Origin of the sequence: Aeromonas sp. Marseille-Q5825 (assembly GCF_946892685.1) — a bacterium.
In the GTDB taxonomy this organism is placed as follows: Bacteria; Pseudomonadota; Gammaproteobacteria; order Enterobacterales; family Aeromonadaceae; genus Aeromonas; species Aeromonas rivipollensis.
Genome location: NZ_CAMPOU010000006.1, coordinates 490,001 through 599,824, shown reverse-complemented (window position 1 = coordinate 599,824; position 109,824 = coordinate 490,001). Strand labels below are relative to the sequence as shown.

Below are 109,824 nucleotides of genomic sequence, written 5' to 3'. Positions count from 1 at the left end.
ACATGCCCGCCATGGCCGCCAGAATAAGCGGCGGCGCTGTACGAATGGTGGCGTCCAGCATCAGGATCAGCATTTCAAACATGGCTTGGACTCCCTTCGGCTCGCAAAACATTCCTGTCATCCATGGCCGCCAGAATGAGCGGCGGTGCGGTACGAATGGTGGCGTCCAGCATCAGGATCAGCATTTCGAACATGATCAGACTCCCTTCACTTGTGCGGTTGAGCGGTTGGCAAACGCCAGGTAGGCCTGCTCGATGCGCGGACGCAGCATGTGCTCAAGGGCGCCGCAGAACAGGATCACCAGACCCTGCAGCACCACCACTATGTTGCGATCCACCCCGAACTCGAAGCTGAGCTCGGCGCCACCCTGATAGAGGAAGCCGAACAGCAGGCTGGCGATGATGACGCCGACCGGATGGTTGCGACCCATCAGGGCCACCGCTATGCCGGTGAAGCCGAAGCCTTCCACGAAGTTGAGCTTGATCTGGTGCAGCTCACCCTGCAGCACGTTGAGGGCGAAGAAGCCCGCCAGCATGCCGGAGATCACCATGGCCAAGATCACCACCTTGGGGTAGGAGATGCCCGCATAGGCGGAGGCGCTCTGACTGGCCCCCACCGAGCGGATCTCGTAGCCCCAGCGGGTATGCCAGATGAAGACCCACACCAGGGCCGCACAGATCAGCGCCCAGACGAAGCTGATGTTGAGGGGGCTGTTGGGCATCTCCATGCCGAAACCGGCCGCCAGCTCGCTCATCTTCGGCAGCCAGCTCGCCACGGCGAACACCTTGCTCTCTGTGGCCATGGATCCTGGCGGCTTGAACACATCGACCAGCAGGTAGGCCATCAGGGAGGCGGCGATGAAGTTGAACATTATGGTGGTGATGACGATGTGGCTGCCCCGCTTGGCTTGCAGCCAGGCCGGGATAAAGGCCCAGGCCGCACCGAACAGGCCACCGGCTATGATGGCGAGCGGCAGCAGCAGAGCAAACGGCAACACGTCCCCGAGCAGCAGACAGACCAGCCCGACGCCCAGGCCGCCGATATAGGCCTGGCCCTCACCGCCGATGTTGAATAGCCCGGCGTGGAAGGCCACCGCCACCGCCAGACCGGTGAAGATGAAGCCGGTAGCGTAGTAGAGGGTGAAGCCTATCCCCTCGCCGGTGCCGAAGGCGCCGTACCACATGATCTCGGCGGCATCGACCGGGTTGATGTCGAGGTAATAGAACAAGATGGCCGACACCAGGAAGGCCAGCAGTATATTGACCGCGGGCAGCACGCCCACGGAGATCCAGGCAGGAATACGTACTTGGCTCATCAGTGGGCCTCCTTGGCAATCTCGTCAGGCACTATGTTAGCCATCATAAGACCTATGGTGCGCTCATCCGCCTTGGCACCGTCCAGCTCGCCGACGATGCGGCCGTCGGCGATGACCAGGATGCGGTCAGACAGGCTCATGATCTCGTCGAGCTCCACCGACACCAGCAGCACCGCCTTGCCCTTGTCGCGCATGGCGATGATCTGCTGGTGGATGTACTCGATGGCGCCGATGTCGACGCCCCGGGTCGGCTGACCGACCAGCAGCACATCCGGGTCCTGTTCCACTTCCCGGGCGATCACCAGCTTCTGCTGGTTGCCGCCGGAGAAGTTCGCCGTCTTGTGTTCCGGGCTCGGCGGGCGCACGTCCCACTTCTCCATCTTGGCCTGGCAATCCTGGCGGATCGCCTCCTTGTCCTGCAGCCAGCCCTTGTTGTATTGCGGGCGGCGGTGATAACCGAGGATGAAGGCCTCTTTCGCCTCGAAGCGATTGATCAGCCCCATCTTGTGCCTGTCTTCGGGGATGTGGCCGAGGCCGAAGTTGCGCACCCGCTCCGGATCGGCCGGATGGGTCAGGCTCACCTCGTGGCTCTGGGCGTCACCCGAGATGGTGAAGCTGCCCTTGCTGGGCTGAAGGATGCCGCCGAGCAGGCTGAGCAGCTCGGACTGACCGTTGCCGGAGACCCCGGCGATGCCGACCACTTCCCCGGCCCGCACCGCGAAGCTGACGGACTTGACCCGTTCCACCCCGGCGTCATCGACGTAAGAGAGGCCATCGACCTTGAGCTTGGCCTCGCCCGGCTGGGCTGTGCCCTTGTCGACCTTGAGGCGCACCTTGCGGCCCACCATCAGCTCGGCGAGCTGCTCCTTGTCGGTATCCTTGGTGGCGACGTGGGCCACCATCTCGCCCCGGCGCATGATGGAGACCTGATCCGTGATGGCCAGGATCTCCCGCAGCTTGTGGGTGATGAGGATGATGGTCGCGCCCTGATCCCGCAGCTTTTTCAGCACCTCGAACAGGTGATCCGCCTCTTGCGGGGTCAGCACCCCGGTCGGTTCGTCGAGGATCAGGATGCGGGCGCCGCGATAGAGCGCCTTGAGGATCTCGACCCGCTGTTGCAGGCCCACCGGCAGATCCTCGATCTTCTCGTGCAGCGGCACCTCGAGACCATAGTCCCGGGCCAGCTCGCCGAGCAGTTTCTCGGCCGCCGCCAGGCTCTTGCCCAGGTGCCAGCCGTTTTCCGCGCCGAGGATGACGTTCTCCAGCACGGTGAAGTTGTTCACCAGCATAAAGTGCTGGTGCACCATGCCCACGCCTGCGGCAATCGCATCTTGTGAGCCATGGGGTTTGAAGGGGTTACCGTCGATGAGCATCTCGCCTTTGTCGGCGTGATAGAAGCCGTAGATGATGCTCATCAGGGTCGACTTGCCGGCGCCATTTTCGCCGACTATGCCGTGAATGCTGCCTTTTTGAACCTGAAGGTCGATCTGCTTGTTGGCGTACACTTCGCCGAACCGCTTATCGATACCTCTTAATTCGATGGCATAGCGATCTGTCTGGTCCATGATGCAGTCCTTGCGGGTCATGAAGTAGAGACTAAAAACCGGCCCGTGCGGGCCGGTCTGGGTTGAGAGTCGTAGCAGAGACTCAGTACTTGCAGTATCAGTACTTGCAGGAGTTGTCGCTCATGTAGTCGTGCACCTTGATCTTGCCGGCGATGATGTCGGCCTTGATGCTTTCGACCTTGGCTTTCATCTCCGGGGTGATCAGCTTGGCGTTGTTCTCGTCCAGCGCCCAGTCAACACCGCCTTCGGCCAGACCCAGGGACTGGATACCCGGCTTCCAGCTGCCCTTGGCGGCATCATCCCAGCTCTTGTACGCGGCCAGACCGACCGACTTGACCATGGAGGTCAGCATGGTGCCCGGCTGCAGGTGGTTCTGGTTGGAATCCACGCCGATGGCCAGCTTGCCTTCATCTTTGGCAGCCTGGTAGACACCGATACCGGTACCGCCGGCGGCGGCATAGACAACGTCGGCGCCCTTGGCGAACTGGGACTTGGCCAGCTCGGCACCCTTGGCCGGGTCGGCGAAGGCGGCCGGGGTGGAGCCGGTCATGTTCTGATAGACGTCGATCTTCGGATTGATGTACTTGGCGCCCTGCTCATAGCCGCACTGGAACTTGCGGATCAGCGGGATGTCCATGCCGCCCACGAAGCCGACCTTGCCGGTCTTGGAGGCGATGGCCGCCAGGGCACCCACCAGGAAGGAACCTTCATGCTCCTTGAAGATGAGGGACTGGACGTTCGGCTTGTCGACCACCATGTCGATGATGGTGAACTGGGTGTTCGGGAACTCGGTGGCAACCTTCTCTACCGCAGAACCCATGTTGAAGCCGACGGCGACTATGGGGCCGTTGCCACGGCTGGCCAGACGACGCAGGCCCTGCTCGCGCTGGGCTTCGTTCTGGGGCTCGAACTCCTTGACCTTGACGCCTTTGTCCTTGTTGTAGACTTCGACGCCGTTGCGGAACACGGCTTCGTTGAAGGACTTGTCGAATTTGCCTGCGGTGTCATAGATGACGGCGGGCTCGGAGGCTGCCTGGGCAGAAAGGGCAGCGAGGGTGAGGGCGGCCACGGTGGCCAGCTTGAGCACTTTAGTCACGATCGTATCCTTGATTGTTATGTGAGGGTCCACAACCTGTCTTGGCAGGTCATAAAGCACGCTGGCTAACTGTAAGTGAGCCAGCCTGTGGGTCAAGGGGATCATAGAGGAAAAACGTTTGCGTTAACGGTTTGAAATATAAGCAAATTGCTTTATAAGTGTTTGTTTTTAGGTTTGTTTGCAGAGTTAAATGCTGTGATTAATAGGCATCAAACGACATTTGTGTTTGTATTCATAAGGTTATGCGCAAGCGTTTTCCTTTGCTGATGAAAAAAGTGGTTTCTATCGGCACCAAATCATGGGGCCAGGCCGCTTCTGCTGGCAGGGGCGTGCGGGCGCCGCACCTCGACTTGGTCTCTGGCCGCTCAGGCCGTATAATCGCCGCCTGTATAAATAAACAGGAGTGGTGATGGACGTTTCAACCCTGCTCGACGGGCTCAACGACAAGCAAAGAGACGCGGTGGCGGCCCCTCGCAGCAATCTGCTGGTGCTGGCAGGCGCCGGCTCGGGCAAGACACGGGTACTGGTGCACCGTATCGCCTGGCTGATGCAGGTGGAGCGTTGCTCACCCTTCTCCATCATCGCCGTGACCTTTACCAACAAGGCGGCGGCCGAGATGCGCGGCCGGGTCGAGAAGGTGATTGGCGACGGGGTGCGCGGCATGTGGATAGGCACTTTCCACGGCATCGCCCACCGCTTGCTGCGGGCCCACCATCTGGATGCGGGCCTGCCCCAGGATTTCCAGATCCTCGACTCCGACGACCAGTACCGCCTCATTCGCCGGGTGCTCAAGGCGCTCAACCTCGACGAGAAGCACTGGGCCCCCCGCGCCGTCATGGGCTATATCAACGGCAAGAAGGACGAGGGGCTGCGCCCCGGCGACATCGACCTCTACGGCGACCCCGTCACCCGCACCTATCAGCAGATCTACAAGACCTACCAGGAGACCTGCGATCGCTCCGGGCTGGTGGACTTCGCAGAACTCCTGCTGCGTGCCCACGAGCTGTGGCTCAACAAGCCCCATATCCTCGAGCACTACCGGGATCGCTTCCAGAACATACTGGTGGACGAGTTCCAGGATACCAACGGCATCCAGTACGCCTGGTTGCGGATGCTGGCAGGGGAGTCCGGCAAGGTGATGATCGTCGGCGACGATGACCAGTCCATCTACGGCTGGCGCGGCGCCAAGATAGAGAACATCCAGCGCTTCCTGACCGACTATCAGGGCGCCGAGACCATTCGCCTGGAGCAGAACTACCGCTCCACCGCCAATATCCTGAAAGCCGCCAACTGCGTCATCGCCAACAACTCTGAGCGCCTCGGCAAGGAGCTGTGGACCGAGGGGGCCGAGGGGGATCCTATTTCCCTCTATGCCGCCTTCAACGAGGTGGACGAAGCCCGCTTCGTGGTCGGCCGCCTCAAGGATTGGAAAGAGAAAGGCGGCCTGCTGGCCGACTGCGCCATCCTCTATCGCTCCAACGCCCAGTCACGGGTGCTGGAAGAGGCGCTGATGCAAGACGCCATGCCCTATCGCATCTACGGCGGCCTGCGCTTCTTTGAGCGCCAGGAAATCAAGGACGCCATGGCCTACCTGCGCCTTATCAACAACAGAGGCGATGACGCCAGCTTCGAGCGGGTGGTCAACACCCCGACCCGTGGCATAGGCGATCGCACCCTGGAGATATTGCGCAACAACGCCCGGGATCAGGGGCAGAACCTCTGGCAGTCCGCCAAGACGCTGCTTAACGACAAGGTGCTGACCGGCCGCGCCGGCAACGCGGTGCGCGGCTTTGTGGATCTCATCGATGCCCTGGAAGAGCAGGTCGGCATGCTGCCCCTGCACCAGCAGGCCGATATCGCCATCCAGCACTCCGGCCTCAAGGCCATGTATCTGGCCGAGAAGGGCGAGAAGTCCCAGGCACGGGTAGAGAACCTGGACGAACTGGTCACCGCCTGCCGCCAGTACCAGCGCCCGGACGAGCTGGAAGACATGAGCGATCTCTCCGCCTTCCTCGCCCACGCGGCGCTGGAATCCGGCGAGAATCAGGCGGACGAATACGCCGATGCGGTGCAGCTGATGACGCTGCACAGCGCCAAGGGGCTGGAGTTCCCCCTGGTGCTGCTGGTCGGCGTCGAGGAGGGCATGTTCCCCAGCCAGCAATCCACCGAGGAGTCGGGCCGGCTGGAAGAGGAGCGGCGCCTCTGTTACGTCGGCATGACCCGTGCCATGGAGAAGCTCTACATCTGTTATGCCGAGAGCCGCCGCATCTACGGCCGCGAGATGTTCCACAAGCCGAGCCGCTTTATCCGCGAGATGCCCGCCGAGTGCCTGGAAGAGATCCGGCTGCGCACCCAGGTGAGCCGCCCCACCCAGTACGGCCGCTTCAGCCAGAACGAGGTGCAGCAGAGCTTCGACGCCAGCGGCATCAAGCTCGGCCAGCGGGTGCTCCATCCGAAATTCGGCGAAGGGGTGGTACTCAACTTCGAAGGAGTCGGCCAGCAGAGCCGGGTGCAGATCCAGTTCGACGACGTCGGCGCCAAGTGGCTGGTGACGGCGTATGCGAGATTGGAGGCACTGTAATCCCCTCACCCTAGCCCTCTCCCAACGGGAGAGGGGATCATCCCCGAGATAGTCTTTGCCTCCTTCTCCCCTTGCGGGAGAGGGGGCCTGTTCCCGAGATCGTCTTTGCTCCCTTCTTCCCTCGCGGGGGAGGGGCCTACTCCGGTGATCGTCTTAGCTCCCTTCTCCCCTTGTGGGAGAGGGGCCTACTCCGGTGATCGTCTTTGCTCCCTTCTCCCCTTGTGGGAGAAGGGTTGGGGATGAGGGGTTCGTAAATGGCTTTGGCTCTTGGCACGGCTGGCGCCGTGCAGGACGCGAGGGCTGGGCCCTCGACAGGGTTTCGCCCGCCCTTCGGGCTTGGGCGAGTGACTTTTCTTTGCGTGGCCAAAGAAAAGTCACCAAAAGAAAGGCCACCCCCGCCAATCCGCTGGCTTCGCCAGTGCCCTCGGGCCAGAGCCAACATCGGACGGGCCGCCGCAGACGGCACATCCCTGTGCCGACTGCGGCTACGCCATCATCCCTGATGGCGTCCCTGACGTTGCCTCTGACCCTCGGCGGATTGGAGGGGGAATCAATACCGTGCCCGACTTTGACTTGGGGGAATCTTGTATGACCGCTTTGGTCAGAATGAGGTGGCGCGATCTTGGACGCCAGCGGCATCAAGCTCGGCCAACGGGTGCTCCATCCGAAATTCGGCGAAGGCATAGTGCTCAACTTCGAAGGGATCGGTCAGCAGAGCCGGGTGCAGATCCAGTTCGACGACGTCGGCGCCAAGTGGTTGGTGACGGCGTATGCCAGATTGGAAGTGCTCTGATTTTACCCTACGTTTGATGCAACCAACCCGGCTGAGGCCGGGTTGATTTTTATATGATTAGATTCGAGATCGTCCGAATACGCTTCGCCAAAGCGCAGCTTTGGCGAGTCCTGCGACCGAAGGAAGTGAGGTTGAGCGCCTTGTTATGTTTTCAGACTATCAAATTCCGCCTTTCTTTTGGAATGTTATTAATAAGCATATCCAACAATTTATCGATGTTATAGTTGTATTCTGCAGAGTAATATACAGGCCTGTTAATTTTAATTCCGGTAGCTTCAAAGACTCTTTCTTGAATAGATGTTGATTTGTTTTCAAGAAAGTTAATCAGTGATTGCTCTGGCTTGCGCTCTCTGTGGTTCCATCCGTACCCCTTCATCGCAATGTCTGCTTGATTAATGGCAACTAATATCCGGTCCTTTTGGAAGTTGGGGACAACAATTTCATTCAGAAGTTTATATGTTGTCCCCATGTCTCTGCTTGAGCCGTCAAGTATTACCAAGACAAGATCAATGAATCCATTTTTTTCGCCGTAGTCTTTGTAGAGCAAGCTTATTATCGACCTACTATGATCTTTGTCGTTTTGCTTCCCATCTCCAAGGCCTGGCGTGTCCCACAGTCTAAAAGAGTCGTTAAGTCTGTAGCTATCAAGGTTCATTGTCTCAGGATCAACTCCACGACCTACTTTGGCAATTTCTTTTTGAAAAATAGAGTTTAGTGTCGTTGATTTTCCTGCACCAGTTACACCTGTCACCATTACGTCAAAAATTATTCCAAGCTCTGATGATTTTCTACTTAACTCTTCGTGCCGGTAATTTTGGTACATATTTACCACCCAAACAAGCCACCAATAAATCCGCATACAGCTCCAACCGCAGCGCCAATTGCTGTTCCTATTACGGGGACGGCAGACCCGATTGCTGCTCCAGCTGCTGCACCTGCCAAGGTGTTCTTCGAGATATGAGTGGCGACTTCTTGAAAACTCTTTTGAGTTTCCTTTTTGTAGTCCATAAGCTCGTCGTCATCTTTCCACATTTCTTTGTCTGTAGAAATGTTTCCAATGTATGAAAGCCTCTTTTCCTCTTTTGTGTTCTTTACGATAAGGAACAATAGCTTTGAGAGATTCCACGGCTTTTGCTCTGAACCTTCGTCTTTATAACCGGCCGAATAATAAATTGGCTCTACATCCACGCCGGTGGCTTCTCTGATTCGTCTTTTTACTGACAAAGCCTTTTCATCCAGAAATTTTACAAGCTCTGGCATTGGTTTGTTGTTTTCATGATCCCAGTGCCTTCCCTTCATTGCAACGTCAGCTTGGTTTATTGCAACAAGCATTCTGTCTTTTGGGTTTTCACCAAGATTTGGGATTACTACTTGATTTATTAATTCGTAAGAGGTTCCAAGATCTCGACTCCCGCCCTCAAGTATCACGAGAACCAGATCAATTAATGGGTTTCCTTCGCCATCAATTTCGTTTAGCTTTTTTATGATTCCTTTTGCGTGGATTATGTCTTTTTCTTTTCCGTCGCCAAGTCCAGGGCTGTCCCATAACACGAGGTTTTCGAGTTCATACTTTTGAATATCCATGGTTTCTGGATCTACGCCAGTCCCAACCTTTGCTACGCCAGAGTTAAACATCGCGTTAATTGTTGAACTCTTCCCGCAGCCAGTTGCTCCGGTAATCATCAGGTTTATTTTTTGCTTTTTGAGCCGGAGAACCCCTTCGAGAAGAGCTTTTTTTTCAGCGTCATTGATTTTTAGTGAATCAATTGAATCTTCGATTTTTTTGAATACATCTTGATTTTTCATGATGACCTCATGGTTGAAAAGAATCTGGGACACCCACCTTTCTGACAGAGGCGTAGCTGGTGAAGCTACGCCGTGTTTTTGATGAAGGTTTCTGATCACTTAACCAACTTGCTCTCCATCACCCCTTGTTTACCCTCCTCTTCGCTGACCTGACTCAGCTTGGATCGGGCCATCAGCAGGCCCATTTTGACCTCCTGCCAGACGTGGTCGTTTTTACCACCCGCCTCGGTGCTGAGGGTCAGGGTGGCATCGTTCTCCGACATGTAAGAGATGCGGCTGCCCGGCGCCCTCTGTTTTGGTTGGAAGAAAGGCAAATAAAGGTTCGCATGGGGCCTTGCGGGTACGCAACCGCTCAGACTGGTACCGATGTGACGAGATTCAATATTCCAACAATTAACCGGCATGGTGCGGCACTTTGACGATACGGCGAACCGCGGCATACTGCCCCGTCACCATATGGGAGTCATTAATGTCTAAATGGATGCCGACACTGCGCAGTTTGGGGCGCTGGTTGTTGCGAAAAGCGGCGCTGGCGCTGCTGACCAGCCTGCTGTTTCTGATTTCGTTTACCCTGTTCCAATACGTTTCCTGGTGGCCTGCACTGGCCGAGGATACTTTCCTTCAATGGGGCGGTTTCTCCCCCAGTCATACCTTGGCTGAGCTGATCCCGGCCATGCTGGAGTTCAGCGCCGTACTCGCTTGTGCTTTCTGGCCCCTGTTTTTGCTGACGCCCCGCCCGCTGTTGCTGCCGCTCTTTGCCGGGCTTTGGTTGTGGCAGACCTATGACATCGCCTTTATGACGGCAACCGCGTCGACCTGGCTACCTCACGAGATAATCCGGACCTTTATCCTGCCTCACACCCACTGGCTGGTGCTCACCCTGCTGGCGCCGCTGCTGCTGATCCGCCAACTTGGCAGGCGACTATTTGCTGGCATACAGGCAACACAGCCATGGGCCGCCATCCTGGACGACAGGCTGTTGTCAGGGGAATCGACCGATTAGGTGAACGTCCGATTACGCTTCGCTAATCGAACCTACACGCCGCATACAGTTGGGTTGTCTGTGTCGTGGCCGAGAGGCTCAGGCCTCAGGCTCCTGCCTGCCGGGCTCACCTCAGCTGAAACGCCTTGACGATAAATTCGATAAAGAGCCGCACGTTGCGGGACTGCTCCTTGTGGAAGGGGTAGACGGCGAACAGGGCGTGGGGGTCGGGTTGCCAGTCGGGGAGCAGTTTAACCAGGGTGCCGTCTGCCAGTTCGCTCGACACAAACTCTTTGGGCACCAGTATCACCCCGAGCCCCTGCACCGCCGCCTGTTTCAGGGCTATGCCGTTGTTGGCGCAGAAGCTGGCGGGCTTCAATTCCACCGCCACGCTCTCCGCGTCCCGGGCGAAGAACCACTTGTTGGGGGAGGATGAGAGGCTGTAGAGCAGGCAGTTGTGGCTCTTGAGATCCTCAGGGTGGGCGGGCTGGCCCGCCTCCTCGAGGTAGTCGGGGGCGGCGCAGAGCACCCGCTGCACCTCGCACAGGGGTTTGGCGCGCAGGGTGGAATCCTCCAGGGTGCCTGCCCCCCGGATCACCAGATCCAGCCCCTGATCCACCAGATCCATATAGGCGTCGCTCAGGATCACCTCGATGCTGATTTCCGGATAGCGGCGCTGGAACTCGCAGACAAGGGGGTTGAGGCGGATTAGCCCGTAGGACATGGGCATGCCGATCCTCAGCCTGCCCCTGGGGGTGAAGGAGGCGGCCATGATGGATTGGTCGGCGGCGTCCAGGCTGTCCAGCACGGCGCATATCTGGCCGTAGTAGGCCATGCCGGATTCGGTGACGCTCAGCCGCCGGGTGGTGCGGTTGATGAGGGCGATGCCGAGAAAGGCTTCCAGCTCGTTGATGTTCTTGCTGACCGCCGCCTGAGAGAGGCGCAGGTCATCCGCCGCCGCCCTGAAGGTGCCCATCTCCACCACCCGGCGAAAGACGTTCAGCGCCGTGATCTTGTTCATCCTGCCCCCGTTAATTCACTACTGGTAAATGATGGCGCCATCATTGCGCACTTTTATCACAATAGTGCGGATCCCAAGGGTGTCCATCCCCCATCCCCGGCCATCGGCCGCCAGATGCAGAGCTGCCCGTGGGAATACAGGCCCGGAGAAGGGCCTTCCGGGGCATGCGGGCCCGGCAGACACGCAGACGCAAGAGAGGTGATGAGCCCTGCGCACCCCGGCCCCGCGCCGACAGGCATAAAGCAGGCGGCAGGGCCCGGGCCCCGCCGCCAGATGGCTCGAACCGGCTTACTGCGCCTTGCCCGGCGCGGGGGGCAGGCTGATGCCGACCTCGGCCCAGGGGTTGGTGCCGAGCAACTGCGCGTGGGGCACCTCGGCCTGGTAGCGCATGGTGAATTCCCTGGGGCCATGGGCGAAGGCCACCAGCAGCCCCTGTTTTGCGTCCATCAGCCCGGCGTGCATGCCCAGCCCGTGATAGCTGATCCGCACGGCCTTGTCCTGAAGGCCCACCTTGTCGATCTGGAAGCGGGCTATGCTGCCGTCTTTCAGGGTAAAGCCCCAGCGGAAGGGGCCGCCGCTGACTACCGTCATCACCTCGTCGATGTCGGTGCCATCCTCTGCTGAGTTGACGTGCATGCGGCCGTATTTCCCCAGCACGGCGCTGCGGGTGCGATCGTCCAGCGCCATCAGGTCATAGACCTTGGGGTAGGGGCCGACGCCGGTCTCTTCGGTCGCCACGCCCCCTCCTTTCACCGCAGGTTCGCGCCCTGCGAGCCTGGCCTGCTCCAGCAGCTCCCCCTGACTCAGGTTGAAGGCCGCAATCAGGGCGCCGTGTTCCGCCCGGGTCAAAGCGCGGCGATGGGAGGCCTCGAGCAGCGGCCTGGCTGCGTCGGGAATCTCGACGGTGACCACGTTGACCCCTATGGGGTTGAGCACTCCGTTGACCGCCTCGACCCCGGTGACGGCGGGGCGACCATCGCTGAACTGCACCGAGACAAGGTCACCGGCTAAGGTGTTGAAAGACATGGCAGAGGCGATGGCGCCGGCTAGCAAAGGGATATGGGGGAATTTCATAACAGACTCCTCGTTCAGGTTCGAGAAGCAGTCTAGGGCGGTGAAGTGTTCACTGAAATGGCACTCAACTGATATCAAAATTCACTGCTGGTAATGAATCGAAGAGGAGAGGGGCCTGCCGGTCGATCCCGCCTGGTCTGGAAAAGATCAAAATCTCTCCCCCGTCTGTGTGTTTGCGTACAGACCGGGCCTGCGGACGGGTCGCACTATCAGATGGGTCGTTTATGTCGCCCAGATGCAACCTTTAGGAGAAAGCCATGACCATTGGAACCGTTCTGCTGATCGTGCTTGTCCTGCTACTGATCGGCGCCATTCCCCGCTGGCCGCACAGCCAGGGTTGGGGTTACGCGCCAAGCGGCGTTATCGGACTGGTACTGACAGTACTGCTCATCCTGGTCTTGCTCGGCAAGATCTAGCCAAGTTCACTTCGGAGAAATCAACAGATGCCACACAGCAACCTAACCCTCGTCGCCATCTCGCTGCTCTGCACCCTGGGGCTGAGCGGATGCGACAAACCTGGGTCGGCGGAACAGGCCGGCAAGAGCATAGATGATGCGGCCAGCGAGACTGGCAAGAAGGTCGATGCCACCCTCGACAAGTATGAAGACAAGGTGAGCCAGCAAGGTGCCGAGAGCGCCCAGGCCTGGGCAGACACCGAAGTCACCACCAAGGTGAAGACCAAGCTCTTCGGCGAGCCCGGCCTGAGATCACTGCAGATCAGCGTCGATACCGTCGGCGGTGTCGTCACCCTGACCGGGACGGCCGATTCGCAAGCCAACAGCGACAAGGCCAGCGCGATCGCGATGGCGGTCGATGGCGTCGAGAATGTCGTCAATCAGCTGACCCTCACCGCGACCCAATAGGGTCGCTTGCTCAAGGAGCACAAGATGGAAATGCACCAAGCCTACCGGGAAAGAATGAGCGCCCAGCTCAAGGAGTGGGGCTGCCAGATCAATTTGCTGGAAGCCAGGCTGGAGACCCTCTCGGCCGACATGAGGGTCAAGGGGAGCAAGGAGCTCCAGGCCCTGCGTGCCAGGCAGCATGCCGCCTCCGACAGCATGGAGGTGCTCGGCAGGGAGAGCGGCGAGTCCTGGGAGCAGGTCAAGCTGACCGCCGACCAGATGTGGCACGATCTGAAGAGCGGTCTGGCGGAGGCCCAGTCCAAATTCAAGTGAGCAGGGATCCCCCTGGGGGAGGCTGGGTGTCCCAAGATGAAAAAAGTCGGCGAACGCCCGGGCCGGGAGTTCGCCGCCCGGGCGGCCAGCATGATGATGTTCACCCGCCGGCGAGATCAGTCCCCCCTTGAATCGCTCGCCTGCATTCACGCTGCTTTTCCCACATGTCGCTGGCTGACCCTGGATGGCCAACGCCCATCCCTCCTTTCATCTCGTCAACCGCCATCACACAGAGCGCTGTGATCCAATCGTTCGGGACAGTCATATCACTCTGGCCACTTACCAAATGGAGATTGATCAAATGAAATGGTTTCAGCGTTGTGCAGCCATTGCCATGGGATTAACCCTGGCAGCCTGTGGGGGGAGTGATAATGACAGCAGCCCGCCCAATGCCACCATCAGGATCAGCCATCTGGCCCCTGATGCCCCCAAGGTTGATGTAAGGGTCGATGGTGCGGCTTTTCTGACGGCCGTTGACTATGGCAGCAGCAGCGGGCTCAAGCCGGTTGCGGCTGGCAGTCACGAAGTCGCGGTCGACGGCATCTTGCCAGGGGGGACGACGACGACAGTCATAGGCCCTGTGTCTCTCGAGCTGAAACCCGACACTCAGTACGACGTGCTGGCCGTCGGCAAACTGGCTGGCAGCGGTGATACCGCCTTTGGTCCCCTGGTGATTGAGCGGCCGAACCAGGCGCCAACGGGCGGTGATATTCGTGTGCAGGTGCTGCATGCCGCACCGAGTGCACCGGCGGTCGACATCCATGTCACCGCGCCGGGGGCCGCCCTGAGCAGCCCGACGCTGGCCAATATTCCGTTCAAGACCTACAGCGACCCCCTCACCCTGCCGGCAGGGGAATACCAGATCAGGCTGACCTTGCCGGGTACGGTAGATGTGGTTTATGACTCTGGCCCGCAGACGCTCAACGCCGGGGCTGACCTGCTGATCGCGGCGATCGATAACCTCGGGGCGGGGCCAAGTCCGGTGCAGTTGCTCGCCATCGGCGATGCTGGCGCCACCCCCATCCTGTCTGTCGATGAAGAGGCTCAGTTGAGGGTGGTCCATGCCGTTGCCGATGCCCCTGCCGTCGACATCTGGGTGAATGGTGTTGCCCCGACAGCGGCCCCGCTGCAAGGATTGGCCTTCAAGGGGAACACCGGGTATCTGGGGCTGGCCGCCGCCGATTATGACTTTGTGGTCACGCCAACCGGAGCCGCCACCCCTGAGGTGATCAGTGCCAGCGACGTGCCGCTCAAGGCGGGGGGTCGCTACTCCCTGTTTGCCGTGGGCCAGTTGCTGGACCCCTCGGGTGAAACCATAGAGCCCTTGCTGCTGACGGATACCGGACGTGTGGTTGCTACCGAGGCCCAACTGCGGGTGCTCCATGCCGCCCCCACGGCGCCGGCGGTCGACATCTATCTGACTGCGGGCACAGACATCAGCGGCGCGTCACCGGCGCTCAAGGCCATGCCCTTCAAGGCAGACAGCGGCTATCTTGCCATTGCCGCCGGTGATTACCATGTCACCGTCACGGCCTCGGGTGACAAGACCCCTGTCATAGGTCCCCTGCCGGTCACCCTGGCCAATGGCCAGGTGCTGACAGCCGCGGCCCTGTCTGACAGTGTTGGCGGCGTGGATCCTGAGCTGCTGATCCTGGACGACATCAGCAGCAAAAAATGACCCTCTGCTAGTCAACCGACTCGCAACCTGACCCAAACTGAGCCCTTCAGTTTGGGTCTTTTTATGGCAGAAAATCTGGGTGTCCCAGGATGATGACGTCGGCGAGATCAGGCCCCCTGCCAGCGCTTGAACAGCACGCTGGCATTCACGCCGCCAAAGCCGAAGCCGTTGGAGATGGCGTGCTCTATCCGCATGTCACGGGCTGCGCCCCGTACTATGTCCACGCCGTCGGCGAGGGGGTCGGGCTGTTGCAGGTTGCGGGTGGCAGGCACCCGCTGATCGCGAATGGCCAGGGCGGTGAAGATGGCCTCTATGCCCCCGGCGGCGCCCAGCAGATGGCCGGTGGCAGACTTGGTGGAGGTCACCGCAATCTGGTTGTCATCCCCAAATACGCGTTTGATGGCGGCCAGCTCCCCCCTGTCACCCACCGGAGTCGAGGTGGCATGGGCATTGAGGTGCTGGACATCCGCCGCCTGAATGCCGGCCTGAGCCAGGGCCGCCATCATGGCGCGGCGTGCGCCGTCGCCATCTTCGGGACCGGCGGTGAGGTGATAGGCGTCGGCACTGGTGCCATAGCCCACCAGCTCCACTATGGGGGTGGCGCCCCGGGCCAGGGCGTGTTCCAGGGATTCAATCACCAGGATCCCGGCCCCTTCGCCCATGACAAACCCATCGCGGTCGACATCGAAGGGGCGGGAGGCCGCTTCGGGGTCATCGGCATAGGCTGAGGACAGCGCGCGAGCAGCGGCAAACCCGCCCAGACTGACGCGGTCAATGGTGGCTTCGGCCCCGCCACAGATGGCGATGTCGGCCTCACCGCAGCGAATGAGCCGGGCGGCGTCGCCAATGGCCTGCACCCCTGCGGCGCAGGCCGTGACCGGTGCCCCGAGCGGCCCCTTGAAGCCGAAGTTGATGGAGACATGGCCCGCCGCCATGTTGACCAGGAAGGAGGGGATGGTGAAGGGGGACAAGCGGCGCGGTCCCCGCTCATCCGTGGTGCGCACCGCATCGACGATGGCGGGGAAGCCGCCGATGCCCGAGGCGATGATGGTGGCGGTGCGCTCCTGCTCCGCCGCCGTCCTGGGGGCCCAGTTGGCTTGCAGCAGGGCCTCCTTGGCCGCGGCAATGGCAAAGAGGATGAAGCGATCCATCTTCTTCTGCTCCTTGATCGGCACCACTGCATCAGGATCAAACCCGGCCAGGGGATCTTCTGCCAGGGAGGGCACCATGGCGCCCACCTTGGCGGCCAGCCCTTCGGTGAAGGCCTCCGGCAGGCGGCGCAAGCCGGACTGGCCCGCCAGCAGCCGCTGCCACACTGTTTCCACCCCATATCCAAGCGGGGTCACAGCTCCCATTCCTGTCACCACGATGCGAGTTGAGCTCATGATTCTGATTCCTGTTTCGAAGGGTTATCGCCGCTCATCACGCCATTGGTATGGCGCAGACGCTGCTTCATGCCGTCACTGGCGGCCGGTCCCGGCACCAGGGTGTGGCGCGAGGGTGAAATCTCCTGACCCGTGCGCCTGTCCACCAGCATGGGCTCGACCAGCTCGCCCGTCTGGGCATCCCTCAGCTGGATGCTGGCTCCCTCGGGCGCAAGGTGGTTATTGCCCCAGGTGAGCAGCGCGATCAGCACGGCGCTGAGATCCTGGCCGCGGGGGGTGAGCGCATATTGATAGCGAGGGGGGCGTTCGGAGTAGAGCCGCTTCTCCATCAGCCCCCCCTCGACCAGGGCGGTCAAGCGCCGGGTCAGTATGTTGGGGGAAATACCAAGGCTCTTTTGAAATTCATCGAAGCGCGACAGGCCATGCATGGCATCGCGGATAATCAGCAGACTCCACCACTCGCCGACATGATCCAGGCTGCGGGCGATGGGGCACTGCTGTTCACTCAGACTCTTCTTGCGCATATGGGTTATCAGGTTACTTGCATAATGGAAGTCACCATACGGCCCTTACTTCCATTATGCAAGTGACTAGTGCCGTCCGGTGGTGGGCGATGGTAATAGGCACCTTGGGAGAGGGGAAATCTGGGACACCCACCTTGCAGGGCATGTCATCGCCAGGGGGCTGCCGAGAGAGGCTGTGGGCGCCATGGGGCCTGGCTCCCGGCAATGGGGCGGCACTTGTGGTATCAAGTCAGTGTTACTCCCCCCAACCAGAGCACATCGGAGAAGAATCATATGCTGGCGCTGATCACCACGGCTCACCACACCAGTTACCCCAATCCCATCGGCTTTAGCGCCGGGGAGCGGGTGCGTATCGGCCACGAGGATGACGAGTTTCCGGGTTGGGTGCGCACCTTCACGACGGACGGCAACGAGGGGTGGGCGCCGCTGTCGCTGCTGACGCTCCTCGGGGAAGGGGAGGCGCTGGCGCGCCAGGATTACACCGCCCGCGAACTGGATGTGGTGGTGGGTGAAAGGGTCAGGGTGGAGAGAGAGCTGGCCGGCTGGCTCTGGGTGCACAACGAAACAGGGGGCTCGGGCTGGATACCGGCAAGCTGCATCGCCTCACCGTCATGAGGCAGGGCCGCTCTGCGTTGCCTAAGGCGGCAGGGGGGCCGTCAACATAGTGGGATGAGGGAAAGGAGAGGGTCAGGGAACCCAGAAACCCGGCCGTCAGCTGGGGCGCGGCGGCCGGGTGAATTGTAAAGAGTAGGGTGACGGGGAAGGGGATCAGCCTAGTCTAATCAACTCTATGGGCGCATAACGCTCTTGGGTGTTTGCCAGCAGCACGCACTTCTCATGCTCCGCCTCATAGGGGGTCAGGTTGTCGGTGTGAGCCTCCTTCAGGGTATCGACCGCGCCGGTGGCGGCAATCATGACGCGCTGGCCCAGGGTCAGCACATTGCGGTTTCTATCGTAGATCTTCATGGCATTCTCCTTTTCGGGTGTGGGTCCCGGCCCGTGCTGGGACAACGGGCCCAGACTACGCCTCCGAAAAAACGAGATGCCTGTCACAGATCAAAAAAAGGGGAAAGAGGGACTCAGGGAGCCGGGCGCGCTGGCAAGGGGCCCCGCCGAGGCCGCCATTGCCTGTCGCAGGGCACGCGGGTCGCCTCCGCTTTTCATCGCCACAGGCTCGAACCGGAAAAGGGATGGGTTATAGTGGAGCCGCTCGTTTAACTGCCTTCAACCAACCGGGATCCCATTATGAATCGTGAAATTGCCGCCCAGTTCATCAAGATGCTGACCAACCTGGACCAGTGTCTGGCCAAGGCCGAGGCCCATGCCGCGGCGAAGAAGTTCAATGTGGAGAACTTCTTCAATGAGCGCCTCATCGTCGACATGCTGCCGCTGAGCAAACAGGTGCTGATCTGCTGCGACAGCGCCCGCGCCCTGGTGGCCACCGCCAGCCTGAGCGAGCCGCCGGTGCTGGGGGATGATCCCAAGACAATGGCGGATCTGCGCGCTCATGTAGCCAAGACCATCGCCTATCTGCAGAGCAAGCTGGACGCCGACTTCAGCCAGTATGCGAGCGGCCACTACTACCCCTACTGGGCGGGTGGCAAGGGAATGGACGGCCACAGCTGCGTGCACGAGTACGGCATCCCCAACTTCTACTTCCACCTGACCATGACCTATGCCCTGCTGCGCCAGGCCGGGGTCGATCTCGGCAAGAAGGACTACCTGGGTGGCCTGAACCTGCAATAAGAACCCATCCCATCAGGCTATTTAACTCGCCATTTTGAACCCAGGCAGTGCTCGAAATCCTCACGTACTCCAGTACGCTCCGGTTTCTGCGCGCTGGCTGTGTCCAAACTGCCTTCGACAATGACGCCTATTGGGATAGGTTGTAAGCCGCTGCCCTGCCGGAATGAAAAGAGCCTGCCATCCGGCAGGCTCTCTGCTTTTTGGGCCCCGGCATTCCCGGGATGGCATCGGCTTATTCGCTCGGGATCTCGGGCTCCACCAGGGCGGCGAGCTGGGTCAGGGACTCCTGCCAGCCGAGATAGCACATCTCGACCGGGATGAGCGCGGGTATGCCGGCCTGCTCTATGGCCAGTTCGGTGCCGCACAGCACCTGGGTGAGGGTGATGGTGACCCGCATCTCCCCGGGCAGTTTGGGGTCGTCGAAACTGTCTGTGTAGCGGATGCGCTTGCCCGGTTCCAGCTCGAGATATTCACCGCCGAAGGCATGGCTGTGGCCGCTGCCGAAATTCGTGAACGCCATCCTGAAGGTGCCGCCGACCCGGGCCTCCAGATGCTCCACCCGGCAGGTGAAGCCATGAGGCGGCAGCCATTTGGCCAGGGCGTCCGCCTCGATAAAGGCTCTGTATACCCGCATCGGCGGGGCCTTGAGTACGCGGTGCAGTGTCACAGTTCCAGTCGTCATGGGGGAGCCCTCCTCGGTTGGTCCGCAGCAAGAATAGTCGCCCACGCCGGAGTTGGCCGCAGCCGGGCTTTCCCTCAGCCGCCGAGGGCTATGGTGGCCAGTACTATGGCGACGCCCGCGGCGGCGAAGAGCACGCCTATCAGCAGGGGGCGGGGGGAACCGGCATAGCGGGCGAGTCCGTAACCAATCCCCATCAGCATCAGCAGGGCGATGGCGTGGGAGAGGCGCAGGGCCGGCACGGGATCCTGCATGAAGATGAAGGGCAGCAACACGGGGAAGGTGGAGAGGAACACCATGAGGAAGACCCCCAGGCTGTTGAGCAGATCATTCCAGCGCCAGACGCCCCCCTGACCCAGTTCGGGGCGTTGTTGCAGACGCACCTGCCACTCCCTGAGTTCAGGGTCGCGGCAGATCGCCGCCAGCGGGCCGGGCAGGGCGTCTCGCAGCGCCGCTATCCCCCTCTCGTCACCGGGTGTCAGCAGGCGCAACTGCTGCAACAACCGCAGGGCCCGGCTTCGTTCGGTCAGGGTGGTGATGAGGTAGACGATGGCATCTATCATGCCCCAGGCGATGTTGCAGCCGATGCCGGCGATCAGCAGATCCCTGATCTCGGCGCGCCCCGCCTCGAGCGCGTTGAAGCACCCGGTGAAGGTGAGCACCATCAGCAGGCCGAACAGGATCTCCGAGTAGCGGGAGATGGGGTCTATGGGGGAAAAACGGGGTGGGTTCATGGGGCTGTCTCTGGATGGACGTTGAGACATGAGCATGGAAGTGGCCCACGGCAAGATCAAGGAGACCCGGTGCGCCAGTCAGGTGCCGTCAAGCCTGGCGCAGCGGATGGCCCCTGCTGCTGTCATGTTCCCTGTCCTGCGTCGTACTTCTTCGCTAACGCAGTGATTTTTCAGCGGATTGGCGAGGAGTTGATCAAGGTAGAGGTTATTGCCGCCGTTCGCTCATATAATCGCCGCCATGCAAGCGACTCGGAAGGATTCGATGACAAAGCCGATGGTGGCCCTGCTGGGGTTGTTTTACGCCTGCCTGGTGTGGGCCAACCCCGTTCCCTTCGTGGCCAGTCCGTCACCGGTGCAGGGGAAGATGGAGCCGCTGCTCTCCTGGTTCACCGGCGAGTTCTCCAGCCAGGAGCAGGCCGGTTACGACCCGCGTTTCACCAGTGCCGAGCTGCGACTGGTGGAGATCTGGCCCGGGGAAGGCCCCTTTCGCTGGGTCTATGCCGAGCAGTTCCTGACCGAGCGGGCGGTGCGCCCGTTCCGTCAGCGCATCTACCGTTTCTCCCCGCTGCCCGATGGTCGCATCCTGATGGCCGAGCTGACCATGCCGAGGGCCACCGATTTCGCCGGCGCCTGGCGCCAGCCCGAGCTGCTCGACTCCCTCACTCCGCAACAACTCTCCCTGCGTCAGGGCTGCGAGATCTGGCTGACCCGCCAACCCTCCGGGGAATACGCGGGCCACAGCAGGGTCGGCAGCTGCGCCACCAACTTCGGCGGCGCCAGCACCCTGGTGCAATACCTCTGGATCGGTCCCAACAGCGTCAGGCTGCTGGACAGGGCCTACGACAACGACGCCCATCAGCGCTGGGGCAGCCCGGGGGAGGGGTATCTCTACCTGCGCAAGGTGAAGCAACGGGGGGAATGACCCGGACGGCGCCGTGTCACGCCGGCATGTCCAGCGCCTGGCGGTGCTCGCTGAGGTAGTCGATCAGCAGTCGCAGCCGTAGCGGCATGGGCTCTCTCGCCGGATAAAGCATGTTGACCGGGCGCGGGGCGGGCAGGGCATCCGGCAGTATTTCCAGCAGGGCGCCGCTGGCCAGCTCCTGGCTCAGCAGGGCCCGCGGTTGCAGCACTATGCCCGCATGATTCAACGCCGCCACCTTGAGGGCGCTGCCCTGGTTGCTGATGAAGGGGCTGTCCCACAGGTGCAACTGCTCGAGGGGAAACTTAGTGGCCAGGCTCGACTGGGTCAGCCAGGGGGTGAAGCCCAGGCAGTGGTGACGGGTGAGATCCGCGAGTTCCTGCGGGGTGCCGTGCCGTTGCAGGTAGTGCGGGGAGGCGCAAAACACCGAGGCCGAGTGGGCCAGCGGCCGGGCTATGTAGGCGGCATCCTTGGGGGTGCCGACCCGGAAGATGAGGTCGAAGCCATCACCTATCACGTCGACCAGCCGATCACAGAGATCCAGCTCGATGCGGATCTGCGGATACTGTGCCATGAAGCGGCACAGCAAGGGGGTCAGCCGATAGCTGCCGAAGGTGATGGGGGCATTGATGCGGATCTTGCCCGCCGCCTGGCCGGTGTGGGCCTGGGTATTCTGCTCCAGCGCCCTGTAGTGTTGCAGCAGGCTCTGGCAACCGCCGAGGTACTCCCTGCCTGCCTCGGTCAGGCTCTGGCAGCGGGTGTTGCGGTTGAGCAGACGGGAGCCGACCCTGGCCTCCAGCCATTTGATGTACTTGCCGATCATGGCCGGTGTCATCTCGAAGCGGTCCGCCACGGCACTGAAGCTGCCCGCGCGGGCGACCTCGACGAAGATCTCGATGGCGGTCAGACGGTCCACTCTAAACTCCTGGTTTATAAAGCCGAGCGCCACTATGTCTGGCTGGCGAAGCGGCTGTCAATATACTGGGCGGCATCCAACCGACCGGGAAATGCCCTGCGATGAGTCTCGATTATTACGCCCTCTACCTGTTGCTCGCCCTGGGGACTGTACTCAGTCCCGGGCCGGCGGTGATCTACACCATAGGCAACACCCTGACCCGGGGAAGCCGCCACGCCATCGCCGGCTTTGTCGGGGTGGCGGTGGGGATATTGATGGTAGCGACTCTGGCCTCGCTGGCGGTGATCTGGTTTACCCACTGGCTGGCCGGGGGCCAGCAGATCCTCACCCTGGGGGGCGCCCTCTATCTGCTCTATCTGGGGGTGAACTCCTGGCGTCAGCGCGCGGTGAGCCCTGTGATGGGCAAAAGCTCGGATAGGGATTGCTGGCGCAGCTTCGTCAAGGGGGCGCTCATCAGCCTGCTCAACCCCAAGGCGATCATCTTCTTCACCAGCCTGTTTCCCCAGTTCATCGACTTTCGCCAGGGGGCGCTGGGCCAGTGCCTGCTGCTGGCGCTGACCTTCAGCGCCGTGGTGCTGGTGGTGCACGGCGGCTACTGTCTGGTGTTTCGCTGGGTGGGCTTGCAGGGCTATGGCGAGCGCTTCGCCAGGGGCATCAACCGGCTGTCGGCCGTGATGTTCACCGGCTTCGCGATCCTGCTGCTGATAAGGGCGCTGGGCTGAGAGAGGGCCGGGCGGTGAATCCCGCCCGGTGAAGAAGAGCGGGATGGCGCCGGATAGCGCCATCCCGCTACTGCATCAGAGTTTGAACAGCGGCCGCAGGCGTATGCCAATGATGCTGCCCGCCAGGGCCATCAGCATCCAGACCCAGCCGTGCAGGCTGCCCGACGCCGTGCCGTCGAAGAAGCCGCCCAGGTTGCAGGCGCTGTACATGGCCCCCATCCCCATCAGCAGGCCGCCTATGATGGCCGCCAGACTGTTGCCTATGTGGATCGGGGTGTGATTGCCGCCGCCGCTCAGGCAACGGGCCAGCGCGGCTCCCAGGATCCCCAGCCAGAACATGCCGACCATGGGATTGATGAAGAGTGGCTGGGCCAGCTTGGGGTTGCCCTCGAACAGGCCGAACAGGGAGGCGCCGCGCAGCGCCATGTCATAGACGGCCCCCGTGATGGTCCAGGCCGAACCGTGCAGGGCCACCACGGCGGAGTTGAGCAGGGCGATGAGGATGCCGCCGGTCAGCACGGTGAAGCGGCCGTCGCGCCAGAACAGGTTGCCGCCGCCGAAGATGGGCTTCACCTCACCGGTGCGCTTCAATTCACTCTTGCGAAACAGCAGGAAGAGCACGGCGACCAGCGCCAGGTTGAGCAGCATGCCGCTCCAGATATTGCCGGTCAAATCCTTGGCAAGCACCACCTGGCTGGAGAAGCTGGCCTCCAGCTCGGGACGAAACTGGTTGCTGATGAGGGTGCCGATGCCGTAGCAGATCAGCACCAGCCAGAAGCGGGGTTGCCCCTCGCCACAGCAGTAGAGGGTGCCGGTGGCGCAGACTCCCGCCAGTTGCATGCCGATACCGAACAGGAAGGCGCCGACGATGAAGGGGACGCCTATGGCCATGACGTTGCCCACCATGGCATCGCCAAAGAGGGCATGAGTGAAGGAGAGGAAGGCGGTAAACAGCAGGATCTCGATGGCGATGGTGAGCAGGTGTACCCGCACGTAGTAGCTGTTGCGCCTGGTCAGCATCTCGCGCCAGCCGAATACTATGCCGAAGCGGCTGAAGGAGAGGGTGAAGCCGAAACCGAAGCCGATCAGTGCCATCAGGGCCCACTTCATGCCGAAGGTGGTGCCGAGCCAGAGCAAGGCTACCCCCGCGAGTGCCACTATGGGGAGCGACCATTGTCGAGTCATGCCGATACATCCGTAACGTTATTGTGGTGAAGGCGTGCATCCTAATCCCACAATGAGTCCGATGCCAGCCCGCTCGGCGACGGGCGTGGTTTGCATGGTTCAGATACAGGCGCCCGCCTCCCCGGCCAGCGCCACCAGGATGGAGAGGCTGGGCAGGTGATACCGAACAGCAGACCGGTGACCAGATTGAGCGGCCGTTTCACCCGACTGAGCTGGGTCCACTCGGCGACGGGTGTGGCCTGCATGGTTCAGATATAGGCGCTCGCCTCGACGGCCAGCTCGGCCAGGATGGAGAGACTGACGGCGCCAAACAGCAGACCCGTGACCAGGTTCAGGGGCCGCTGCACCCGGCTTAGCAGGTGCTGGGCCCGGGCGGTGGAGAGGCTCCAGGCCAGCAGCCCGAACCAGGCCAGCGACAGCAGGAACAGCTCCAGGATCAGCAGTCCCCGGGTCAGGCCATCCACCTGGGGCGTCACCATGGCCGCCAGCAATCCCATGAAGAACAGCAGCGCCTTGGGGTTGAGCAGGTTGGTGGCGATCCCGGCTCTCAGCCCCCGGTTCCAGCCCTGCAACTCCCCGCCTGCCCGCAGTGCCTGAGTGGCAGAACTGCGGCGCGCCGCCTTGATGGCTCCCCAGCCGAGCCAGCCCAGATAGAGGGCGCCCACCACCTTCACCGCCAGGAACAGCCAGGGCTGGCTCGCGATCAGCAGGCTGATGCCGGTGAGGCTGAGGGTGGCATGGAGCAGGATGGCGATGGCGATGCCAAGCGCGGCCCCGAGCGCCGTGGGCCTGTGCAGGCTGGTGCGCAGGATCAGCGCGAAATCCGGGCCCGGGCTCGCCAGGGCGATCAGGTGAATGAGACCTATGGTCAGAAACAGGCTGGTGAACATGGCATACCTCGCTACAAAGATGAGGCAGCAGCATGGGGGATGGAGGCAGGGGCTGGCTTGTAAAAGATTGCAGCCGGGTCGGTCAGCTCGGGAGCATCTGCTGACGGTAGTCCGCCGGGGTCAGCCCGAAGGCCTGGCGGAAGCCATGGTGGAAGTGGCTCTGATCGAAGAAACCGACCGCCAGCGCCACCTCGCTCACCGGCAGGCCGCGGGCGAGCAGGAGCTTGCCGCGCTCGAGACGCAGCCGCTTGAGCCAGGCGTAGGGGGTCATGCCGGTCTTCTTCTTGAACTGGCGCAGGAAGGCGAAGCGATCCAGCCCGAACAGGGCGGCCAGATCCTCCAGGCTGTGGTGCCCGTCCAGCTGTCCCAGCAGGTAGTCGCGCAGGAACCTGATCTGGGGATCCGCCAGGGCATGGCGCTCCGGTGCCAGGTGCAGCAGTTCGCCGAGCAGGGCCAAGAGCTGGCTCTCCGCCAGCAGGGCGTCGGGCTCCGGCTGATCCAGATACATGTGCAGCCGGGCGAAGCCCTGATAGAGATCGGGGCGGCTCTGCAACCCCTTGTCGAAGAAGGGCTCCGGCTTGTCTGGCAGCCAGCGGGCCAGCTGCTCGGGGGCTATGGCGAACACCCGCACCTCGTACCCTTCCGGCAGCAGGCTGAGGCCGTCGTGCATCTCGTCCGGGTTGACGGTGGAGAGCTCGCCGCGCACCAGGTTGTGGCTGCTGCCCTTGTGAATGAACTTCTGGCCGCCCTGCTGCACCAGACCTATGTGGTAGTCCAGGTGCACGTGGCGGCCATAGCTGAACTCCCTGTGATGGGAGTGGGAGAGTTCAACCCCCGGCAGTAGCCGGGATTGCCAGTAGTGGATGCGGGATGGAGAGGCGCTCATGGCCTATTGATAACCCGAAAGCCGGCCCCTGGCTTGTAGATTATTGCAGTGGCCGGGCATTCGGCTGCTCAACCGGCAGCCTGACGCCGCTTGCCGCTGCGCAACCCGTCCAGGCTGAACAGCACCAGGGCGCTCCAGATACAGCCGAAGGTGATCATCTTGTCCAGCGCCAGCGCTTCCCCGTAGAGGGTGACCGCCAGGATGAACATCAGGCTGGGGCCTATGTACTGGAAGAAGCCCAGGGTGGAGAGCTTGAGCCGGGTGGCGGCTGCGGTGAAGCAGAGCAGGGGCGCCGTGGTGACGACCCCGGCGGCGATCAGCAGCAGGTTCAGGTGCCAGTCGTTTTGCGTGAGGTGGCTGGTGGGGCTGTCGGCGAATCCCCACAGGTAGATGGCCGCCGGTGGCAGCATGATCATGGTCTCGATCAGCAGGCCGGTGAGGGCATCCAGGGCCAGCTTCTTGCGAATGAGGCCATAGATGGCGAAGCTCGAGGCCAGCACCAGGGCTATCCAGGGCAGGGAGCCGAAGGCGATGAGCTGGACGGCAACCCCTATCACCGCCAGTCCCACCGCCCACCACTGCAGGCGACGCAGCTTCTCGCTCAGAAACACCATGCCGAGCAGCACGTTGAACAGGGGGTTGATGTAGTAGCCGAGGCTGGCATCCAGCATGTGGCCGTTGTTGATGGCCCAGATGAACAGCAGCCAGTTGCCACCGACAGTGATGGAGGTGAAGGCCAGGGTGAGCAGCACCTTGGGCTGGCGCAGCACGACCTGCACCTTGTGCCACTGGCGGCCGATCAGGGTCAGCACCATCAGCAGGGCGCAGGACCAGATCATGCGGTGGGTCAGGATCTCGGCGGCCGGGACGGCGGAAATGGTCTTGAAGTAGATGGGCGCCAGGCCCCAAAGGGTATAGGCACACAGGGCATAGATGATGCCCTGGCGCTGGATCTGTTGCTGCATGCGGATAACCTTCACTGGAGAGTCGGATGTTGGAAAACATCGCAAAAAATCAGTGTAGCGATCCTTTTGGGGGGAAAGAAGTTAATAAATGCCGTTTGGCGAGATTTTTACAGCATGGAATCGACTCAGCGCCGGCCACCGCGGCGGATCTTCTCTACATCCATGAGCAGCCACAGCATGAGTGCGATGGCGGAGATCCAGGGACCCCAGGTCACATAGGCCTCACCCTCACCCAGCATGAAGAAGAGCAGCGGCAGGCCCACTACCAGAAACAGTACACTTCCCATAAAAAACAGCATTTTTATCTTTATATTTAAGGGCTTGTCTATTTGATGATTATATCGATTGAGGCCGTTGAGGAAAGGGTAAAAATGAAAAAGGGGGATTTCTCCCCCAATTCGATCGGTGAGCGGCATTTCTGATCTTATTCGAGCTGGATCCAGGTGCTTTTCAGCTCTGTGTACTTCTCCAGCGCGTGCAATGACTTGTCGCGGCCGTTGCCGGACTGCTTGAAGCCGCCGAACGGCATCGTCATGTCGCCCCCATCCCAGTTGTTCACGAAGACGGTGCCAGCGCGCAGGGCGCGGGAGCCCTTGACCGCCTTGTTGAGATCCGCCGTCCAGATCGCCGCCGCCAGGCCATAGTCGGTGTCGTTGCCAAGGGCAATGGCTTCTTCCAAGGTATCGAAGCCGGTCACCGCCAGCACAGGGCCGAAGATCTCCTCGCGGAAGATGCGCATTTGCGGCGTCACCTCGTCAAAAATAGTGGGCTCGATATAGAAGCCGCCGCTCTCTGTGTGGGTGCGCTTGCCCCCCAGCAGCAGTCTGGCGCCCTCCTGCTGGCCGATGGCGATGTAGTTCAGTACCTGCTCCATCTGGATGCCGTCCACCATGGCGCCGATACGGGTGGCGGGATCCAGCGGGTTGGCGGCTATCCACTCGCGGGCATGGGCCAGCAGTCGCTCCATGAACTGCGCCTTGATGCTGTTTTGCACCAGCAGGCGGGAGGCGGCGGTGCACACCTCGCCCTGGTTGTAGAAGATGGCGCCCACGGCACTTCTGGCGGCGGCGTCCAGATCAGGTGCGTCCGCCAGCACTATGTTGGGACTCTTGCCGCCGCACTCCATAAAGGCGCGCTTGAGGTTGGATTTGCCGGAGCACTGCACCAGATGCTTGCCGATCTTGGTGGAGCCGGTGAAGGTGATGCAGTCCACGTCCATGTGCATGGCCAGCGCCTCACCCACTGTGTGGCCAAAGCCCGGCAGCACGTTGAAGACGCCGTCCGGGATGCCCGCCTCTTTCGCGATGCCGGCGATGCGCAGGGCGGTGAGGGGGGATTTTTCGGACGGCTTGAGGATGACGGAGTTGCCAGTAGCGAGGGCCGGGCCCAGCTTCCAGCAGGCCATCACCAGGGGAAAGTTCCAGGGCACTATGGCTGCTACTACTCCGAGCGCCTCGCGGGTCACCAGGGCCAGAGCGGACTCTTCCACCGGGGCGACCTGATCGTAGATCTTGTCGATGGCCTCGGCGTTCCAGGCGATGCAGTTGGCGGCGGCGGGGGCGTCATAGCCCATGGCATCGCCGATGGGCTTGCCCATGTCCAGGGACTCCAGCAGGGCCAGCTCCACCTGGTTGAGGCGCATCAGTTCGGCGAAGCGCTGCATGATCAGCTTGCGCTGTTTCGGGGAGAGCCCGCTCCAGCGCTTGTCATCGAAGGCGGCGCGGGCGGCCTGCACCGCCAGCTCGGCGTCGGCGGCGTCGCAGGAGGCCACCTTGGTCAGCAACTGGCCGTTGGCCGGGTTGATGCAATCGAAGGTGGCGCCGTTGATGGCATCCCGGTAGCTGCCGTCGATAAAGGCTTGCGAGGGCAGGGTCAGATGGGCGGCCTTGTGTTGCCACTGGGCCAGGGTCAGGTCACTCATGTTCACTCCTTGAACCGGCAAAGATAGTCTCCGCGTATCAATATGCTAAACATCCTGCCGCTTGTAAATCCATCTTGTAACAATTCATTAAACACTTGCTGCCCAATGCCCGAGTCCAGACCCCGATCTGCGGCGGACTTTACCCAGGCTGCGGGGCCGTTTCGTGGAGGGGCGAGCTGCCCTGGTCACCCATGGGGATCAGAAGCTGGCTGGCGTGTTGGCCGAGATAAGCACGCACTCCTGCTCCCCCACGTTGCGGAAACGGTGCGGGGTGCGGCTGTCGAAGTAGTAGCCATCACCGGGCGCCAGCAGGTGTACCTGCTCGCCGACGGTGACCTCCACCTGACCCTGGATGACGATGCCGCACTCTTCCCCCTCATGGCTCAGCATGTCGTCGCCGGTGTCGGCGCCCGGAGGCAGTACCTCCTGCATCATGCCGATGGCACGGTTGGCACGGCTGTGGCCCACCAGGCGATAGCTGATGGGGTGGGTGCCGAGATCCGGCATGTCGTCCGCGCGGAAGATCACCTCGGAATCCATCTCCGTCTCATCGGTGAAGAAGCTGGCGAGCGACATGGGGATGCCTTCCAGCACCTTGCGCAGCGACGCGACCGAGGGGCTCACCTGATTTTTCTCGATCTGGGAGATAAAACCGTTGGTCACACCGGAGCGCTTGGCCAGCTCGCGCTGGGAGAGGGCCGCCTTGGTGCGAACCGCCTTGAGGCGGTGACCGATATCCATCGATAGACACTCCTTGACTGTTTACTATTATTAAAATTGTGTTAAATATCTTATACCACCCCGAGGGGGTGACACCAAGCAGGGCGATAAAAGGCCCTTTTTTATGGATTCAGGTGTTTAATTTAATAGGCATCAGCCAAGTGTTACTAAACGCCTTAAGGATGAGGTGACCATGAAACCGATTAGCGACATCAATACCCCTTCCGACATGTCCGCCTTCTGGATGCCCTTCACCGCCAACCAGCAGTTCAAGGCGGCGCCGCGCATCCTGAAGTCGGCAGAGGGGATGTATTATCACTCAGAGGATGGCCGCAAGATACTGGATGGCACCGCCGGGCTCTGGTGTTGCAACGCGGGCCATGGTCGGCGCGAGATTGCCGAGGCGGTCTCCCAGCAGATCTCCCACCTCGATTTCGCCCCCACATTCCAGATGGGCCACCCTCTGCCGTTCGAGCTGGCCAACCAGCTGGTGGAGATAGCCCCCAAGGGCTTCGGCCATGTCTTCTATACCAACTCAGGCTCGGAATCCGTCGATACGGCGCTCAAGATAGCGCTGGCCTGGCAGCGAGCCCGCGGTCAGGGCACCCGCACCCGGCTCATAGGTCGCGAGCGCGGTTATCACGGGGTCGGCTTCGGTGGCATCTCGGTGGGGGGCATTCCCGGCAACCGCAAGTGGTTCGGCTCCCTGCTTGGGGGGGTGGATCACCTGCCCCACACCCTCAACATCGCCAAAAATGCTTTCACCAAGGGGTTGCCCGAGGAAGATCTCACCCTGGCCGACGAGCTGGAGAAGATAGTCTTCCTCCATGATGCCAGCAACATAGCCGCCGTCATCGTCGAACCCATCGCCGGCAGTACCGGCGTCATCATGCCCCCCAAGGGCTACCTCAAGCGGCTGAGAGAGATCTGTACCAAACACGGCATCCTGCTGATCTTCGACGAGGTGATCACCGGCTTCGGCCGCCTGGGTTCGGCCTTTGCCGCCCAGGAGTTCGACGTCATTCCCGACCTGATTACCTGCGCCAAGGGGCTCACCAACGGCGCCATCCCCATGGGCGCCGTGCTGGTGCAGAACCACATCTATGACGACATGATGGCCGCCGGCAAGGGCGCCATCGAGCTGTTCCACGGCTACACCTACTCGGGACACCCTGTGGCGGCCGCCGCGGGTCTGGCGACCCTCGAGATCTACCGCAGCGAGAACCTGCTCCATCGCGCCGCGGATCTGGCGGGCTACTGGGAGGAGGCGGCGCATTCCCTCAGGGGCTGCAAGCACGTGAAGGATGTGCGCAACTACGGCCTGGTGGCGGGCATAGAGCTCGAATCCATGCCGGATGCGCCGGGCAAGCGGGCCTACGAGGTGTTCGTGCGCTGCTTCGAGAAGGGGGCGCTTATCCGGGTGACCGGCGACATCATAGCCCTGTCGCCACCCCTCATCATCGAGCGCAGCGAGATCGACGACCTCTTCACCCTGCTGCAGGATGTCCTGCAGGCCCAGGACTGATACTTACCCTTTGTTGCATGGCGCCCGCCGGGCGCCCTCTTCCTGTGCCTGATGCCCACGGCCGCGCACAAGGATGACGCGAATGACCCATCACGGAGGATTTATGAGTTACAGGATCGACAACTTCATCGACGGCGAAACCACCGAGAGTCGCAGCGAGCGTTTCGGCGCCATCTTCGATCCGGCCACCGGCCAGCAGCAGGGCACTGTGGCCCTCTCCACCGCCGCCGAGTGCCTCGATGCCATCGCCAGCGCCGAGCGCGCCTTCGCCGACTGGTCCCAGACCCCGCCGCTGGTACGGGCACGGGTGATGTTCCGCTTCAAGGAGCTGATGGAGCAGCACAGGGACGAGCTGGCCCGCCTCATCAGCCGCGAGCACGGCAAGGTCTTCTCCGACGCCCAGGGGGAGCTGACCCGGGGGCTGGAGGTGGTGGAGTTTGCCTGCGGCATTCCCCATCTGCTCAAGGGGGAGCACTCTCTCAACGTGGGCCGGGGAGTGGACAGCCACTCCATGATGCAGCCGGTGGGGGTCTGCGCCGGCATCACGCCGTTCAACTTCCCGGCCATGGTGCCGCTCTGGATGTTCCCGGTGGCGCTGGCCTGCGGCAACAGCTTCATCCTCAAGCCGTCCGAGAAGGATCCCTCCCTGGCCCTGCGCATGGCCGAGCTGCTCAAGCAGGCTGGCCTGCCGGACGGGGTGCTGAACGTGGTCAACGGCGACAAGGAGGTGGTGGACGTGCTGCTGACAGACCCGCGGGTACAGGCGGTGTCCTTCGTCGGCTCCACCCCCATAGCCCAGTACATCTATGCCACCGCCTCGGCCCACGGCAAGCGGGTGCAGGCCCTGGGGGGCGCCAAGAACCACATGCTGGTGATGCCGGATGCGGATCTCGATCAGGCGGTATCCGCCCTGATGGGGGCGGCCTATGGCGCGGCCGGCGAGCGCTGCATGGCGATCTCGGTGGCCCTGGTGGTGGGCGATGCCACCGCCGATGCCCTGGTGGCCAAGCTCAAGCCGCTGGTGGAGGCGCTGCGGGTCGGGCCCGGCCTTGGTCCGATCCCGGAGAACGAGATGGGCCCCCTCATCAGCCGTGAGCATCTGGCCAAGGTGCGCGGCTACGTGGATCAGGGGGTAGCAGAGGGCGCCAGTCTGGTGGTGGATGGTCGCGGTGTCAGCCACGGTGAGGGGTACTTCATCGGCGGCAGTCTGTTCGACCGGGTCGGCCCCGAGATGCGCATCTACCGGGAGGAGATCTTCGGCCCCGTGCTCGCCATAGTGCGTGCGCCGGACTATGAGACGGCCCTGCGCCTCATCAACGAACACGAGTACGGCAACGGCACCGCCATCTTTACCTGCGACGGGGATACCGCAAGGGACTTCACCACTCGGGTTCAGGTCGGTATGGTAGGGGTGAACGTCCCCATTCCCGTGCCCATGGCGTTTCACAGCTTCGGTGGCTGGAAGCGGTCCATCTTCGGGCCGCTCAACATGCACGGGCCGGACGGGGTACGCTTCTATACCCGGATGAAGACGGTGACTGCACGCTGGCCCCAGAGCCTGCGGGCCGGCGCCGAGTTCTCCATGCCGACCATGAAATGATCAACATGCAGCAGCTAGCCCTGGCATGGCCCGGCGGAAGGAGTCCGCCGGCGTGTCCCGCTATCCCTGTGAAGGAGTAACAGATGCGACTGGGAATTCTCGATTGTGACCGGCTGGACCCCGACTTGGTTGGGAGTTTCGGCCCCGTTTACTCCGAGATGTTTATCAAGGGATTCCGGGCGCTGGCCCCGGCGCTGGAATACAGGGTCTGGTCGGCGCTCGATGGGGAGCTGCCGAGCGACTTGAACGAGTGCGATGCCTGGCTCATCACAGGATCGCGCCACGATGCCTACAGCGACATTCCCTGGATCCTGGCGCTGCGCGACTGGATCCGGCGGGCCCACGATGCCAACGTCAAGCTGGCCGGCATTTGCTTCGGCCATCAGGTGATCGCCCAGGCACTGGGGGGAGAGGTGGTGAAGTCCACCAAGGGCTGGGGGCTCGGCGTCTCCGTCCACCCCATGCAGGAGGCGAAACCCTGGATGCAGCCGGGGCTGGAGACCATCAGGATCCTGGCCAGTCACCAGGATCAGGTGGAGCAGCTGCCGCCGGGGGCGACCCTGCTGGCGGGCAACGATTTTTGCCCGAACTTCATGTTCCTGCAGGGGGATCACATAGTCGCCATTCAGGGTCATCCGGAGTTTTCGGTGGAGTACAACCGGGCGCTGATCGAGCGGCGGCGGGATCGGCTGCCCGACGAGCACTACCAGAGCAGCCTCTCCTCCCTGGAGGGAGAAGTGGACTCGGCCACCATGATGCAGTGGTTGCTGCAGTTCCTCGGCATGCTGCCGGTCGGCCCCGCAGTGCGCTGAGCGTCCGTTTGTCATATCCCCCCGGCAGATGCTAGATTTTGTAGCAAAATGAAGGATCAAGCGGTGATATGCCCAGTTCGGATGGTACACTGGCCGCCATTTGTGGCGGCCTTGTCCATCTGATGACAGCCGCGCCAGCCTGTGAGGGTGCAACCTTGAAACTACAGCAGTTGAAGTATCTGATCGCGGTGCGGGACCACAATCTCAACGTCTCCGTCGCTTCCGATGCGCTCTATACCAGCCAGCCTGGAGTGAGCAAGCAGATCGGCTTGCTGGAGAGCGAGCTGGGGGTGCGCATCTTCGAGCGTCGCGGCAAGCACCTGCACAGGATCACCCCTGTGGGGGAGGAGATCATCAAGTGCGCCGAGGCCATGCTCAACATAGAGAGCAAGATCAAGGCCATCTCCCGGGAGTACCTGGATCCGACAGTGGGCACCCTCAACATCCACACCACCCACACCATAGCCCGCTACCTGCTGCCCAAAAGCGTCACCTATTTCACCAAGAAGTACCCCAAGATCTCGTTCCACCTGCACCCCGTGATGTCGGCCACCAAGGAGCAGATCAGCAAGGGTTACTCGGATTTTTCCATCGTGGCCCACGAGATAGGCTTCGACAAGGAGCTGATCGCGCTGCCCGCCTACCTCTGGACCCTGTCGCTGGTGGTGCCGCAGGATCACCCCCTGGCCAAGGTGAAGAAACCGACCCTGGAGCAGCTCTGCCAGTACCCCATCCTCAGCTACGAGAGTGGCGCCACCGGGCGTCAGGTGCAGGACAGGGTGTTCCAGGCGGCCGGCCTCAGCCCCAACTACTACATGACTGTGATGGATGCGGGCGTCATCAAGCGCTACGTGGAGCTGGGCTTTGGCATCGGCATCATCTCATCCCTGGTGGCCAACGACCACGATGCCCCCAGCCTGGTGGCCATCAACCTGGAGCACCTGTTCGAGCCCTGCCCGGCCCAGCTCTGCTTCAGCAAGAGCATACTGCTGCAGAACTACATGTATGACTTCATCAGCTCCTTCTCCCCCCATCTCACCAAGGAGATGATCCAGAACGTGATGCAGCAGCCGACCCAGGCGCGCATCGACGAACTGCTGGTCGGGGTGGAGCTGCCCGTCTACTGAGTCGTCTTCCGTCATCGGTCCGGCGTCGCTGGATGCCGGACCCGCCCTGCCGAGGTCCCCATGTCCCGCATCCTGCTGCTTGCCAATCTCAACTGTGATCATGTGCTCTCCCTGGCCGAACCCCTGGTCGCGGGGGCACGGATGCAATACGTGGATCAGGGGCGCAGGCTCGGCGGCGGCGCCGCCAACACCGGCATAGGGCTGGTGTGGGCGGGGCACGAGGTCATCATTGCCTCCCGCATCGGGCTGGACGAGACCGGCGACTGGCTGCTGGAGCAGGCGACGGGTCATGGGCTGGACTGCTCCCATGTGGAGCGCTTTGGCGGCGAGACGGGGGAGCTGCTGGTGCTGGTGGACTCCACCGGGGAGCGCACCATTCTAAGGCGTCCGCGCCGCCCGGATCTGCCAGGTGACTTGCCGCTGGAGGGGGTGGATTGCCTCTATGTGAACTACCCAGGCACCGCCATCATCGGTTACATGCGCCAGATGCTCGGCAAGAGCTTCGTGGTGGCCCAGTACCCCAAGGGCGGCCAGGCCCGTCGTCCCTGCCACGTGCTGGTGGCCTCCCGCGCGGATCTCGCCGAGGTGGGCGATCCCTGGCGGCATGCCCGGGAGCTCGCTGGGGAGCAGCTCGAATGGCTGGTGCTGACCGAGGGCAAGGCGGGGGCCGTTGCCATCCACGGCGAGGAGCAGGTGCGGGTGGCGGCGCGGCCGGTGTCCGTGGTCGACACCACGGGGGCTGGGGATGCCTTCGCCGGGGGCCTTATCCACGGTCTGGCCCGCGGCATGGCGATGGGGGATGCCCTGCAGTGCGCGGTGGACTGGGGCGCCTTCGCGGTCGCCTCCGAGAGTTCCATCCCTTCCCAGGCCCTGAAAACCTGGCTGAAACATCCCCACTGACAGACTCTAACCGGCCCGCTAGCCGGACTGTGGCCCCCTGCCTGCCGATGGAATTTAGCCGCCGGAAATGGCCAAAACCCCGCCCCGAGCCGGCAAGTTTGCGATCAATCAAAGAAAGTGTCGATTTATGTACATCTTCGTCGACACCCGCCAGAGCTGCTCTTAACCTTGTCACTCCACGACCCGGCTGAAGAAGCGACACCTGTGCGGGCGCACGTGCAGTCTCACCTCTCTGGCCACTGGCTGTCGTCCTGATTTCTGGCTTGTAGTAAGAGGCAAGTGCGACCATGCAACTGACACGATTTACCGACTACGCCCTGCGTACCCTGACCTTTCTGGCTATCCAGCCCGGTGATCGCCTGTCGACCATCACGGAAGTGGCCGACACCTTCGCCATCTCCCGCAACCACGTGGTCAAGATAGTGCATCAGCTCGGCATCAAGGGGTACATCGAAACGGTACGTGGCAAGCATGGTGGCATCCGTCTCGGCCGCTCCGCCGTCTCCATCAACCTGCGCGATGTGGTGATGGACATGGAGCACGTGCTCTGCCCGGTGGATTGCAAGCGTGAGAACTGCCGCCTCTCCGGCGGCTGCCGCATCCAGGGGATACTGCGCCGCGCCATGAACGCCTTCCTCGAGGTGCTGGGGGAGTACACCCTGGCGGATGCGGTGCGGGATCCGACCCGGCTGTGCCACCTGCTTGGCATCGAGCAGGACAATATCCTGACCATGGCCTGAGGGTCATGACGGTGAAAGGGCCCCTCGGGGCCCTTTTTGCTGTCTGGCATGCATGCCGGGGGCGGATGTGAGTGCGTCGGATGCCGGAGTCGTCAGAGCTGGGGGATCAGGGTGATGGCGCCGTGCAGACAGGCGAGGCCGCAGGCGCCGCAACCGTCGCAGGCCGCCATGTTGACGCTCACCCCCTCGCTGCTGGCCTTGATCGCCTGCTGGGGGCAGGCATCCTCGCACAGCAGGCAATAGAAGCCCTGACGGGCCTGACAGCTCGCCTCTATCCTGACCCTAGTCTGCACCTGACGGCCGAGCCGCAGGTCCAGCGCCCCGGTGGGACAGGCTCTGGCGCAGCTGCCACAGTAGCTGCACTGGCCGCAGGCGAGATCCAGCACAGGGGTGCCGGCTATGGGGGTGCCGACATATTCGGGCTGGTCGGCGGGTTTGAGCAGGCCGTTGGGGCAGGCCTTGAAGCACTCGCCGCAGCGGCGGCACAGAGCGAGGAATTGCGACTCTTCGATGGCCCAGGGCGGGCGCGCCTCGTGGCAAACCACGTCCGGTTTGCGGGGGCCCCCCAGTGCGTGCGTCAGCCAGCGACAGAAAAAATGAGTCATGCTCACCCCTATACCTATTAGGGGTTAATTTTATCCAGTTTTCCGCCGGCAAGCCAGAGAATAGCGCCGGCCAGGATCGCAAGCCGGGTTGCCCTTGTGTAAGCTAGGCGAGTCTTTTTGCGGGATCTGATGAACTCATGTGGTTATTTCTGTGGCGTGCTTCTCTGCTGTATATCTTCCCCCTGCTGATGTGGGCCTACTGCCGCATCAAGGAGATCGAGTTCACCGAGCTCGACACCGGGGTCAACAGTCACAAGTGGGTGGTGCTGGCCGCCTACCTCATCTATGTGCTGTTCTGGTTGCTGCTCAACCGTTATCTCGAACTCTTCCTGCGCCAGCGGAGCCGCCGATGATCGCCGCACGCGTTGATGTCCAGCGCTTCCTGTGTCAGCGGAGTCGGCGATGATCCCGATGACGACCTGGCTGCCTGCCTTGCTGGCGGGTCTGCTGGCCCTGCTCCTCGGCTGGCTGGCGGGGCGTCGCACGGCCCGGGAGGAGACACTGCTCACCGAGGAGCGCCATCAGGCGTTGCAGGACAGGTTCGACGAGCTGCAGGACGAGAAGATGCTGGGCCAGCAGAAGCTGGAGCAGCAGCAGGCCCTGCTGCTCAAGCTCACCGCTCGCCTCAAGGATGCCGAAGCCACCCTGCGCAGCGAGCGCATTGCCAGCGCGGAGAAGCTGCAACTGCAACAGCAGGCGGAGGCCCGCCTCAGCCAGCAGTTCGAGAACCTCGCCAACCGTATCTTCGAACAAAACTCCGGTAACTTCCGCGAACTGAACCAGAACAGCCTGGATCTGCTGCTGACACCGCTCAAGGAGCAGCTCGAGGGTTTCCGTCGCCAGGTGGGGGAGACCCACGCTCAGGAGACGGCCCAGCGCCACAGCCTCAAGTTCGAGCTGGAGCGCCTCGCCGAGCTCAATGCCCGCATGACCGAAGAGGCTGCGGCCCTGACCCGGGCCCTCAAGGGTGACAGCAAGCAGCAGGGCAACTGGGGTGAGGTGGTGCTGGCCCGTATCCTCTCCGAGTGCGGCCTGCGAGAGGGCCACGAGTACCACACCCAGGTCAATATCGAGGTGGACAAGGGCAAGCGCTATCAGCCCGACGTCATCGTCCACCTGCCCCAGGACAAAGACATCATCATAGACGCCAAGGTGTCGCTGACCGCCTACGAGCGCTGGTACAACGCGGACGACGAGCTGGAGAAGGCGGTGGCGCTCAAGGAGCACGTTGCCTCGGTGCGCAACCACATCCGCGAGCTGGGCCGCAAGGATTACCAGCAATTGCCCGGGGTGCGCACCCTGGACTATGTGCTGATGTTTGTGGCGGTGGAGCCTGCCTTCCTCACCGCCCTGGAGGCCGATCCCTCCCTGGTACGTTACGGGCTGGATCACAACATACTGCTGGTGAGCCCCACCAACCTGATGGTGGCGCTGCGCACCATAGAGAACCTGTGGCGCTACGAGCGGCAGAACCAGAACTCGCGCCAGATAGCGGAGCGGGCCGGCCGCCTCTACGAGAAGCTGCGGCTCTTCGTGGAGGAGATGCAGCAGATGGGGGGCAGCCTGCACAAGGCGCAGGAGAGCTACGACAAGGCGATGGGGCGGCTGGTAAACGGCCGTGGCAACCTGATCGCCCAGGTCGAGCGTTTTCGCGAGCTGGGAGTGGAGGTCACCAAGCCCCTGCCTGAGCCCCTGGTCAACCGCGCGCTGGAGCGGGAAGACTCCGCCGACTGAAGCAAGGGCGACGGTCGAACGCAGACAAAAAGGGCAGCCCGCGGGCTGCCCTTTTTGTCATGGTGATCCGCCACTCCGGCCTCATTGGCGCCAGAACGAGGGGAAGAAGATCACCGCCACCGTCAGGATCTCGAGCCGTCCCAGCAACATGCCGAACGACAGTATCCATTTGGCCGTATCCGGCAGACTGGCGAAGTTGGTGCTGGGGCCTATGACGGGCCCCATGCCGGGGCCCACGTTGGCCACCGCCGTGATGGAGCCCGAGATGGCGGTCAGGGGATCCAGGCCTATGGCGGCGAGCAGGGCGGCGATCAGCAAGATGATGGCGAAATAGGCCAGCACGAAGGAGATCATGGAGCGGATGATGGCGTCGTTGACCGGACGGCCGTTGTATTTCTGGGGGAAGACCCCCGAGGGGTGCATCAGCTGGCGCATCTGTTTCTTGAACAGGGCGAAGGCCACCTGTATCCGGAAGATCTTGAGCCCGCCGGCGGTAGAGCCGGAGCAGGCGCCGAGCGCCAGCAAGATGATGAAGATGATGCTGGTGAGGGGCCCCCAGGTGCCGAAGTCGCCGAGGCCATAGCCGGTGGTGGTGATCACCGAGACTATGTTGAAGCTGCTGATGCGCAGGGCATCCATAAAGCCGTAGATGTCCCGGACCCAGAGATAGAAGGTGACGACGACGGTGACCCAGACCACCAGCCAGAAGAAGCCCTGGACCTGGGCATCCTTGAGCAGGCTGTTGTCACGGCGGGAGAGGGCCTGCACATAGAGCAGGAAGGGCAGGCCGCCGAGGAACATGAAGAGGGTGCCAATCCAGTGCGCCGAGTTGGAAAAGTGGGACATGGACTGATCCGAGGTGGAATAGCCCCCGGTGCTCAGCGTCGTCATGGCGTGGTTGACCGCCTCGAACAGCGTCATGCCGCTCACCCAGTAGGCGAGGAAGCAGAGCATGGAGAGCACCAGATAGACCACCACTATGTTGTTGGCCACCGTCTTGGCGCGGGGTGCGCTCTTGTCTGACCAATCCGAGCTCTCGGTCTGGAACAGTTTCATGCCGCCGACGTTGAGGTAGGGCAGCACGGCCACCGCCATCACGATGAAGCCCACGCCCCCCAGCCACTGCAAGATGGAGCGCCACAGCAAGATGCTGTGGGCCATGCCGTCCAGCCCCGACAGCACTGTGGATCCCGTGGTGGTGACCCCCGACATTGTCTCGAAGTAGGCGTCGGTGAAGTCGATGTGGTTGATGAAGAAGAACGGCAGGGCGCCGAAGATGCAGGCCACCACCCAGACCGAGGTGGTGAGCAGGAACATCTCCCGCACCCCGAGGTGAAACTCCACCTTGCGCCCATGGTGCAGGCAGAGCAGGGCGGCGCCGTGGGTGATGAGCACGGACTTGAGAAACTCGACGAAGCCCTCGGAACCGGTGAACAGCGCCAGCAGGGTGGGCAGCCACATGAAGAGGGCCAGCTTGGAGAGCACCAGCCCGAGGGTGAAGACGATGGGACGCAGCTTGATCATGCAAGATAACCTGGTCGTTGATTGAAAAAAGACCCGGACCTTCCCTCTGGGAAATGTCCGGGTCTGGATGTCGCAGCCTGTTGCATGGAGGGCTTACAGGAAGAAAGGACTGGGCTGGAACAGGCGTTCCACTTCCGGGATGTACTTCTTGTCCACCAGGAACATCACCACGTGGTCATCCTGCTGGATCTGGGTGCGATCGTGGGCGATCAGCACCTCGTCTCCCCGCACCACTGCGCCTATGGTGGTGCCCGGCGGCAGCTTGAGCTCACCCACCGTCTTGCCCACCACCTTGGAGGTGTTCTCGTCACCGTGAGCAATGGCCTCGATGGCTTCGGCCGCCCCGCGGCGCAGGCTGTAGACGTTGGCGATGTCGGCACGGCGCACGTGGGTCAGCAGGGCCGAGATGGTGGCCTGCTGGGGCGAGATGGCGATGTCGATGGAGCCGCCCTGCACCAGATCCACGTAGGCGCCGCGCTGGATCAGCACCATTGTCTTCTTGGCACCCATCTTCTTGGCGAGCAGGGCCGACATTATGTTGGCCTCGTCCTCGTTGGTCACCGCGATGAAGACGTCGATCTGATCGATGTGCTCCTCCGCCAGCAGCTCCTGATCCGCCGCGTCGCCGCAGAAGACTATGGTGTTTTCCAGGTTCTCCGAGAGCTGCTCCGCCCGCTTCTGGTTGCGCTCGATGAGCTTGACGCTGTAGCGCTTCTCCAGCTGGCGGGCGAGACCGGCGCCTATGTTGCCCCCCCCGACTATCATGATGCGGCGATAGGGGCTCTCGAGCCGTTGCAGCTCCGACATCACGGCCCGGATGTGGCCGGCGGCGGCGACGAAGAACACCTCGTCATCCGCCTCTATGATGGTGGTGCCTTGCGGGCGGATGGAGCGGCCCTGGCGGAAGATGGCGGCGACCCGGGTCTCGATGTTCGGCATGTGATCCCGCAGGGTGGAGAGCGCATTGCCCACCAGGGGGCCGCCGTAGTAGGCCTTGACCGCCACCAGACCCACCTTGCCGCCTGCAAAATCAACCACCTGCAGCGCACCCGGATACTCGATGAGGCGACGCACATAGTCGGTCACCAGCTGTTCGGGGGCGATCAGGTGATCCACAGGCACGGATTCCGGCAGGAACAGGCGATCCCGCTCCACCAGATAGGCGGGGGAGCGGATGCGTGCCACCTTGTTCGGGGTGTTGAACAGGGAGTAGGCCACCTGACAGGCGATCATGTTGGTCTCGTCACTGTTGGTGACCGCGACCAGCATGTCCGCATCCTGGGCCCCCGCCTCGCGCAGCACCCTGGGGTGGGCGCCGTGACCGTTCACCACCCGCAGGTCGAACTTGTCCTGCAGCTCCCGCAGGCGGTCGCTGTCGGTGTCGACTATGGTGATGTCGTTGTTCTCGCCGGCGAGGTTTTCCGCCAGGGTGCCACCCACCTGACCCGCACCCAGAATGATGATTTTCATATGGACATCTTACTCAAGATTGTTGCTTCGAAACGAGGCAAGCCAGCCTGCCGCCCGGACTCGACATCCGGGGGCAGGGCCTACAGCTTGATCAGCTTGGCATAATAGAAGCCGTCCATCTCCGCCTCGCCGGGCAGGAACTGGCGACCCGGGCAATCCGGGTTGTCCTGCTCGTGCAGCGGCACCAGGCGGGCATCCTTGGTGTCCGCCAGGAAGGCGCGGATCTGGTCGCGGTTCTCTTCCGGCAGCACAGAGCAGGTGGCATAGAGCAGGGTACCGCCGCTTTTGAGCTTGCCCCAGAGGGCGTTCAGAATGCGGCGCTGCAGCTCGGCCAGCTCGCGGATGTCCTGATCCCGGCGCAGCCACTTGATGTCCGGATGGCGGCGAATGACGCCGGTGGCGGAGCAGGGGGCATCCAGCAGGATGCGGTCGAACTGACCCTCTGGCCACCACAGGTCCGGCGTGCTGGCATCCCCGTGGATCACCCGGGCTGTGAGGCCGATACGATCCAGGTTCTCCTGCACCCGGGTGAGGCGGTGCTCGTCCGCATCCACGGCTACCACACCGGCGAGGGCGGGTTGCAACTCCAGCAAGTGGGCGGTCTTGCCGCCGGGGGCGGCGCAGGCGTCCAGCACCCAGTCACCGGGCTGGGGATCGAGCAGACGGGCGGCCTGCTGGGCGGCACCGTCTTGCACCGAGCAGTCACCGGTTTCGAAACCGGGCAGCTTGGTCACGTCGCAGGGGCGCTCCAGCAGTATGCAATCCTCACCCTCTTCACCGGCCACCGCATTGATGCCCACTTCGGCCATGCGGGCCAGCATCTGCTCGCGGCTCTGGCGCTGGCTGTTGTTGCGGATCCACATGGGGGGACGCTGGTTGTTGGCCTCCATGATGAATTCCCAATCCTCGGGATAGGCCTGACGCAGGCGCTTGGTGATCCACTCGGGATGGCCGAGGCGGATGCTGGGCACCCGGTCGATGCGCAGCAGTATGACTTCGGCGCTGCGCTGGAAGTTGCGCAGCACGCCGTTGATGAGGCCGCGCAGTGAGGTACCCTTGAGCAGCTTGACGGCATTGACGGTCTCGGCCACGGCGGCATGAGCCGGAATGCGGGTGTAGATGAGCTGATAGAGACCGACCAGGATCAGATAGTGGAAGATGCGGCTCTTGTTCTTGAGCGGCTTGTCCATCATCTCGCTCACCGCCGCGTCGAGGCGGGGCAGCCAGCGCAGGGTGCCGTAGCAGAGTTCTTGCAGGAGGGCGCGATCGCGAGGCGCCACCTTCTCCTGGGCAGCAGGCAGAACAGCGGAGAGGGATTGGCCCTGATCCAGCACCTGTTGAATAACGAGAGCGGCCTGTGCACGTGTTTTCATAGAGTTACCTTAGATGCGCAAGTCGGGGCCTGGGCCCCGCTTGTGTCAATTCAATCCAGTTCAATGCAATTGCGTGCCGGGTTCAAACCAGTCGCGGCGAGAGTTGAGCAGATCCGGGACGGACATGGCCTTCTTGCCGGGCGGTTGCAGGGTCAGCAGACGCAGCACCCCCTTGCCGGTGGCGACGTCGATCCCCTGCTTGTCGGCCTTGAGCAGGGTGCCGGCGCTCTGGCCATGGTCGCTGTCGATGACCTCGGCCTGCCACACCTTGATGGTCTGCTCCGCGACCTCGAACCAGCTGATGGGCCAGGGGTTGAAGGCGCGGATGCAGCGCTCGATGGCGACGGCCTCCATGGACCAGTCGATGCGCGCCTCTTCCTTGGAGAGCTTCTGGGCATAGTTGGCCAGCGCATCGTCCTGCGCCTCGGCGGCGGTATCACCGGCGGCCATGGCGCCCAGGGTATCGACCAGCGCCTGCGGTCCCAGCTCGGCCAGCTTGTCATACAGGCTGGCCGAGGTCTCATCAAAGGCGATGGGGCAGCTCACCTTGCGGATCATGGCGCCGGTATCCAGCCCCACATCCATCTGCATTATGGTGACGCCGGTTTCGGCATCGCCCGCCCAGATGGCGCGCTGTATGGGGGCGGCACCGCGCCAGCGTGGCAGCAGGGAGCCGTGCACATTGAGGCAACCGAGACGCGGGGTGTCGAGCACCGCCTTGGGCAGGATCAGGCCGTAGGCCACCACCACCATGAGATCGGCGCCAAGGGCGGCCAGCTCGGCCTGCGCGGCTTCATTGCGCAGGGAGGCTGGCTGGTAGACCGGCAGGCTGTGGGCCAGCGCCAGCTCCTTGACCGGGCTAGCGGTCAGTTTCTGACCTCGGCCCGCCGGCTTGTCGGGCTGGGTGTAAACGGCGACGACTTCATGGTCGGAAGACAACAACGCCGCCAGATGACGGGCGGCGAAGTCGGGGGTACCGGCAAAAATCAGTTTCAGCTTATTCAATGGGGCAGATCCTCAGAGGACTTTGCGATCTTCACGGGCCATTTTTTCCAGCTTCTGACGGATGCGCTGGCGCTTGAGCGGGGACAAGTAATCCACAAACAGCTTGCCGACCAGATGATCCATCTCATGCTGTATGCAGATAGCGAGCAGATCGTCGGCTTCCAGCTCGAATGGCTTGCCGTGGCGATCCAGTGCCCGGACCTTGACCCACTCGGCACGCGGTACCAGAGCGCGGCTGCCGGGGACCGAGAGGCAACCCTCTTCGATGCCGGTGCTGCCTGACTGCTCAAGGATCTCCGGGTTGATCAGCACCAGCTGATCTTCACGGTCCTCAGAGACGTCGATGACGATGATGCGCTGATGAATGTCGACCTGAGTCGCGGCCAGGCCTATGCCTTCCTCCGCGTACATGGTTTCGAACATATCATCTACAATCTGTTGTAACTCGGGTGTAATGGTCTCGACAGGGGCTGCGACTGTGCGCAGGCGCTCATCGGGGAAACGCAATACATCTAGAATGGCCATAGTTTTTTCTTTAGTTTCATATAAACGCAGTCAATATTGACGTAATTCTAGTCATTTACGTCGACAAAAAACAGCAACACTTTGCGTGCAGAAGTAACAGGGAGTGTTATGCATCTGAAGCAAATCATCCTCGCCTGTCTGGCGACAGCCCTGGCCAATGGTGCCATGGCACAGCAGTTGACGCTGAAATCCGGCTATCCCGAGAGTTATGTGGTGCAGAAGGGGGATACCCTCTGGGATATCTCGGGCCAGTATCTGGCCGAACCCTGGCTCTGGCCACGTCTCTGGAACATCAATCCCCAGATCGCCAACCCACACTGGATTTACCCCGGTGACGTGCTGCAACTGAGCTGGGTCAATGGCGAGCCGCGTCTGGGCAAGGCCAGCCAGGGCGGCAAACAGGTCATTCACCTGTCTCCCAAGAACCGCTACGAGAACAAGGCCAATCCCATTCCGACCCTGCCCCTCAGCGAGATAGTGCCCTTCCTGCAAACCGATCACATTCTGTCCGATAGCCAGCAGAGCAAGGATCTGCCCTATGTGCTTGGCAATAACGACAAGCATATCGGCATGCTGGAGGGGGACACCCTCTATGTGCAGGGGGCGCTGAATCCGGGTCAGAGTTACGGCATCTATCGCCCCGGGGTGACTTACAAGGACAAGCTGACCGGTGAGCAGCTCGGCCAGGAGGCGATTTTTGTCGGCACTGTGCGGGCGGAGGATCGCCAGGTCAACGACAGCACCAGAGTCACGCTGACGCACAGCAGGCGCGAGGCATATCAGGGAGACAAGGTCATCCCGTTACCACCGCAAGAGAGCCTTTCTGCCGTCTTCATGCCAAAGGCGGCGCCGGTGATTTCCCCCGGTTATGTGATAGAGCTGCCGAGCAAGGTGCGCGGGGGAGGCAAGTTTGACGTTGTCCTCATCAACAAGGGGCTGCGGGATCAGATTGCCCCAGGCGATGTGCTCGAGATCCTGCGTCCGGGGGCCGAGATGGTGGACAAGAATGGCAAGGTCTCGTATCGGGAATATGCTTCCGTCTATGACAAGGCATTCCACTCTGCTGGCAAGTCGTCCCTGCCCGCCGAAGCGGTTGCCAGGGTCATGCTGTTCAAGGTGTATGACAAGCTGAGTTATGGCCTCATCCTGCAGAGCCAGGATCTGGTCAGCTCGGGTTATCAGGTCAGTAACTTCTGACGTGCCACTTCCACTCGGGCGGCTCTCGCTGTGGTTGACGCTGGATACGGTGACCGGCATAGGTCCGGTCACCGCCGCGCGGCTGCTTACGCACTTCGGCGGCGACATCGACGCCCTGTTTGGCTGTGATGATGGTGTGCTGCAATCACTTGGCCTGCAATCGGCCCAAATCCGGCAGCTGAGATGGCCATCACCCCTGGTGGAGCAGGGGTTGAACTGGGCCGCGGCACCTGACAATCACCTGCTTTGCCCGGACAGTCCCGCCTATCCCTCGCTGCTCAAAGAGATCCCCGCCGCCCCCCTGTTGCTTTATTGCCGCGGGGATCTTGCATCTCTTTCCCTGCCACAGCTGGCGATGGTGGGAACCCGTCACCCCACCTATGCAGGCAAGGACAACGCCGCCCGCTTGTGTGCAGAACTGGTGGAGAGCGGTCTGGCGATCACCTCCGGATTGGCGCTGGGCATTGATGGCATCTGTCACCAGCAGGCCTTGGCATCGGGCGGTGTGACGCTGGCGGTGCTGGGCTCCGGGCTTGATTGTCTCTATCCAAGGCGCCACCAGGGCCTGGCGATGCAGATCCTCGAGCACGGCGGCCTGCTTGTCTCCGAGCTGGCGCCGGACCAGGGGCCGCTGGCGGAACATTTCCCTCGTCGCAATCGCATCATCAGTGGCCTGTCGCTGGGTACGCTGGTGGTGGAGGCGGCCGAACAGAGCGGCTCACTCATCACGGCCCGCTACGCGTTGGAGCAGGGCCGCGAGGTCTTTGCCGTCCCTGGTGCACCGCAAAACACCCAGGCTGCGGGGTGCAACCGCCTGCTTCAGCAGGGGGCCAAGCTGGTCTTGAATGCGGCAGATGTCATGGAAGAGCTGCCAGCCCTTGTGCCATTAAAGAGGCTGGCGAACCCTTCTCCCGAGCCATTGCATAATAGCGAATTGCCTTATGCCGATTTGTTGGATAACGTAGATTATGAGACCACGAGCGTGGATACCGTTGCCGAGCGGGCCCAGCTTCCTGTCGAAGTGGTATTGGGCAGGTTGGTAGAGCTGGAGCTGGCCGGTGCAGTGATGGCGGTAGCCGGTGGATACGTCAGAGCGAGGAGGGCGAATCATGTTTGATGTATTGATGTACCTTTTCGAGACCTACATCCACAGCGATGCAGATGTGATGGTCGAGCAGGATGAACTCACCGACGAACTTAGCCGGGCCGGTTTCAATCAGGACGAGATTGAGAAGGCACTCAACTGGCTGGAACGACTGGCCAATCTGCATGACAGCGAGCGGGAGGTGTATGTCACCGCCAGCGCGCAAGGTTCGATGCGGATCTACGCCCCGCAAGAGCTGGCTCGCCTCAGCACCGAGTGCCGTGGTTTCCTGCTGTTTCTGGAACAGGCCCAGGTGCTGAACGCCGAAACCCGCGAAATCTGTATCGAGCGCTTGCTGGAGCTGGACAAGCCGGATATCGAGCTGGATGACCTGAAGTGGGTCGTCATGATGGTGCTGTTCAACGTCCCGGGCAGTGAGAATGCCTACCAGCAGATGGAGGAGCTGGTGTTTGACGAGTCGGATGGTGTCATTCACTGACAGTCCGGTGCCGCGCTGGTAGAATTCAGGCCATCTGGATTCCAAGGCGCGGCCCATGTCAAAAATAGATCATCACCTCTTTTCTGCCCACGAACATGCTTTCGAGCGCGAACCGTGCCCGCAGTGTGGTGCCGAGCTGGTGATCCGTCAGGGCAAGCATGGCCCCTTCCTGGGCTGCTCGGCCTACCCCTCCTGTGACTACATTCGTTCCCTGACGCCCTCCGGCCGCGACATCGAAAAGGTGCTCGAAGGATCCGCCTGCCCTGATTGCGGCCAGCCTCTGGCGATCAAGAAGGGGCGCTACGGCCTGTTCGTGGGTTGTACCCAGTATCCGGCCTGCCAGCATATCGAGTCCCTGCAGGAGAGCGACGATACCCAGATCCTCTGCCCGGAGTGCGGCAAGGGTCATCTGGTGAGCCGCACCTCCCGCTATGGCAAACAGTTTTACTCCTGTGATGCCTATCCCCACTGCAAGTACGTGGTGAATGACAAGCCTGTTCCCATGCCCTGCCCCGAGTGTGGCTGGGGCATCATGATCGAGAAGAAAGTGAGAGGGAGTCTACGCTGGGTCTGCCCGCAAAAGAAATGCTGTCATCAGATTGAGCGGGTATAATCCTGCCGCCATGAGCCGGCTGGCAGCTTGCTGGCAAGAGGGTGCTTCATCTGGATTTATCTTCTTGCGGTGAACCGCCCTTCTACGGCCGTGCCGTTGGGCGCCGATCCCGATGCTGCCGTGCCGCCAGCCTCTTGGTCTGTTCATGTGGTCCGGCATCTCAGGCGTTGCAGTGGCCAATGATGAGCCGAGGCTCTGATGGCGGGTCAAACGTCCGAATGTACTGAAGAGGTGAGGGCTCCAAGGTGCCCTCATGTCGGTTCAACTTACAACCCAGTGATGAGAGGTGGCAGCCCGGCTGCCGCATTTTTTCTATGCCAAACGAATTTGAACAAGCGATCGCCGCCCTGCACCGCGAAGGGGTGATCGCCTATGCCACCGAGGCCGTCTTTGGCCTAGGATGTGATCCCGACTCCGAGGCTGCGGTTCAGCGCCTGCTGGCCATCAAGCAGCGTCCGGTGGAGAAGGGTTTGATCCTGATTGCCGCCGATCTGACCCAATTGCAGGATTACATCGACCTGAGCCAACTCAGCAACGAGCAGCTTGCTCGCGTGCAGGCGAGCTGGCCCGGCCCCTTCACCTGGATCATGCCTGCCCGCACGACCACGCCGGCCTGGCTGACCGGACAGTTCGATACCCTGGCGGTGCGCGTCACGGCCCATCCTCAGGTACAGGCCCTGTGCCGCGCCTTTGGCAAGCCCCTGGTCTCGACCAGTGCCAACCTGACCGGCGAGGAGCCTGCCCGTCGGGTGGCCGATATAGGTGCGCTGCTGGCAAGTCAGCTGGCCCATATCCTGCCTGGGGAGGTCGGGGGACAGGCCAATCCATCCGAGATCAAGGACGCCCGTACCGGCGCCATCATTCGTCCCTCCTGAGGGGCGCTGATTTGCAGTCATGACGGGCGATGTGCTCATGGCGTGACACCACAATATAAAATGGATGGGACGATCAAGATCCTGCCTGACTGGAGACAAGATGAGCAAACCGGATGTGGCCCAGGTCAAGGCCTTCCTGCTGCAGTTGCAGGACGAGATCTGCCGGGGACTGGAGCAGGCTGACGGCGCCGGGCACTTCGTGGAGGATGCCTGGCGCCGCGAAGGCGGTGGTGGCGGCCGCACCCGGGTGCTGCGCCACGGCGCTGTGATCGAGCAGGGTGGGGTCAACTTCTCCCATGTCTATGGCGATGCCATGCCGGCATCGGCGACCGCTCACCGCCCCGAACTGGCCGGCCGCAAGTTCGAGGCCATGGGCGTCTCGCTGGTGATCCATCCGCACAACCCCTATGTGCCGACCAGTCATGCCAACGTCCGTTTCTTCATCGCCGAGAAAGAGGGCGAGGCGCCCATCTGGTGGTTTGGCGGCGGTTTCGATTTGACGCCCTTCTATCCGTTTGCCGAGGATGTGCAGCACTGGCATCAGGTCTCCCACGATCTCTGTCAGCCTTTTGGCGACCATATCTACCCCGAGTTCAAGTCCTGGTGCGATCGCTACTTCTTCCTCAAGCATCGCAACGAGACCAGAGGGGTGGGCGGCCTCTTCTTCGATGATCTGAACCGCTGGCCCTTTGCCGACTGCTTCTCCTTCATGCAGGCGGTAGGTCGGGGTTATCTCGATGCCTATCTGCCCATTGTCGAGCAACGCAAGACGCTGCCCTATGGCGAGCGGGAGCGGGCGTTCCAGCTCTATCGCCGTGGTCGTTACGTGGAGTTCAACCTGGTGTATGACAGGGGTACCCTGTTCGGGTTGCAGACTGGCGGACGTACCGAGTCGATCCTGATGTCGATGCCCCCCTTGGCCCGCTGGGAGTATGACTGGCAGCCGGAGGCGGGCAGCCCCGAGGCTTTGCTCTATACCGACTACCTCACGCCACGAGAGTGGCTGTGACTCGAGGGGCCATGACGGGCCCCTTTTTACTGGCCGATATTCGGCTTGTTCCCGACTGAGAAAACCCGTTAAATCGGGTGATCACCCTCTGATGGAACTCTTTGATGGATCGTTATCTGGTTTTTGGCCACCCGGTGCGCCACAGCAAGTCCCCCTTCATTCATACCCTGTTCGCCAGACAGACCCAGCAAGAGCTGGAGTATGGGTTGGCCGAGCCCGCCGTCGACGAGTTTGCCGCTACCCTGCGCAGCTTCTTTGCCCAGGGGGGCAAGGGGTGCAATGTCACGGTGCCCTTCAAGGAGCAGGCGTTCGCCCTGGTCGATCGGTTGAGTCCAAGGGCCAAGCGGGCGGGGGCGGTCAATACCATCAAGCTGACCGATGACGGCGTGCTGCTGGGGGACAACACAGATGGTGCCGGGCTGGTAGCCGATCTCAAGTCCCATGGGGTGACGCTGGCGGACAGCCGGATCCTGTTGTTGGGGGCCGGTGGGGCGGCTCGCGGTGCGTTGGCGCCGCTGCTGGCGGAGAAGCCGGGCGAGTTGGTGATCGCCAACCGCACTCATGGAAAAGCGCAGCAGCTGGCTGCCGAATTCCAGGATCTGGGAGCGCTCAGTGCCAAGACTTATGAGCAGCTGGCGGGGCCGTTCGATCTCATCATCAATTCCACCTCCGCCAGTCTGCAAGGGGAGTTGCCACCGCTGGCACCGGCCCTGATCCACGCCGATATCGCCATTTACGACATGATGTACGGTGCGACGGACACGGCCTTCATCGGCTGGGCCAAGCAGCATGGCGCTCGTCAGACCATGGACGGGCTCGGCATGCTGGTGGAGCAGGCTGCTGAAGCCTTTACCGTGTGGCGCGGCATCCGGCCTGGCACCAAGCAGGTATTGAGAGAACTGAAGCGCAATCTGGGCACCCTGTAAATCGGTCCGCTTATCAAGCGGGTGAGGAGTGGCACAACCGCGAGTGTGCGCTCCTGCTGACGGGCTGTTGCGATGTCACACCCTATGTCTGAGCAGAATCTCTCTCTTCCTCGGGGGGAAAGTGCTCCCCGTGCGTGGGAGAATGAAATTAGCACCATTATAAAAATAAATATAAATCGATAGGTAACAATTGGTTGCGATGATTTCAGGCTAGTGTCACTCACGTTTATCAAGTTTTTTCTCAAAGCAGCGGAACTTGTGCGAAATGGTGCTGACTAACTAGATAGTTGAGGAAGTGCTAGCTAGTCACCTTTATAACTCCCCGGTATTTATACTGGGGATTTTTTTATCCATTTGAAAAATATAGAAATTTACCTTTCCCGTTTTGGGTGAAACTAAATTACATAAATTACTTTCACTTTCTGCTGCTTTGCTATACAGTTATCGGCGTAGGGTACAGAGGTAAGATGTTCTATCTTTCAGACCTTTTATTTCACGTAATTGAATGTGGCTGAATAGCAGCCCCGATGAGTCATCGTCGGGGTGTTTTTTTATGCGCAGCATTTAGAGTAAATGCTTTAAATTGGGCAATCTTTTGTTAGAATAGGGATGTTTCTTGAGGAAAACCAATCGTCTTTGTTCTCGAGAACTCGCTTTTTCCCAATTTTTTGAACTCATTTCTTCAGGCCGGTCCGCGATAGCGAGACTGGCCTCATTTTTATCTCTCTCCATGCCTATCTTGTAATAAATTTTCAGTTTTGTTGATGTTCGGCATTATTCCCGGTTTGTTTGGTGGGACGGATGAAAACGGTGTCAAAGATAGTGAAAGTTAATTCTCACAGCAGCCTAACGCCCTATCTCTCTGATGGACAAGACTTATAAGCTATAGGGGTGGGTTGTAACAGAGGTTGTAACAGAAGGGGACGCGGGACAGGCCCAGGCAGGGAAAAACTGAAAGGCTTTCAATCAGCGGAGGGCCAACTCCGCTCATTGCAGCAAGAAGAGGAGCGATTTACTCCTCGATCTGGTGGTCTTCTTCTGTGTCGAACGAAGCGGTTTCGGCATTGGACAGATACCAGCTGCTCAGGGTCTGGGCCAACTTCTCGACGCCTATGTTGTTGAGGGAGGAGAAGGCTTCAACCTGGATCTGCGGACCCAGCTCGGCTACTGCCTGGCGCACCTTGATCACCTGGTTGTTGCGGGGGCCCGGGCTCAGCTTGTCTGCCTTGGTCAGCAGCAGCATCACCGGCAGCTCGCGGTGTGAGCTCCACTCCAGCATGTTCATGTCGGTCTCTTTGAGCGGATGGCGAATGTCCATCAGGATCACCAGACCTTTCAAGGATTCGCGGCGCTGCAGGTATTCAGCCAGTGACTTTTGCCACTTGAGCTTCATTTCCAGCGGAACCTGCGCATAACCGTAGCCCGGCAAGTCGACCAGGCGCTTGCCCGGTTCCAGTTCAAACAGGTTGATCAGCTGGGTACGGCCCGGTGTCTTACTGGTCCGTGCCAGGTTCTTGTGTTTGGTCAAGGTATTCAATGCAGATGATTTACCGGCGTTGGAACGCCCGGCAAACGCAATCTCGACACCCCCATCATTTGGCAGGTGGCGGATGTCGGGTGCGCTGGTCACAAAATGCACCTTATTGAAATTCAGAGTTTGTGTATCCAACGTAAATTCCCCATAGAGATAGAGGGTTATAGAGTTACTTTTTTGTGAAATCGTGTAAAATGGCGTCGTTTAAACGCGTTTATTTTAACATGCCTTCGGCGGCATGGGATCTGGAAGTCTAATAACGAGAAAGTTGGAACGCCATGAAGAACCTAGTCATTACACTTGCTCTGATGGTTGGCGTAACTGGGATGGCACAAGCCAAGGGCGATGCCGCTGCGGGACAAACCAAGGCTGCCGTCTGTGCGGCCTGTCATGGACCGGACGGCAACAGCCCAGTCGACATGTATCCCAAGATTGCTGGTCAGCACGCATCATATATCAAAAAACAATTAGTTGAACTGAAGGCTGCAGCTTCTGGCCAAACTGGTCGGGTTGCTCCCATCATGGGACCCATGGCGTTGCCTCTGTCCGATCAGGACATGGACGACCTGGCCGCCTACTTCTCCAGCCAGAAGGTGACTCCGGTTGCCGTGCCCGATGACGTGGTTGCCGCAGGCAAGGCGCTCTATATGGGAGGCGACATGGAACGTGGTCTGGCCGCTTGTACCGCCTGCCATGGTCCACGCGGTTCCGGCGTCGAGCAGGCCAAGTATCCCAGCTTGTCGGGGCAGCACCCTGCGTATATCAAGGCGCAGCTCACCGCCTTCCGTGCGGCAGCCCGTGACAATGACCCCAATGGCATGATGCGGGATGTGGCCAAGAAGCTGACGGATCAGGATATCGAAGCCCTCTCCAAATACGTGGCGGGTTTGCACTGATAAGGTCCTGAATCTATCTTGTTGAAAAGAGCAGGGAACTATCGAGGTTCCCTGTTCTTTTTTGGGGCTACTGGCGCCATGCCTGCAAATGCCCTGCATTGTTGTAAGAGATCCCCCATTTCCGAGTCCGGTCGGGGCTGAAACAGCGTTCAGCCTTCGATGCGGAAGCTATAACTTTCAATATGTTAAAAATGAGATGGCCACTTATCTTCATTTGAAAGCATACCGGGTGGATTGAGCCCGACTGCGAAATTGTTACAGTGAGCTCATGGAATGACCTGGCGAGCTGTTGGCGTGCGGGTTGGACAGGGAGTCGGCTCAGCAGACAAGTGATGAGCAAGAGAGTCAGAGACCAGGATGGTGACCGCCAGGGATGAGCGGGGCTGCGGGAGGCAACCACCCCAGAAAGACGACCGGATATTGTCCGCATGGGTTAGACAAGCACACGCACATTCAGGATCGAGCAACAAGGGTCAGGAAGACCTAACGACATGATGCGCAGAGGTACGCCCAGGGATAAGGCGATTTGCAGCCAGGGAATGGGACTCGCATGACAGGATCAAGGCAGCTTCGGCTGCCTTTTTTCTGCTGGGTCATTAACCCGCCAAGGCATTCTGTGTCAAAATACCAGCAACATGCCCAGAGGATGCCGATCCTGCGGTGTTCAGCGACCGAATATGGTCGAATTGGTGCGGGATCCCACTCTTGTTCCAGATTTACTGTTCCCCACTTCAGCATCCTCCCCGGACGAAACAATCCCGGGGGTTTCAATCCAGTTATTTGTCGGAGTCATTCATGTCGGCCAAACAACCCACCCGCAAGCCTACCGGCAAGCGCAAAGAATCAGATGCCAGTGCCCTGGAAGGTCGTGAGCGCAAACGCGCCGCCAAGCGCAAGGGCTTGAAGGCGGGCTCCCGTCAGCAGGTCGAGCAAGGCAACAAGGGCGGCAGTGGCAAGCAGGCCAAGGATCCGCGCATCGGCTCCCGCAAGCCGGTCGTGCTGATTGTGGAAGAGAAGAAGTCCCAATCCGTGGTGACCAAACCACAAAAAGAGAAGAAGTTGGTGATGACGCCCGAGCAGGAGCTGGCCTCCATCGAGAATGATGATCGCCTGAACGATCTGCTGGATCGACTGGATGCCGGTGAAACTCTGGAAGCGGCCGAGCAGGCCTGGGTCGATCAGCGCGTCGATCGCTATCAGGAGCTGATGGACGAGCTCGGCATCATAGACACCGACGAAGATGACGACGGTGATTTTGACGACGTCGAGTATGAAGAGCCGAGACAGCCTGCCTCCGAGGAAGAGCTGTGGGAGCGTTTCAGCCAGGTTGACTATCAGCCCGAACCCAAGCCCGAGCCGAAGAAGAAGTGATGAGTGGATGGATGCTGGCCGCCCTGCTGGGGGGCCTTGTCTTGCTGGGGCTGGCTGTCTATGCCGGCACCCTGCTGGCGCGTCTCAAGCGTCAGCACGACATGCAGCGGCAGGCCATCGCGGCCCGCAACGAGCGCATCCTCGACAGCGTCAGGGTGATCGCCCATGCGGTACGGGATGGTCAGTGCGACTACTCGGAGGGGGCCATCCGGCTGACCAACCTGCTGGATGCCTTGCAGATCAAGGAAGGGCGAGCCTTCGCCAATGAATTCCCCGGTCTCTATGGCCTCTACGAGAAGGTGAAGGAGATGCCGACTCACGAGGCGAGGCGAGCCCTCAAGCGCAACGAAGTGATGAAGATGGATCTCGAACGCAGCGGCTACGAGGCCGAGCTGGAGGCGCAGATCCTCAAGGATGTCGCCCGACTGAAGGACTTTCAGCTAAGCCGGTGAGCCCTGGATAACAAAGAAAGAGGAAGCAAGCGTGCAAGCAGAACAGATTGTGTGGGATCAGGCCCTGATCGAGAAATATAACTACAGCGGCCCGCGTTACACCTCCTATCCCACCGCGCTGGAGTTCAACGAGGGCTTCGGTTATCCGGACTTCGTCCAGGCCGCGGGCCAGTATCCGGCGCGCAATCTGTCGCTCTACGTGCACATCCCCTTCTGCCACAAGCTTTGCTACTACTGCGGCTGCAACAAGGTGATCACCCGTCACCAGCACAAGGCCGATCAATACCTCGATTACCTCGAGCAGGAGATCAAGGCGCAGGCCCCCCTGTTCAAGGACCGGCTGGTGACCCAGCTGCACTGGGGCGGTGGCACCCCCACCTATCTGAACGAAGGGCAGACCCGTCGCCTGATGGCCATGTTGCGGGAGCACTTCCGGTTTGCGGACGAGGGGGAGATCAGCATAGAGGTAGACCCGCGCGAGATCGAACTCTCCATGCTGGATGTGCTGCGGGAGCTGGGCTTCAACCGCATCAGCCTCGGCGTGCAGGATTTCAACAAGGCGGTCCAGGTCGCGGTCAACCGCGAGCAGGACAACGACTTCATCCGCGCCATGCTGGAGCGTGCCCGGGCATTGGGGTTCCGCTCCACCAATCTCGACCTCATCTATGGCCTGCCGCACCAGAACCGGGAGAGCTTCCACCACACCCTGGAGGAAGTGCTCAAGACGGATCCGGCCCGCCTCTCCATCTTCAACTATGCCCACCTGCCGAGCCGCTTCGCCGCCCAGCACAAGCTGAAAGAAGAAGACATGCCAGCCCCCCGGGAGAAGCTGGCCATGCTGCAGGACACCATCGCCTTCCTCACCGGTCAGGGTTATCAGTTCATCGGCATGGATCACTTCGCCAAGCCCGATGACGAGCTGGCGGTGGCCCAGCGCGAGGGCAAGCTGCACCGCAACTTCCAGGGCTACACCACCCAGGGGGATTGCGATCTGCTGGGGCTGGGGGTCTCTTCCATCAGCATGATGGGGGATGCCTACTCCCAGAATCAGAAGGATCTCAAAACCTATTACGCCCAGGTGGAGACGCTCGGCCACGCCCAGTGGAAGGGGTGCTCCCTCAACCGGGATGACCTGATCCGCCGCGAGGTGATCAAGCGCCTCATCTGCGACTTCTCCCTGAACTTCGCCGCCGTCGAGCAGGCCCATGGCCTGGTCTTCCGGGAGTACTTCGCCGAGGATCTCAAGCTGCTGCAGACCTTCATCGACGATGGCCTGGTGCGCATGACAGACGACGGGCTTGAGGTAGTCTCCACCGGTCAGCTGCTCATTCGCAACATCTGCATGTGCTTCGATGTCTACCTGCGCAGCAAGGCGCGCCAGCAGCAGTTCTCCCGGGTGATCTGAACCGTCGCTCAGCGTTGAACATAAAAAAAACCGCCTCGGCGGTTTTTTTTATTGGGCTTGCCTGCACTCAGCGGCTGGCGGCGCGGGCGCTCAGCTCGGCTTTCTCGCCATCGCTCAGGAAGGCCAGGGTCAGACCGTTCTGCTGGGCGGTGCGGATCTCGCTCGCCGTCATGCCGGCGGCCGGGGCGGCCACCTCGTATTCATGGGGCAAGTCAATGCCTTCCACCGCAGGGTCGTCGGTGTTGAGGCAGGCCAGCACGCCGGCGGCCAGGAACTGGCGGATCGGGTGCTCGGTCAGGTTGGCGACAGTGGTGGTCTGGATGTTGGAGGTGAGGCAGGACTCGATGCCGATGCGGTGCTCCGCCAGATAGGCCATCAGGGCCGGATCCTGGACGGCCTTGACACCGTGACCGATACGCTCGGCGCCCAGATCGCGAATGGCCTGCCACATGCTCTCGGGGCCGGCCGCTTCACCGGCGTGCACTGTCACCCGCATGCCCGCATCCCGCACCTTGCGAAAATGTTCGGTGAAGAGTTCCCCCGGGAAGCCCAGCTCGTCACCGGCCAGATCGATGGCGACCAGCTTGTCACGGTGGGCCAGACAGGCGGCCAACTCCTTGTTGCACTGCTCGGTGCCGAAGGTGCGGCTCATGATGCCGATCAGATTGGTCTTGATGCCAAAGTCGCGGCTGCCGGCGGCCACGCCGTCTATGATGGCTTCCACCACGCCCTGCGGATGCAGCTTGTGGGCCATCGCCATGTAGGCGGGGCTGAAGCGCAGTTCTGCATAGTCGATGCCGGCGCGCAGCAGATCTTCCACGTTTTCGTAGGCGACCCGGCGGCAGGCGTCGTAATCGGCCAGCACGGCCACGCCCCAGTCCAGTTTCTTCAGGAAGGCGACCAGACTCGGCTCGTTCTCGACGATCTGCACGTGGGGGCGCAGGGCTTCCAGCTCATCGGCTGGCAGCCGGATGTTGTGCAGGCGACCCAGCTCGAGAATGGTCTGCGGGCGGATGTTGCCATCCAGATGGCGGTGCAGGTCGGTCAGGGGGAGGGATCTGTCAATCATGATGGCGCCTTCTGCGAGTCGGGTTGGAAAGCCTGTCATTCTAGGCGGGGATCTTGAAAAAGATACCCCGTTTGCAGGCAAACGGGGTCTGATTGGTCAGGCTTTCCCTCAAGGCGTGATGGGAATCGTTTTTCCCGAAGACTCAGGGAATGTCGAGTTCCTTGAGCTTGCGGGTCAGGGTATTGCGACCCCAGCCGAGCAGGCGGGCGGCCTCCTGCTTGTGGCCATGGGTGTGCTCCAGCGCCGTCTCCAGCATGATCCGCTCGAACTGGGGCATGGCGTCGGCCAGGATGTCGGTCTCCCCCAGCGCCAGCTTGGCGGCCACCCAGTCCTGCAGTTGTTGCTGCCAGCCACCGGTCAGCGCGGGCTGGCCGGGTTCCGCCGTGCTGGTGATGGGGGTCAGCAGCTCGGTGGGCAGATCGCCGACCAGCACCTCCTGGCCCGAGGCCATCACGGTCAACCAGCGGCAGACGTTCTCCAGCTGGCGCACGTTGCCGGGCCAGGGCAGGCGGCTGATGTAGGTCTGGGTATCCGGGTGCAGGCTCTTGGCCTCCACGTTCAGCTCCTTGGCGGCCCTCAGCAGGAAGTGCTGGGCCAGCTGGGGTATGTCCTCCCGCCGCTCCTTGAGGGCGGGGATATGGATGCGGATGACGTTGAGGCGGTGGAACAGGTCTTCGCGAAACTCGCCGTCGGCGACCCGTTTCTCCAGATTCTGGTGGGTGGCGGCGATGATCCGCACGTCCACCTGCACCGGTTGATGGCCGCCGACCCGGTAGAACTGGCCATCGGCCAGCACCCGCAGCAGCCGGGTCTGGACGTCGAGGGGCATGTCGCCTATTTCGTCGAGAAACAGGGTGCCGCCGTCGGCCTGCTCGAAACGGCCGTGGCGGATGTTGTTGGCGCCGGTGAAGGCCCCCTTCTCATGGCCGAACAGCTCGGATTCGATGAGATCCTTCGGGATGGCCGCCATGTTGAGGGCGATGAAATTCTTGTGGGCGCGCGGGCTGTGCTTGTGCAGGGCATGGGCGACCAGCTCCTTGCCGGTGCCGCTCTGGCCGTTGATCAGCACCGAGATGCTGGAGCGGGACAGTCGGCCTATGGCGCGAAACACCTCCTGCATGGCGGGGGCCTCACCGATGATCTCCGGGGTGGTGGTAGCCTCCTGCTGGCGAGCCTTGCGCTTGGTGCGCTGCTCTTTCAGATGATTCTCGGCGCGGCGCACCAGGGTGACCGCCTCGTCGATGTCGAACGGTTTGGGCAGGTATTCGAAGGCGCCGCGCTGGTAGGCGTTGACCGCGCTGTCGAGATCCGAGTGCGCCGTCATGATGATGATGGGCAGATCGGCCTGGCGGCGGTGGATCTGCTCCAGCAGGCTGAGGCCGTCTATGCCCGGCATGCGGATATCGGAGAGGATCACGTCCGGTGAGCGCATCTCCAGCGAACTCAGCAGGGCTTCGCCATCGGCAAAGCTCTCGCATTCGAAGCCTTCGCTACCAAGGGTGCGCTCCAGGACCCACCGGATGGAGCTGTCGTCATCGACGATCCACACTTTTGCTGTCATGAGGTTCCCTTACTTGCGAAGTGGTAGGTAGATGGTGAATTCGGTGTGGCCGGGCCAGCTGATGCAGTCGATGCGTCCCTTGTGCTGATCGATCAGGTTCTGGGCGATGGAGAGGCCGAGGCCTGTGCCTCCCTCCTTGCCGGTGATCATGGGGTAGAAGAGGGTGTCGCGAATGGCATCGGGAATGCCGGGGCCGTTGTCGATGATCTTGATCTCGGCGGCCAGACGGTAGCGCTGGCCGTGGATGGTGATCTGGAAGGCGGTGCGGGTCTTGATGCGGATGAGCCCGGTCTGGTCACCTAGGGCCTCGGCGGCATTGCGGACTATGTTGAGAAACGCCTGCTGCAGCTGGTCCGGCTCCATCTCGAACTCGGGAATGCTGGGGTCGTAATCCCGCTCGATGCGGATCTGGGGCGGCAGCTCCAGGTCTACCAAGCGGCGCACCTGCTCCAGCACCGAATGCACATTGTGCATCTGATGGCGTCCCGGCCGCTGAGGGCCGAGCAGACGATCGACCAGCACCCGCAGGCGATCGGCCTGCTCTATGATGATGCCGGTGTATTCACGCAGGGCCGGGTCCGGCAGCTCCTTTTGCAACAGCTGGGCCGCGCCACGCAGACCCCCGAGGGGGTTCTTTATCTCGTGGGCCAGCCCGCGCACCAGCTCCTTGGCGGCTTGCTGCTGGGCATGCTGTTGCAGCTCCTGGCTGATCTTCTTCTGCTGATCGATTTTGCGCAGCTCCACCACCATCAGCCGCTGCTCGTGGTCGGCCATGGGGCTCACGCTGATCTCCACCAGCCTGGGCTCTCCCTCCACCACCAGGGTGACTTCGCTGTCGGTGAAGCCCTGCCCCGAAATGAGGCACTGCTTGAATCGTTGCAGATCGAGGGAGATGTGCTCCAGCAGATGGGGCAGTTCGATCCCGATCAGTCGCCGTTCGCTGAGGGAAAGCAGCTGTTCGGCCGCCGGGTTGACGAATTGAATGCAGAGCCGCTCATCCATCAGGATGACGGCGGTCAGCAGGTTGTCCAAGAGTGTCTTGGCGTGATCCGAGCGGGTTGGCACAGGTTTCTCCCTAAAACGGTGCTTTACACCTGTTATGCACCGATATGGTGCATTGAGTTTACCCGCATCGGTGCGTCACATCACCCCTAATTGGCCTTGGGGGTGGCTTTGGGAGCCGGATTCACAGTCGTTCTATGCAGGTAAAAGGTGGCTGCTTTGGATTTAGCAAGGATCGTACCGTCTTTGGTAAGCAGCTCGAGCCGTGCCTCGTAGGCGCCGCGAGGGAGGTTCTCAACCCGGATGGCCAGGCTGTTGTGAACGAGGGGAATGGCCTTGTCGTTCAGCAGCAGTCGCACGTCATATTGCACCGGTGCCTGGGGATGGACCTGTGCCTGGAAGACGATGTTGCCCGTGTTGTCGCGCAATGTGCTGCCCGGTTCGGGGGAGAGCAGTTCTATCTCCAGGGGGGCTGCTTCCTGGGCCTTCCTGGCATCGACCCCGGTCAGGCTGTTGAAGTCGTCGACCTGGACCGAGTGGGGCGAGGTGCCGATGAGGGGGGAGACCCGCAGGTCTAACTCCCTGGCGTTCTTGCCGGGGGGAGGAGCGTCGGTGTAATGGGTCACCCCTTGAGGGTCGACCCAGGAATAGACTCTGGCCGCCTGGGCGGTGCAGGAGATCATCAGCAAGAGGCCCAGCGTCCATGTCGGGTGTACTGTTTTCATCCATCTCTCCTTGACGGGGTTCACCTTAATCCTATCAGAGAAAAAAATGTCGGGTTTATTGTCGGATCGGCGGTGAAAAATGGGCTCGCCGAGCCCTAGCACCATGCTGCGTGAGGCAATGAGTCATGATATTTCAGCCCCTTAGATAAAAAACCCGCCAGATGGCGGGTTTGTCATGATGAAGCAATGGGCACCGGATTAGACGGAGTAGTACAGCTCGAACTCCAGCGGGTGCGGGGTCATGCGGACACGATCCACGTCATGCTGCTTCAGCTCCAGGTAGGAGTTGATGAAGTCGTCGCTGAAGACGCCGCCACGGGTCAGGAACTCGCGGTCTGCATCCAGTGCGGACAGGGCTTCGTCCAGGGAACCGGCAACGGTCGGCACTTCTGCGGCTTCTTCCGGCGGCAGGTCATACAAGTTCTTGTCCATGGCATCGCCCGGATGGATCTTGTTGATGATGCCGTCCAGACCGGCCATCAGCTGGGCAGCGAAGGCCAGGTAGGGGTTGGCAGCCGGATCCGGGAAGCGCACTTCGATGCGGCGTGCTTTCGGGCTCGGCACCACCGGGATACGGATGGAGGCAGAGCGGTTGCGGGCGGAGTAGGCCAGCATGACGGGAGCTTCATAGCCCGGCACCAGACGCTTGTAGGAGTTGGTGGTCGGGTTGGCGAAGGCGTTGATGGCCTTGGCGTGCTTGATGATGCCGCCGATGTAGTGCAGCGCCATCTCGGACAGACCGCCGTACAGGTCGCCAGCGAACAGGTTGACGCCGTTCTTGGCCAGGGACTGGTGGCAGTGCATGCCGGAGCCGTTGTCACCGAACATGGGTTTCGGCATGAAGGTGACTGTCTTGTTGTAGGCGTGGGCCACGTTGTGGATCACGTACTTCAGCACCTGCACTTCGTCAGCTTTCAGGGTAAGGGTGTTGAAGCGGGTTGCGATCTCGTTTTGACCGGCAGTGGCCACTTCGTGGTGGTGAGCTTCAACGACCTGGCCCATCTCTTCCAGCACCAGACACATGGCGGCACGGATGTCCTGGGAGGAGTCAACCGGCGCAACCGGGAAGTAACCACCCTTAACGAAGGGACGGTGACCCTTGTTGCCGTGCTCGTACTCGGTACCCGAGTTCCAGGCAGCTTCTTCGGATTCGATCTTCACGAAGCTGTGGCCCATGGTGTTGGAGAAGGTGATGTTGTCGAACATGAAGAATTCCGGCTCCGGCCCGAACAGCACGGTGTCAGCGATGCCGCTGGCTTTCAGGAAATCTTCGGCACGCTTGGCGATGGAGCGCGGATCGCGGTCATAGCCTTGCATGGTGGCGGGTTCAAGCACGTCACAGACGATGTTCAGCGTGGTCTCTTCGGTGAACGGGTCCAGTTTGGCGGAGGCCGGATCCGGCATCAGCACCATGTCAGACTCGTTGATGCCCTTCCAGCCGCCGATGGAGGAGCCATCGAACATCTTGCCGTCTTCGAAGAAGTCTTCGTCGACCTGGTGGGAAGGAATGGATACGTGCTGCTCTTTACCCTTGGTGTCGGTAAAACGCAGATCAACAAACTTGACTTCGTGTTCCTGGATCAGGGCCAAAACGTTCTGGGCTGACATGCTAAGTAACCTCCGGTGTTAAAACTCTTTGGGTGAATGCGTCATCACATTCACATAAGCCAGTATCGTGCCAAGTTTGTGACAGCTTGATTTCAGTGCATTTGCACCCTTTCAGGCTGTCGGGACTCCCGCTTTCATGCTTGGCTGCGCCTCAAAGTGGTGCAACCTTGGATCGTTTTGGTGCACCAGGATGGTGCGCCTACGTGTCAAGACCATCTAAGCAGGCTTTTGGCGCGGGGTCCATGATCCAGATCCCCTGTCGTACACGAATGGTCTGCAATTCTGCTAGGCAGATCACAAAGGCGAGAGTACAATTAGCGCCCAATTTTACCCGGTGATTTGAGGCGAGAATGTTAGAGAATTTACGCAATATTGCGATTATTGCGCACGTAGACCACGGCAAAACTACCCTGGTTGATAAGCTGCTGCAGCAGTCTGGAACCCTGGACCGTACCACTGATGGTCAAGAGCGTCTGATGGATTCCAACGATCTGGAAAAGGAACGTGGTATTACCATTCTCGCCAAGAACACTGCGATCCGCTGGAATGACTACCGCATCAACATCGTCGATACCCCGGGTCACGCCGACTTCGGTGGTGAAGTTGAGCGCGTCATGTCCATGGTTGACTCCGTGCTGCTGCTGGTCGACGCCGTTGACGGTCCTATGCCGCAAACCCGTTTCGTGACCCAGAAAGCCTTCGCCCAGGGTCTGAAGCCGATCGTGGTCATCAACAAGATCGACCGTCCGGGTGCTCGTCCTGACTGGGTAATGGATCAGGTATTCGACCTGTTCGACAACCTGGGTGCCACCGATGAACAGCTGGACTTCAAGGTTGTTTACGCCTCTGCACTGAACGGTTGGGCCACCCTGGACCAGAGCGTCGAGTCCGACAACATGGAACCCCTGTTCCAGGCCATCGTTGACAACGTCGAGCAGCCGAAGGGTGACCCCGCCGGTGGCTTCCAGATGCAGATCTCCCAGCTGGACTACAACTCCTACGTCGGTGTTATCGGTATCGGCCGCATCACCCGTGGTCGCGTCAAGACCAACCAGCAGGTCACCATCGTTGGTGCCAACGGCAAGAACCGTACCGGCAAGGTCGGTCAGGTGCTGGGTTACCTGGGTCTGTCCCGTACCGAAGTGGCCGACGCGCAAGCGGGCGACATCATCGCCATCACCGGTCTGGGCGAGCTGAAGATCTCCGACACCATCTGTGACAACAATGCCGTCGAAGCCCTGCCACCGCTCTCCGTCGACGAGCCGACCGTGAACATGACCTTCCAGGTCAACACCTCACCGTTCGCCGGCAAAGAAGGCAAGTTCGTGACCTCCCGCAACATTCTGGAGCGTCTGAACCAGGAGCTGGTCCACAACGTGGCCCTGCGTGTGGAAGAGACCGAAGATCCGGACAAGTTCCGCGTCTCCGGCCGTGGTGAACTGCACCTGTCCATCCTGATCGAAAACATGCGTCGCGAAGGCTACGAGCTGGCGGTATCCCGTCCGGAAGTTATCCTGCGCACCGTTGACGGCGTTCTGCACGAACCGTTCGAAACCGTGACCGTGGACGTGGAAGAGATCCACCAGGGTTCCGTCATGGAGCAACTCGGCCTGCGTAAGGGCGAGATGACCAACATGACCCCGGATGGCAAGGGCCGTGTCCGTCTCGACTTCATGATCCCGAGCCGTGGCCTGATCGGTTTCCAGACCGAGTTCCTGACCATGACCTCAGGTACCGGCCTGCTGTACCACACCTTCGACCATTACGGTCCGCACAAGGGTGGCAGCATCGGTGAGCGTCAGAACGGCGTGCTGATCTCCAACGCCACCGGCAAGGCCCTGACCTTCGCCCTGTTCGGCCTGCAAGACCGCGGTCGTCTGTTCATCGGTCACGCGACCGAAGTGTACGAAGGCCAGGTGATCGGGATCCACTCCCGCTCCAACGACCTGACCGTCAACTGCCTGAAGGGCAAACAGCTGACCAACATGCGTGCCTCCGGTACCGACGAAGCCCAGGTGCTGACTCCGCCGATCCGCATGACCCTGGAGCAGGCTCTCGAGTTCATCGACAACGATGAGCTGGTGGAGATCACTCCCAAGGCCATCCGTATCCGCAAGAAACTGCTGACCGAGATGGATCGCAAGCGCGCCGGTCGTGCTTGATCGATAGCTGTTCATCGACAGACCAAAGAGAGGCCTTATGGCCTCTTTTTTTATGGTCGCGCGGCGGCCTCTTGCTCCGGGTTGGTCGATGGTGATGGCCGCGAATCGGCTCATGGGTGGTCAGATGGGCACCCTATCTGACACAATATCTGCATGATGACGCTTACGAGAATCAAGATGCAGCAGCAAATCCGGGGCCGCCTGGCCCACGCAGTCTCCTTCTTGCGCCACGATGGCGCCCATTTTGCCCAGTTTGTCTGGGGCCGTTTCCAGCAGGACAGGCTGACGGTCACCGCCGGTTACCTGGCCTATGTGACCCTGCTCTCCCTGGTGCCCATGGTCGCCGTGGTGTTCGGCATGATGTCGGCCTTCCCTGTGTTCCAGACCCTGAAACAGCAGATGGAGCAGTTCGTCTATCACAACTTCGTGCCCACCGCCGGCGAGATGCTCAAGGAGTACATAGACGGCTTCGTGGCCAATGCCACCAACACCACTGCGGTCGGCATAGGCGCCCTGATAGTGGTGGCGCTGATGTTGATCTCGGCCATCGACAAGAACCTCAACTACATCTGGCGTTCGACCCAGAATCGACCGCTGGCCCAGGCCTTCGCCATGTACTGGATGATATTGACCCTGGGCCCCGTGCTCATCGGGGCCAGCCTCGCCATCTCCTCCTACATACTGTCGCTGAAGCTGTTTGCCGCTGACAGCCTGTTTGGCGCAGGATATCTGGTGCTGCGCAGCCTGCCGTTCCTGTTCTCGGTGTTCGGCTTCCTGCTTATTTATACCGTGGTGCCCAACTGCAAGGTGCGGCTGACCCACGCCTTGATCGGCGCCCTGGTGGCAGCCACCCTGTTCGAGCTGGCCAAGCGCGGCTTCTCTATCTATATCACCAACTTCCCCTCCTATCAGGCCATCTACGGCGCCCTGGCGACCATCCCCATTCTGTTCGTCTGGGTGTATCTAAGTTGGTTGGTAGTCTTGCTCGGTGCGGAGACCACCGCCTGCCTCGGAGAGTATGAGAAGCCCGGCAACGAGGAGCTGGCCTGAGTCAGCCGCTCATTGTTGGCACCGATATCCATTCTGTTCGTCTGGGCCTTTGTAAACACTCTGAGTTGGTTGGTGGTCTTGCTCGGCGCGGAGACCACCGCCTGCCTGGGGGAATACGAGAAACCGGGCAACGAGGAGCTGGCCTGACATAGCGCCGACCCTGGCGGGAAAGGCGTTGGCCCGGGCAGGGCATTTATTGGTAGCATCAACGACCGCCCCGTCATGACGACGGCGGCGGTCGTTATGTTTTGAGAGGAGAGGGATGTGATTGCATTGATTCAGCGGGTGTCAGAGGCCAGCGTGACCGTCGAGGGAGAGGTGACCGGGGCCATAGGCCAGGGGTTGCTGGTGCTGCTCGGGGTAGAGCAGGGGGACGATGAGGCCAAGGCCGACAAGCTGCTGCACAAGGTGAGCGGCTATCGCATCTTCTCCGATGCAGAGGGCAAGATGAACCTCAACGTGGGCCAGGTCGGGGGCAGCCTGCTGGTGGTCTCCCAATTCACTCTGGCGGCGGATACCGGCAAGGGAATGCGACCCAGCTTCTCCGGCGGTGCCCACCCGAGCGATGCCGAGCGGCTCTATGACTACTTCGTTGCCCGGGCCAGGGAGGGCGGCATGCCGACCGAGACGGGACGTTTTGCCGCCGACATGAAGGTCAGGCTGCTCAACGACGGCCCCGTGACCTTCTGGCTGCAGGTGTAGGTATCATTGCTGGCGCCAGGCCGTGGATGCCTGGCTTTTCACCCTGCCGAGGGCTCTCGCGGCGATCCGCCAGCAAGAGTGAGGGCCCGCAACAGGCCTAGGCGAGATTGGTGGCGTGCAGTATGACGTTGCGATAACCCGGCACCCCGTGGGCGCTGGTGGGGCCTATCCACTCCTCGGCCAGCCGTTTGGCCTGCGCCAGTTCGAGGTGGGTCCGTGGCAGCAGGTTGACGATGAGGGTGCCGTGCAGGCATCTGGCCAGCGCCTGATAGATGGGCGCCTGGAACAGCAGCAGGGGATTGCCGTCCTGGCTGAACAAGTCCAGCAGTACCAGATCGTAGGCGTCCTGGCTCTGGAGCAGGAAGTGCAGGGCGTCCGCATGATGCAGCCTAGGGGAGCGCTGCGAGGCGTCCTGGAAGAACTGCTGGAACAGGGTGAGGATCTCGGCGTCCAGATCCACGCAGTCGTGGCGGGCCTCGGGCCAGCGTGCTCCCAGATGGCGGGTGAGATCCCCCCCTCCCAATCCCAGCTCCAGGATCCGGCTCGCCTCTGCGGGCAGCCGCTCGGCGATGCTCTGTTGATGGGGCAGGCAGAGGTGTTCCGGCTGGCTCAGGCTCATGGCGGATTGCACCACGCCGTCCATTTCCAGCCAGCGGTGGCGGGCATTTTCCAGGATGGAGAGGCGGCGTTCGGGTTTGGCGCTGAGGTGCAATAAGTGATCGGCTTGGTACGCTTGCAGATTGAAGTCCATGAATTTGCACGGCAAGATGGCTTTCGACCAGTGTAACTCAAGGATGTCGCTATGTACCGGGTGGTCACTCCTCAAACGGCAGTCGAGCTGGACTCTTACTACCAGCTGCGCTGGGAGGCATTGGTGCGCAAGCTCTTCAATCTGCCCGTCGGCGCAAACTCAAGGATCTCTTTATGTACCGGGTAGTTACCCCCCAAACCCCAGCCGAGCTGGATGCCTACTACCAGTTACGCTGGGAACTCCTGCGCAAGCCTTTCAATCTGCCCGTGGGCTCCGAGCGTGACGAATACGATACCGTCGCCATTCATCGGCTGATGCTGGCCGAAGACGGCACCCCCATTGCCGTCGGTCGCCTCTTCATCGGGGGGGACGAGGCCCAGATCCGCTTTATGGCGCTGCGCCCGGAGTTTCGCGGTCAGGGGCTGGGGGCCCGCATGGTGGAGGATCTCGAACAGCTTGCCCGGGACGAGAAGGTGAAACGGCTGGTGATGAACGCACGCCAGGAGGCGGTGGAGTTCTATCGTAGGTGCGGTTTTCTCGAGGTGGGTGAGGGGCCCGTCTCCTTCGGTCGCATTCCCCATCGTCAGATGATCAAATCCATCAGTCCGCTGCAGACCATACAGTACCGCCCCGAGTGGTGTCAGGATCTCACCACCCGCTGGTCGAGGGGGATCCCCATCAGCGAGAAGATGGGGGTGCATATCACCCACTACGATGGCCAGACCTTCCACCTCAAGGCCAACCTGGCGGCCAACCTCAACGTCCACGACACCATGTTCGCCGGCAGCATTTACAGTCAGTGCGTGCTGGCGGGCTGGGGCCTCATCTGGCTGCAACTCAAGGAGGCCGGTCTGGGTGGGGATACAGTGCTGGCTGAGGGCAACATCAAATATTACAGACCCGTGAGCGAGGAGCCGGAGGCCAGGGTCGCCCGGGAGGGGATGCCCGCCGTGCTGGCGCCGCTCAAGAACGGGGAGTCCGCCAAGTTCAGCCTGCGGGTGCAGCTGTTCAGCGGCCGCAAGCTGGCGGTGGAGTTTGTCGGCCAGTACGTGGTGCTGCCCATCAAGCGGGCGGGACACTGACCCCGCCGTCCGACATCCGTTAGCAACAGGGCCTCATGATGAGGCCTTGTTCGTCATTGCGCCGCGGTGGCGGGGGGCGTCTGGGGTCGCCGGAGCGGGCCGCTGCGCCCCTGGGCCGGGTAGCGTACGCCTGTCTCCCAGTCGCAAGTGGCTTCCCCGGTCGGGAAGCGCCATTCAAGGGCCGGGCTCTCAAGGGGGCCACGCCAGAGCGCCAGCAGCTCGGCGCAGCGCCGTTTGTTCAGCACGCCGAGATCCAGCTGCCACTGGTCGCTGGCGAGATCGACCCCGCCCTGCAACGCCAGCAGGTGGGTGATGGTGGAAGCCCCGCCCTGCTCGATCTGCAGCTTGCCCTGCTCGGCCCTGGCCTTCAGCTTGATGTGGTAGAAGGGGGTATCCCCCTGCTGCATCGCCTGCCACAGGGTCTCGGGGGTCAGGGTGGGCGGGGCCGCCTCCTTGAACCAGTTGTCCAGCAGAGGGTCTATCCCGACCTTGTCCCAGAAGGGATCCCTGGCCTCCAGGCTCAGGCTGCCCTGCAGGGTGCGGCGCCAGTTGCCGGTGGTCTGCTCCGGTTGCGGGGCCAGATCTGCCTGCAGATCCGTCTCCAGATCCACCTTGCCCGCCAGCGAAACGGGGGCATGGAGCAGTTCGCCCCACTTCTCCAGATCCAGCTGCTTGCCCTGCAGTTGCAGGCGGCTCTCCTGCCCGGGCACCTTGCCCCATTGGCCGCTCAGGCTGAGGGAGCCCTCATCCGGCAGCTCGCTGCTGAGGCTGTTGAGCTGCCAGGCGCTGGGGGTCAGCTCCGCGTCCAGGGCGCCGTTGCGGGCACTCAAGCCGTCCCACACCAGCTCGAACCACTTGCTCTCGATACTGGCTCTGCCCAGCAGCGGGCCCGGCTGGTTGCCCTTCAGGCTGAGATCGCTCAGATAGAGCTGCCAGCCGGTCAGGGAGAGGGGCAGGGTGTCGTCGAAGGAGAGCACCTTGAGCTTGTCGAAGGCCAGCTTGCGCACGTCGATCTGCTGCGGGCGCCAGCCCTGCCACTCCTGCCACCACCCTTCCGGCAGGCTGATGTCCATGCCGCTCAGGGCCAGGTCTTTGAGGGTCAGCTTTTGCTGTTGGGTGTCGAGGGCAAGCTCGACATTGAACTCCCCGTCGTATGCCTTGCCCTGCAGCTCGGCATCGATCTGCCCGGGGGAGAAGGCGAGCTTGCCCTCGATGGCTTCCAGCTGGAACAGGCCGCGGCCGAGATCTGACAGGGTGCCTGAGAGATAGCCGCTTGGCTGGTTGCCCGCCTGCCAGTCGAAGGCGGTGAGCTGACCGCTGAAGTTGTTGAGGGAGAGCTCCTGCTCTATGGCGTTGACGCTGACCCGATCGAGCTGGCCCCGATCCAGGGTGATGCGGCGCAGGGGGAACTCACCCTGGGGGATGTCCCCCAGTTCGACGCGCATGCCATGGGCCTTCAAGGTGTGCAGTTGCAGGCTGCGATCCGGCCAGTTCAGCACAATGCCGGTTTCCAGCAGACCGTCGAACAGATTGGTGGTCAGCTTGTCGGTGCTCAGCACCTGCCCCTCCAGTCGCCCCTTGAGGCTGAGGCGGGCCAGGGTGAGCTGCGGCGTCTCCAGTTGGTTGATGCCGAGGCTGAGGTTGGCCTGGGGCTGGCGTTTAGGATCGATCAGCTCCCAGTCGCTCAGGGTGGCGCTCAGGCCGCGCAGGGTCAGCTCCGGGCTCAGCAGGCTCAGGTTGTCTATGGTGCTGTCGCTGATGGTGAGGGAGTGCACCGGCAGGGTCGGCAGCTGGTTCGGTAGCGGCAACTTGATGACGGGGCGGATGAGATCCAGGTGGGCGATGCGTACGTCCCGGTTCAGCCAGTCGATGTTGTCTATCTCCAGATAGATCTTCTCCAGCTGCACCGCATCCCCGTATTGCACCTGCTCCGCCAGCAGGGTGTAGGGGTGAAGCGGGTTGAACACCAGCCGGCCTATGGTGACAGGCACGCCGGTCTGCTGGCTGATCCAGCTGGCGATGGGGCCCTTGGCCCGCTCGGCGTCGAACAGGCCGAGACCGACCCAGACGAATAGCAGCAGGAAGGCAAACAGATAGAGCAGGGCGCGTAGCCAGGAATTCATCGGTGTTTTCCTCCTGTGATCTGTTGGGGGTCAGGCGTTGGAATAGTGATCCCGCAGGCCGAGCCAGCGGCGGATCAGGGGTTCGACATGGCATGGATGCCGGTCCATCAAGAATCTGACCATCTTCTGCATCTGCCTCGGTCAGGCATTGGAGTAGTGATCCCGTAAACCGAGCCAACGCCGTATCAAGGGTTCGACATGGCTCGGATGCCGGTCCATCAAGAATCTGACCATCTTCTGCATGTCCCCGGGTCAGGCATTGGAATAGTGATCCCGCAGGCCCAGCCAGCGGCGGATCAGGGGGTCGACATGGCTCGGATGCTTGTCCATCAAGAAGCGCGCCATCTTCTGCACCTGAGGAATGAGCGACTGATCGCGCACCAGATCGGCGATCTTGAGATCCGCCAACCCGGTCTGGCGGGTGCCGAGCAGTTCCCCCGGGCCGCGCAGCTCGAGATCCCGCTGGGCGATCAGGAAGCCGTCGTTGGTCTCCCGCAGCACCCCGAGCCGGCTCTGGGCCGTCTTGGAGAGGGGGGCATGGTAGAGCAGCACGCAATGGGAGGCCACCGAGCCCCGGCCGACCCGGCCGCGCAGCTGGTGCAACTGGGCCAGCCCCAGCCGCTCCGGGTTCTCGATGATCATCAGGCTGGCATTAGGCACATCAACCCCCACCTCGATGACGGTGGTGGCGACCAGCAATTGCAAGATGCCCGCCTTGAACTCCTCCATCACCCGCTGCTTCTCGACCGGGCGCATCCGGCCATGGACCAGGCCTATGTGCAAACCGGGCAGTCTGGCTTGCAGCTCGGCGGCCGTGTCTTCGGCGGCCTGGCACTCCAGCACCTCGGACTCCTCGATCAGGGTGCAGACCCAGTAGGCCTGCTTGCCCTCGGTGCAGGCGAGTTTCACCCGCTCGATCACATCCTGACGGCGACTGTCCGGCAGGGCGACAGTGGTGATGGGAGTGCGGCCGGGTGGCAGCTCGTCGATGACGGAGGTGTCGAGGTCGGCATAGGCTGTCATCGCCAGGGTGCGGGGAATGGGGGTGGCGGTCATGATCAGTTGATGGGGATGGACCCCTTCCCGCTCCCCTTTTTCGCGCAGGGCGAGGCGCTGGTGCACCCCGAACCTGTGCTGTTCGTCGATGATCACCAGGGCCAGGCGCTGGAACACCACCTGCTCCTGGAAGATGGCGTGGGTGCCCACCACCATCTTGACGCTGCCGTCGGCGATGGCGGCCAGCGCCTCCTCCCGCGCCTTGCCCTTCTGCTTGCCCGCCAGCCAGCCCACCTTGATGCCGAGGGGTTCCAGCCAGTTGGCGAAGTTGATGGCGTGCTGTTCGGCCAGCAGTTCGGTCGGCGCCATCAGCCCCACCTGGCAGCCGTTGCCTATGGCTTGCAGCGCCGCCAAGGCCGCGACCAGCGTCTTGCCTGAGCCCACGTCCCCCTGCACCAGCCGCATCATGGGATGGCTGCGTTGCAGATCCTGGCTGATCTCCGCCACCACCCGGTTCTGGGCCCCGGTCGGCTTGAACGGCAGGGCGCTTAGCAGCTTTTCCACCAGAGCCGGTGCAGGCTTGAGGGTGCGGGCCAGCTGGGTCTGCGCCTGGGCGCGGACCTTGAGGACGGAGAGGTTGTGGGCCAGCAGCTCTTCCAGCACCAGTCGCTGCTGGGCCGGGTGCTGGCCGCTCTCCAGCAGGGCCAGCGCCACCGAGGGGGGCGGACGGTGCAGCAGACGCAGGGCGGCGGCGAGGTCTATCTGCTGGGGGTAGAGGCCGGCGGGCAGCAGCTCCTCCACCCCGTAGAGATCGAGCTGGGCCAGCGCCTGATCCGTGAGGCTGCGCAGGCTGAGCTGGCGCAAGCCTTCGGTGGTCGGGTAGACGGGGGTGAGCGCCTCTTCGGTCTGGCCGGCCTGCTCCTCGCCGAGCAGCTTGTACTCGGGGTGGGCCATCTCCAGCCCGTATTTGCCGGGACGGGCCTCGCCGAAGCAGCGGATCAACCGGCCCTGGGCCAGGCTGTTCTTCTGGGCGGCGGTGAAATTGAAGAAACGCAGGGTCAGGCTGCCGGTGCCGTCGCTGATGCGGCACACCAGCATGCGGCGGCGCCCCATGACCAGCTGGGTGTCCTGGATCTCGCCCTCGACGGCGCCGTGCAGCCCGGGCGGCAGATCACCGATGGGCCACACCTGGGTGCGGTCCTCGTAGCGCAGGGGGAGGTGGAACAGCAGATCCTGTACCGTTGCCAGCCCCAGCCGCTCGAGCTTCTCCAGCATCTTGCTGCCGACGCCCTTGAGGCTGTCGAGAGGAATTTTATCCAATTTCATCAATTAGATGCCCGAAAACACTGTAAATATGTCCAGATGATAGGGGTTGTTGCTGTCTCGATGCAAGCCGCGTTGCAGGGGCAGGGGCCCCCCAAGCTGGGTGAGAGGGCACATAGGACAAAGGCCTGCCGAACACGGCAGGCCTTTGCAGGGGCAGACAGGGGAGGCGGATAAGGCCTAGATGATCCGCTTGAGCAGGATGTGGGCCCTGACCCTGTGGATCCTGGCAAGCAGCTTGCGCACCTGCTCGGGGTAATCCTTGATCTGCTCGATCTGATCGAAGTGGCTGATGCGACGGGTGTGAGCCAGTATGTTCTCGCGCTCCTCCTGGAAGCGCACGCGCAGGTGGTGGTGGCGGTCATGGACCAGCAGGCCGTTCTCCAGATCCAGCGCCCAGGCGCGGGGATTGAGGTTGTTGCCGGTGAGCAGGGCCCACTCCTCGTCCACGAAGATCCCCTTGAGGTGATAGGAGTGCTTGTCGCAGCACCAGAGCATCAGGTTGAGACGGCCGCTGTCGATGTGGTGCTGGTTGCGCTCTGCAAACTTGCGCAGGTTGGTCTCGTAGAGATAGGGCAGGCCGCCTATGGTGGAGAATTTCTCCTCCGGCGGGATGAAGAAGTCGTTGGCTGTCTTGTCGCCCACCACTATGGTCACCTTGCAGCCGCGCTTGAGCAGGGCTTCCACGTCCTTGTTCAACTCCTTGGGGGGGTTGAAGTAAGGGGTGCAGATGAAGATCTCCCGCTCGGTGGCCCGCACCAGGTTGCGGATCATCCGGTTGAGCTGGTTGCCGCGTTTGCCCAGGCCCACCATGGGGGTGATGGCGATCTCCTGGCTGTTGGCCGGTATGCTCTCGAAGCGGTACTGGCTGGTGCGCAGGTTGTGCTTGAAGCGGCGGATCTGCCCCTTGAGCTGCTTGGCGCCCGGGATGCCGGGGCGATCCAGCCGCTGCACGGCCTCGCTCTTGAGGAAGACGTCATCCACGTAGTTGACCATGCTGCGGGTCAGGGCCTGGCTGTGGATCTGGTGATAGCGATCGAAGCGATAGCGCTCCTGCTGATGCAGGTAGATGTCGTTGAGGCTGGCACCCGAGTAGAGCAGGATGTCGTCGAAGATGAAGCCCTTGAGGTGCAGGACGCCGAGCAGCTCGCGGCCCTTGACCGGCACGCCGTAGATCTCGATCTGGTGTTCATGGCGGGCGGCCATGGCCTGATACATCAGGTGGTTGCCCCCCTGCTTGCCCTTACCGATCAGGCCGCGCTGGGCGCGGTGGAAGTCGACGAAGACCTTGATGTCGAGGGCGGGGTTGCGCTGCTTGGCGGCGTAGAGGGCGGAGAGGATTTCCCGTCCCGCCTCGTCATCCTGCAGGTAGAGGGCGATCAGATAGATACGCTGGGTCGCGTTGGCGATGAGCGAGAGGATACGGCTCTTGAAATCTTTGGCGCTGTTGAGTACCTGGAACTGATCTGCGGCAACCGCGATCTGGGGTAAACGTGCCAGCAACTGTCGATAATGTGCCGATGAATGCATAGAGAAGCCTGAAATCACGGGATGAAGCGTTCCACTCGGGGCGATGAATAGGCAATTCTAGCAACCTGTGGCGGTGGGCCCAAGCAAGAATCCGTAAAAATGTCGATGGAACACCATATCGGGGCCGCCGGACGGGGCCCCGATATGGGGGAGTTAGAAGACGATGCTTGCCATGGCAACGATGAGGAAGGCGATGGTACCGAGCAGTGTCTCCATCACTGTCCAGGTCTTGAGGGTGGTCTTCTCGTCCATGTTGAGGAAGCGGCTGACCAGCCAGAAACCGGAGTCGTTGAAGTGGGAGAGCACTGTCGCCCCACCGGCGATGGCGATGACGATGAAGGTCAGATCCAGATCGCTCAACCCGGCCGTGGCCGCGACCGTCGGCGCCATCAGGGCGGCCGTGGTGGTCAGGGCTACGGTGGCCGAGCCCTGGGCCACCCGCAGGGCGGTGGAGACCAGGAAGGCGGCCAGGATCACCGGCATGCCGGTGTCGGAGAGCACGTCCGCCAGGGCAGTGCCGATGCCGCTGGCACGCAGCACGCCGCCGAACATGCCACCGGCACCCGTCACCAGGATGACGGCGCAGACCGGGGCCAGGGCGTCGTTGCAGAACTTCTCGAGCTGCACCTTGCCCTGGGTCTGACGGAACAGCCAGAGGGCATAGAGCACTGTGATGAGCAGGGCCACCGGGGTCTTGCCGACCATGCGCAGCACGTTCACCCAGTCGGCACCCTTGTCGATCACCCCCATGACGCTCAGGGTGTTGAGGCCGGTATCCATGAAGATGAGCATCAGCGGCAGCAGCAGGATGGAGAGCACCTGGCCGAAGCTCGGCGCCTTGTCGGAGAGTCGCTCTGCGGTCTCGGTGAAGCTCGGGGGCAGGGGCAGCTCAAACTTCTTGCCGGACCAGAGCCCGAACAGATAGGCACCCAGATACCAGGTCGGCAGCGCGACCAGCAGACCCACGACGGTGAGCAGCCCAATGTTGGCACCCAGCAGTTCGCTGGCGGCCACCGGGCCCGGGTGGGGTGGCAGGAAGGCGTGCATCACCGCGAAGGCACCGGCGGAGGGCAGGGCATATTTGAGGACTGAGCCGCCGAACTGCTTGGCCACGCTGAAGATGATGGGCAGCATGACGATGAGGCCGGCATCGAAGAAGATCGGGAAGCCGAACAGCAGGGAGGCGATCCCCAGCGCGAAGGGAGCGCGGTGGGAGCCGAAGCGGTTGATCAGGGTGTCGGCAAGCACCTTGGCGCCCCCCGTCATCTCCAGGATCCTGCCTATCATGGCCCCCAGGCCAACCAGCAGCGCGACCGAGGCCAGGGTGCCGCCGAAACCGGTCAGCATGGTGGGGATCACCTGGTCATAGGTGACCCCGGTGGCCAGGGCCGTCAGCATGCTGACCAGGGTCAATGCCACGAAGGCATGTACCTTGAATCGCATGATCAGCACCAGCAGCATGACGATAGCGCCAGCGGCTACCGAGAGCAGGTAGGCGACATCGGGTGTGTTCATCGCTCCGTCCATAAAATGTCCTCAAATGGTTCTAGTAGTTGTTCTGCACATTTCTGTGCTCCACTTCACATTGCGCAACGTTACCGGTAACATGTTACCGGTAACGTGCTAACTTAGAACCCATCAGGTAAACGTTTTTTGAAAAGTGAGAGAGAGGTCAAATAATGGCGGGCAAGAGCATTATCGTGATGGGTGTGTGTGGCAGTGGCAAGTCCAGCATAGGCCTCAAGGTGGCCAGCGCCCTGGGCGCCAAGTTCATCGACGGTGATGATCTGCACCCCCGCGCCAACATTCAGAAGATGGCGGGCGGCAACCCTCTCAACGACGAAGACAGGGCACCCTGGCTGGAGCGGATCCGTGATGCGGCCTACAGCCTGGAGCAGAAGAACGAGCTGGGCGTCATCGTCTGCTCGGCCCTCAAGAAGCAGTACCGCGACCAGATCCGCGAGGGCAACGAATCGGTACACTTCCTGTTTCTGGACGGCAGCCAGTCCCTCATTCTCGACCGGATGCGGGCACGCAAGGGCCACTTCATGAGGGAAGGCATGGTAAAAAGTCAGTTCGAGACCCTGGAGCGGCCGGATGGCGAGGCCGGTGTGTTTCGCGTCGACATAGATGGCACCTTCGAGCAGGTGGTTGACCGCGCCGTCACCGCCCTGGCGCAGGTGCAATGAGCCATTTCGCGATCCCGGCCCCTGTCGATCGCGTCCGTATTTCCGTGTTGGAGACAATCCTATGACCCATCCCGTGATCACCGAAGTGACCAACCGCATCCGCGAGCGCAGTGTCGCCCGCCGCCAGGCCTTCCTGGCCCGCATCCAGCGTCAGACCGAGCAGGGCAAGACCCGTGCCTCCCTCTCCTGTGGCAACCTGGCCCACGCCGTGGCCGCCTCCAGCTGTGATGACAAGGGGCGCATCCTCGACATGACCCGCGCCAACGTGGCCATAGTCACCGCCTACAACGACATGCTGAGCGCCCATCAGCCCTATCAGGGCTATCCGGACATCATCAAGGGCGCGCTGGCCGAGCTCGGCCACAGCGCCCAGGTGGCTGGCGGTGTGCCCGCCATGTGCGACGGCGTGACCCAGGGCCAGCCGGGGATGGACATGTCCCTGTTCTCCCGGGATCTCATCGCCCAGGCCACCGCGGTTTCCCTCTCCCACAACACCTTCGACGCCACCCTGCTGCTCGGCATCTGTGACAAGATAGCCCCGGGCCAGATCATGGGGGCCCTCTCCCATGCGCACCTGCCCACCGCCTTCGTGCCCGCCGGCCCCATGGCGAGCGGCATAGGCAACGACGAGAAGGTGAAGGTGCGCCAGCAGTACGCCGCCGGTGAAGTGGGCCGCGATGCCCTGCTGAAGATGGAGTGCGGTGCCTACCATTCGGCCGGTACCTGCACCTTCTATGGCACTGCCAATACCAACCAGCTGGTGTTCGAGGCCATGGGCCTGATGCTGCCGGGCTCTGCTTTCGTGCATCCCCACAGCGAGTTGCGCCAGGCCCTCACGTGCGAGGCGGCCCGCCGCATCAGCGCCATGATCCCGGGCTCCCCGGCCTACCGCCCCTTGAGTCAGGTGCTGGACGAGCGCGCCCTGGTCAACGGCCTGGTGGCCCTGCTCGCCTCAGGCGGCAGCACCAACCACAGCATCCACATGGTGGCGCTGGCCCGCGCCGCCGGCCTGGAGCTGACCTGGGACGACTTGAGCGATCTCTCCGACGTGGTGCCGCTGCTGGTGCGCATGTACCCGAACGGCCCGGCGGACGTGAATGCCTTCGAGCAGGCGGGCGCCGTGCCCGGCCTGATGCGCCGTCTGGCGGAGGCGGACCTGATCCACCTGGATGCCACCCCTGTGTTTGGCGAGATGCAGGATTACCTCAGCCGCCCCGCGCTGGTGGAGGGCAAGCTGGTGTGGCAGCCGGTGGGGGAGAGCACCGATCCGAGCGTGCTGTCCGTTGCTGGCAGCGTGTTCCAGGCCACAGGCGGCACCAAGCTGCTCAGTGGCAACCTGGGCCGCGCCGTGGTCAAGGTCTCGGCGGTTGCCCCCGAATACAGGGTGATTGAAGCGCCGGCCCGGGTCTTCTCCTCCCAGCATGCTGTGGAGGCGGCCTACAAGGCCGGTGAGCTCAATCAGGACGCCGTCATAGTGGTGCGCCACAATGGCCCGGCCGCCAACGGCATGCCGGAGCTGCACAAGCTGATGCCGGTGCTCGGCAACCTGCAGAAGGCGGGTCACAAGGTGGCCCTGGTCACCGATGGTCGCCTCTCCGGCGCCTCCGGCAAGATCCCGGCCGCCATCCACGTCACCCCGGAAGCGCTGCACGGCGGGGCCATAGGCCTGCTTGCCGATGGCGATCTGCTGCGGGTGGACGCCGACAGCGGCCGCCTCGACTGCCTGACCGATTTGAGCGGCCGCACCCAGGCCGACATCGACCTCACCCTGGAACAAGAGGGGTGGGGCCGTGAACTGTTCAGCGTGATGCGTCGCGCGGTATCGAGCGCCGAGTGCGGCGCCACCATCTTTGACTGAGGAAGAGTTATGCAGAACTGGAAAGTGACCCCTGCCGAGGTGTTTGCCGCCTCTCCGCTGGTACCCGTGATGGTCATCAACGACCTGGAGCAGGCCCTGCCGATGGCCAAGGCGCTGCTGGATGGCGGCATCTCTGTGTTCGAGATCACCCTGCGCACCCCGGTGGCCCTCGACGCCATCGCCCTGATCGCCAAGGCGATGCCGGATGCCATGGTTGGTGCCGGTACAGTGCTCAACTGCGCGCAGTTTGACGCCGCCGTGGCCGCCGGTGCCCGCTTCGTCATCTCCCCGGGGATGACTCCGGCCCTGCTGGCCCACGCGGCCAGGAGCACGGCGCCGCTGATCCCGGGGGTGGCGACACCGTCCGAGGTGATGCAGGCGCTGGAAGCGGGTTATGACCACCTGAAATTCTTCCCGGCCGAGGCCAACGGCGGCACCAAGGCACTTTCTGCCATTGCCGCGCCCCTGCCCCAGGTGAAATTCTGCCCCACCGGCGGCATAGGCCCCAAAAACGTGGCCGACTACCTGGCGCTCAAGTGCGTGGCCACGGTCGGCGGCTCCTGGATGCTGCCCGCCGATGCGGTCAAGAGCGGCAACTGGGAGGAGGTGACCCGCCTCTCCCGCGAAGCGGTTGAAATGGTTAAACGCTAAGCGCTCATCGTTTAGAAAAATTGAACAGGCCACCCAAGGGTGGCCTGTCGTTTTTTCGGCTCAAGGAGACCGGAAAGCCATTTGCATGGAGCCGCCGGCTGTCTTAAGGTCGGGGTCGTTTCCTCACGCTGCCGCCCCTTATGAGCTTTCTTCACCACTCCTACCCGCTGGGGCACCTCACCGCCCTGCACTGCCACTCCCAGGCCCAATACTGCTACCTGCACCAGGGGGGCGGCGTCATCACAGGTCACGATGGGGGCGGCTTGCTGGTGGCCGGCCAGCTCTGCCTGATCCCCGCCGGCTGGGCCCACGAGTTTCGCGTGCTGCGCCACTCCCGGCTCTCGCTGCTCTACAGCCCGCAACCGGCATGCACCACTTTCAGCCAGTTGCAGGTGAACCCCATGCTGGCGGGCCTCTTTGCCCGCCTGCCTGAGCTGGGGGAGGGAGAGACGCAGGATGCCTATCTGGGGGTGCTGCGCCACGAGCTGGGACTCGCCGCTCCGCTGGCGGGGCAGCTCCCCCTGGCCGTGGATCTGGATCCGCGCCTGCTACGGGTGCTGGAGAGGGTATGCCAGGCCCCCTCCGTCAAGGTGACGCTGGAGGCGCTGGCCCGTGACTGCGGCGCCTCGGTGCGCACCCTCAATCGCCTCTTTGCCCGTCAGCTGGGGTGCAGTTTTCGTCAGTGGCGGGAGCGGGTGCTGATGGGGCGGGCCCGTCAGTTGCAACACCAGGGAATGGCGCCTTCCCAGATTGCCGGGATCCTCGGCTATGAGGATCCCGAGGCCTTCTCGGCGGCCCTGGCGCGGGTGCAGGGCCGTGGCTCAGCGCCGTGAGCCTATGTCTGCGTCCTCCTTGCCCCCCGCCAGCAGGCAGGTGACCTCCTCGGTGTGACAGAGCCGGCCATCGCGAAAGGTGAAGAGGCCGCTCACCTTGCAGGCCAGGGTGCCGCCATCCCGACGGGTGGCTCGAACCAGATGGGTGGAATGAACCCGCTGCCCCAGCTCCAGGGTGGCGACAAACTCGATGGCGGCCTCGGCCAGATGGCCTCTCAAGGCGGCGATATGCTGGCGAAAGGCGGCGTAGTCGAGGGTCTCGCCGTTCACCTGCTGGCAATAGTCGGGGCTGAACCAGGTGTCGAGCTCGGCCAGGGTGAAGCCGGAATCGCAGATGACGCGCTGCAGGCAGGTCTTCAATCTTTCGGTGTGATTCATCTTCTGCTCCTGAATGTGGGACAAGCTGCGCCAGCATAAGTCAGTGAGCAGGGAGGGATCCCGGGAGGACGCGCCATCATGGCGGTCACAGGCGCCAAAGTGGCGCCGGGTGGGAGTGAAGGGGCGGGATCAGCCCAGGCTCTCCCCCTCATAGAGGGAGAAGCCCATGTCCTTGCGGTGCTCGGTCTGGGGTTGCCCATTGAGCCTGGCCAGCAACATGGCGGCCGCCTCGCGACCTATGGCCTCGCGGGGGGTGCTGATGCTGGCGAGCTTGGGGGTCATGGCGTGGCCTATGTCGAGGGCGTTGCAGCCGGCGATGGCGATCTGCTGGGGCACGGGTATCCACTTGGCCTGGCACTGCAGCAGGGCACCGACCGCCACGTCGTCGTTGGTGCAGAACAGGCCGTCGAGGTCGGGGTAGCGGGCCATGGCCTGCTCCAGCAGCTCGCCGCCCAGGGTGAAGCTGGAGGACTGCTCGGTCAGCAGGTGCTGGCCATCCAGGCCGAAGTCCGCCATCGCCTGGTAGTAGCCCTCCATCCGCAGCTGGGTACGCACATCGAGGCGCGCCCCCAGGTAGACCACCTTGCGCCGTCCCCGGCGCAGCATCTCTGTTACCATGGCCCGGGCGGCGGCGCGGTGATCCATGCCGACCACCATGTCGATGGGGGAGAGCGGCAGATCCATGGTCTCCACCACGGGAATGCCGGCGGTGGCGATCATCTTGCGGGTGCGCTCTGTGTGCTGGGTGTCCGAGAGGATGAGGCCATCCACGTTGTAGGAGAGCAGGGAGGCAACCTGCTCCTCCTCCCGCTCCTGGCTGTAGCCATAGTGGGCGAGCAGGGTCTGGTAGCCGGCGGGTCGGGTCACCGCCTCTATGCCGTGGATCACCGCCGAGAAGACCTGGTTGGAGAGGGAGGGGATCAGTATGCCGATCGCCTTGCTGGTGGCGTTGGAGAGCATGTCCGGCGCCCGGTTCGGGATGTAGCCGAGCTCCTCCACCGCAGCGGCGATCCGCTCACGGGTGCCTTCGGCCACGGCGGACGGGTCACGCAGGTAGCGGCTGACTGTCATCTTGGTGACCCCGGTCAGGTCGGCGATGTCCTGCAGTGTGGGGCGGCGCTTGCGGGTGTCGTTCATCTCGGGATCCGGCAAAAAATGTTACAGGTAACATTACCGTTTTTGCGCAACAAAGTCAGCATATGACGCCATCACAGGAGAGGCTGGGGATGATCAAGGGCAAGTGTTTCGAGGGGAAGAGGTTCGAGCAGCAGGAGGTGGAGGGGGAGCAGTTCTCGGAGTGCCGCTTTATCGACTGCAACTTCTCCTGGCTGGATCTGAGCGATAGCCGCTTCGTCGACTGCAGCTTCTACGATCGGGAGAGTGAGCGGGGCTGCCTGTTGCAAGGCTGCGACCTGCGGGAGACGAGCTTTTTGCGCTGCGATCTCACCCTGGCGGATTGCAGCCGCAGCCAGTGTCTGGGGCTGGAGATGCGCGACTGTCAGGCGGTCGGCATCAACTTCGGCCACGCCAGCTTCGCCAACCAGATCACCGCCAAGAGCTACTTCTGCGAGGCCCATCTTACGGGAAACAACTTCAGCTACGCCAACTTCGACGGCTGCCTGCTGGAGAAGTGCGAACTCGGCGGCAACCGCTGGCAGGGGGCCAGCCTGCTGGGGGCCTCGCTGGCGGGATCCGATCTCAGCGGCTCCGAGTTTGGGCAGATCGACTGGACCAGCTTCAACCTGCAGGGCTGCGATCTGCGCCAGTGCGATCTGCCCGGGCTGGATCTGCGCCGGGTCAACCTGGACGGCGTGCAGATAAACGAGGAGCAGCAGCAGACCCTGCTGGAGCAGATAGGCCTGGTCGTCTTCCCCTGAGACGGGAAAACGATGTAAGTTTTCACCAACCAGGACGGGCGGTGCGGCTCTTCCCCTGCAAAGCAAAAAGCCTGCGTGATGCAGGCTTTTTGTTTGAAGAGTGATAGGCGTTTGGCCCCGCCAAGGGTGGGCTTAGCGTCTGGCCAGCCACTTGGTCGGGTTGATGGCTTCGCCCTGGTAGCGGATCTCGAAGTAGAGGCCGGGTCTGTCCTGGCCGCCGCTGTCGCCGACCAGGGCCACGGGTTCCCCCTGCTCCACGCTCTGACCCACCTGACGCAGCAGCGACTGATTGTGACCATAGAGGCTCATGTAGCCGCGGCCGTGGTCAATTACCAGCAGCATGCCGAAGCCGTCCAGCCAGTCCGCATAGACCACCTGGCCTGGCGCCACCGCCTTGACCTGGGTCCCCTCGCTTGCGCCTATCAGGGTGCCCTTCCACTTGAGCTCGGCGGTGCGCGGCGAACCGTAGGAGATGAGGATGGGCCCCTGTACCGGCCAGCGCAGGCTGCCGTTGGTGCTGAGGCCGTTGTAGCCGCCACTGGCCTTGGTGCTGCTGCTGCGCGCGGCGGCTTGCTGCTTCGCCACCCGGTTCTGCTGTTCGGTGACCCTCTGCTGCTCGGCGGCGAGCCGTTGCTGTTCGCCCGCCTTCTGCTGCTGGGCCGCGATCCGCTGTTGCTCCGCAATCCGCTTCTGCTCGGCGGCCAGGCGCTGCGCCTCCAGGCGGCGCTGGCGTTCCTGCTCGGCCTTGATCTTGGCGAGGCGCTCCCGCTCGGCCCGCTCACGGCGTTCCTTCTCTTCCTGCTGGCGGCGAAGCTCTTCCAGCCGGGCCTTCAAGGCCTTCTCCGCCTTGACCAGCTTGGTGAGCTTCTGTTCGTCGTTTTGCACCGATTGCTGCAACTGGTTGCGCACCTTGGCACGGCTCTGCTGGCTGGCCAGCAGGCTCTGGTGATGCTGCTGCTGTTCGCTCAGCAGGGTCTGCAGCCTGGTCTCGGTCTCTTTGGTGGCCAGCTGGTTTTTCGCCAGCTTGTTGCGGGTGGTGCGCAGGGCGTCTATGGCTTCGATGCGAGCCTTGTTGAGATAGTCGTAGTAATCGAGAGAGCGGCTCAGCTTGGCCGGATCCTGCTGATTGAGCAGCAGTTTGAGGTAGTCGTGGTTGCCCGCCTGGAAGGCGCTTTCCGCCTGCTTGGCCAGCAACTGTTTCTGGTGTTTGGCTTGTTGTTCCAGCGCCAGCTTGTCCTGCTGCAGGTCGGCCAGCTTCTGCTGGTTCTGCTTCAGTTGCAGTCTGGTCTGATCCAGCTTGGCGGCGGCGGCCGAGATGGCCTGCTCGTCAGCCTTGAGCTGGGTGTTGAGCTTGGCAAGCTCCTGCTTGCTGAGCTTGAGGGTCTTCTGCTGTTCCTTGATCTCGGACTGCATGGCCCCCAGCTGCTGGTTCGCAGCCTGGGCCGTGCCGGCGCCGCCGACCAGGCAAAAAAACAGCGCGCCGGCCAACAGGCCGACGCGACTGGTTTTCTGTGAAATAACTTCGCATCCCCGCATGGGGCAGGATTATTTCAGAATCATCAGGGGCTTGCCAGTCATTTCCGGCGGCACAGGCAGACCCATAAGGGTCAGCATGGTCGGGGCCAGATCGGACAGTTTGCCGCCTTCCAGTACCTCGGCCTTGCGACCGAAATAGATGAGGGGAACCGGCAGATTGGTGTGGGCGGTGTGGGCCTGACCAGTCTCTTCGTCCAGCATCTTCTCGGCGTTGCCGTGGTCGGCGGTGATCAGGCACTCGCCACCCACTTCCGCCAGGGCCTCGGTGACGCGACCTATGCAGTGGTCAACGGCTTCGCAGGCCTTGACGGCCGCATCGAACACGCCGGTGTGGCCAACCATGTCGCCGTTCGGGTAGTTGCAGATGATGACGTCGTACTTGCCGCTCTTGATGGCGCCGACCAGCTTGTCGGTCAGCTCTTCGGAGCTCATCTCCGGCTGCAGGTCATAGGTGGCCACTTTCGGGCTGGCGACGATCTCGCGGTCTTCACCGGCGAAGCAATCTTCTTCGCCACCGTTGAAGAAGAAGGTGACGTGAGCGTACTTCTCGGTCTCGGAGATGCGCAGCTGGGTCTTGCCCTGCTTGGCCAGCCACTCGCCCAGGGTATTGACCAGGGCAGTGGGCGGGTAGGCGCAGGCGGTTTTGATGTCGGCCGCGTACTCGGTCAGCATCACGAAGTTCAGCGCCGGGGTGGCGGCACGGGCGAAGCCGGTGAAGTCGCTGTCGACGAAGGCGCGGGTGATCTCGCGGGCACGGTCGGCACGGAAGTTCATGAAGATCAGCGCATCGCCGTCGATCATAGGGGCGGCGTCGCCGATGCGGGTGGCCTTGACGAACTCGTCGTTCTCTTCACGGGCATAGGCGGCAGCCAGGGCGTCGGTGGCGTTGTCGGCGGTGAACTCGCCCTTGCCCTGGGTCATCAGGTCATAGGCTTGCTGCACGCGATCCCAGCGGTTGTCACGGTCCATGGCGAAGTAACGGCCGATCATGGAGGCGAAACGACCCTTGCCCAGGCGGGCGAACAGGGCGTCGAACTGCTCGATGGAGGACTGGGCGGAGCGCGGCGGTACGTCGCGGCCATCCAGGAAGGCGTGGAGGTAGATCTTCTCGGCGCCACGCTTGGCGGCCATCTCGATCATGCCCATGATGTGCTCTTCGTGGCTGTGTACGCCACCCGGGGACATCAGACCCATGATGTGCACGGCCTTGCCCTTGGTCACGGCAGCGTCAACAGCCTTGCCCAGCTCGACGTTCTGGAAGAAGTCGCCGTCCTGGATGTCTTTGGAGATGCGGGTCAGCTCCTGATAGACGATGCGACCGGCGCCGATGTTGACGTGGCCCACTTCGGAGTTGCCCATCTGGCCGTCCGGCAGACCCACATCCAGGCCGGAGCCGGAGATCAGGGTGCTGGTATAGTCACGGGCCAGGCGGTCCAGGTTCGGAGTCTTGGCGGCGGCAACGGCGTTGTGCTCTTGCTTGGTGCTGTAGCCCCAACCGTCCATGATGACCAGAACCAAAGGTTTCTTAGCTGTTGACATAAGACTATGTCCTCTCGGATAGGAATGAATTGCGGGAAGTGAAACTAGCGTAATATTACTACATCTGCCGAAATAGTCACCTGATAGCCAAGTCCCTCTTCCACCTCTGTTTTTACCTGTTATCCGGCTGTATTTGGCATGTTGCCGGCTTGTCTTTGTGCACGGTTCTCCCCCTGACGCCTCTCCCCCGCAGCGGGTGGCAGCCCCGTCCCCAAACCGGTTTGGGGGCGGGCAATCCCTGATGGGAGCTTGCTCTCGCTTTGCCGCCAAGATGGCTGATCTTATCAAGGGCCCCATGTATACTCGGGCCCTTGTCTTGGTCCCTGGATAGTAGAAGATGCAAGAGTATTTGGATTTTGCGGCCCGCAACCCGCTGCTGGCAGCAGCTTGGTTCGGCCTGGCAGGCACCCTGGTGTACACCACTGTGCGTGCTCGTTTTTCTCCGGTGAAGGCGGTGAACAATCACGGCGCCACCCTGCTGATCAACCGTGAAAATGCCACTGTGGTGGACATTCGCAGTCAGGATGAGTTTGCCAAGGGTCATCTGGCCGGCGCCCATCACCTGCCCCTCACCCAGATCCAGGCGAACAATCTGGGACCGGTTGAAAAGCACAAAGATGCCCCCATCATAGTGGTGTGCGAGTCGGGGATGACCGCTGGTGGCGCGGGTCGCCAACTGAGCAAAGCCGGTTTCAAACAGGTATATGTGCTCAGCGGTGGCATGGCCCAATGGCGTGCAGATAATCTGCCGGTGACCAAAAAACGCTGATTTAAGGGCCTGCGCCCACTCATTGTCTTAAAAAGGAATCAAACGAAATGGCTGACGAAATCAACAACCAGGAAGTGCAACCGGAATTCCACATCCAGCGTGTCTACACCAAGGATGTCTCCTTCGAAGCCCCCAATACTCCGCACATCTTCCAGAAAGAGTGGCAGCCGGACGTCAAGCTGGACATGGACACCAAGACCAATGTCCTGGCTGACGGCGTGTACGAGGTCGTGCTGACCCTGACCGTGACCTGCAAGCTGGAAACCGAGACCGCCTTCCTGTGTGAAGTGCAGCAGGCCGGTATCTTCACCATCGGCAACCTGCCGGAGCCGCAGCTGGCACACTGCCTGGCCGCCTTCTGCCCGAACATCCTGTTCCCCTATGCCCGCGAAGCCGTGGCCAACCTGGTGAGCAAGGGTTCCTTCCCGCAGCTGAACCTGGCACCGGTCAACTTCGACGCCCTGTTTGCCCAGCACATGGCACAGGTTCAGGCCCAGCAGGCGACTGCGGAAGCCTGATAATGGCCGACCAGATCGCAATCTCGGTCTTGGGGGCGGGGTCTTATGGCTCCGCCCTTGCCATTTCTCTGGCGCGCAACGGCCATCCGACCCTGCTGTGGGGTCACGATCCCGCCCATGTCGCCGAGCTGGAACAAGATCGCTGCAACAAGGCGTTTCTGCCTGATGTCCCTTTCCCCGCCGATCTGCAGCTGACTGCGGATCTGCAAGCTGCGGTGCAGGCTGCTCCCGTGTTGCTGCTGGTGGTGCCGAGCCATGTGTTCGGTCAGGTGCTGGCCCGGGTCAAACCCTTCCTGCGCCCGGATACCCGTATCGCCTGGGCCACCAAGGGGCTGGAGCCGGACAGCGGCCGCCTGCTGCAGGACGTGGCCCGTGACGTGCTGGGGGAGACTATCCCGCTGGCGGTGATCTCCGGTCCGACTTTCGCCAGAGAGCTGGCCGCCGGCCTGCCGACCGCCATCTCTGTGGCATCGACTCACGACGACTTCGCCGACGATCTCTCGCAACTGCTGCACTGCGGCCGCTCGTTCCGGGTCTATACCAATCCGGACTTCATCGGTCTGCAACTGGGCGGGGCGGTCAAGAACGTCATCGCCATCGGTGCCGGTCTCTCCGATGGGCTGGGTTTTGGCGCCAACGCCAGAACCGCGCTCATCACCCGGGGCCTGGTAGAGATGCAGCGCCTCGGTGCCGCATTGGGTGCTGATGCCAAGACCTTCATGGGAATGGCAGGGCTCGGGGATCTGGTGCTGACCTGTACCGACAACCAGTCCCGCAACCGTCGCTTCGGTCTGGCTCTCGGGGCCGGCAAGTCGGTGGAAACCGCCATGACCGAGATAGGTCAGGTGGTGGAAGGCTATCGCAACACCAAGGAGGTGCATCTGCTGGCGGCCCGTTGTGGCGTCGAGATGCCCATCTGCGAGCAGATCTTCAAGGTGCTGTACGAAGGCAAGAACCCGAAAGAGGCGGCCATCGCCCTGCTGTCGCGAGACAAGAAGGACGAGTAATCTGCCCGCCGCAGAATGCAAAAGGCCCCGCCAGCTGGCGGGGCCTTTTCTTTGCCGCATGTCTTTGCCACAAGGGCAGCAAATCAATAGTAGGAGTGATCGCCACGCTGGTGCTCGGTGGCATCTTTCACGCCGTTGAGCTCGCCCGGGAATTTCTCCAGCAGCTGCTTCTCGATCCCCTCTTTCAGGGTGTAATCCACCTGAGAACAGCCGTTGCAACCACCACCGAACTGCAAAATCGCCAGCTTGTCGTCGGTGATGTCAATCAAGGTCACCTTGCCACCGTGACCGGCCAGCATGGGGTTCACTTCAGACATCAGCACGTATTCGATGCGATCGGCCAGGGGCGCATCGTCGGCCACCTTGCGCATCTTGGCGTTGGGGGCCTTGAGGGTGAGCTGAGAGCCCATCTGATCGGTGACGAAGTCGATGGTGGCATCGACCAGGTAAGGGGCGCTCAGGGGATCGACCAGGCAGTCGAAGCCGCTGAAGGGCAGGTGTTGATCTTCCGGATCGACCGCGTCGGGTGGGCAATAGGATACGCCGCACTCGGCATTCTGGGTTCCCGGATTGACCACAAACACCCGGATGTTGGTGCCATCAGGCTGCTTCTCCAGCAACTTGCGGAAGTGGGCCTGGGCGGTGTCGGAAATGCTGATCATCACTATCCTCATAAACCTGAGTGTACGACTAGGGTATTCATGATAACTCGCTTGGCGGGGCTTGGGTAGCGTGTAGATGGCTACCTGATGTGACCCTGAGCGTAACAAGCGCATGACAAGACGCCAGGCCGCTTTTTCTTCCTCTCCATGCCGTCCCGGCTATTTGATGTGCCTCTGCGTTCGGCAAAGTGCCCACACTTCCACCTTCTCAACGCCACTTTTGCGGAGTAAACGGCTGAGCTGGCCGGCGGTGGCGCCTGTGGTCACCACGTCATCGAGCAGGGCCACGTGACGATAGCTGTGGGGTGCTATCTGGAAGGCGCCGCGCAGGTTGCGCCGCCGCTGGCCGGCACTGAGCCGGGTTTGCTGCGGAGTGGCCCTGATCCTGCGCAGCAGCCGGGTGTCGCAGGGGATGCCGGTGAGCGCGCCAAGGGCCAGTCCAATCTCTTCCGCCTGATTGAAGCCGCGCCACCACTGGCGCCACCAGTGCAGGGGGACCGGAATGATGGCCTCGGGGAGATCGTCTCCCTCCAGATGGTCGGCCAGCAGGCGGGCGAGCAGCGGCGCCAGCAGGATCTGGCCCGAGTATTTCAGCCGGGGAATGAGCAGGGAGTAGGGGAGCTGATAGTCGCCTATCACCTGCAGCCGCTCCCAGGGCGGCGGCCTGCGCTGGCAGCGTCCACACAGCAGCTCGTTTCCTGCATGGTGCTCTGGCAAGGGGGTCGCGCACAGCCTGCATTTGCGGCAAGGCTGGTGCAGGGAGTGCTGACACCAGCTGCACAACAGAGGCTGGTCATCACAGGGCTGGCGACAGAGCAGGCAGAGGCCGAGCCAGTCGGACCGGCTGCCGAGGATCGGACTTGCTTTGGCGAGCAGCCGCTTTAACATGCAGGCATCCAAGCAGATGAACAGGGATCTTGAGTCTAGATGAGCGTATCGGTTGAGCGGTTTGGCCAGGGTCAGGACCTGGTGTTGTTGCATGGCTGGGGCATGAATGGTGCTGTCTGGCACGGTATTGCCCAGCAGTTGGCGGCCCACTATCGGCTGCACCTGGTGGACTTGCCCGGGTTTGGCAACAGCCCCCTTGGCGAGGGGAGTGACTACTCCTTGCCCTGGCTGGCGGAGCAGGTTGCCACAGTCCTGCCGGAAAAATGCCATCTGCTCGGCTGGTCCCTCGGTGGTCTGGTGGCGAGCCAGCTGGCCCTGACCCGGCCCGAGCGCCTTCACTCCCTCATCACGGTCGCCAGCTCCCCCTGCTTCATGGCCCGCGAAGACTGGCCCGGGATTGCCCCCAAGGTGTTGGCGGGGTTCAACCAGATGCTGGCGGGGGACTTCATGCAGACCATAGAGCGTTTCCTCGCGATCCAGGCCATGGGCAGCGAGCATGCCAGAAACGACATTCGCCAGTTGCGCCACTGGCTGATGGAGCGTCCGGCCCCCCAGATTGCCGCGCTGGAGGCGGGTCTCGGCCTGCTGGCCGACGTGGATTTGCGGGATGAGCTGGTCGGCCTGGATCTGCCCTGGCTGCGCATCTATGGCAGGCTGGATTCCCTGGTGCCCAAGGCGGCCATACCGCTGCTGGACGAGCGCTATCCTGCGAGCCGCAGCCTGGTACTGGAGAAGGCCTCCCACGCCCCCTTCATCTCCCATCCGGAGCCTTTCATCACCCTGTTGCGACAGTTCATTGGCTGATCCTTGAGCGACATGCTTCAATAACGCCTCTAGGTGGTGGATAATCAGCCAACCATGAAAGGAGTGAGCCGATGCGTATCGATTCTGCCATGACTACGGGCGTACAGGGATTCCAGCGGGCCGAGCAACTGGCCGGTCAGGCATCCGGGCAGCTCGCCCGCCTCAACACCCCGGCGGGCGACCAGGTACAGGTGACGGACGAGCTGGTCAATCTCAAGGTGGCCGAGCTGCATGCCGGCGCCTCCGCCAAGGTGATCCAGACCGCCAGCGACATGCTGGGCACCCTGATAGACATCAAGGTGTGAGATGAACATCAACGTCAGTCTGCCGCCCCTGATCCCCAATCAGCTGCAACCGCAGACTGAATCGGCGCAGACTGACAACCGCCGTGCTGAGCTGGTGCCTCCCGCACGTCAGGGTGAGGCCTCCGCCGCCGAGTCCGGCGTTGCCTCCCAGAAAGACAAGTCCAGAGCCGCCCAGGCCAATCCCAATCCGCCCGCCGCTTCGACCCGGGATAATGCGCAGGCCAGCCCGACGCCCCCGTCCCATCGCTTCGTCGAGGCCACGGGGGAGGAGAGCCAGCGCCGGCAGCAGCAGGATCCCGAACAGCAGGAGCAACAGAGGCAGCAGCGTCAGCTGGCCGCGTTTGTTGAGCGGGATCTCGAGGTACGCAAGCATGAGCAGGCGCACCAGATGGCAGGCGGCGAGCATGCGGGCAGCCCCAGCTACCAGTTTTCCCATGGGCCGGATGGCAAGCGTTATGCCACCGGGGGTGAGGTGGCCATCGACATCGGCGCCATCCCGGGCGACCCGGCTGCCACTCTCGCCAAGATGCAGCAGGTGCGTGCCGCCGCCCTGGCACCGGCAGAGCCCTCGTCACAGGATCTGAGCGTGGCCCGCGCCGCCACCGCCAAAGAGGCCCTGGCCCGCAAGGAGCTGATGGACGTCAGAGGTGCTTCAATCGGGCCGCTCGGTGCCTACATGGAGAGGCGTAATCAGGTGATAGCCCACCACTATCAGCAGGCCGTCAGGCCCGCTCCTCGTCAGACCTTCAGCCAGGACATCTGAGCGAGCCAGGGCTGACGCAGGCGTTTCGAACAGATGTAAAAAAGCCCCTCGCGGGGCTTTTGTCATTTCGGGGCAATCACTTCTTCATCTTGGAGAGGGCGGCGGCGAAGGCGTTGCCCATGGCGCCACCGGCTGGGGCGCTCGGTTTCGGCTCCTGCCTGGGTCTGGTGTTGCCTGCACCCGATGGGCGGGATTCCGCCGGCTTGCGGGCGGGTTGTCCCGCTTTCTCGTCGAGGCGCATGGTCAGGCTGATGCGCTTGCGCGGTACATCCACCTCCAGCACCTTGACCCGCACTATGTCACCCGCCTTGACCACCTCGCGGGGATCCTTGACGAAACGGTCGGTCAGGGAGGAGATGTGCACCAGCCCGTCCTGATGGACGCCGATGTCGACGAAGGCGCCGAAATTGGTGACGTTGGTGACCACACCTTCCAGCACCATCTCGGGCACCAGGTCGCTTATCTTCTCCACCCCGTCCCTGAAGGTGGCGGTCTTGAACTCGGGGCGCGGATCCCGGCCCGGCTTGTCCAGCTCGCCTATGATGTCGGTGACTGTGGGCACGCCGAATTGCTCGTCCGTGTAGTCGGCCGGTTTCAGGCTGCGCAGCAGGCTGCTGTTGCCGAGCAGGCTGTCCACTGTCTGTTCAAGTTGGGCGAGGATCCGCTCCACCACCGGATAGGACTCCGGGTGCACCGCCGAGCCATCCAGCGGATTGTTGCCGCCGCGAATGCGCAGGAAGCCGGCGCACTGCTCGAACGCCTTGGGGCCGAGGCGGCTCACCTTCAACAACTGCTGACGGCTCTTGAAGGCGCCGTGCTCATCCCGGTAGGCGACTATGTTCTGGGCCAGGGTCTGGGAGAGGCCGGAAACCCGGTTGAGCAGGGCGACCGAGGCGGTATTCACATCCACACCGACCGCGTTCACGCAATCCTCGACCACAGCATCCAGTCGGCGGGCCAGCTGGCTCTGGCCGACGTCGTGCTGGTACTGGCCCACGCCTATGCTCTTGGGATCGATCTTGACCAGCTCGGCCAGGGGGTCCTGCAGGCGGCGGGCGATGGAGACGGCGCCACGGATGGAGACATCGAGATCCGGGAACTCCTGGGAGGCGAGCTCGGAGGCGGAGTAGACCGAGGCGCCCGCCTCGCTCACTACTATCTTCTGGGCCCGGGCCAAGGGGTAGCGCTCGAACAGCTCGCTCACCAGGCGGTCGGTCTCCCGGGAGGCGGTGCCGTTGCCTATGCTGATGAGCTCGACCTTGTGCTTCTGGCACAGCTCGCTCAGTGTCTTGAGGCTCTGATCGATTTGGCGCTTGGGTTCGAACGGATAGATGGTGGCGTGATCGACCAGCTTGCCGGTGGCATCCACCACGGCCACCTTGACCCCGGTGCGGATGCCGGGATCCAGCCCCATGGTGCAACGCATGCCGGCCGGCGCTGCCATCAGCAGATCCTTGAGGTTCATGGCGAACACCTTGATCGCCTCGTCCTCTGCCGATTCGCGGATGCGGCCGATAAGCTCGGTTTCCATCTGCAGGGAGAGCTTGACCTTCCAGGTCCAGCTCACCACCCCCTGCAGCCACTTGTCGGCCGGACGGCTCTGCAGATTGAGCTTGAGGTGATGGGCGATGATCCCTTCGCAAGGGCTGGCGCTCTCATCGTCACCTGTGACCAGCGCCAGGTTGAGGATTCCCTCGTTGCGGCCGCGCAGCATGGCCAGCACCCTGTGGGAGGGGGCCTTGTGCAGCGGTTCGTCATGTTCGAAGTAGTCCTTGAACTTGGCCCCTTCCTGCTCCTTGCCCGCCACCACGCGGGCCCGCAGGGTGGCGTTCTGCCACAGGTAGTCCCGCAGCTTCTCCAGCAGATCGGCCTGCTCGGCGAAGCGCTCCATCAGGATGTAACGGGCACCGTCGAGGGCGGCCTTGCTGTCGGTGATCCCCTGCTCGGCATTGAGGAAGGCGGCGGCTGCTTGCTCGGGATCCTTCATCGGATCGGTGAGCAACAGATTGGCCAGCGGCTCCAGCCCAGCTTCGATGGCCATCTGCCCCTTGGTGCGACGCTTGGGCTTGTAGGGGAGGTAGAGATCTTCGAGCCGGGTCTTGCTGTCGGCACCGTTCAGCTCGCGCGCCAGCTCGGGGGTCAGCTTGCCCTGTTCCTCGATGGAGCGAAGGATCACCTGGCGGCGATCTTCCAGTTCACGCAGATAGCCGAGGCGGCTCTCCAGGGTACGCAGCTGACTGTCGTCCAGACCGCCGGTCACCTCCTTGCGATAACGGGCGATAAAGGGAACGGTCGAGCCTTCATCCAGCAGGCGCACGGCGGCCTGCACCTGTTCCGGGCGGGCATTCAGCTCACCGGCAATCTGTTTCTCAATTACATGGCTGTGCATCTGGGGTCTCTGTGGTCGGGTCTGTCCTACGGGCCGGCAGTGGTTGGGAGTTGTCGCGGCGGGCTGCTGGCTCGTCAGCTGACTCCCGGTGCGCTTCTGCGGCCGGTTGGCGCCACAAGGCGCCGGGTGTGAGCACTATATGAGGTCGACGCTGGGGATGCCACCCCGGGCAAGGGTGCCAGCCTGACCCCGCGGGGGCAGGTGGGCCCGTTTTCTCCCGGCAGGGTCACTTGGGGTAGCTGATGTCGTTGACATACCAGCAGGCGTCACCCACTGGCGTGCGCACTATGGCCTCGTCGCCGACCTCTTTCTTGAGCAGGGCACGGGCCATGGGGGAGTCGATGGAGATGTAATCCTTGCGACCGAAGATCTCGTCATAGCCGACGATGCGAAAGCGCTTGGTCTCTCCCTCTTCACTCTCCACCTCGACCCAGGCGCCGAAGAACACCTTGCCCTCCTGAGAGGGGGAGTAATCGACTATGGTCAGCTCCTCCAGGCACTTGCGCAGGTAGCGGACCCGGCGGTCTATCTCCCGCAGCCGCTTCTTGTTGTACTGGTAGTCGGCGTTCTCGCTGCGATCCCCGAGGCTAGCCGCCCAGGCTACCTTCTTGGTGACCTCGGGTCTCTCCTCGCGCCACAGGGTGTCGTGTTCCTGCCGGAGCTGGTTGTAGCCTTCACGGGTGATGAGTTTGGTTTTCATGGGCTTATCAGTCCCTGCTGCCTGCATGGCGGGTTGCGTCGTCTTGCTCGGGATCTTAGCCATTGGCGTCCGAGTGTCGAGCAGAAATACATGGAAAGAGGATCACTCGGAGCCTATCTGTCCCTCGGAACCCCGGGCCAAGGGTAATAACCGGTAACATATTTATGCTTTGTGGTTGCCAGAGCGAGCCCTAGTATTGGGAGGAGACAGAGAGGAGAGGCGGCAATGAGTCAGCAATACAAGGTCCTGGTGGTCGACGACGACCTGAAACTACGCTCCCTGCTGGAGCGTTACCTCACCGAACAGGGATTTGTGGTGCGGGGCGTTGCCAATGGAGAGCAGGCCGATCGCCTGCTGACCCGCGAGAACTTCAGCCTGATGGTGCTCGACCTGATGCTGCCGGGGGAGGACGGGCTCTCCATCTGCCGCCGCCTGCGGGAGGCAGGCAACCAGATCCCGGTACTGATGCTCACCGCCAAGGGGGACGAAGTGGATCGCATCGTCGGTCTGGAGATGGGGGCGGATGACTATCTGCCCAAGCCGTTCAACCCCCGTGAGTTGCTGGCCCGGATCCGCGCCGTGTTGCGCCGCCATACCGTCGAGCTGCCCGGCGCACCCTCCACCGCCGAGAAGATGGTGAGCTTTGGCGCCTATCAACTCAACCTGGCGACCCGCGAGCTGAGCCGTGACGGGGAGCCGGTGGCCCTGACCAGCGGCGAGTTTGCCGTCCTCAAGGTATTGGTGAGCCACCCTCGCGAGCCGCTCTCCCGGGACAAGCTGATGAACCTGGCCCGGGGCCGGGAATACACAGCCACAGAGCGCAGCATAGATGTGCAGGTCTCCCGTCTGCGCCGCCTGCTGGAGCAGGATCCGGCCCAGCCCCGTTACCTGCAGACAGTGTGGGGCCTGGGCTATGTCTTCGTGCCGGACGGTGACGGGGAATGAAAAAAGTGGGCAGCATGTTCTCCCGCATGCTCTGGTTCCTGGCCGCCGTGCTGGTGGTCTATCAGGTTGTCTCCTACGCCACCTTCTACAACTATCTGCTGGCGCCCACCGTCAAGCAGATCAGCCACCTGCTGGCCAATCAGGTCAAGCTCATCTTCCCTGCCGACAGCAACCAGCTGGCGCTGAGCGAGGATGCCGAGGCGCTGGTCTATGTGACCACGGGCAGCGACATCTACACCCAGAGCGAGGCGGAGCAGCACGGACTCAAGGATTCCAAGCCCTACCCCTATCTGGAGGAGAACATCAGCCGCGAGCTGAAGGGGGAAACCAGGGTCAGGGTCGAGATCCAGGACCACTACATCATCTGGATCCAGCCGCCCCAGGCCAGCCAGATGTGGGTGCGCATCCCCCTGACCGAGATAGAGGATGACGACATAGAGCCCCTCATCATCTACATGAGCGTGCTGCTGGTAGTGACCCTGTTTGCGGCCTGGCGCTTCGCCCGCCAGCTGGTGCGACCGCTGGAAGACCTGGAGGCGGGGGCCGTGGCCGTGGCGCGGGGCCAGTTCCCCGATGCCCTGGGAGAGCACGGATCGCGGGAGGTACGCCGCCTGACCCGCACCTTCAACCACATGTCGCACTCCATCAAGGGCCTCATCGAAGAGCGCAACCTGATGATGGCCGGGGTCTCCCACGATCTGCGCACACCCCTGACCCGCATCCGGCTGGCGACCGAGATGATGTCCTCCGGGGATGAGTACCTCAAGGAGAGCATCAATGCGGACATCGACGAGTCCAACGGCATCATAGATCAGTTCATCGACTACATACGCCCGAACGAGGGGCTGGAGGCCCATCCGATCGACCTGACCCAGCTCATCCACGATGCGCTGCTGATGCAGACCGATCAGGGGCTGGAGGTGGAGCTGCTCCTGCCGGAGCAGGCGGTGCGAGTGGCCTGCCATCCCATCAGCATCCGCCGCATCCTCAACAACCTGTCGGGCAATGCGCTGCGCTACGGTGCGACCCGGTTGCAGGCCGAGCTGAAGGACGATGGTCACTGGGTCAGGTTGCGGCTATCCGACAATGGCCCCGGCATCGCAGAGCAGGACTACTTCCGGGTGCTCAAGCCCTTTACCCAGGGCAATCTGGCGCGCACCGGCGGTGGCAGTGGCCTGGGGCTGGCCATAGTCGCCAAGATAGTGTCCCAGCACCACGGCACCATCAAGCTGGGCCGCTCTGATCTGGGGGGCTTGCTGGTGGAGATCCGGCTACCCAAGCACCAGCCGCTGGAGTGGATGGATTGAACGAAGGGCGCATCTGTGGATGCGCCCTTCTGCATTGTCAGGCTTGTGGCTCGGCCGTCTTGCGGTAGCGCTTGCCGTATTTGAGTTGCTGGATCAGCAGGGCGGCGACGATCAGCGCCAGCCCTATGGGGGTGGCGGGATGAATGGCTTCGCCGATCAACAGGTTGAGCAGCACCAGCGAAGCAAACGGCGAGATGAAGATGAGGTTGCTGATGGGGGCCGTGTTGGTGGCGTGGCGCAGGGCCATCAGCCAGAGCACGAAGCCAAAGCCCATCTCGAACAGTCCCACATAGATGGCACCGAGCCAGCCCTGCCAGGCGGTCATGGCAAAGTCGGCGAGCAGCCAGGTCGCCACCACAATGAAAGGCAGGCTGATGAGGAAGCCGAGCAGCAGGCTGACGATGGGATCCCCCTGATTACGGGTATTGAGGATCCAGTAGCCCGCCCAGATGAGGGTCGAGACCAGGGCCAACGTCACCCCGAGCGGGCTGTCAAACTGCAGGCCGAACACATCCCCCCTGGTGGCGATCACCAGGGCGCCGAAGTAGCCAAGCACTATGGCCACGCCGTCACGGCGCCGGAGCTTCTGGCCGAGGAAGGGGACTGCCAGCAAGCTCAAGGTGATGGCCCAGGTGTAGTTGAGGGTCTGGGCCTGCTGGGCAGGCAGCAGGTCATAGGCCTTGAACAGCAGCAGGTAGTAAAGGAAGGGGTTCAGCACCCCCAGGGCCAGATAGTAGAAGGGGCGGGCCCTGAGATAGCTCAGCAGCAGGGGCAGCTTGCCCTGGATCGCCACGATGGACCCCAGGGTCAGGGTCGAGGTGATGGCGGCGACCAGCAGCAACTGCACCGGCTCGAAGTAGGCGAGGGATATCTTGAAGGCGGTGGCTACCGTCGACCAGAGGGCGACGGCGCAGAGTCCGTATTGATAGGCTTTCTTCTGATTCTTGAGCATCGGGGTCGTTCCGCTGACTGAGGCAAGGGCGCAGTCTATCAGCCTGTTTGCAACATTGTCGTTACCGCTTTGTGGCTGGCAGGAGAGCGATCGCCAGCGAGATCCATCCGTCACACAAAATTGCGCACAATCTGTCCGCCTTCTCTTGCGCGAATTGAAAAAATCCGTATAATCCCCTCCGCTTGCCCATGAGGCATGCCAGACGATATGTCTGCTGCTGAGCTTCCCGTTTACGAGTCGCCAGCCATACAGTCCTCCCGATATGGGAGGAAACGTGAAAAATCACACCTCTGGCGGGAGTAATCTCGGTCGGGCGGTGTTGATTTATGTTCTTTTATCTATTGGAGCTCTGTCAATGCAGAACCAAAGAATCCGTATCCGCCTGAAGGCTTTTGATCATCGCCTGATCGATCAATCCACTGCGGAAATCGTTGAAACTGCAAAGCGCACCGGCGCGCAGGTTCGCGGTCCTATTCCGCTGCCGACTCGCAAAGAGCGCTTCACCGTCCTGATCTCCCCGCACGTCAACAAAGATGCGCGTGATCAGTACGAGATCCGCACTCACAAGCGTCTGGTAGACATCGTTGAGCCGACTGACAAGACCGTAGACGCCCTGATGCGTCTGGATCTGGCAGCTGGTGTAGACGTCCAGATCAGCCTGGGTTAATTACGGAAAGAGGTTGATAACAATGACAATCGGTCTTGTAGGTCGCAAAGTGGGTATGACTCGCATCTTCACTGAAGATGGCGTTTCTATCCCGGTGACTGTTATCGAAGTTGAAGCTAACCGTGTAACTCAGGTCAAATCTGTAGAAACCGACGGCTACAACGCTATTCAGGTTACCACTGGCGCCAAGAAAGCCAGCCGTGTGACCAAGCCGGAAGCTGGCCACTTCGCCAAAGCTGGTGTAGAAGCCGGTCGCGGTCTGTGGGAGTTCCGCCTGAACAACGGTGAAACTTTCACTGTTGGTAGCGAGCTGAAAGTAGATCTTCTCGCTGACGTTAAGATGGTTGACGTTACCGGCACATCCAAGGGTAAAGGTTTTGCGGGCACTGTAAAGCGCCACAACTTCCGCACCCAGGATATGACCCACGGTAACTCCCTGTCCCACCGTGTACCTGGCTCCATCGGTCAAAACCAGACCCCGGGCCGTGTATTCAAGGGCAAAAAGATGGCTGGTCACATGGGTGCTGAGCGTGTAACGACTCAGAACCTGGAACTGGTTCGTGTTGACGCTGAACGCAACCTGCTGCTCATCAAAGGCGCAGTACCGGGTGCAACCAACGGCAACGTGATCGTCAAACCTGCCGTCAAAGCGTAACGTCTGAGGAGATAGTAATGGAATTGGTAATGAAAGACGCCAAGAGCGCTCTTGAAGTTTCCGAGACTACCTTCGGGCGCGAATTCAACGAAGCTCTGGTTCACCAGGTCGTCGTTGCATATGCCGCTGGTGCCCGTCAGGGTACTCGTGCGCAGCTGACTCGCTCTGAAGTGTCTGGTGGCGGCAAAAAGCCGTGGCGTCAGAAGGGTACTGGTCGTGCCCGTGCTGGCTCCATCCGTTCGCCCATCTGGCGTTCCGGTGGTGTGACCTTTGCTGCTAAGCCGCAAGATCACAGCCAGAAAGTAAACAAGAAGATGTACCGCGGCGCTATCCGTAGCATCCTGTCCGAGCTGGTACGTCAAGAGCGCCTGATCGTTGTCGAGAAATTCGGCATCGAAGCGCCGAAGACCAAAGAACTGATCGCCAAGCTGAAAGAAATGGAACTGACTGACGTTCTGATCGTGACTGCTGAAGTCGATGAGAACCTGTTCCTGGCTGCTCGCAACCTGTACAAGGTCGACGTGCGTGATGTTGCCGGTATCGACCCGGTCAGCCTGATCGCTTTCGACAAGATTCTGATGACTGCTGACGCAGTTAAGCAAATCGAGGAGATGCTGGCATGATCCGCGAAGAACGTCTGTTGAAAGTTCTGAAGGCTCCGCACATCTCTGAAAAGAGCACCATGGTCGCAGAAAAGCAGAACACTATCGTGTTCAAAGTTGCTGTTGATGCCACCAAGGCGGAAGTCAAAGCTGCAGTTGCGAAACTGTTCGAGGTCGAAGTTGAGACCGTCCGTACCCTGAACATGAAGGGTAAGACCAAGCGCTCAGGTGCGCGTGTAGGCCGTCGTTCCGATTGGAAAAAGGCTTATGTGACCCTGAAAGCTGGTCAGGACATCGACTTCATGGGCGCAGCCGAGTAAGAGGAGTTCTCAAAAATGGCAATCGTTAAGTGCAAGCCTACTTCTCCGGGCCGCCGCCACGTCGTCAAGATCGTCAACCAAGAGCTGTACAAGGGCAAGCCCTTCGCCGCTCTGCTGGACAGCAAAAGCAAGTCCGGTGGTCGTAACAACAACGGCCGTATCACCACCCGTCATATCGGTGGTGGTCACAAGCAACACTACCGTATCGTCGACTTCAAACGCGACAAAGACGGCATTCCGGCCAAAGTAGAGCGTCTGGAATACGATCCTAACCGTACCGCAAACATCGCCCTGGTGCTGTATGCAGACGGTGAGCGTCGTTACATCCTGGCTCCGAAAGGCCTGAAAGCAGGTGATGCTATCGCTTCTGGTGCTGATGCTGCGATCAAGGTAGGTAACTCCCTGCCGATGCGTAACATCCCGGTTGGTTCTACCGTTCACGCCGTAGAAATGAAGCCTGGTAAAGGTGCCCAGCTGGCTCGTTCCGCTGGTACTTTCATCCAGATTCTGGCTCGTGAAGGTAACTATGTAACTCTGCGTCTGCGTTCCGGCGAAGTACGTAAAGTTCTGGCCGAGTGCCGCGCCACCATTGGTGAAGTGGGTAACTCCGAGCACATGCTGCGTCAACTGGGTAAAGCCGGTGCAAACCGCTGGCGTGGTATTCGTCCGACCGTTCGCGGTATGGCGATGAACCCGGTTGATCACCCGCACGGTGGTGGTGAGGGTCGTAACAAGGGCATGCAGCCTGTGTCCCCATGGGGCCAGAAGGCTAAGGGCTTCAAGACCCGTAAGAACAAGCGTACCGACAAGTACATCGTACGTCGTCGTAACAAGTAATTGTTAACATAGAGGAATCACCATGCCACGTTCTCTCAAGAAGGGTCCATTTATTGACCTGCACTTGCTGAAGAAGGTAGAGAAAGCGGTGGAAAGCGGGGATAAAAAGCCGGTTAAGACCTGGTCCCGTCGTTCAATGATCATCCCGAACATGATCGGTTTGACCATCGCTGTCCATAATGGTCGTCAGCACGTTCCGGTTTTCGTTACCGAAGAAATGATCGGTCACAAACTGGGTGAATTCGCACCGACTCGTACTTATCGCGGCCATGCTGCTGATAAGAAGGCTAAGAAGCGCTAAGGGATAAATGATGGAAGCTATCGCTAAACACCGTTATGCCCGTACTTCTGCCCAGAAAGCTCGTCTGGTAGCCGATCAAGTACGTGGTCTGTCCGTAGACAAGGCTCTGAACATCCTGACCTTCAGCCCGAAAAAGGCTGCGGTTCTGGTGAAGAAAGTGCTGGAATCTGCCATTGCAAACGCTGAGCACAACGAAGGCGCCGACATCGACGCCCTGCGTGTTGCCACCATCATGGTAGACGAAGGTCCCTCCATGAAGCGCATCCGCCCGCGTGCCAAAGGTCGCGCGGATCGTATCCTCAAGCGTACCGCTCACATCACTGTAGTGGTATCCGACGCTAAGGCTGGGAGATAAGCAATGGGTCAGAAAGTACATCCTAATGGCATTCGCCTGGGTATTACCAAGCCTTGGAATTCTACCTGGTTCGCGAACACCAAAGACTTCGCTGACAACCTGTACAGCGATTTCCAAGTACGCCAGTTCCTGACCAAGGAGCTGAAAAACGCTTCCTTGTCCAAGATCACCATCGAGCGTCCGGCCAAGAGCATCCGTGTGACCATTCACACCGCTCGTCCGGGTGTCGTGATCGGCAAGAAAGGCGAAGACGTTGAGAAACTGCGCAAAGCCGTAGCCGCTATTGCTGGCGTGCCTGCTCAGATCAACATTTCCGAAGTCCGCAAGCCGGAGCTGGATGGCAAACTCGTTGCCGACAGCATCACTTCTCAGCTGGAACGTCGCGTAATGTTCCGTCGCGCTATGAAGCGCGCCGTACAGAACGCCATGCGCCTGGGTGCCAAGGGCATCAAAGTAGAAGTGTCCGGTCGTCTGGGCGGCGCTGAAATCGCGCGTACCGAATGGTACCGTGAAGGTCGTGTGCCTTTGCACACCCTGCGTGCCGACATCGACTACGCAACTTCTGAAGCCCACACCACTTACGGTGTGATCGGCGTCAAAGTTTGGATCTTCAAGGGCGAAGTTCTGGGCGGTCTGGCTGCTGTTAACGCTGCCGCTGCTCAAGAGCAAGCTCCTGCAAAGCCCAAGCGTGACAACAAGCGCCGCGCTGCTAAGTAAGGAGATTCGGTAAATGTTGCAACCTAAGCGTACTAAATTCCGCAAGACCCATAAGGGTCGTAACCGCGGTCTGGCCAACTCTGGTAACGAAGTATCCTTCGGTACCTTTGGCCTGAAGGCGACATCTCGTGGTCAACTGACTGCTCGTCAAATCGAAGCAGCCCGTCGTGCCATGACCCGTCACGTAAAGCGTCAAGGTAAGATCTGGATCCGTGTGTTCCCGGACAAGCCCATCACCGAAAAGCCCCTCGAAGTTCGTATGGGTAAAGGTAAGGGCAACGTGGAATATTGGGTCTGCCCGATCCAGCCTGGCAAGGTTCTGTACGAGATGGATGGTGTACCTGAGGCTCTGGCGCGTGAAGCGTTTGCCCTGGCCGCAGCTAAGCTGTCCGTTCAGACCACTTTCGTAATTAAGACGGTGATGTGATGAAAGCCCAAGATCTGCGTCAAAAGAGCGTCGATGAACTGAACCAGGAGCTGCTGGGTCTGCTGCGTGAGCAATTCAACATGCGCATGCAAGCGTCCACCGGCCAGCTGGCTCAGACTCACACTCTGAAACAAGTGCGTCGTGACGTCGCACGTATCAAGACTGTACTGACTGAGAAGGCAGGTGCGTAATGACTGACAAGATCCGTACTCTGCAAGGTCGTGTAATTAGCGACAAGATGGACAAGTCCATCACCGTCGCTATCGAGCGCAAGGTAAAGCACCCGATCTACGGTAAGATCATCAAGCGCACTACCAAGCTGCACGTACATGACGAGAACAACGAGTGTAAAGCTGGCGATCTCGTGGAAATCCGCGAATGCCGCCCGCTGTCCAAGACCAAGTCCTGGACCCTGGTTGCTGTCGTAGAAAAGGCCTAATTCGGTACTTTTTAGCCCAAACGGCCCCCCATCGGGGCCGTTTGTTTTTTAGGCTACCTTTTCAAAAATACCTGTGTTATAGTTTCGCGCCTTTTGAAGGCAGCCAGATCCCATTAGGGATAAGAAGTAAACAAAGCGGAGCACTAAGATGATCCAGATGCAAAGTATGCTGGGTGTTGCCGACAACTCCGGCGCTCGCAGTGTAATGTGTATTAAGGTTCTGGGTGGTTCGCACCGCCGTTATGCCGGCATCGGCGACATCATCAAGGTTTCCATCAAGGAAGCTATTCCTCGCGGTAAAGTGAAGAAAGGTGATGTGTATAACGCGGTGGTCGTACGCACCCGTAAAGGCGTTCGTCGTCCGGACGGCTCTGTCATCCGTTTCGACAACAATGCGGCTGTGTTGCTTAACAACAACCAACAGCCAATCGGTACTCGTATTTTTGGCCCGGTGACCCGTGAACTCCGTAATGAGAAGTTCATGAAGATTGTGTCCCTGGCACCCGAAGTACTGTAAGGAGTCGAACGATGGCAGCGAAAATCCGTCGCGAAGACGAAGTAATTGTTCTTACCGGCAAAGACAAGGGCAAGCGTGGCAAAGTCACTCAAGTCCTGATTGCAAAAGGTAAGGTAATCGTGGAAGGCATCAACCAGGTGAAGAAACACCAGAAGCCGGTACCCGCATTGGGTCAGGCTGGCGGTATCGTCACCAAAGAAGCCCCCATCGATGTATCTAACATCGCGCTGTTCAACTCTGCCACTGGCAAGGCTGACCGCGTTGGTTTCCGGATTGAAGACGGCAAGAAAGTCCGTTTCTTCAAATCCACCGGCGAACTTGTGAAGTAATTGGAGTTTAACGATGGCGAAACTGCATGATTACTACAAATCCGATGTAGTAAATGAACTGTCCAAGCAGTTCGGTTACAAGACTATCATGCAAGTCCCTCGGATCGAGAAAATCACCCTGAACATGGGTGTTGGTGAAGCGATCTCTGACAAGAAGTTGCTGGAAAATGCTGCTGCCGATATGGCTGCCATTTCCGGTCAGAAACCGCTGATCACCAAAGCACGCAAATCTGTTGCGGGCTTCAAGATTCGTGAAGGCTACCCGATAGGTTGTAAAGTAACCCTGCGTGGCGAGCGTATGTGGGAGTTCCTGGAACGGCTGATTTGCATCTCCGTACCGCGTATCCGTGACTTCCGTGGTCTGAACGCTAAGGCGTTTGATGGCCGTGGTAACTACTCCATGGGCGTGCGTGAGCAAATCATCTTCCCGGAAATCGACTATGACAAGGTCGATCGCGTCCGTGGTCTGGATATCACCATCACCACTTCCGCGAATACCGACGAAGAAGGCCGTGCTCTGCTGGCTGCCTTTAACTTCCCATTCCGCAAGTAAGGTTAGGGTTATGGCTAAAACATCCATGAAAGCACGTGAAGCAAAGCGTGCGAAGCTGGCAGCCAAGTTCGCGACCAAGCGTACCGAGCTGAAAGCTATCATCGTTGATATGAACGCTTCTGAAGAAGCGCGTTGGGATGCTGTCTTGCAACTGCAACAGCTGCCCCGTGATTCCAGTCCGTCCCGCCAGCGTAACCGTTGCAACATCACTGGTCGTCCGCACGGTTTCCTGCGGAAGTTTGGCCTCTCTCGCATCAAGGTGCGTGAGCATGCCATGAAGGGCGAAATTCCGGGCCTCAAAAAGGCCTCTTGGTAAGAATCTCGGGAGTTAGACTATGAGCATGCAAGATCCGATCGCGGATATGCTGACCCGCATCCGTAACGGTCAGGCGGCGAGCAAAGTTGCGGTTTCCATGCCTTCTTCCAAGCTGAAAGTGGCTATTGCCAAAGTGCTGAAGGAAGAAGGTTACATCGCTGGCTACTCCGTAGCAGGTGATGTGAAGCCGGAACTGGAAATTGAACTGAAATATTTCCAGGGCAAGCCGGTTGTAGAACTGATCCAACGCGTGAGCCGTCCCGGCCTGCGTATTTACAAGCGCACTACTGATCTGCCGAAAGTCATGGGCGGTCTCGGTGTTGCTATCGTGTCCACGTCTAAAGGTGTGATGACCGACCGTGCTGCCCGCAAGGCAAGCATGGGTGGTGAGATCATCTGCTACGTCGCTTAATAGGAGGTCGGAAATGTCTCGCGTTGCTAAGGCACCCGTCACTATTCCTGCTGGCGTAGAGGTGACTCTGAACGGTCAGGAACTGTCCATCAAAGGTGGTAAAGGTTCTCTGGTTCGTTCCATCCACGCCGGTGTAGAAGTGACCAAAGAAGACAATGTACTGAAGTTCGCCCCGCGCGACGGCATCGCTGGTGCTGACGCTCAGGCCGGTACTGCACGTGCATTGGCTAACAACATGGTAATCGGTGTTACCCAAGGCTTCGAGCGCAAGCTGCAGCTGGTTGGTGTTGGCTACAAAGCCTCCATCAAGGGCAATGCTGTCGCGCTGGCTCTGGGCTTCTCTCACCCGGTTGAGCATGCGCTGCCGGCTGGTGTCACCGCTGAATGTCCGTCCGCCACAGAGATCATTCTGCGTGGTGTGGACAAGCAGCTGGTTGGCCAAGTCGCCGCCGATATCCGTTCTTACCGCGCTCCGGAGCCCTACAAGGGCAAGGGTGTACGCTATGCCAACGAGCAAGTGCGTACTAAAGAAGCTAAGAAGAAGTAAGGTAACACTATGGACAAGAAAGCAGCTCGTCTCCGTCGTGCTACTCGTGCTCGGAAAAAGATGCAGGAACTGGGAGCTACCCGTCTGGTTGTTCACCGTACCCCGCGTCATATCTATGCGCAGGTTATCGCAGCCAACGGTTCCGAAGTTCTGGCCTCTGCTTCTACAGTAGAGAAAGCCATCAGTGAAGCGCTCAAATCTACCGGTAATGCAGATGCAGCTACCGCAGTAGGTAAAGCAATCGCTGAGCGTGCTATTGCCAAAGGCGTTCAGAACGTATCTTTCGATCGTTCCGGTTTCAAGTATCACGGTCGTGTAGCCGCTCTGGCTACCGCTGCTCGTGACGCTGGTCTTCAGTTCTAAGCTAGGAGTCGAAGATGGCTAAAGTCGAATCTCAAGCCGGCGAACTGCAAGAAAAGCTGATTGCAGTAAACCGTGTTTCGAAAACTGTTAAAGGTGGTCGTATCATGTCCTTCACCGCGTTGACCGTGGTGGGTGATGGTAACGGCCGTGTAGGTTACGGTTACGGTAAGGCCCGTGAAGTTCCGGCTGCCATTCAAAAGGCAATGGAACAGGCTAAACGTAACCTGAACAAGGTTGAACTGAACAATGGCACTCTGCACCACCCGGTGCGCGGTGTTCACTCCGGTTCCACCGTGTTCATGAAGCCGGCCTCACAAGGTACTGGTATCATTGCAGGCGGCGCCATGCGTGCCGTACTGGAAGTTGCCGGTATCCACAACGTGCTGGCCAAGACCTACGGTTCCACCAACCCAATCAACGTTGTTCGCGCAACTGTAGACGCTCTGGTTCACGGTCAATCACCGGAACAGATCGCTGCCAAGCGTGGTCTGCGCGTTGAAGAAATTCTGGGGTAATGCGACATGGCTAACACTGTAAAAGTAACTCAAACTCGCAGCTCTATCGGCCGTCTGCCAAAGCACAAGGCGACTCTGCGTGGTCTGGGTCTGCGTCGCATTGGTCACACCGTTGAGCTGGAAGATACTCCCTGCGTACGCGGCATGATCAACCAGGTTTATTACATGGTTAAGGTGGAGGGCTAAGCATGCGTCTGAATACTCTGTCTCCGGCCGCTGGTTCCAAGCGTGTTAAGCACCGTCCGGGCCGTGGTATCGGTTCTGGTCTGGGCAAGACCGGTGGTCGTGGTGTGAAAGGTCAAACTTCTCGTTCCGGTGGCGGTAAAGTCCGCAACGGTTTCGAGGGTGGCCAGATGCCTTTGAAAATCCGTCTGCCGAAGTTCGGTTTCTTCTCTCGCAAATCTTTGGTTTCTGCCGAAGTGCGCCTGAACGAAATCGCCCTGGTAGAAGGTGATGTGGTCGATCTGAGCACTCTGAAGCAAGCCGGTGTTGTTACCAAGAACATCGTTTTCGCTAAAGTTGTTCTGTCTGGCAACATTGACCGTGCTGTGACCGTTCGTGGTCTGTCCGTCACCAAAGGTGCACGTGCAGCCATCGAGGCCGCTGGCGGTAAAATCGAGGAATAATCAGTACAATGGCTAAGAAACCAGGATTGGATGTTAAAGCACAAGGTGGTCTGAGTGAACTGAAGAGCCGTCTGCTCTTCGTTCTCGGGGCAATTATCGTGTTCCGCGCAGGCTCTTATGTGCCGATTCCTGGTATTGACGCCGCCGTACTGGCCGAGTTGTTCCAACAACAGAAGGGCACCATCATTGAGATGTTCAACATGTTCAGTGGTGGTGCACTCTCGCGTGCTTCTATTCTTGCGCTGGGGATCATGCCGTACATTTCGGCGTCGATCATTATCCAGCTGCTGACTGTGGTTCATCCTGCTCTTGCTGAACTCAAGAAAGAGGGTGAATCCGGCCGTCGCAAGATTAGCCAATATACCCGTTGGGGCACGCTGGTTTTGGGAACGTTCCAGGCCATTGGTATTGCAACCGGTCTGCCGAATATGATGCAGGGACTCGTGACTCATCCGGGTTTGGGCTTCTATTTCACGGCCGTTGTGAGTCTGGTCACCGGTACCATGTTCTTGATGTGGTTGGGTGAACAGATTACCGAGCGTGGGATTGGTAATGGTATCTCGTTGATTATTTTCACGGGTATCGTTGCTGGTCTGCCTCATGCCATTGGCGCTACGGCCGAACAGGCACGTCAAGGGGAATTGCACATCCTGCTGTTGTTGTTGCTGGGCTTGATTGTTTTCGCAGTGACTTACTTTGTGGTGTTCGTGGAGCGTGGTCAGCGTCGTATCGTCGTCAACTATGCCAAGCGTCAACAAGGCCGCCAGGTATTCGCCGCGCAAAGCACACACCTGCCGTTGAAAGTGAATATGGCCGGTGTGATTCCTGCGATTTTCGCATCCAGCATCATCCTCTTCCCAGGGACCATTACCTCTTGGTTTGGTCAGGGCGAGGGCAAGGTGGCTGATATCCTGCAACAGGTCTCTATGGTCCTGCAGCCGGGTCAACCCTTGTATGAGATGCTCTATGCAGCAGCCATTATCTTCTTCTGCTTCTTCTATACCGCGCTGGTGTTCAACCCCCGCGAGACAGCAGATAATCTGAAGAAGAGTGGAGCCTTTATCCCGGGGATCCGCCCGGGCGAGCAGACAGCACGTTACATCGATAAGGTTATGACTCGCCTGACATTGGCAGGTGCGCTCTATATAACCTTTATCTGTCTGGTACCCCAGTTCTTGATGACTGCCTGGAACGTACAGTTCTACTTCGGTGGCACTTCGCTGCTGATTATCGTGGTAGTTATCATGGACTTCATGGCTCAGGTACAAACCCATATGATGTCTCATCAATATGGTGACGTCCTGAGGAAGGCCAACCTGAAGGGCTACGGCCGCTAAAGGTCGGCGTAGTTACGGAGTTAAGCAATGAAAGTTCGTGCTTCCGTTAAGGCAATCTGCCGTAACTGCAAAATCATCAAGCGTCACGGTGTGGTGCGTGTGATTTGCAGCGAGCCAAAGCATAAACAGCGCCAAGGCTAATTTTTTACGGTTAGTACTTGCAACAAATAGTTGTGCTGGCTAATATAGCCAGCCAACTTTTGTTGTGTATTGGTTGACCGCCACGTATCCGCTCACGGGCTTTGTGGTGGTCGTTATCTACGCTAAGTAGGAGTGAACAGTGGCCCGTATCGCTGGCATTAACATTCCTGACCATAAGCATGCAGTCATTGCGTTGACTGCGATTTATGGCGTCGGTCGTACCCGCTCCAAGGCCATCTGTGCCGCAGCCGGTATTGCTGAGAATGTGAAAATTAAAGACTTGGACGAAGCTCAGATCGAAAGTCTGCGCGAGCAAGTAGGTAAATTCACCGTTGAAGGTGACTTGCGTCGTCAGATTTCCATGAACATCAAACGCTTGATGGATCTGGGTTGCTACCGTGGCTTGCGTCACCGTCGTAGCCTGCCTGTTCGTGGTCAACGTACCAAGACCAACGCTCGTACCCGTAAGGGTCCGCGCAAGGCTATCAAGAAGTAACGGGAAGGTAGAAAATGGCTAAAACTCCGACTCGTGCTCGCAAGCGCGTTAAAAAGCAAGTGAGCGACGGTATTGCGCACGTTCATGCATCTTTCAACAACACAATCGTGACCATTACTGACCGTCAGGGCAATGCTCTGTCATGGGCTACCTCCGGTGGTTCAGGTTTCCGTGGTTCCCGTAAGTCCACTCCGTTTGCTGCCCAGGTAGCTGCTGAGCGTGCTGGTGAGATCGCCAAAGAATACGGCGTGAAGAACCTGGAAGTCATGGTCAAAGGTCCGGGTCCCGGTCGTGAGTCTTCCATCCGCGCTCTGAACGCGGCTGGTTTCCGCATCACTAATATTACTGATGTGACTCCGATCCCGCACAACGGTTGTCGTCCTCCCAAGAAGCGCCGCGTATAACGCTGTAGCTACTTGGTCTAGGATTGTTGGAGAAAGAAGATGGCAAGATATATCGGTCCTAAGCTTAAGCTTAGCCGTCGTGAGGGCACCGACCTCTTCCTGAAGTCTGGTGTTCGTGCGATTGATTCTAAGTGCAAGATTGACACCGTTCCTGGTCAACATGGTGCGCGTAAAGCGCGTCTGTCCGACTATGGCGTGCAACTGCGCGAGAAACAAAAAGTACGTCGTATCTACGGCGTATTGGAAAAACAGTTCCGCAACTACTACCGCGACGCTGCCCGTCAAAAGGGTAACACCGGTGAAAACCTGTTGCAGCTGCTGGAAGGTCGTCTGGACAACGTCGTCTACCGCATGGGCTTCGGCGCCACTCGTGCTGAGTCTCGTCAGCTGGTGAGCCACAAAGCCATCATGGTAAACGGCCGCGTTGTGAATGTTCCTTCTTTCCAGGTATCCCCTGAGGACGTGATCTGCGTTCGCGAGAAGGCTAAGAAGCAAGCGCGTATCAAAGCTTCCCTGGAAGTTGCTGGTCAGCGCGAGAAGCCGACTTGGGTAGAGGTTGACGCTGCTAAGATGGAAGGTGCCTTCAAGCGCCTGCCAGAGCGTTCCGACCTGTCTGCCGACATTAACGAACAGCTGATCGTCGAGCTTTACTCCAAGTAAAGCTAGCTTCTAAAGAGAGGACACAATGCTGGGTTCTGTAACAGATTTTCTTAAACCGCGGCTAGTTGACATCGAGCAAGTTAGCCCGACTCACGCGAAAGTGACTCTCGAGCCGCTTGAGCGTGGCTTTGGCCACACGCTGGGTAATGCCCTGCGTCGTATTTTGCTGTCATCTATGCCCGGTTGTGCAGTCACTGAAGTCGAGATCGACGGAGTACTGCACGAGTACAGCAGCAAAGAAGGTGTACAGGAAGACATTCTTGAAATCCTGCTCAACCTGAAAGGTATCGCTGTGAAGCTGGAAGGCAAGGACGAGGTAACTCTGTCCCTGACCAAGTCTGGAACAGGCCCCGTTACCGCTGGTGATATCACTCACGGTGATGAAGTCGAGATCGTAAACCCGGAGCACGTAATCTGCCACCTGACAGGGGCCAATGCTGAAATCAGCATGCGTCTGAAAGTTCAGCGCGGTCGTGGTTATGTGCCTGCTTCTGCTCGTGTTCACAACGATGATGAAGAGCGTCCTATTGGTCGCCTGCTGCTGGACTCCGCGTTCAGCCCCATCGTTCGCATCGCCTACAATGTTGAGGCGGCACGTGTGGAACAGCGCACCGACTTGGACAAGCTGGTTATCGACATGGAGACCAATGGTACT

Annotated in this window: 120 protein-coding genes and 2 pseudogenes (2 of these 122 only partly in view); 74 read left to right on the top strand and 48 right to left on the bottom strand. The window is 61.0% G+C overall.

The genetic code is table 11. The features are described 5' to 3' along the window. The 4 genes from OC537_RS17825 to OC537_RS17810 all read right to left on the bottom strand — a co-directional run. Positions 1–82 carry the 5' portion of an ABC transporter permease gene (locus OC537_RS17825; RefSeq protein WP_025325295.1) on the bottom strand. It extends 884 nt beyond the left edge of the window, so only the first 82 of its 966 coding nucleotides appear in the window; the start codon lies at positions 80–82; its stop codon lies beyond the left edge, outside the window. 114 nt (positions 83–196) lie between these two features. Beyond that, a complete protein-coding gene (locus OC537_RS17820; RefSeq protein ID WP_163137086.1) occupies positions 197–1,315 on the bottom strand; it encodes an ABC transporter permease in 1,119 nt (372 codons plus the stop codon). Next, a complete protein-coding gene (locus OC537_RS17815) occupies positions 1,315–2,880 on the bottom strand; it encodes an ABC transporter ATP-binding protein (RefSeq protein ID WP_111913265.1) in 1,566 nt (521 codons plus the stop codon). The genes OC537_RS17820 and OC537_RS17815 overlap by 1 nt, the downstream gene beginning before the upstream one ends. Before the next feature lie 97 nt (positions 2,881–2,977). Next, positions 2,978–3,976: a BMP family protein gene (locus OC537_RS17810; RefSeq protein ID WP_041212138.1), complete on the bottom strand. Its 999-nt coding sequence runs from the start codon at positions 3,974–3,976 to the stop codon at positions 2,978–2,980. A 409-nt stretch (positions 3,977–4,385) separates the two neighbouring features. Between OC537_RS17810 and uvrD the strand changes: the two genes are divergently transcribed. Then, complete coding sequence (gene uvrD / locus OC537_RS17805) at positions 4,386–6,557, top strand: DNA helicase II (RefSeq protein WP_262113195.1); 2,172 nt, start codon at positions 4,386–4,388, stop codon at positions 6,555–6,557. Between the two features lie 587 nt (positions 6,558–7,144). Beyond that, a pseudogene (locus tag OC537_RS17800) lies at positions 7,145–7,350 on the top strand (hypothetical protein); the annotation flags it as partial. 151 nt (positions 7,351–7,501) lie between these two features. On the opposite strand, the gene OC537_RS17795 reads toward OC537_RS17800, so the two are convergent. The 3 genes and pseudogenes from OC537_RS17795 to OC537_RS17785 form a co-directional block, all read right to left on the bottom strand. After that, the gene (locus tag OC537_RS17795; RefSeq protein WP_262113191.1) at positions 7,502–8,173 is read right to left on the bottom strand and encodes a GTPase family protein; all 672 of its coding nucleotides are present in this window, start codon (positions 8,171–8,173) and stop codon (positions 7,502–7,504) included. A gap of 2 nt (positions 8,174–8,175) precedes the next feature. Next, the gene (locus OC537_RS17790; protein WP_262113189.1) at positions 8,176–9,156 is read right to left on the bottom strand and encodes a GTPase family protein; all 981 of its coding nucleotides are present in this window, start codon (positions 9,154–9,156) and stop codon (positions 8,176–8,178) included. Positions 9,157–9,251: 95 nt separating this feature from the next. Continuing rightward, positions 9,252–9,452 (bottom strand): annotated as a pseudogene (locus OC537_RS17785) (hypothetical protein); the annotation flags it as partial. 173 nt (positions 9,453–9,625) lie between these two features. On the opposite strand from OC537_RS17785, the gene OC537_RS17780 reads away from it, so the two are divergent. After that, entirely contained in the window at positions 9,626–10,159 is a 534-nt protein-coding gene (locus OC537_RS17780) for a hypothetical protein (protein ID WP_262113185.1), read from the top strand. 106 nt (positions 10,160–10,265) lie between these two features. Here OC537_RS17780 and OC537_RS17775 read toward each other — a convergent pair whose 3' ends face one another. Next, the gene (locus tag OC537_RS17775) at positions 10,266–11,159 is read right to left on the bottom strand and encodes a LysR family transcriptional regulator (protein WP_262113183.1); all 894 of its coding nucleotides are present in this window, start codon (positions 11,157–11,159) and stop codon (positions 10,266–10,268) included. A gap of 288 nt (positions 11,160–11,447) precedes the next feature. Then, positions 11,448–12,233 carry a hypothetical protein gene (locus tag OC537_RS17770; RefSeq protein ID WP_234691260.1) on the bottom strand — a complete coding sequence of 262 codons (786 nt, stop codon included), beginning with the start codon at positions 12,231–12,233 and terminating at the stop codon, positions 11,448–11,450. A gap of 257 nt (positions 12,234–12,490) precedes the next feature. On the opposite strand from OC537_RS17770, the gene OC537_RS17765 reads away from it, so the two are divergent. The 4 genes from OC537_RS17765 to OC537_RS17750 all read left to right on the top strand — a co-directional run bounded on the left by OC537_RS17765 (position 12,491) and on the right by OC537_RS17750 (position 15,086). Then, positions 12,491–12,649: a DUF3309 family protein gene (locus OC537_RS17765; protein WP_106885292.1), complete on the top strand. Its 159-nt coding sequence runs from the start codon at positions 12,491–12,493 to the stop codon at positions 12,647–12,649. A gap of 27 nt (positions 12,650–12,676) precedes the next feature. Next, a complete protein-coding gene (locus tag OC537_RS17760) occupies positions 12,677–13,096 on the top strand; it encodes a BON domain-containing protein (protein ID WP_106885291.1) in 420 nt (139 codons plus the stop codon). 24 nt (positions 13,097–13,120) lie between these two features. Further along, on the top strand, positions 13,121–13,408 hold the full coding sequence (locus tag OC537_RS17755; protein WP_111911690.1) for a hypothetical protein: 288 nt from the start codon (positions 13,121–13,123) through the stop codon (positions 13,406–13,408). Between the two features lie 301 nt (positions 13,409–13,709). Further along, a complete protein-coding gene (locus OC537_RS17750) occupies positions 13,710–15,086 on the top strand; it encodes a DUF4397 domain-containing protein (RefSeq protein WP_234691259.1) in 1,377 nt (458 codons plus the stop codon). Between the two features lie 107 nt (positions 15,087–15,193). Here the strand turns inward: OC537_RS17750 and fabF are convergent, their stop codons facing one another. Beyond that, a complete protein-coding gene (gene fabF, locus OC537_RS17745; RefSeq protein ID WP_234691258.1) occupies positions 15,194–16,471 on the bottom strand; it encodes a beta-ketoacyl-ACP synthase II in 1,278 nt (425 codons plus the stop codon). Next, positions 16,468–16,995 carry a winged helix-turn-helix transcriptional regulator gene (locus OC537_RS17740; RefSeq protein ID WP_171277064.1) on the bottom strand — a complete coding sequence of 176 codons (528 nt, stop codon included), beginning with the start codon at positions 16,993–16,995 and terminating at the stop codon, positions 16,468–16,470. The genes fabF and OC537_RS17740 overlap by 4 nt, the downstream gene beginning before the upstream one ends. A gap of 273 nt (positions 16,996–17,268) precedes the next feature. Here OC537_RS17740 and OC537_RS17735 point away from each other — a divergent pair, with 273 nt between their 5' ends. Beyond that, positions 17,269–17,610, top strand: coding sequence for a ligand-binding protein SH3 (locus OC537_RS17735; RefSeq protein ID WP_262113175.1), 342 nt, complete (start codon positions 17,269–17,271; stop codon positions 17,608–17,610). A gap of 153 nt (positions 17,611–17,763) precedes the next feature. Here OC537_RS17735 and ydfZ read toward each other — a convergent pair whose 3' ends face one another. Continuing rightward, positions 17,764–17,961: a putative selenium delivery protein YdfZ gene (ydfZ, locus tag OC537_RS17730; protein WP_106885287.1), complete on the bottom strand. Its 198-nt coding sequence runs from the start codon at positions 17,959–17,961 to the stop codon at positions 17,764–17,766. 279 nt (positions 17,962–18,240) lie between these two features. Between ydfZ and OC537_RS17725 the strand changes: the two genes are divergently transcribed. After that, on the top strand, positions 18,241–18,741 hold the full coding sequence (locus tag OC537_RS17725; RefSeq protein WP_106885286.1) for a DUF1993 domain-containing protein: 501 nt from the start codon (positions 18,241–18,243) through the stop codon (positions 18,739–18,741). A 232-nt stretch (positions 18,742–18,973) separates the two neighbouring features. Here the strand turns inward: OC537_RS17725 and OC537_RS17720 are convergent, their stop codons facing one another. Both OC537_RS17720 and OC537_RS17715 read right to left on the bottom strand, forming a co-directional pair. Beyond that, positions 18,974–19,423 carry an SRPBCC family protein gene (locus tag OC537_RS17720; RefSeq protein WP_262113172.1) on the bottom strand — a complete coding sequence of 150 codons (450 nt, stop codon included), beginning with the start codon at positions 19,421–19,423 and terminating at the stop codon, positions 18,974–18,976. Positions 19,424–19,497: 74 nt separating this feature from the next. Beyond that, positions 19,498–20,154 (bottom strand): hypothetical protein, encoded by a 657-nt coding sequence (locus OC537_RS17715; protein WP_111911680.1) that lies wholly within the window; start codon positions 20,152–20,154, stop codon positions 19,498–19,500. Between the two features lie 262 nt (positions 20,155–20,416). On the opposite strand from OC537_RS17715, the gene OC537_RS17710 reads away from it, so the two are divergent. Further along, positions 20,417–21,076 carry a chromophore lyase CpcT/CpeT gene (locus OC537_RS17710; protein WP_262113169.1) on the top strand — a complete coding sequence of 220 codons (660 nt, stop codon included), beginning with the start codon at positions 20,417–20,419 and terminating at the stop codon, positions 21,074–21,076. A gap of 16 nt (positions 21,077–21,092) precedes the next feature. Here OC537_RS17710 and OC537_RS17705 read toward each other — a convergent pair whose 3' ends face one another. Further along, complete coding sequence (locus OC537_RS17705) at positions 21,093–21,989, bottom strand: LysR family transcriptional regulator (protein WP_262113167.1); 897 nt, start codon at positions 21,987–21,989, stop codon at positions 21,093–21,095. 101 nt (positions 21,990–22,090) lie between these two features. Between OC537_RS17705 and OC537_RS17700 the strand changes: the two genes are divergently transcribed. After that, positions 22,091–22,711: a LysE family translocator gene (locus OC537_RS17700; RefSeq protein ID WP_106885282.1), complete on the top strand. Its 621-nt coding sequence runs from the start codon at positions 22,091–22,093 to the stop codon at positions 22,709–22,711. A gap of 75 nt (positions 22,712–22,786) precedes the next feature. On the opposite strand, the gene OC537_RS17695 is transcribed toward OC537_RS17700, so the two are convergent. The 7 genes from OC537_RS17695 to OC537_RS17665 form a co-directional block, all read right to left on the bottom strand. Then, on the bottom strand, positions 22,787–23,896 hold the full coding sequence (locus OC537_RS17695; protein WP_262113164.1) for a YeeE/YedE family protein: 1,110 nt from the start codon (positions 23,894–23,896) through the stop codon (positions 22,787–22,789). 248 nt (positions 23,897–24,144) lie between these two features. Next, positions 24,145–24,786, bottom strand: a complete 642-nt coding sequence (locus tag OC537_RS17690; protein ID WP_106885281.1) for a LysE family translocator — start codon at positions 24,784–24,786, stop codon at positions 24,145–24,147. 82 nt (positions 24,787–24,868) lie between these two features. Further along, on the bottom strand, positions 24,869–25,672 hold the full coding sequence (locus OC537_RS17685) for an AraC family transcriptional regulator (protein ID WP_111911674.1): 804 nt from the start codon (positions 25,670–25,672) through the stop codon (positions 24,869–24,871). A gap of 68 nt (positions 25,673–25,740) precedes the next feature. Continuing rightward, positions 25,741–26,637 carry an EamA family transporter RarD gene (gene rarD, locus OC537_RS17680; protein ID WP_106885279.1) on the bottom strand — a complete coding sequence of 299 codons (897 nt, stop codon included), beginning with the start codon at positions 26,635–26,637 and terminating at the stop codon, positions 25,741–25,743. 125 nt (positions 26,638–26,762) lie between these two features. Beyond that, on the bottom strand, positions 26,763–27,053 hold the full coding sequence (locus tag OC537_RS17675) for a hypothetical protein (RefSeq protein WP_262113158.1): 291 nt from the start codon (positions 27,051–27,053) through the stop codon (positions 26,763–26,765). An 8-nt stretch (positions 27,054–27,061) separates the two neighbouring features. Continuing rightward, positions 27,062–28,558, bottom strand: coding sequence for an aldehyde dehydrogenase (locus OC537_RS17670; protein WP_262113156.1), 1,497 nt, complete (start codon positions 28,556–28,558; stop codon positions 27,062–27,064). Positions 28,559–28,756: 198 nt separating this feature from the next. Then, the gene (locus OC537_RS17665; protein ID WP_025325324.1) at positions 28,757–29,299 is read right to left on the bottom strand and encodes a cupin domain-containing protein; all 543 of its coding nucleotides are present in this window, start codon (positions 29,297–29,299) and stop codon (positions 28,757–28,759) included. Between the two features lie 172 nt (positions 29,300–29,471). On the opposite strand from OC537_RS17665, the gene OC537_RS17660 reads away from it, so the two are divergent. From OC537_RS17660 to OC537_RS17635, 6 genes are all read left to right on the top strand, one after another. Then, positions 29,472–30,803 (top strand): aspartate aminotransferase family protein, encoded by a 1,332-nt coding sequence (locus OC537_RS17660; RefSeq protein ID WP_262113154.1) that lies wholly within the window; start codon positions 29,472–29,474, stop codon positions 30,801–30,803. 103 nt (positions 30,804–30,906) lie between these two features. Beyond that, positions 30,907–32,403: a CoA-acylating methylmalonate-semialdehyde dehydrogenase gene (locus OC537_RS17655; RefSeq protein ID WP_139744998.1), complete on the top strand. Its 1,497-nt coding sequence runs from the start codon at positions 30,907–30,909 to the stop codon at positions 32,401–32,403. Between the two features lie 83 nt (positions 32,404–32,486). Further along, positions 32,487–33,215, top strand: a complete 729-nt coding sequence (locus tag OC537_RS17650) for a glutamine amidotransferase-related protein (protein ID WP_042650122.1) — start codon at positions 32,487–32,489, stop codon at positions 33,213–33,215. Between the two features lie 155 nt (positions 33,216–33,370). Then, positions 33,371–34,342 carry a LysR substrate-binding domain-containing protein gene (locus tag OC537_RS17645; RefSeq protein ID WP_025325328.1) on the top strand — a complete coding sequence of 324 codons (972 nt, stop codon included), beginning with the start codon at positions 33,371–33,373 and terminating at the stop codon, positions 34,340–34,342. A gap of 60 nt (positions 34,343–34,402) precedes the next feature. After that, complete coding sequence (locus OC537_RS17640) at positions 34,403–35,242, top strand: PfkB family carbohydrate kinase (RefSeq protein ID WP_163156298.1); 840 nt, start codon at positions 34,403–34,405, stop codon at positions 35,240–35,242. A gap of 287 nt (positions 35,243–35,529) precedes the next feature. Continuing rightward, entirely contained in the window at positions 35,530–35,982 is a 453-nt protein-coding gene (locus tag OC537_RS17635; RefSeq protein ID WP_005326180.1) for an Rrf2 family transcriptional regulator, read from the top strand. A gap of 92 nt (positions 35,983–36,074) precedes the next feature. Here OC537_RS17635 and OC537_RS17630 read toward each other — a convergent pair whose 3' ends face one another. Next, positions 36,075–36,587 (bottom strand): ferredoxin-type protein NapF, encoded by a 513-nt coding sequence (locus OC537_RS17630; protein WP_234568433.1) that lies wholly within the window; start codon positions 36,585–36,587, stop codon positions 36,075–36,077. A gap of 137 nt (positions 36,588–36,724) precedes the next feature. Between OC537_RS17630 and OC537_RS17625 the strand changes: the two genes are divergently transcribed. After that, complete coding sequence (locus tag OC537_RS17625) at positions 36,725–36,940, top strand: hypothetical protein (RefSeq protein WP_025325331.1); 216 nt, start codon at positions 36,725–36,727, stop codon at positions 36,938–36,940. A 49-nt stretch (positions 36,941–36,989) separates the two neighbouring features. Then, positions 36,990–38,321 (top strand): DNA recombination protein RmuC, encoded by a 1,332-nt coding sequence (gene rmuC / locus OC537_RS17620; protein ID WP_139745001.1) that lies wholly within the window; start codon positions 36,990–36,992, stop codon positions 38,319–38,321. A gap of 81 nt (positions 38,322–38,402) precedes the next feature. Here the strand turns inward: rmuC and OC537_RS17615 are convergent, their stop codons facing one another. The 5 genes from OC537_RS17615 to def form a co-directional block, all read right to left on the bottom strand. After that, the gene (locus OC537_RS17615) at positions 38,403–39,845 is read right to left on the bottom strand and encodes a TrkH family potassium uptake protein (protein WP_106885271.1); all 1,443 of its coding nucleotides are present in this window, start codon (positions 39,843–39,845) and stop codon (positions 38,403–38,405) included. A 93-nt stretch (positions 39,846–39,938) separates the two neighbouring features. Beyond that, on the bottom strand, positions 39,939–41,315 hold the full coding sequence (trkA, locus tag OC537_RS17610; protein WP_025325334.1) for a Trk system potassium transporter TrkA: 1,377 nt from the start codon (positions 41,313–41,315) through the stop codon (positions 39,939–39,941). Positions 41,316–41,395: 80 nt separating this feature from the next. Beyond that, the gene (gene rsmB, locus OC537_RS17605; RefSeq protein WP_163148946.1) at positions 41,396–42,688 is read right to left on the bottom strand and encodes a 16S rRNA (cytosine(967)-C(5))-methyltransferase RsmB; all 1,293 of its coding nucleotides are present in this window, start codon (positions 42,686–42,688) and stop codon (positions 41,396–41,398) included. A gap of 60 nt (positions 42,689–42,748) precedes the next feature. Further along, entirely contained in the window at positions 42,749–43,693 is a 945-nt protein-coding gene (fmt, locus tag OC537_RS17600; protein ID WP_262113142.1) for a methionyl-tRNA formyltransferase, read from the bottom strand. 12 nt (positions 43,694–43,705) lie between these two features. Continuing rightward, positions 43,706–44,218 carry a peptide deformylase gene (gene def, locus OC537_RS17595; RefSeq protein ID WP_025325337.1) on the bottom strand — a complete coding sequence of 171 codons (513 nt, stop codon included), beginning with the start codon at positions 44,216–44,218 and terminating at the stop codon, positions 43,706–43,708. 108 nt (positions 44,219–44,326) lie between these two features. Between def and OC537_RS17590 the strand changes: the two genes are divergently transcribed. The 7 genes from OC537_RS17590 (at position 44,327) to aroE (ending at position 50,421) form a co-directional block, all read left to right on the top strand. Beyond that, positions 44,327–45,415: a LysM peptidoglycan-binding domain-containing protein gene (locus OC537_RS17590; RefSeq protein ID WP_262113138.1), complete on the top strand. Its 1,089-nt coding sequence runs from the start codon at positions 44,327–44,329 to the stop codon at positions 45,413–45,415. A 1-nt stretch (position 45,416) separates the two neighbouring features. Then, the gene (dprA, locus tag OC537_RS17585) at positions 45,417–46,532 is read left to right on the top strand and encodes a DNA-processing protein DprA (RefSeq protein ID WP_262113137.1); all 1,116 of its coding nucleotides are present in this window, start codon (positions 45,417–45,419) and stop codon (positions 46,530–46,532) included. Then, positions 46,525–46,998 (top strand): DUF494 family protein, encoded by a 474-nt coding sequence (locus OC537_RS17580; RefSeq protein WP_025325340.1) that lies wholly within the window; start codon positions 46,525–46,527, stop codon positions 46,996–46,998. The genes dprA and OC537_RS17580 overlap by 8 nt, the downstream gene beginning before the upstream one ends. Before the next feature lie 55 nt (positions 46,999–47,053). Further along, positions 47,054–47,611, top strand: a complete 558-nt coding sequence (locus OC537_RS17575) for a type I DNA topoisomerase (RefSeq protein WP_139745007.1) — start codon at positions 47,054–47,056, stop codon at positions 47,609–47,611. A gap of 314 nt (positions 47,612–47,925) precedes the next feature. After that, positions 47,926–48,486, top strand: coding sequence for a Sua5/YciO/YrdC/YwlC family protein (locus OC537_RS17570; RefSeq protein ID WP_262113135.1), 561 nt, complete (start codon positions 47,926–47,928; stop codon positions 48,484–48,486). A 100-nt stretch (positions 48,487–48,586) separates the two neighbouring features. Next, positions 48,587–49,495, top strand: a complete 909-nt coding sequence (gene hemF, locus OC537_RS17565) for an oxygen-dependent coproporphyrinogen oxidase (protein WP_111911647.1) — start codon at positions 48,587–48,589, stop codon at positions 49,493–49,495. 104 nt (positions 49,496–49,599) lie between these two features. Next, positions 49,600–50,421 (top strand): shikimate dehydrogenase, encoded by an 822-nt coding sequence (gene aroE / locus OC537_RS17560; RefSeq protein WP_163137754.1) that lies wholly within the window; start codon positions 49,600–49,602, stop codon positions 50,419–50,421. A gap of 1,012 nt (positions 50,422–51,433) precedes the next feature. Here aroE and yihA read toward each other — a convergent pair. After that, positions 51,434–52,090: a ribosome biogenesis GTP-binding protein YihA/YsxC gene (gene yihA / locus OC537_RS17555; RefSeq protein WP_262113131.1), complete on the bottom strand. Its 657-nt coding sequence runs from the start codon at positions 52,088–52,090 to the stop codon at positions 51,434–51,436. A 143-nt stretch (positions 52,091–52,233) separates the two neighbouring features. Between yihA and OC537_RS17550 the strand changes: the two genes are divergently transcribed. The 4 genes from OC537_RS17550 to hemN all read left to right on the top strand — a co-directional run bounded on the left by OC537_RS17550 (position 52,234) and on the right by hemN (position 56,079). After that, positions 52,234–52,851 carry a c-type cytochrome gene (locus OC537_RS17550; RefSeq protein WP_041206664.1) on the top strand — a complete coding sequence of 206 codons (618 nt, stop codon included), beginning with the start codon at positions 52,234–52,236 and terminating at the stop codon, positions 52,849–52,851. A 795-nt stretch (positions 52,852–53,646) separates the two neighbouring features. Continuing rightward, complete coding sequence (yihI, locus tag OC537_RS17545) at positions 53,647–54,222, top strand: Der GTPase-activating protein YihI (RefSeq protein WP_106885261.1); 576 nt, start codon at positions 53,647–53,649, stop codon at positions 54,220–54,222. An 11-nt stretch (positions 54,223–54,233) separates the two neighbouring features. Continuing rightward, a complete protein-coding gene (locus tag OC537_RS17540) occupies positions 54,234–54,674 on the top strand; it encodes a DUF2489 domain-containing protein (RefSeq protein ID WP_106885260.1) in 441 nt (146 codons plus the stop codon). A gap of 31 nt (positions 54,675–54,705) precedes the next feature. Further along, the gene (gene hemN, locus OC537_RS17535) at positions 54,706–56,079 is read left to right on the top strand and encodes an oxygen-independent coproporphyrinogen III oxidase (RefSeq protein WP_262113127.1); all 1,374 of its coding nucleotides are present in this window, start codon (positions 54,706–54,708) and stop codon (positions 56,077–56,079) included. Between the two features lie 67 nt (positions 56,080–56,146). Here the strand turns inward: hemN and add are convergent, their stop codons facing one another. From add to glnA, 5 genes are all read right to left on the bottom strand, one after another. Then, positions 56,147–57,148 carry an adenosine deaminase gene (gene add / locus OC537_RS17530; RefSeq protein ID WP_262113126.1) on the bottom strand — a complete coding sequence of 334 codons (1,002 nt, stop codon included), beginning with the start codon at positions 57,146–57,148 and terminating at the stop codon, positions 56,147–56,149. A gap of 142 nt (positions 57,149–57,290) precedes the next feature. Further along, positions 57,291–58,709 (bottom strand): nitrogen regulation protein NR(I), encoded by a 1,419-nt coding sequence (gene glnG, locus OC537_RS17525; protein ID WP_106885257.1) that lies wholly within the window; start codon positions 58,707–58,709, stop codon positions 57,291–57,293. Positions 58,710–58,718: 9 nt separating this feature from the next. Continuing rightward, complete coding sequence (gene glnL / locus OC537_RS17520) at positions 58,719–59,774, bottom strand: nitrogen regulation protein NR(II) (protein ID WP_041206667.1); 1,056 nt, start codon at positions 59,772–59,774, stop codon at positions 58,719–58,721. 86 nt (positions 59,775–59,860) lie between these two features. Continuing rightward, on the bottom strand, positions 59,861–60,436 hold the full coding sequence (locus OC537_RS17515; protein ID WP_106885256.1) for a DUF4124 domain-containing protein: 576 nt from the start codon (positions 60,434–60,436) through the stop codon (positions 59,861–59,863). A gap of 198 nt (positions 60,437–60,634) precedes the next feature. After that, a complete protein-coding gene (gene glnA / locus OC537_RS17510; RefSeq protein WP_025325354.1) occupies positions 60,635–62,044 on the bottom strand; it encodes a glutamate--ammonia ligase in 1,410 nt (469 codons plus the stop codon). A gap of 350 nt (positions 62,045–62,394) precedes the next feature. On the opposite strand from glnA, the gene typA reads away from it, so the two are divergent. From typA to dtd, 3 genes are all read left to right on the top strand, one after another. After that, on the top strand, positions 62,395–64,206 hold the full coding sequence (gene typA, locus OC537_RS17505) for a translational GTPase TypA (RefSeq protein ID WP_041206669.1): 1,812 nt from the start codon (positions 62,395–62,397) through the stop codon (positions 64,204–64,206). A gap of 177 nt (positions 64,207–64,383) precedes the next feature. Next, positions 64,384–65,256, top strand: a complete 873-nt coding sequence (locus OC537_RS17500) for a virulence factor BrkB family protein (RefSeq protein WP_025325356.1) — start codon at positions 64,384–64,386, stop codon at positions 65,254–65,256. Between the two features lie 264 nt (positions 65,257–65,520). Beyond that, positions 65,521–65,958, top strand: coding sequence for a D-aminoacyl-tRNA deacylase (dtd, locus tag OC537_RS17490; protein ID WP_139745014.1), 438 nt, complete (start codon positions 65,521–65,523; stop codon positions 65,956–65,958). A gap of 97 nt (positions 65,959–66,055) precedes the next feature. On the opposite strand, the gene OC537_RS17485 is transcribed toward dtd, so the two are convergent. Further along, entirely contained in the window at positions 66,056–66,709 is a 654-nt protein-coding gene (locus OC537_RS17485; RefSeq protein ID WP_262113118.1) for a spermidine synthase, read from the bottom strand. 173 nt (positions 66,710–66,882) lie between these two features. On the opposite strand from OC537_RS17485, the gene OC537_RS17480 reads away from it, so the two are divergent. Then, positions 66,883–67,791 (top strand): bifunctional GNAT family N-acetyltransferase/hotdog fold thioesterase, encoded by a 909-nt coding sequence (locus tag OC537_RS17480; RefSeq protein ID WP_025325359.1) that lies wholly within the window; start codon positions 66,883–66,885, stop codon positions 67,789–67,791. Positions 67,792–67,844: 53 nt separating this feature from the next. Here the strand turns inward: OC537_RS17480 and OC537_RS17475 are convergent, their stop codons facing one another. The 4 genes from OC537_RS17475 to OC537_RS17460 all read right to left on the bottom strand — a co-directional run bounded on the left by OC537_RS17475 (position 67,845) and on the right by OC537_RS17460 (position 75,278). Further along, positions 67,845–69,914, bottom strand: a complete 2,070-nt coding sequence (locus tag OC537_RS17475) for an AsmA-like C-terminal region-containing protein (RefSeq protein WP_262113115.1) — start codon at positions 69,912–69,914, stop codon at positions 67,845–67,847. 252 nt (positions 69,915–70,166) lie between these two features. Beyond that, positions 70,167–72,236 carry an ATP-dependent DNA helicase RecG gene (gene recG, locus OC537_RS17470; protein ID WP_163137749.1) on the bottom strand — a complete coding sequence of 690 codons (2,070 nt, stop codon included), beginning with the start codon at positions 72,234–72,236 and terminating at the stop codon, positions 70,167–70,169. A 177-nt stretch (positions 72,237–72,413) separates the two neighbouring features. Further along, positions 72,414–73,763, bottom strand: a complete 1,350-nt coding sequence (pssA, locus tag OC537_RS17465) for a CDP-diacylglycerol--serine O-phosphatidyltransferase (RefSeq protein ID WP_262113111.1) — start codon at positions 73,761–73,763, stop codon at positions 72,414–72,416. 153 nt (positions 73,764–73,916) lie between these two features. Further along, positions 73,917–75,278, bottom strand: coding sequence for a GntP family permease (locus tag OC537_RS17460; RefSeq protein WP_262113109.1), 1,362 nt, complete (start codon positions 75,276–75,278; stop codon positions 73,917–73,919). A gap of 164 nt (positions 75,279–75,442) precedes the next feature. Here OC537_RS17460 and OC537_RS17455 point away from each other — a divergent pair, with 164 nt between their 5' ends. The 4 genes from OC537_RS17455 (at position 75,443) to OC537_RS17440 (ending at position 79,294) form a co-directional block, all read left to right on the top strand. Next, positions 75,443–75,952 (top strand): gluconokinase, encoded by a 510-nt coding sequence (locus OC537_RS17455; protein ID WP_025325364.1) that lies wholly within the window; start codon positions 75,443–75,445, stop codon positions 75,950–75,952. Between the two features lie 61 nt (positions 75,953–76,013). Beyond that, positions 76,014–77,810 (top strand): phosphogluconate dehydratase, encoded by a 1,797-nt coding sequence (gene edd, locus OC537_RS17450; RefSeq protein WP_262113107.1) that lies wholly within the window; start codon positions 76,014–76,016, stop codon positions 77,808–77,810. A 9-nt stretch (positions 77,811–77,819) separates the two neighbouring features. After that, entirely contained in the window at positions 77,820–78,461 is a 642-nt protein-coding gene (locus OC537_RS17445; RefSeq protein ID WP_106885248.1) for a bifunctional 4-hydroxy-2-oxoglutarate aldolase/2-dehydro-3-deoxy-phosphogluconate aldolase, read from the top strand. Between the two features lie 140 nt (positions 78,462–78,601). After that, on the top strand, positions 78,602–79,294 hold the full coding sequence (locus OC537_RS17440; RefSeq protein ID WP_262113105.1) for a helix-turn-helix domain-containing protein: 693 nt from the start codon (positions 78,602–78,604) through the stop codon (positions 79,292–79,294). Here the strand turns inward: OC537_RS17440 and OC537_RS17435 are convergent. Continuing rightward, entirely contained in the window at positions 79,283–79,672 is a 390-nt protein-coding gene (locus OC537_RS17435) for a nuclear transport factor 2 family protein (protein WP_262113103.1), read from the bottom strand. The genes OC537_RS17440 and OC537_RS17435 overlap by 12 nt on opposite strands. A gap of 129 nt (positions 79,673–79,801) precedes the next feature. Continuing rightward, positions 79,802–80,809 (bottom strand): substrate-binding domain-containing protein, encoded by a 1,008-nt coding sequence (locus tag OC537_RS17430; RefSeq protein WP_262113100.1) that lies wholly within the window; start codon positions 80,807–80,809, stop codon positions 79,802–79,804. A gap of 89 nt (positions 80,810–80,898) precedes the next feature. Here OC537_RS17430 and OC537_RS17425 point away from each other — a divergent pair, with 89 nt between their 5' ends. Continuing rightward, positions 80,899–81,549, top strand: a complete 651-nt coding sequence (locus OC537_RS17425) for a Qnr family pentapeptide repeat protein (RefSeq protein ID WP_262113097.1) — start codon at positions 80,899–80,901, stop codon at positions 81,547–81,549. A gap of 132 nt (positions 81,550–81,681) precedes the next feature. On the opposite strand, the gene OC537_RS17420 is transcribed toward OC537_RS17425, so the two are convergent. After that, positions 81,682–83,085, bottom strand: coding sequence for a peptidoglycan DD-metalloendopeptidase family protein (locus OC537_RS17420; protein ID WP_262113095.1), 1,404 nt, complete (start codon positions 83,083–83,085; stop codon positions 81,682–81,684). Positions 83,086–83,094: 9 nt separating this feature from the next. Then, a complete protein-coding gene (gene gpmM, locus OC537_RS17415; protein WP_262113093.1) occupies positions 83,095–84,624 on the bottom strand; it encodes a 2,3-bisphosphoglycerate-independent phosphoglycerate mutase in 1,530 nt (509 codons plus the stop codon). 337 nt (positions 84,625–84,961) lie between these two features. Here gpmM and OC537_RS17410 point away from each other — a divergent pair, with 337 nt between their 5' ends. From OC537_RS17410 to gpsA, 3 genes are read left to right on the top strand one after another with little or no spacing between them, the layout of a single operon-like run. After that, positions 84,962–85,393 carry a rhodanese-like domain-containing protein gene (locus OC537_RS17410; RefSeq protein ID WP_106885241.1) on the top strand — a complete coding sequence of 144 codons (432 nt, stop codon included), beginning with the start codon at positions 84,962–84,964 and terminating at the stop codon, positions 85,391–85,393. Positions 85,394–85,440: 47 nt separating this feature from the next. After that, the gene (gene secB, locus OC537_RS17405; protein ID WP_005328525.1) at positions 85,441–85,911 is read left to right on the top strand and encodes a protein-export chaperone SecB; all 471 of its coding nucleotides are present in this window, start codon (positions 85,441–85,443) and stop codon (positions 85,909–85,911) included. Between the two features lie 2 nt (positions 85,912–85,913). Further along, positions 85,914–86,918: an NAD(P)H-dependent glycerol-3-phosphate dehydrogenase gene (gene gpsA, locus OC537_RS17400; protein ID WP_025325374.1), complete on the top strand. Its 1,005-nt coding sequence runs from the start codon at positions 85,914–85,916 to the stop codon at positions 86,916–86,918. A gap of 83 nt (positions 86,919–87,001) precedes the next feature. On the opposite strand, the gene nfuA is transcribed toward gpsA, so the two are convergent. Then, on the bottom strand, positions 87,002–87,580 hold the full coding sequence (gene nfuA / locus OC537_RS17395) for a Fe-S biogenesis protein NfuA (protein WP_033129997.1): 579 nt from the start codon (positions 87,578–87,580) through the stop codon (positions 87,002–87,004). A 159-nt stretch (positions 87,581–87,739) separates the two neighbouring features. Next, a complete protein-coding gene (locus OC537_RS17390; RefSeq protein ID WP_262113085.1) occupies positions 87,740–88,468 on the bottom strand; it encodes a ComF family protein in 729 nt (242 codons plus the stop codon). A gap of 39 nt (positions 88,469–88,507) precedes the next feature. Between OC537_RS17390 and bioH the strand changes: the two genes are divergently transcribed. The 3 genes from bioH to OC537_RS17375 all read left to right on the top strand — a co-directional run bounded on the left by bioH (position 88,508) and on the right by OC537_RS17375 (position 90,340). Beyond that, a complete protein-coding gene (bioH, locus tag OC537_RS17385; RefSeq protein WP_262113082.1) occupies positions 88,508–89,272 on the top strand; it encodes a pimeloyl-ACP methyl ester esterase BioH in 765 nt (254 codons plus the stop codon). Positions 89,273–89,343: 71 nt separating this feature from the next. Then, on the top strand, positions 89,344–89,577 hold the full coding sequence (locus OC537_RS17380) for a flagellar hook protein FlgE (RefSeq protein WP_025325378.1): 234 nt from the start codon (positions 89,344–89,346) through the stop codon (positions 89,575–89,577). 1 nt (position 89,578) lies between these two features. Continuing rightward, entirely contained in the window at positions 89,579–90,340 is a 762-nt protein-coding gene (locus OC537_RS17375; protein WP_262113080.1) for a putative metalloprotease CJM1_0395 family protein, read from the top strand. Positions 90,341–90,416: 76 nt separating this feature from the next. On the opposite strand, the gene OC537_RS17370 is transcribed toward OC537_RS17375, so the two are convergent. Together OC537_RS17370 and greB are read right to left on the bottom strand one after the other, a co-directional pair. Continuing rightward, positions 90,417–92,729 (bottom strand): Tex family protein, encoded by a 2,313-nt coding sequence (locus OC537_RS17370; protein ID WP_262113078.1) that lies wholly within the window; start codon positions 92,727–92,729, stop codon positions 90,417–90,419. A gap of 226 nt (positions 92,730–92,955) precedes the next feature. Continuing rightward, the gene (gene greB, locus OC537_RS17365; RefSeq protein ID WP_025325381.1) at positions 92,956–93,429 is read right to left on the bottom strand and encodes a transcription elongation factor GreB; all 474 of its coding nucleotides are present in this window, start codon (positions 93,427–93,429) and stop codon (positions 92,956–92,958) included. Positions 93,430–93,654: 225 nt separating this feature from the next. On the opposite strand from greB, the gene ompR reads away from it, so the two are divergent. Next, positions 93,655–94,374 carry a two-component system response regulator OmpR gene (gene ompR, locus OC537_RS17360; RefSeq protein ID WP_025325382.1) on the top strand — a complete coding sequence of 240 codons (720 nt, stop codon included), beginning with the start codon at positions 93,655–93,657 and terminating at the stop codon, positions 94,372–94,374. Next, entirely contained in the window at positions 94,371–95,681 is a 1,311-nt protein-coding gene (gene envZ / locus OC537_RS17355; RefSeq protein ID WP_262113072.1) for a two-component system sensor histidine kinase EnvZ, read from the top strand. The genes ompR and envZ overlap by 4 nt, the downstream gene beginning before the upstream one ends. A gap of 37 nt (positions 95,682–95,718) precedes the next feature. Here the strand turns inward: envZ and OC537_RS17350 are convergent, their stop codons facing one another. After that, on the bottom strand, positions 95,719–96,633 hold the full coding sequence (locus OC537_RS17350; protein ID WP_139745052.1) for a DMT family transporter: 915 nt from the start codon (positions 96,631–96,633) through the stop codon (positions 95,719–95,721). Between the two features lie 355 nt (positions 96,634–96,988). On the opposite strand from OC537_RS17350, the gene rpsJ reads away from it, so the two are divergent. The 27 genes from rpsJ to OC537_RS17215 all read left to right on the top strand — a co-directional run. Further along, complete coding sequence (rpsJ, locus tag OC537_RS17345) at positions 96,989–97,300, top strand: 30S ribosomal protein S10 (protein ID WP_005307944.1); 312 nt, start codon at positions 96,989–96,991, stop codon at positions 97,298–97,300. 22 nt (positions 97,301–97,322) lie between these two features. Then, entirely contained in the window at positions 97,323–97,955 is a 633-nt protein-coding gene (rplC, locus tag OC537_RS17340) for a 50S ribosomal protein L3 (RefSeq protein WP_025325385.1), read from the top strand. 17 nt (positions 97,956–97,972) lie between these two features. Next, a complete protein-coding gene (gene rplD, locus OC537_RS17335; RefSeq protein ID WP_025325386.1) occupies positions 97,973–98,578 on the top strand; it encodes a 50S ribosomal protein L4 in 606 nt (201 codons plus the stop codon). After that, complete coding sequence (rplW, locus tag OC537_RS17330; protein WP_005331199.1) at positions 98,575–98,877, top strand: 50S ribosomal protein L23; 303 nt, start codon at positions 98,575–98,577, stop codon at positions 98,875–98,877. Before rplD ends, rplW begins: the two co-directional genes overlap by 4 nt. 15 nt (positions 98,878–98,892) lie before the next feature. Next, a complete protein-coding gene (gene rplB, locus OC537_RS17325; RefSeq protein WP_005331177.1) occupies positions 98,893–99,714 on the top strand; it encodes a 50S ribosomal protein L2 in 822 nt (273 codons plus the stop codon). A 22-nt stretch (positions 99,715–99,736) separates the two neighbouring features. Continuing rightward, a complete protein-coding gene (rpsS, locus tag OC537_RS17320) occupies positions 99,737–100,015 on the top strand; it encodes a 30S ribosomal protein S19 (protein WP_005307960.1) in 279 nt (92 codons plus the stop codon). A 10-nt stretch (positions 100,016–100,025) separates the two neighbouring features. Next, positions 100,026–100,370, top strand: a complete 345-nt coding sequence (gene rplV, locus OC537_RS17315) for a 50S ribosomal protein L22 (RefSeq protein WP_005319741.1) — start codon at positions 100,026–100,028, stop codon at positions 100,368–100,370. A 3-nt stretch (positions 100,371–100,373) separates the two neighbouring features. Next, positions 100,374–101,087 (top strand): 30S ribosomal protein S3, encoded by a 714-nt coding sequence (gene rpsC, locus OC537_RS17310; RefSeq protein WP_005331168.1) that lies wholly within the window; start codon positions 100,374–100,376, stop codon positions 101,085–101,087. A gap of 13 nt (positions 101,088–101,100) precedes the next feature. Beyond that, complete coding sequence (gene rplP / locus OC537_RS17305; RefSeq protein ID WP_005307963.1) at positions 101,101–101,514, top strand: 50S ribosomal protein L16; 414 nt, start codon at positions 101,101–101,103, stop codon at positions 101,512–101,514. Continuing rightward, entirely contained in the window at positions 101,514–101,705 is a 192-nt protein-coding gene (gene rpmC / locus OC537_RS17300) for a 50S ribosomal protein L29 (RefSeq protein ID WP_005319733.1), read from the top strand. The genes rplP and rpmC overlap by 1 nt, the downstream gene beginning before the upstream one ends. Further along, positions 101,705–101,953, top strand: a complete 249-nt coding sequence (gene rpsQ, locus OC537_RS17295) for a 30S ribosomal protein S17 (protein ID WP_005307966.1) — start codon at positions 101,705–101,707, stop codon at positions 101,951–101,953. Before rpmC ends, rpsQ begins: the two co-directional genes overlap by 1 nt. Positions 101,954–102,101: 148 nt before the next feature. Next, complete coding sequence (gene rplN / locus OC537_RS17290) at positions 102,102–102,470, top strand: 50S ribosomal protein L14 (RefSeq protein WP_005307975.1); 369 nt, start codon at positions 102,102–102,104, stop codon at positions 102,468–102,470. 11 nt (positions 102,471–102,481) lie between these two features. Further along, a complete protein-coding gene (gene rplX, locus OC537_RS17285) occupies positions 102,482–102,799 on the top strand; it encodes a 50S ribosomal protein L24 (protein ID WP_025325387.1) in 318 nt (105 codons plus the stop codon). Positions 102,800–102,812: 13 nt separating this feature from the next. Next, on the top strand, positions 102,813–103,352 hold the full coding sequence (gene rplE, locus OC537_RS17280; protein ID WP_005331162.1) for a 50S ribosomal protein L5: 540 nt from the start codon (positions 102,813–102,815) through the stop codon (positions 103,350–103,352). A 10-nt stretch (positions 103,353–103,362) separates the two neighbouring features. Then, positions 103,363–103,668: a 30S ribosomal protein S14 gene (gene rpsN, locus OC537_RS17275; RefSeq protein WP_005331161.1), complete on the top strand. Its 306-nt coding sequence runs from the start codon at positions 103,363–103,365 to the stop codon at positions 103,666–103,668. A gap of 19 nt (positions 103,669–103,687) precedes the next feature. Beyond that, a complete protein-coding gene (rpsH, locus tag OC537_RS17270; RefSeq protein WP_005307980.1) occupies positions 103,688–104,080 on the top strand; it encodes a 30S ribosomal protein S8 in 393 nt (130 codons plus the stop codon). Between the two features lie 13 nt (positions 104,081–104,093). Then, on the top strand, positions 104,094–104,627 hold the full coding sequence (rplF, locus tag OC537_RS17265; RefSeq protein ID WP_106885233.1) for a 50S ribosomal protein L6: 534 nt from the start codon (positions 104,094–104,096) through the stop codon (positions 104,625–104,627). Between the two features lie 9 nt (positions 104,628–104,636). Continuing rightward, the gene (rplR, locus tag OC537_RS17260; protein WP_033130012.1) at positions 104,637–104,990 is read left to right on the top strand and encodes a 50S ribosomal protein L18; all 354 of its coding nucleotides are present in this window, start codon (positions 104,637–104,639) and stop codon (positions 104,988–104,990) included. A 14-nt stretch (positions 104,991–105,004) separates the two neighbouring features. Continuing rightward, the gene (gene rpsE / locus OC537_RS17255; protein ID WP_005340605.1) at positions 105,005–105,505 is read left to right on the top strand and encodes a 30S ribosomal protein S5; all 501 of its coding nucleotides are present in this window, start codon (positions 105,005–105,007) and stop codon (positions 105,503–105,505) included. Between the two features lie 6 nt (positions 105,506–105,511). Continuing rightward, a complete protein-coding gene (gene rpmD / locus OC537_RS17250) occupies positions 105,512–105,691 on the top strand; it encodes a 50S ribosomal protein L30 (protein ID WP_005307985.1) in 180 nt (59 codons plus the stop codon). Between the two features lie 2 nt (positions 105,692–105,693). Beyond that, positions 105,694–106,131 (top strand): 50S ribosomal protein L15, encoded by a 438-nt coding sequence (gene rplO / locus OC537_RS17245; RefSeq protein ID WP_025325390.1) that lies wholly within the window; start codon positions 105,694–105,696, stop codon positions 106,129–106,131. Between the two features lie 8 nt (positions 106,132–106,139). Continuing rightward, positions 106,140–107,468 (top strand): preprotein translocase subunit SecY, encoded by a 1,329-nt coding sequence (secY, locus tag OC537_RS17240; RefSeq protein ID WP_005307989.1) that lies wholly within the window; start codon positions 106,140–106,142, stop codon positions 107,466–107,468. Positions 107,469–107,495: 27 nt separating this feature from the next. After that, positions 107,496–107,609 carry a 50S ribosomal protein L36 gene (gene rpmJ / locus OC537_RS17235; RefSeq protein WP_005319705.1) on the top strand — a complete coding sequence of 38 codons (114 nt, stop codon included), beginning with the start codon at positions 107,496–107,498 and terminating at the stop codon, positions 107,607–107,609. 139 nt (positions 107,610–107,748) lie between these two features. Beyond that, complete coding sequence (rpsM, locus tag OC537_RS17230) at positions 107,749–108,105, top strand: 30S ribosomal protein S13 (protein ID WP_005307991.1); 357 nt, start codon at positions 107,749–107,751, stop codon at positions 108,103–108,105. 14 nt (positions 108,106–108,119) lie between these two features. After that, positions 108,120–108,509, top strand: coding sequence for a 30S ribosomal protein S11 (gene rpsK / locus OC537_RS17225; RefSeq protein ID WP_005319702.1), 390 nt, complete (start codon positions 108,120–108,122; stop codon positions 108,507–108,509). 39 nt (positions 108,510–108,548) lie between these two features. Then, on the top strand, positions 108,549–109,169 hold the full coding sequence (gene rpsD, locus OC537_RS17220) for a 30S ribosomal protein S4 (RefSeq protein ID WP_010672568.1): 621 nt from the start codon (positions 108,549–108,551) through the stop codon (positions 109,167–109,169). Positions 109,170–109,194: 25 nt separating this feature from the next. Continuing rightward, positions 109,195–109,824: the 5' portion of a DNA-directed RNA polymerase subunit alpha gene (locus OC537_RS17215; RefSeq protein ID WP_005307997.1), read on the top strand. Its footprint extends 360 nt past the window's final position; only the first 630 of its 990 coding nucleotides appear in the window; the start codon lies at positions 109,195–109,197; its stop codon lies off the right edge, out of view.

Excerpts from the sequence above, each read along its gene's own strand:
- OC537_RS17820 (WP_163137086.1), bottom strand. The coding sequence starts at position 1,315 with ATGAGCCAAGTACGTATTCCTGCCTGGATCTCCGTGGGCGTGCTGCCC.
- OC537_RS17815 (WP_111913265.1), bottom strand. The coding sequence starts at position 2,880 with ATGGACCAGACAGATCGCTATGCCATCGAATTAAGAGGTATCGATAAG.
- uvrD (WP_262113195.1), top strand. The coding sequence starts at position 4,386 with ATGGACGTTTCAACCCTGCTCGACGGGCTCAACGACAAGCAAAGAGAC.
- OC537_RS17795 (WP_262113191.1), bottom strand. The coding sequence starts at position 8,173 with ATGTACCAAAATTACCGGCACGAAGAGTTAAGTAGAAAATCATCAGAG.
- OC537_RS17790 (WP_262113189.1), bottom strand. The coding sequence starts at position 9,156 with ATGAAAAATCAAGATGTATTCAAAAAAATCGAAGATTCAATTGATTCA.
- OC537_RS17780 (WP_262113185.1), top strand. The coding sequence starts at position 9,626 with ATGTCTAAATGGATGCCGACACTGCGCAGTTTGGGGCGCTGGTTGTTG.
- OC537_RS17775 (WP_262113183.1), bottom strand. The coding sequence starts at position 11,159 with ATGAACAAGATCACGGCGCTGAACGTCTTTCGCCGGGTGGTGGAGATG.
- OC537_RS17770 (WP_234691260.1), bottom strand. The coding sequence starts at position 12,233 with ATGAAATTCCCCCATATCCCTTTGCTAGCCGGCGCCATCGCCTCTGCC.
- OC537_RS17765 (WP_106885292.1), top strand. The coding sequence starts at position 12,491 with ATGACCATTGGAACCGTTCTGCTGATCGTGCTTGTCCTGCTACTGATC.
- OC537_RS17760 (WP_106885291.1), top strand. The coding sequence starts at position 12,677 with ATGCCACACAGCAACCTAACCCTCGTCGCCATCTCGCTGCTCTGCACC.
- OC537_RS17755 (WP_111911690.1), top strand. The coding sequence starts at position 13,121 with ATGGAAATGCACCAAGCCTACCGGGAAAGAATGAGCGCCCAGCTCAAG.
- OC537_RS17750 (WP_234691259.1), top strand. The coding sequence starts at position 13,710 with ATGAAATGGTTTCAGCGTTGTGCAGCCATTGCCATGGGATTAACCCTG.
- fabF (WP_234691258.1), bottom strand. The coding sequence starts at position 16,471 with ATGAGCTCAACTCGCATCGTGGTGACAGGAATGGGAGCTGTGACCCCG.
- OC537_RS17740 (WP_171277064.1), bottom strand. The coding sequence starts at position 16,995 with ATGCGCAAGAAGAGTCTGAGTGAACAGCAGTGCCCCATCGCCCGCAGC.
- OC537_RS17735 (WP_262113175.1), top strand. The coding sequence starts at position 17,269 with ATGCTGGCGCTGATCACCACGGCTCACCACACCAGTTACCCCAATCCC.
- ydfZ (WP_106885287.1), bottom strand. The coding sequence starts at position 17,961 with ATGAAGATCTACGATAGAAACCGCAATGTGCTGACCCTGGGCCAGCGC.
- OC537_RS17725 (WP_106885286.1), top strand. The coding sequence starts at position 18,241 with ATGAATCGTGAAATTGCCGCCCAGTTCATCAAGATGCTGACCAACCTG.
- OC537_RS17720 (WP_262113172.1), bottom strand. The coding sequence starts at position 19,423 with ATGACGACTGGAACTGTGACACTGCACCGCGTACTCAAGGCCCCGCCG.
- OC537_RS17715 (WP_111911680.1), bottom strand. The coding sequence starts at position 20,154 with ATGAACCCACCCCGTTTTTCCCCCATAGACCCCATCTCCCGCTACTCG.
- OC537_RS17710 (WP_262113169.1), top strand. The coding sequence starts at position 20,417 with ATGACAAAGCCGATGGTGGCCCTGCTGGGGTTGTTTTACGCCTGCCTG.
- OC537_RS17700 (WP_106885282.1), top strand. The coding sequence starts at position 22,091 with ATGAGTCTCGATTATTACGCCCTCTACCTGTTGCTCGCCCTGGGGACT.
- OC537_RS17695 (WP_262113164.1), bottom strand. The coding sequence starts at position 23,896 with ATGACTCGACAATGGTCGCTCCCCATAGTGGCACTCGCGGGGGTAGCC.
- OC537_RS17690 (WP_106885281.1), bottom strand. The coding sequence starts at position 24,786 with ATGTTCACCAGCCTGTTTCTGACCATAGGTCTCATTCACCTGATCGCC.
- OC537_RS17685 (WP_111911674.1), bottom strand. The coding sequence starts at position 25,672 with ATGAGCGCCTCTCCATCCCGCATCCACTACTGGCAATCCCGGCTACTG.
- rarD (WP_106885279.1), bottom strand. The coding sequence starts at position 26,637 with ATGCAGCAACAGATCCAGCGCCAGGGCATCATCTATGCCCTGTGTGCC.
- OC537_RS17675 (WP_262113158.1), bottom strand. The coding sequence starts at position 27,053 with ATGCCGCTCACCGATCGAATTGGGGGAGAAATCCCCCTTTTTCATTTT.
- OC537_RS17670 (WP_262113156.1), bottom strand. The coding sequence starts at position 28,558 with ATGAGTGACCTGACCCTGGCCCAGTGGCAACACAAGGCCGCCCATCTG.
- OC537_RS17665 (WP_025325324.1), bottom strand. The coding sequence starts at position 29,299 with ATGGATATCGGTCACCGCCTCAAGGCGGTTCGCACCAAGGCGGCCCTC.
- OC537_RS17660 (WP_262113154.1), top strand. The coding sequence starts at position 29,472 with ATGAAACCGATTAGCGACATCAATACCCCTTCCGACATGTCCGCCTTC.
- OC537_RS17655 (WP_139744998.1), top strand. The coding sequence starts at position 30,907 with ATGAGTTACAGGATCGACAACTTCATCGACGGCGAAACCACCGAGAGT.
- OC537_RS17650 (WP_042650122.1), top strand. The coding sequence starts at position 32,487 with ATGCGACTGGGAATTCTCGATTGTGACCGGCTGGACCCCGACTTGGTT.
- OC537_RS17640 (WP_163156298.1), top strand. The coding sequence starts at position 34,403 with ATGTCCCGCATCCTGCTGCTTGCCAATCTCAACTGTGATCATGTGCTC.
- OC537_RS17635 (WP_005326180.1), top strand. The coding sequence starts at position 35,530 with ATGCAACTGACACGATTTACCGACTACGCCCTGCGTACCCTGACCTTT.
- OC537_RS17630 (WP_234568433.1), bottom strand. The coding sequence starts at position 36,587 with ATGACTCATTTTTTCTGTCGCTGGCTGACGCACGCACTGGGGGGCCCC.
- OC537_RS17625 (WP_025325331.1), top strand. The coding sequence starts at position 36,725 with ATGTGGTTATTTCTGTGGCGTGCTTCTCTGCTGTATATCTTCCCCCTG.
- rmuC (WP_139745001.1), top strand. The coding sequence starts at position 36,990 with ATGATCCCGATGACGACCTGGCTGCCTGCCTTGCTGGCGGGTCTGCTG.
- OC537_RS17615 (WP_106885271.1), bottom strand. The coding sequence starts at position 39,845 with ATGATCAAGCTGCGTCCCATCGTCTTCACCCTCGGGCTGGTGCTCTCC.
- trkA (WP_025325334.1), bottom strand. The coding sequence starts at position 41,315 with ATGAAAATCATCATTCTGGGTGCGGGTCAGGTGGGTGGCACCCTGGCG.
- rsmB (WP_163148946.1), bottom strand. The coding sequence starts at position 42,688 with ATGAAAACACGTGCACAGGCCGCTCTCGTTATTCAACAGGTGCTGGAT.
- def (WP_025325337.1), bottom strand. The coding sequence starts at position 44,218 with ATGGCCATTCTAGATGTATTGCGTTTCCCCGATGAGCGCCTGCGCACA.
- OC537_RS17590 (WP_262113138.1), top strand. The coding sequence starts at position 44,327 with ATGCATCTGAAGCAAATCATCCTCGCCTGTCTGGCGACAGCCCTGGCC.
- OC537_RS17580 (WP_025325340.1), top strand. The coding sequence starts at position 46,525 with ATGTTTGATGTATTGATGTACCTTTTCGAGACCTACATCCACAGCGAT.
- OC537_RS17575 (WP_139745007.1), top strand. The coding sequence starts at position 47,054 with ATGTCAAAAATAGATCATCACCTCTTTTCTGCCCACGAACATGCTTTC.
- OC537_RS17570 (WP_262113135.1), top strand. The coding sequence starts at position 47,926 with ATGCCAAACGAATTTGAACAAGCGATCGCCGCCCTGCACCGCGAAGGG.
- hemF (WP_111911647.1), top strand. The coding sequence starts at position 48,587 with ATGAGCAAACCGGATGTGGCCCAGGTCAAGGCCTTCCTGCTGCAGTTG.
- aroE (WP_163137754.1), top strand. The coding sequence starts at position 49,600 with ATGGATCGTTATCTGGTTTTTGGCCACCCGGTGCGCCACAGCAAGTCC.
- OC537_RS17550 (WP_041206664.1), top strand. The coding sequence starts at position 52,234 with ATGAAGAACCTAGTCATTACACTTGCTCTGATGGTTGGCGTAACTGGG.
- yihI (WP_106885261.1), top strand. The coding sequence starts at position 53,647 with ATGTCGGCCAAACAACCCACCCGCAAGCCTACCGGCAAGCGCAAAGAA.
- OC537_RS17540 (WP_106885260.1), top strand. The coding sequence starts at position 54,234 with ATGCTGGCCGCCCTGCTGGGGGGCCTTGTCTTGCTGGGGCTGGCTGTC.
- add (WP_262113126.1), bottom strand. The coding sequence starts at position 57,148 with ATGATTGACAGATCCCTCCCCCTGACCGACCTGCACCGCCATCTGGAT.
- glnG (WP_106885257.1), bottom strand. The coding sequence starts at position 58,709 with ATGACAGCAAAAGTGTGGATCGTCGATGACGACAGCTCCATCCGGTGG.
- OC537_RS17515 (WP_106885256.1), bottom strand. The coding sequence starts at position 60,436 with ATGAAAACAGTACACCCGACATGGACGCTGGGCCTCTTGCTGATGATC.
- glnA (WP_025325354.1), bottom strand. The coding sequence starts at position 62,044 with ATGTCAGCCCAGAACGTTTTGGCCCTGATCCAGGAACACGAAGTCAAG.
- typA (WP_041206669.1), top strand. The coding sequence starts at position 62,395 with ATGTTAGAGAATTTACGCAATATTGCGATTATTGCGCACGTAGACCAC.
- OC537_RS17500 (WP_025325356.1), top strand. The coding sequence starts at position 64,384 with ATGCAGCAGCAAATCCGGGGCCGCCTGGCCCACGCAGTCTCCTTCTTG.
- OC537_RS17485 (WP_262113118.1), bottom strand. The coding sequence starts at position 66,709 with ATGGACTTCAATCTGCAAGCGTACCAAGCCGATCACTTATTGCACCTC.
- OC537_RS17480 (WP_025325359.1), top strand. The coding sequence starts at position 66,883 with ATGTACCGGGTAGTTACCCCCCAAACCCCAGCCGAGCTGGATGCCTAC.
- OC537_RS17475 (WP_262113115.1), bottom strand. The coding sequence starts at position 69,914 with ATGAATTCCTGGCTACGCGCCCTGCTCTATCTGTTTGCCTTCCTGCTG.
- recG (WP_163137749.1), bottom strand. The coding sequence starts at position 72,236 with ATGAAATTGGATAAAATTCCTCTCGACAGCCTCAAGGGCGTCGGCAGC.
- pssA (WP_262113111.1), bottom strand. The coding sequence starts at position 73,763 with ATGCATTCATCGGCACATTATCGACAGTTGCTGGCACGTTTACCCCAG.
- OC537_RS17460 (WP_262113109.1), bottom strand. The coding sequence starts at position 75,278 with ATGAACACACCCGATGTCGCCTACCTGCTCTCGGTAGCCGCTGGCGCT.
- OC537_RS17455 (WP_025325364.1), top strand. The coding sequence starts at position 75,443 with ATGGCGGGCAAGAGCATTATCGTGATGGGTGTGTGTGGCAGTGGCAAG.
- edd (WP_262113107.1), top strand. The coding sequence starts at position 76,014 with ATGACCCATCCCGTGATCACCGAAGTGACCAACCGCATCCGCGAGCGC.
- OC537_RS17445 (WP_106885248.1), top strand. The coding sequence starts at position 77,820 with ATGCAGAACTGGAAAGTGACCCCTGCCGAGGTGTTTGCCGCCTCTCCG.
- OC537_RS17440 (WP_262113105.1), top strand. The coding sequence starts at position 78,602 with ATGAGCTTTCTTCACCACTCCTACCCGCTGGGGCACCTCACCGCCCTG.
- OC537_RS17435 (WP_262113103.1), bottom strand. The coding sequence starts at position 79,672 with ATGAATCACACCGAAAGATTGAAGACCTGCCTGCAGCGCGTCATCTGC.
- OC537_RS17430 (WP_262113100.1), bottom strand. The coding sequence starts at position 80,809 with ATGAACGACACCCGCAAGCGCCGCCCCACACTGCAGGACATCGCCGAC.
- OC537_RS17425 (WP_262113097.1), top strand. The coding sequence starts at position 80,899 with ATGATCAAGGGCAAGTGTTTCGAGGGGAAGAGGTTCGAGCAGCAGGAG.
- OC537_RS17420 (WP_262113095.1), bottom strand. The coding sequence starts at position 83,085 with ATGCGGGGATGCGAAGTTATTTCACAGAAAACCAGTCGCGTCGGCCTG.
- gpmM (WP_262113093.1), bottom strand. The coding sequence starts at position 84,624 with ATGTCAACAGCTAAGAAACCTTTGGTTCTGGTCATCATGGACGGTTGG.
- OC537_RS17410 (WP_106885241.1), top strand. The coding sequence starts at position 84,962 with ATGCAAGAGTATTTGGATTTTGCGGCCCGCAACCCGCTGCTGGCAGCA.
- secB (WP_005328525.1), top strand. The coding sequence starts at position 85,441 with ATGGCTGACGAAATCAACAACCAGGAAGTGCAACCGGAATTCCACATC.
- gpsA (WP_025325374.1), top strand. The coding sequence starts at position 85,914 with ATGGCCGACCAGATCGCAATCTCGGTCTTGGGGGCGGGGTCTTATGGC.
- nfuA (WP_033129997.1), bottom strand. The coding sequence starts at position 87,580 with ATGATCAGCATTTCCGACACCGCCCAGGCCCACTTCCGCAAGTTGCTG.
- OC537_RS17390 (WP_262113085.1), bottom strand. The coding sequence starts at position 88,468 with ATGTTAAAGCGGCTGCTCGCCAAAGCAAGTCCGATCCTCGGCAGCCGG.
- bioH (WP_262113082.1), top strand. The coding sequence starts at position 88,508 with ATGAGCGTATCGGTTGAGCGGTTTGGCCAGGGTCAGGACCTGGTGTTG.
- OC537_RS17380 (WP_025325378.1), top strand. The coding sequence starts at position 89,344 with ATGCGTATCGATTCTGCCATGACTACGGGCGTACAGGGATTCCAGCGG.
- OC537_RS17375 (WP_262113080.1), top strand. The coding sequence starts at position 89,579 with ATGAACATCAACGTCAGTCTGCCGCCCCTGATCCCCAATCAGCTGCAA.
- OC537_RS17370 (WP_262113078.1), bottom strand. The coding sequence starts at position 92,729 with ATGCACAGCCATGTAATTGAGAAACAGATTGCCGGTGAGCTGAATGCC.
- greB (WP_025325381.1), bottom strand. The coding sequence starts at position 93,429 with ATGAAAACCAAACTCATCACCCGTGAAGGCTACAACCAGCTCCGGCAG.
- ompR (WP_025325382.1), top strand. The coding sequence starts at position 93,655 with ATGAGTCAGCAATACAAGGTCCTGGTGGTCGACGACGACCTGAAACTA.
- envZ (WP_262113072.1), top strand. The coding sequence starts at position 94,371 with ATGAAAAAAGTGGGCAGCATGTTCTCCCGCATGCTCTGGTTCCTGGCC.
- OC537_RS17350 (WP_139745052.1), bottom strand. The coding sequence starts at position 96,633 with ATGCTCAAGAATCAGAAGAAAGCCTATCAATACGGACTCTGCGCCGTC.
- rpsJ (WP_005307944.1), top strand. The coding sequence starts at position 96,989 with ATGCAGAACCAAAGAATCCGTATCCGCCTGAAGGCTTTTGATCATCGC.
- rplC (WP_025325385.1), top strand. The coding sequence starts at position 97,323 with ATGACAATCGGTCTTGTAGGTCGCAAAGTGGGTATGACTCGCATCTTC.
- rplD (WP_025325386.1), top strand. The coding sequence starts at position 97,973 with ATGGAATTGGTAATGAAAGACGCCAAGAGCGCTCTTGAAGTTTCCGAG.
- rplW (WP_005331199.1), top strand. The coding sequence starts at position 98,575 with ATGATCCGCGAAGAACGTCTGTTGAAAGTTCTGAAGGCTCCGCACATC.
- rplB (WP_005331177.1), top strand. The coding sequence starts at position 98,893 with ATGGCAATCGTTAAGTGCAAGCCTACTTCTCCGGGCCGCCGCCACGTC.
- rpsS (WP_005307960.1), top strand. The coding sequence starts at position 99,737 with ATGCCACGTTCTCTCAAGAAGGGTCCATTTATTGACCTGCACTTGCTG.
- rplV (WP_005319741.1), top strand. The coding sequence starts at position 100,026 with ATGGAAGCTATCGCTAAACACCGTTATGCCCGTACTTCTGCCCAGAAA.
- rpsC (WP_005331168.1), top strand. The coding sequence starts at position 100,374 with ATGGGTCAGAAAGTACATCCTAATGGCATTCGCCTGGGTATTACCAAG.
- rplP (WP_005307963.1), top strand. The coding sequence starts at position 101,101 with ATGTTGCAACCTAAGCGTACTAAATTCCGCAAGACCCATAAGGGTCGT.
- rpmC (WP_005319733.1), top strand. The coding sequence starts at position 101,514 with ATGAAAGCCCAAGATCTGCGTCAAAAGAGCGTCGATGAACTGAACCAG.
- rpsQ (WP_005307966.1), top strand. The coding sequence starts at position 101,705 with ATGACTGACAAGATCCGTACTCTGCAAGGTCGTGTAATTAGCGACAAG.
- rplN (WP_005307975.1), top strand. The coding sequence starts at position 102,102 with ATGATCCAGATGCAAAGTATGCTGGGTGTTGCCGACAACTCCGGCGCT.
- rplX (WP_025325387.1), top strand. The coding sequence starts at position 102,482 with ATGGCAGCGAAAATCCGTCGCGAAGACGAAGTAATTGTTCTTACCGGC.
- rplE (WP_005331162.1), top strand. The coding sequence starts at position 102,813 with ATGGCGAAACTGCATGATTACTACAAATCCGATGTAGTAAATGAACTG.
- rpsN (WP_005331161.1), top strand. The coding sequence starts at position 103,363 with ATGGCTAAAACATCCATGAAAGCACGTGAAGCAAAGCGTGCGAAGCTG.
- rpsH (WP_005307980.1), top strand. The coding sequence starts at position 103,688 with ATGAGCATGCAAGATCCGATCGCGGATATGCTGACCCGCATCCGTAAC.
- rplF (WP_106885233.1), top strand. The coding sequence starts at position 104,094 with ATGTCTCGCGTTGCTAAGGCACCCGTCACTATTCCTGCTGGCGTAGAG.
- rplR (WP_033130012.1), top strand. The coding sequence starts at position 104,637 with ATGGACAAGAAAGCAGCTCGTCTCCGTCGTGCTACTCGTGCTCGGAAA.
- rpsE (WP_005340605.1), top strand. The coding sequence starts at position 105,005 with ATGGCTAAAGTCGAATCTCAAGCCGGCGAACTGCAAGAAAAGCTGATT.
- rpmD (WP_005307985.1), top strand. The coding sequence starts at position 105,512 with ATGGCTAACACTGTAAAAGTAACTCAAACTCGCAGCTCTATCGGCCGT.
- rplO (WP_025325390.1), top strand. The coding sequence starts at position 105,694 with ATGCGTCTGAATACTCTGTCTCCGGCCGCTGGTTCCAAGCGTGTTAAG.
- secY (WP_005307989.1), top strand. The coding sequence starts at position 106,140 with ATGGCTAAGAAACCAGGATTGGATGTTAAAGCACAAGGTGGTCTGAGT.
- rpmJ (WP_005319705.1), top strand. The coding sequence starts at position 107,496 with ATGAAAGTTCGTGCTTCCGTTAAGGCAATCTGCCGTAACTGCAAAATC.
- rpsK (WP_005319702.1), top strand. The coding sequence starts at position 108,120 with ATGGCTAAAACTCCGACTCGTGCTCGCAAGCGCGTTAAAAAGCAAGTG.
- rpsD (WP_010672568.1), top strand. The coding sequence starts at position 108,549 with ATGGCAAGATATATCGGTCCTAAGCTTAAGCTTAGCCGTCGTGAGGGC.